This is a genomic window from Bradyrhizobium sp. cir1 (assembly GCF_014198245.1).
Taxonomy (GTDB): domain Bacteria; phylum Pseudomonadota; class Alphaproteobacteria; order Rhizobiales; family Xanthobacteraceae; genus Bradyrhizobium.
Genome location: NZ_JACIHE010000005.1, coordinates 281,161 through 389,037 on the forward strand (window position 1 = coordinate 281,161; position 107,877 = coordinate 389,037).

At 64.5% G+C, this 107,877-nt stretch carries 119 protein-coding genes and 1 riboswitch (2 of these 120 cut by a window edge); of the genes, 50 read left to right on the forward strand and 69 right to left on the reverse strand.

Going from position 1 to position 107,877, the window contains the following annotated elements:
- Window positions 1-1,732, reverse strand: partial view of a tetratricopeptide repeat protein gene (locus GGD63_RS14050; RefSeq protein WP_183242848.1) — the 5' end (the start) only. It extends 1,784 nt beyond the left edge of the window; 1,732 of the gene's 3,516 nt are visible here — the first part of the coding sequence; its start codon is at window positions 1,730-1,732; its stop codon lies beyond the left edge, outside the window.
- A 90-nt stretch (window positions 1,733-1,822) separates the two neighbouring features.
- Entirely contained in the window at window positions 1,823-2,335 is a 513-nt protein-coding gene (locus GGD63_RS14055; RefSeq protein WP_183242850.1) for a DUF6101 family protein, read from the reverse strand.
- 273 nt (window positions 2,336-2,608) lie between these two features.
- Between GGD63_RS14055 and GGD63_RS14060 the strand changes: the two genes are divergently transcribed.
- From GGD63_RS14060 to lpxK, 6 genes are all read left to right on the forward strand, one after another.
- Window positions 2,609-4,012 (forward strand): TldD/PmbA family protein, encoded by a 1,404-nt coding sequence (locus tag GGD63_RS14060; RefSeq protein WP_183242852.1) that lies wholly within the window; start codon window positions 2,609-2,611, stop codon window positions 4,010-4,012.
- Between the two features lie 171 nt (window positions 4,013-4,183).
- The gene (locus tag GGD63_RS14065) at window positions 4,184-4,990 is read left to right on the forward strand and encodes a 3'(2'),5'-bisphosphate nucleotidase CysQ (protein WP_183242854.1); all 807 of its coding nucleotides are present in this window, start codon (window positions 4,184-4,186) and stop codon (window positions 4,988-4,990) included.
- A gap of 60 nt (window positions 4,991-5,050) precedes the next feature.
- Window positions 5,051-5,293: a DUF4170 domain-containing protein gene (locus tag GGD63_RS14070; RefSeq protein ID WP_183242856.1), complete on the forward strand. Its 243-nt coding sequence runs from the start codon at window positions 5,051-5,053 to the stop codon at window positions 5,291-5,293.
- Window positions 5,290-6,003 (forward strand): lysophospholipid acyltransferase family protein, encoded by a 714-nt coding sequence (locus GGD63_RS14075; RefSeq protein WP_183242858.1) that lies wholly within the window; start codon window positions 5,290-5,292, stop codon window positions 6,001-6,003. The genes GGD63_RS14070 and GGD63_RS14075 overlap by 4 nt, the downstream gene beginning before the upstream one ends.
- Window positions 5,966-7,312, forward strand: coding sequence for a 3-deoxy-D-manno-octulosonic acid transferase (locus GGD63_RS14080; protein WP_183242860.1), 1,347 nt, complete (start codon window positions 5,966-5,968; stop codon window positions 7,310-7,312). The genes GGD63_RS14075 and GGD63_RS14080 overlap by 38 nt, the downstream gene beginning before the upstream one ends.
- Window positions 7,305-8,321 carry a tetraacyldisaccharide 4'-kinase gene (lpxK, locus tag GGD63_RS14085; protein ID WP_183242862.1) on the forward strand — a complete coding sequence of 339 codons (1,017 nt, stop codon included), beginning with the start codon at window positions 7,305-7,307 and terminating at the stop codon, window positions 8,319-8,321. The genes GGD63_RS14080 and lpxK overlap by 8 nt, the downstream gene beginning before the upstream one ends.
- 28 nt (window positions 8,322-8,349) lie before the next feature.
- Here lpxK and GGD63_RS14090 read toward each other — a convergent pair whose 3' ends face one another.
- The 4 genes from GGD63_RS14090 to GGD63_RS14105 all read right to left on the reverse strand — a co-directional run bounded on the left by GGD63_RS14090 (window position 8,350) and on the right by GGD63_RS14105 (window position 11,247).
- Complete coding sequence (locus GGD63_RS14090) at window positions 8,350-8,727, reverse strand: TadE/TadG family type IV pilus assembly protein (protein ID WP_312013266.1); 378 nt, start codon at window positions 8,725-8,727, stop codon at window positions 8,350-8,352.
- Entirely contained in the window at window positions 8,724-9,227 is a 504-nt protein-coding gene (locus GGD63_RS14095; RefSeq protein ID WP_183242864.1) for a TadE/TadG family type IV pilus assembly protein, read from the reverse strand. Before GGD63_RS14095 ends, GGD63_RS14090 begins: the two co-directional genes overlap by 4 nt.
- An 11-nt stretch (window positions 9,228-9,238) precedes the next feature.
- Window positions 9,239-10,561 carry a TadE/TadG family type IV pilus assembly protein gene (locus GGD63_RS14100; protein WP_183242866.1) on the reverse strand — a complete coding sequence of 441 codons (1,323 nt, stop codon included), beginning with the start codon at window positions 10,559-10,561 and terminating at the stop codon, window positions 9,239-9,241.
- A 488-nt stretch (window positions 10,562-11,049) separates the two neighbouring features.
- Window positions 11,050-11,247 (reverse strand): hypothetical protein, encoded by a 198-nt coding sequence (locus tag GGD63_RS14105; RefSeq protein WP_183242868.1) that lies wholly within the window; start codon window positions 11,245-11,247, stop codon window positions 11,050-11,052.
- Between the two features lie 562 nt (window positions 11,248-11,809).
- Here GGD63_RS14105 and GGD63_RS14110 point away from each other — a divergent pair.
- The gene (locus GGD63_RS14110; protein WP_183242870.1) at window positions 11,810-12,112 is read left to right on the forward strand and encodes a hypothetical protein; all 303 of its coding nucleotides are present in this window, start codon (window positions 11,810-11,812) and stop codon (window positions 12,110-12,112) included.
- Window positions 12,113-12,272: 160 nt separating this feature from the next.
- Here the strand turns inward: GGD63_RS14110 and GGD63_RS14115 are convergent, their stop codons facing one another.
- Window positions 12,273-12,497: a DUF2093 domain-containing protein gene (locus tag GGD63_RS14115; protein WP_183242872.1), complete on the reverse strand. Its 225-nt coding sequence runs from the start codon at window positions 12,495-12,497 to the stop codon at window positions 12,273-12,275.
- A 188-nt stretch (window positions 12,498-12,685) separates the two neighbouring features.
- On the opposite strand from GGD63_RS14115, the gene GGD63_RS14120 reads away from it, so the two are divergent.
- Complete coding sequence (locus tag GGD63_RS14120; protein ID WP_183242874.1) at window positions 12,686-13,510, forward strand: dienelactone hydrolase family protein; 825 nt, start codon at window positions 12,686-12,688, stop codon at window positions 13,508-13,510.
- A gap of 205 nt (window positions 13,511-13,715) precedes the next feature.
- Window positions 13,716-13,865 (forward strand): hypothetical protein, encoded by a 150-nt coding sequence (locus GGD63_RS14125; protein WP_183242876.1) that lies wholly within the window; start codon window positions 13,716-13,718, stop codon window positions 13,863-13,865.
- A gap of 457 nt (window positions 13,866-14,322) precedes the next feature.
- Here the strand turns inward: GGD63_RS14125 and xseA are convergent, their stop codons facing one another.
- The gene (gene xseA / locus GGD63_RS14130; protein WP_183243085.1) at window positions 14,323-15,945 is read right to left on the reverse strand and encodes an exodeoxyribonuclease VII large subunit; all 1,623 of its coding nucleotides are present in this window, start codon (window positions 15,943-15,945) and stop codon (window positions 14,323-14,325) included.
- 137 nt (window positions 15,946-16,082) lie between these two features.
- Between xseA and GGD63_RS14135 the strand changes: the two genes are divergently transcribed.
- Genes GGD63_RS14135 through GGD63_RS14145 form a run of 3 tightly spaced genes read left to right on the forward strand, consistent with a single transcriptional unit; the run spans window position 16,083 to window position 17,943 of the window.
- A complete protein-coding gene (locus GGD63_RS14135) occupies window positions 16,083-17,093 on the forward strand; it encodes an alpha/beta hydrolase (protein WP_183242878.1) in 1,011 nt (336 codons plus the stop codon).
- The gene (locus GGD63_RS14140) at window positions 17,090-17,641 is read left to right on the forward strand and encodes a hypothetical protein (RefSeq protein WP_183242880.1); all 552 of its coding nucleotides are present in this window, start codon (window positions 17,090-17,092) and stop codon (window positions 17,639-17,641) included. Before GGD63_RS14135 ends, GGD63_RS14140 begins: the two co-directional genes overlap by 4 nt.
- A 2-nt stretch (window positions 17,642-17,643) precedes the next feature.
- On the forward strand, window positions 17,644-17,943 hold the full coding sequence (locus GGD63_RS14145) for a transcriptional regulator (protein ID WP_183242882.1): 300 nt from the start codon (window positions 17,644-17,646) through the stop codon (window positions 17,941-17,943).
- 359 nt (window positions 17,944-18,302) lie between these two features.
- On the opposite strand, the gene GGD63_RS14150 is transcribed toward GGD63_RS14145, so the two are convergent.
- Window positions 18,303-18,587, reverse strand: a complete 285-nt coding sequence (locus GGD63_RS14150; protein ID WP_183242884.1) for a hypothetical protein — start codon at window positions 18,585-18,587, stop codon at window positions 18,303-18,305.
- Window positions 18,588-19,488: 901 nt separating this feature from the next.
- Between GGD63_RS14150 and GGD63_RS14155 the strand changes: the two genes are divergently transcribed.
- Window positions 19,489-19,917 (forward strand): hypothetical protein, encoded by a 429-nt coding sequence (locus GGD63_RS14155; RefSeq protein WP_183242886.1) that lies wholly within the window; start codon window positions 19,489-19,491, stop codon window positions 19,915-19,917.
- A gap of 115 nt (window positions 19,918-20,032) precedes the next feature.
- On the opposite strand, the gene GGD63_RS14160 is transcribed toward GGD63_RS14155, so the two are convergent.
- Complete coding sequence (locus GGD63_RS14160) at window positions 20,033-20,650, reverse strand: hypothetical protein (protein WP_183242888.1); 618 nt, start codon at window positions 20,648-20,650, stop codon at window positions 20,033-20,035.
- Window positions 20,651-20,978: 328 nt separating this feature from the next.
- On the reverse strand, window positions 20,979-21,770 hold the full coding sequence (locus tag GGD63_RS14165; protein ID WP_183242890.1) for an NYN domain-containing protein: 792 nt from the start codon (window positions 21,768-21,770) through the stop codon (window positions 20,979-20,981).
- Between the two features lie 296 nt (window positions 21,771-22,066).
- On the opposite strand from GGD63_RS14165, the gene purD reads away from it, so the two are divergent.
- Window positions 22,067-23,350: a phosphoribosylamine--glycine ligase gene (gene purD / locus GGD63_RS14170; protein ID WP_183242892.1), complete on the forward strand. Its 1,284-nt coding sequence runs from the start codon at window positions 22,067-22,069 to the stop codon at window positions 23,348-23,350.
- 206 nt (window positions 23,351-23,556) lie between these two features.
- The gene (locus GGD63_RS14175; protein ID WP_183242894.1) at window positions 23,557-24,459 is read left to right on the forward strand and encodes an alpha/beta fold hydrolase; all 903 of its coding nucleotides are present in this window, start codon (window positions 23,557-23,559) and stop codon (window positions 24,457-24,459) included.
- Between the two features lie 145 nt (window positions 24,460-24,604).
- Here the strand turns inward: GGD63_RS14175 and GGD63_RS14180 are convergent, their stop codons facing one another.
- Window positions 24,605-25,063 carry a nucleoside deaminase gene (locus GGD63_RS14180; protein ID WP_183242896.1) on the reverse strand — a complete coding sequence of 153 codons (459 nt, stop codon included), beginning with the start codon at window positions 25,061-25,063 and terminating at the stop codon, window positions 24,605-24,607.
- A gap of 120 nt (window positions 25,064-25,183) precedes the next feature.
- Between GGD63_RS14180 and GGD63_RS14185 the strand changes: the two genes are divergently transcribed.
- Both GGD63_RS14185 and rsmD read left to right on the forward strand, forming a co-directional pair.
- Complete coding sequence (locus GGD63_RS14185) at window positions 25,184-27,133, forward strand: pseudouridine synthase (RefSeq protein WP_183242898.1); 1,950 nt, start codon at window positions 25,184-25,186, stop codon at window positions 27,131-27,133.
- 2 nt (window positions 27,134-27,135) lie between these two features.
- Complete coding sequence (gene rsmD / locus GGD63_RS14190; RefSeq protein WP_183242900.1) at window positions 27,136-27,690, forward strand: 16S rRNA (guanine(966)-N(2))-methyltransferase RsmD; 555 nt, start codon at window positions 27,136-27,138, stop codon at window positions 27,688-27,690.
- A 110-nt stretch (window positions 27,691-27,800) separates the two neighbouring features.
- Here rsmD and mutL read toward each other — a convergent pair whose 3' ends face one another.
- On the reverse strand, window positions 27,801-29,615 hold the full coding sequence (gene mutL / locus GGD63_RS14195) for a DNA mismatch repair endonuclease MutL (protein WP_183242902.1): 1,815 nt from the start codon (window positions 29,613-29,615) through the stop codon (window positions 27,801-27,803).
- A gap of 237 nt (window positions 29,616-29,852) precedes the next feature.
- Here mutL and GGD63_RS14200 point away from each other — a divergent pair, with 237 nt between their 5' ends.
- Window positions 29,853-30,170, forward strand: coding sequence for a ribbon-helix-helix domain-containing protein (locus GGD63_RS14200; RefSeq protein ID WP_183242904.1), 318 nt, complete (start codon window positions 29,853-29,855; stop codon window positions 30,168-30,170).
- Between the two features lie 225 nt (window positions 30,171-30,395).
- Here GGD63_RS14200 and GGD63_RS14205 read toward each other — a convergent pair whose 3' ends face one another.
- Genes GGD63_RS14205 through GGD63_RS14220 form a run of 4 tightly spaced genes read right to left on the reverse strand, consistent with a single transcriptional unit; the run spans window position 30,396 to window position 33,367 of the window.
- Window positions 30,396-31,964, reverse strand: coding sequence for a GMC family oxidoreductase (locus GGD63_RS14205; protein ID WP_183242906.1), 1,569 nt, complete (start codon window positions 31,962-31,964; stop codon window positions 30,396-30,398).
- A 27-nt stretch (window positions 31,965-31,991) separates the two neighbouring features.
- Window positions 31,992-32,540 carry a gluconate 2-dehydrogenase subunit 3 family protein gene (locus GGD63_RS14210; protein ID WP_183242907.1) on the reverse strand — a complete coding sequence of 183 codons (549 nt, stop codon included), beginning with the start codon at window positions 32,538-32,540 and terminating at the stop codon, window positions 31,992-31,994.
- Window positions 32,541-32,584: 44 nt separating this feature from the next.
- Complete coding sequence (locus tag GGD63_RS14215; RefSeq protein WP_183242908.1) at window positions 32,585-32,980, reverse strand: VOC family protein; 396 nt, start codon at window positions 32,978-32,980, stop codon at window positions 32,585-32,587.
- Window positions 32,981-33,367: a cytochrome c family protein gene (locus tag GGD63_RS14220; RefSeq protein WP_183243087.1), complete on the reverse strand. Its 387-nt coding sequence runs from the start codon at window positions 33,365-33,367 to the stop codon at window positions 32,981-32,983.
- Between the two features lie 303 nt (window positions 33,368-33,670).
- Here GGD63_RS14220 and GGD63_RS14225 point away from each other — a divergent pair, with 303 nt between their 5' ends.
- Window positions 33,671-33,979, forward strand: coding sequence for a hypothetical protein (locus GGD63_RS14225; RefSeq protein ID WP_183242909.1), 309 nt, complete (start codon window positions 33,671-33,673; stop codon window positions 33,977-33,979).
- Between the two features lie 159 nt (window positions 33,980-34,138).
- Here GGD63_RS14225 and arfB read toward each other — a convergent pair whose 3' ends face one another.
- The 7 genes from arfB to GGD63_RS14260 form a co-directional block, all read right to left on the reverse strand.
- A complete protein-coding gene (arfB, locus tag GGD63_RS14230; protein WP_183242910.1) occupies window positions 34,139-34,555 on the reverse strand; it encodes an alternative ribosome rescue aminoacyl-tRNA hydrolase ArfB in 417 nt (138 codons plus the stop codon).
- A 120-nt stretch (window positions 34,556-34,675) separates the two neighbouring features.
- Window positions 34,676-36,046: a pitrilysin family protein gene (locus GGD63_RS14235; RefSeq protein WP_183242911.1), complete on the reverse strand. Its 1,371-nt coding sequence runs from the start codon at window positions 36,044-36,046 to the stop codon at window positions 34,676-34,678.
- Window positions 36,043-37,434: a pitrilysin family protein gene (locus tag GGD63_RS14240; protein WP_183243089.1), complete on the reverse strand. Its 1,392-nt coding sequence runs from the start codon at window positions 37,432-37,434 to the stop codon at window positions 36,043-36,045. Before GGD63_RS14240 ends, GGD63_RS14235 begins: the two co-directional genes overlap by 4 nt.
- Before the next feature lie 207 nt (window positions 37,435-37,641).
- Window positions 37,642-38,370, reverse strand: coding sequence for a hypothetical protein (locus GGD63_RS14245; RefSeq protein WP_183242912.1), 729 nt, complete (start codon window positions 38,368-38,370; stop codon window positions 37,642-37,644).
- Window positions 38,371-38,466: 96 nt separating this feature from the next.
- Entirely contained in the window at window positions 38,467-38,961 is a 495-nt protein-coding gene (gene lspA, locus GGD63_RS14250; RefSeq protein WP_183242913.1) for a signal peptidase II, read from the reverse strand.
- A 10-nt stretch (window positions 38,962-38,971) separates the two neighbouring features.
- Window positions 38,972-41,980 carry an isoleucine--tRNA ligase gene (gene ileS / locus GGD63_RS14255; RefSeq protein WP_183242915.1) on the reverse strand — a complete coding sequence of 1,003 codons (3,009 nt, stop codon included), beginning with the start codon at window positions 41,978-41,980 and terminating at the stop codon, window positions 38,972-38,974.
- A 216-nt stretch (window positions 41,981-42,196) separates the two neighbouring features.
- On the reverse strand, window positions 42,197-43,168 hold the full coding sequence (locus GGD63_RS14260) for a bifunctional riboflavin kinase/FAD synthetase (RefSeq protein WP_183242917.1): 972 nt from the start codon (window positions 43,166-43,168) through the stop codon (window positions 42,197-42,199).
- Window positions 43,169-43,400: 232 nt separating this feature from the next.
- Here GGD63_RS14260 and GGD63_RS14265 point away from each other — a divergent pair, with 232 nt between their 5' ends.
- Window positions 43,401-43,796: a response regulator gene (locus tag GGD63_RS14265; protein WP_008567674.1), complete on the forward strand. Its 396-nt coding sequence runs from the start codon at window positions 43,401-43,403 to the stop codon at window positions 43,794-43,796.
- Window positions 43,797-43,973: 177 nt separating this feature from the next.
- Here GGD63_RS14265 and GGD63_RS14270 read toward each other — a convergent pair whose 3' ends face one another.
- The 3 genes from GGD63_RS14270 to GGD63_RS40590 all read right to left on the reverse strand — a co-directional run bounded on the left by GGD63_RS14270 (window position 43,974) and on the right by GGD63_RS40590 (window position 46,578).
- Window positions 43,974-44,828, reverse strand: coding sequence for a TIGR01459 family HAD-type hydrolase (locus GGD63_RS14270; protein ID WP_183242919.1), 855 nt, complete (start codon window positions 44,826-44,828; stop codon window positions 43,974-43,976).
- Between the two features lie 15 nt (window positions 44,829-44,843).
- Window positions 44,844-46,310, reverse strand: coding sequence for an EAL domain-containing protein (locus GGD63_RS14275; RefSeq protein ID WP_183242921.1), 1,467 nt, complete (start codon window positions 46,308-46,310; stop codon window positions 44,844-44,846).
- A 142-nt stretch (window positions 46,311-46,452) separates the two neighbouring features.
- Entirely contained in the window at window positions 46,453-46,578 is a 126-nt protein-coding gene (locus tag GGD63_RS40590) for a hypothetical protein (protein WP_283811954.1), read from the reverse strand.
- 159 nt (window positions 46,579-46,737) lie between these two features.
- Between GGD63_RS40590 and GGD63_RS14280 the strand changes: the two genes are divergently transcribed.
- Window positions 46,738-47,577, forward strand: coding sequence for a class I SAM-dependent methyltransferase (locus GGD63_RS14280; RefSeq protein WP_183242923.1), 840 nt, complete (start codon window positions 46,738-46,740; stop codon window positions 47,575-47,577).
- A gap of 47 nt (window positions 47,578-47,624) precedes the next feature.
- On the opposite strand, the gene GGD63_RS14285 is transcribed toward GGD63_RS14280, so the two are convergent.
- The 7 genes from GGD63_RS14285 to uvrC form a co-directional block, all read right to left on the reverse strand.
- Window positions 47,625-48,755: a YihY/virulence factor BrkB family protein gene (locus tag GGD63_RS14285; RefSeq protein WP_183242925.1), complete on the reverse strand. Its 1,131-nt coding sequence runs from the start codon at window positions 48,753-48,755 to the stop codon at window positions 47,625-47,627.
- A 1-nt stretch (window position 48,756) separates the two neighbouring features.
- Window positions 48,757-49,344, reverse strand: coding sequence for a phage holin family protein (locus tag GGD63_RS14290; RefSeq protein ID WP_183242927.1), 588 nt, complete (start codon window positions 49,342-49,344; stop codon window positions 48,757-48,759).
- A gap of 89 nt (window positions 49,345-49,433) precedes the next feature.
- A complete protein-coding gene (prmB, locus tag GGD63_RS14295) occupies window positions 49,434-50,393 on the reverse strand; it encodes a 50S ribosomal protein L3 N(5)-glutamine methyltransferase (protein WP_183242929.1) in 960 nt (319 codons plus the stop codon).
- Window positions 50,393-50,875 carry a molybdenum cofactor biosynthesis protein MoaE gene (locus tag GGD63_RS14300; RefSeq protein ID WP_183242931.1) on the reverse strand — a complete coding sequence of 161 codons (483 nt, stop codon included), beginning with the start codon at window positions 50,873-50,875 and terminating at the stop codon, window positions 50,393-50,395. Before GGD63_RS14300 ends, prmB begins: the two co-directional genes overlap by 1 nt.
- A gap of 4 nt (window positions 50,876-50,879) precedes the next feature.
- A complete protein-coding gene (moaD, locus tag GGD63_RS14305; RefSeq protein WP_183242933.1) occupies window positions 50,880-51,131 on the reverse strand; it encodes a molybdopterin converting factor subunit 1 in 252 nt (83 codons plus the stop codon).
- On the reverse strand, window positions 51,128-51,745 hold the full coding sequence (gene pgsA, locus GGD63_RS14310; protein ID WP_183242935.1) for a CDP-diacylglycerol--glycerol-3-phosphate 3-phosphatidyltransferase: 618 nt from the start codon (window positions 51,743-51,745) through the stop codon (window positions 51,128-51,130). The genes moaD and pgsA overlap by 4 nt, the downstream gene beginning before the upstream one ends.
- A 121-nt stretch (window positions 51,746-51,866) precedes the next feature.
- Complete coding sequence (gene uvrC / locus GGD63_RS14315; protein WP_183242937.1) at window positions 51,867-53,927, reverse strand: excinuclease ABC subunit UvrC; 2,061 nt, start codon at window positions 53,925-53,927, stop codon at window positions 51,867-51,869.
- Window positions 53,928-54,175: 248 nt separating this feature from the next.
- On the opposite strand from uvrC, the gene GGD63_RS14320 reads away from it, so the two are divergent.
- Window positions 54,176-54,799, forward strand: a complete 624-nt coding sequence (locus tag GGD63_RS14320; protein WP_183242939.1) for an outer membrane protein — start codon at window positions 54,176-54,178, stop codon at window positions 54,797-54,799.
- 69 nt (window positions 54,800-54,868) lie between these two features.
- Here the strand turns inward: GGD63_RS14320 and GGD63_RS14325 are convergent, their stop codons facing one another.
- The 4 genes from GGD63_RS14325 to GGD63_RS14340 all read right to left on the reverse strand — a co-directional run bounded on the left by GGD63_RS14325 (window position 54,869) and on the right by GGD63_RS14340 (window position 57,642).
- A complete protein-coding gene (locus GGD63_RS14325) occupies window positions 54,869-55,084 on the reverse strand; it encodes a cold-shock protein (protein WP_008544396.1) in 216 nt (71 codons plus the stop codon).
- A 251-nt stretch (window positions 55,085-55,335) separates the two neighbouring features.
- Window positions 55,336-56,196 (reverse strand): 23S rRNA (adenine(2030)-N(6))-methyltransferase RlmJ, encoded by an 861-nt coding sequence (locus tag GGD63_RS14330; protein WP_183242941.1) that lies wholly within the window; start codon window positions 56,194-56,196, stop codon window positions 55,336-55,338.
- A gap of 159 nt (window positions 56,197-56,355) precedes the next feature.
- On the reverse strand, window positions 56,356-57,048 hold the full coding sequence (locus GGD63_RS14335) for a ribonuclease T2 family protein (protein ID WP_183242943.1): 693 nt from the start codon (window positions 57,046-57,048) through the stop codon (window positions 56,356-56,358).
- A gap of 132 nt (window positions 57,049-57,180) precedes the next feature.
- Window positions 57,181-57,642 (reverse strand): hypothetical protein, encoded by a 462-nt coding sequence (locus tag GGD63_RS14340; protein ID WP_183242945.1) that lies wholly within the window; start codon window positions 57,640-57,642, stop codon window positions 57,181-57,183.
- A gap of 182 nt (window positions 57,643-57,824) precedes the next feature.
- On the opposite strand from GGD63_RS14340, the gene GGD63_RS14345 reads away from it, so the two are divergent.
- The gene (locus GGD63_RS14345) at window positions 57,825-58,118 is read left to right on the forward strand and encodes a hypothetical protein (protein ID WP_183242947.1); all 294 of its coding nucleotides are present in this window, start codon (window positions 57,825-57,827) and stop codon (window positions 58,116-58,118) included.
- A gap of 44 nt (window positions 58,119-58,162) precedes the next feature.
- Window positions 58,163-58,696 (forward strand): DUF3617 family protein, encoded by a 534-nt coding sequence (locus GGD63_RS14350; RefSeq protein ID WP_183242949.1) that lies wholly within the window; start codon window positions 58,163-58,165, stop codon window positions 58,694-58,696.
- Window positions 58,697-58,876: 180 nt separating this feature from the next.
- On the opposite strand, the gene GGD63_RS14355 is transcribed toward GGD63_RS14350, so the two are convergent.
- The 3 genes from GGD63_RS14355 to GGD63_RS14365 are packed head-to-tail and all read right to left on the reverse strand — an operon-like array spanning window position 58,877 to window position 61,551.
- The gene (locus GGD63_RS14355) at window positions 58,877-60,262 is read right to left on the reverse strand and encodes an ATP-binding protein (RefSeq protein WP_183242951.1); all 1,386 of its coding nucleotides are present in this window, start codon (window positions 60,260-60,262) and stop codon (window positions 58,877-58,879) included.
- Window positions 60,263-60,280: 18 nt separating this feature from the next.
- Window positions 60,281-61,012, reverse strand: a complete 732-nt coding sequence (locus tag GGD63_RS14360) for a response regulator (protein WP_130365415.1) — start codon at window positions 61,010-61,012, stop codon at window positions 60,281-60,283.
- Window positions 61,009-61,551 (reverse strand): MarR family winged helix-turn-helix transcriptional regulator, encoded by a 543-nt coding sequence (locus tag GGD63_RS14365; RefSeq protein ID WP_183242953.1) that lies wholly within the window; start codon window positions 61,549-61,551, stop codon window positions 61,009-61,011. Before GGD63_RS14365 ends, GGD63_RS14360 begins: the two co-directional genes overlap by 4 nt.
- 339 nt (window positions 61,552-61,890) lie before the next feature.
- Here GGD63_RS14365 and GGD63_RS14370 point away from each other — a divergent pair, with 339 nt between their 5' ends.
- The 5 genes from GGD63_RS14370 to GGD63_RS14390 all read left to right on the forward strand — a co-directional run bounded on the left by GGD63_RS14370 (window position 61,891) and on the right by GGD63_RS14390 (window position 66,215).
- The gene (locus GGD63_RS14370) at window positions 61,891-62,973 is read left to right on the forward strand and encodes a branched-chain amino acid aminotransferase (RefSeq protein WP_183242955.1); all 1,083 of its coding nucleotides are present in this window, start codon (window positions 61,891-61,893) and stop codon (window positions 62,971-62,973) included.
- 179 nt (window positions 62,974-63,152) lie between these two features.
- Window positions 63,153-63,671 (forward strand): DUF2314 domain-containing protein, encoded by a 519-nt coding sequence (locus GGD63_RS14375; protein WP_183242957.1) that lies wholly within the window; start codon window positions 63,153-63,155, stop codon window positions 63,669-63,671.
- A 307-nt stretch (window positions 63,672-63,978) separates the two neighbouring features.
- A complete protein-coding gene (hisS, locus tag GGD63_RS14380) occupies window positions 63,979-65,376 on the forward strand; it encodes a histidine--tRNA ligase (protein WP_409334062.1) in 1,398 nt (465 codons plus the stop codon).
- A gap of 67 nt (window positions 65,377-65,443) precedes the next feature.
- The gene (locus GGD63_RS14385) at window positions 65,444-65,698 is read left to right on the forward strand and encodes a tautomerase family protein (RefSeq protein ID WP_183242961.1); all 255 of its coding nucleotides are present in this window, start codon (window positions 65,444-65,446) and stop codon (window positions 65,696-65,698) included.
- Window positions 65,699-65,810: 112 nt separating this feature from the next.
- Entirely contained in the window at window positions 65,811-66,215 is a 405-nt protein-coding gene (locus GGD63_RS14390; protein WP_183242963.1) for a thioesterase family protein, read from the forward strand.
- A gap of 97 nt (window positions 66,216-66,312) precedes the next feature.
- Here GGD63_RS14390 and proC read toward each other — a convergent pair whose 3' ends face one another.
- A complete protein-coding gene (gene proC / locus GGD63_RS14395) occupies window positions 66,313-67,137 on the reverse strand; it encodes a pyrroline-5-carboxylate reductase (protein ID WP_183242964.1) in 825 nt (274 codons plus the stop codon).
- A 229-nt stretch (window positions 67,138-67,366) separates the two neighbouring features.
- Entirely contained in the window at window positions 67,367-67,867 is a 501-nt protein-coding gene (locus GGD63_RS14400; RefSeq protein ID WP_183242966.1) for a YbjN domain-containing protein, read from the reverse strand.
- A gap of 461 nt (window positions 67,868-68,328) precedes the next feature.
- Window positions 68,329-68,502: riboswitch (FMN riboswitch) on the forward strand.
- Window positions 68,503-68,580: 78 nt separating this feature from the next.
- On the opposite strand from GGD63_RS14400, the gene GGD63_RS14405 reads away from it, so the two are divergent.
- Window positions 68,581-69,168 carry a 6,7-dimethyl-8-ribityllumazine synthase gene (locus GGD63_RS14405; RefSeq protein ID WP_183242968.1) on the forward strand — a complete coding sequence of 196 codons (588 nt, stop codon included), beginning with the start codon at window positions 68,581-68,583 and terminating at the stop codon, window positions 69,166-69,168.
- A gap of 112 nt (window positions 69,169-69,280) precedes the next feature.
- On the opposite strand, the gene GGD63_RS14410 is transcribed toward GGD63_RS14405, so the two are convergent.
- The 5 genes from GGD63_RS14410 to lgt form a co-directional block, all read right to left on the reverse strand.
- On the reverse strand, window positions 69,281-70,234 hold the full coding sequence (locus GGD63_RS14410; RefSeq protein WP_183242970.1) for a ribose-phosphate pyrophosphokinase: 954 nt from the start codon (window positions 70,232-70,234) through the stop codon (window positions 69,281-69,283).
- Window positions 70,235-70,427: 193 nt separating this feature from the next.
- Window positions 70,428-71,057: a hypothetical protein gene (locus tag GGD63_RS14415; RefSeq protein WP_183242972.1), complete on the reverse strand. Its 630-nt coding sequence runs from the start codon at window positions 71,055-71,057 to the stop codon at window positions 70,428-70,430.
- A 115-nt stretch (window positions 71,058-71,172) separates the two neighbouring features.
- Window positions 71,173-71,940 (reverse strand): peptidoglycan editing factor PgeF, encoded by a 768-nt coding sequence (gene pgeF, locus GGD63_RS14420; RefSeq protein WP_183242974.1) that lies wholly within the window; start codon window positions 71,938-71,940, stop codon window positions 71,173-71,175.
- Window positions 71,940-73,055: an SAM-dependent methyltransferase gene (locus tag GGD63_RS14425; RefSeq protein WP_183242976.1), complete on the reverse strand. Its 1,116-nt coding sequence runs from the start codon at window positions 73,053-73,055 to the stop codon at window positions 71,940-71,942. Before GGD63_RS14425 ends, pgeF begins: the two co-directional genes overlap by 1 nt.
- Before the next feature lie 21 nt (window positions 73,056-73,076).
- Window positions 73,077-73,922 carry a prolipoprotein diacylglyceryl transferase gene (lgt, locus tag GGD63_RS14430; protein WP_183242978.1) on the reverse strand — a complete coding sequence of 282 codons (846 nt, stop codon included), beginning with the start codon at window positions 73,920-73,922 and terminating at the stop codon, window positions 73,077-73,079.
- A 207-nt stretch (window positions 73,923-74,129) separates the two neighbouring features.
- Between lgt and GGD63_RS14435 the strand changes: the two genes are divergently transcribed.
- From GGD63_RS14435 to ychF, 4 genes are all read left to right on the forward strand, one after another.
- Window positions 74,130-74,390 carry an accessory factor UbiK family protein gene (locus GGD63_RS14435; RefSeq protein ID WP_091886723.1) on the forward strand — a complete coding sequence of 87 codons (261 nt, stop codon included), beginning with the start codon at window positions 74,130-74,132 and terminating at the stop codon, window positions 74,388-74,390.
- Window positions 74,391-74,585: 195 nt separating this feature from the next.
- Window positions 74,586-75,308 carry a 50S ribosomal protein L25/general stress protein Ctc gene (locus GGD63_RS14440; RefSeq protein WP_183242980.1) on the forward strand — a complete coding sequence of 241 codons (723 nt, stop codon included), beginning with the start codon at window positions 74,586-74,588 and terminating at the stop codon, window positions 75,306-75,308.
- A 58-nt stretch (window positions 75,309-75,366) separates the two neighbouring features.
- Complete coding sequence (pth, locus tag GGD63_RS14445) at window positions 75,367-75,981, forward strand: aminoacyl-tRNA hydrolase (RefSeq protein ID WP_183242982.1); 615 nt, start codon at window positions 75,367-75,369, stop codon at window positions 75,979-75,981.
- 16 nt (window positions 75,982-75,997) lie between these two features.
- Window positions 75,998-77,095, forward strand: coding sequence for a redox-regulated ATPase YchF (gene ychF / locus GGD63_RS14450; RefSeq protein ID WP_183242984.1), 1,098 nt, complete (start codon window positions 75,998-76,000; stop codon window positions 77,093-77,095).
- 117 nt (window positions 77,096-77,212) lie between these two features.
- Here the strand turns inward: ychF and GGD63_RS14455 are convergent, their stop codons facing one another.
- Window positions 77,213-77,509 carry a DUF4282 domain-containing protein gene (locus tag GGD63_RS14455; protein WP_028134403.1) on the reverse strand — a complete coding sequence of 99 codons (297 nt, stop codon included), beginning with the start codon at window positions 77,507-77,509 and terminating at the stop codon, window positions 77,213-77,215.
- Window positions 77,510-77,662: 153 nt separating this feature from the next.
- Here GGD63_RS14455 and GGD63_RS14460 point away from each other — a divergent pair, with 153 nt between their 5' ends.
- The 3 genes from GGD63_RS14460 to GGD63_RS14470 all read left to right on the forward strand — a co-directional run bounded on the left by GGD63_RS14460 (window position 77,663) and on the right by GGD63_RS14470 (window position 78,936).
- Entirely contained in the window at window positions 77,663-78,115 is a 453-nt protein-coding gene (locus GGD63_RS14460) for a MaoC family dehydratase (protein ID WP_183242986.1), read from the forward strand.
- Complete coding sequence (locus GGD63_RS14465) at window positions 78,115-78,594, forward strand: MaoC family dehydratase (RefSeq protein ID WP_183242988.1); 480 nt, start codon at window positions 78,115-78,117, stop codon at window positions 78,592-78,594. Before GGD63_RS14460 ends, GGD63_RS14465 begins: the two co-directional genes overlap by 1 nt.
- 195 nt (window positions 78,595-78,789) lie before the next feature.
- Window positions 78,790-78,936 (forward strand): hypothetical protein, encoded by a 147-nt coding sequence (locus GGD63_RS14470; protein ID WP_018648330.1) that lies wholly within the window; start codon window positions 78,790-78,792, stop codon window positions 78,934-78,936.
- Window positions 78,937-78,960: 24 nt separating this feature from the next.
- On the opposite strand, the gene GGD63_RS14475 is transcribed toward GGD63_RS14470, so the two are convergent.
- The 6 genes from GGD63_RS14475 to GGD63_RS14500 form a co-directional block, all read right to left on the reverse strand.
- Window positions 78,961-79,098: a hypothetical protein gene (locus tag GGD63_RS14475; RefSeq protein ID WP_183242990.1), complete on the reverse strand. Its 138-nt coding sequence runs from the start codon at window positions 79,096-79,098 to the stop codon at window positions 78,961-78,963.
- A 324-nt stretch (window positions 79,099-79,422) separates the two neighbouring features.
- Complete coding sequence (locus tag GGD63_RS14480) at window positions 79,423-79,842, reverse strand: hypothetical protein (protein WP_183242992.1); 420 nt, start codon at window positions 79,840-79,842, stop codon at window positions 79,423-79,425.
- A 246-nt stretch (window positions 79,843-80,088) separates the two neighbouring features.
- On the reverse strand, window positions 80,089-81,003 hold the full coding sequence (locus GGD63_RS14485) for a hypothetical protein (protein WP_183242994.1): 915 nt from the start codon (window positions 81,001-81,003) through the stop codon (window positions 80,089-80,091).
- 269 nt (window positions 81,004-81,272) lie between these two features.
- Window positions 81,273-81,713 (reverse strand): nuclear transport factor 2 family protein, encoded by a 441-nt coding sequence (locus tag GGD63_RS14490; RefSeq protein WP_183242996.1) that lies wholly within the window; start codon window positions 81,711-81,713, stop codon window positions 81,273-81,275.
- Between the two features lie 186 nt (window positions 81,714-81,899).
- Window positions 81,900-82,166: a hypothetical protein gene (locus GGD63_RS14495; RefSeq protein WP_183242998.1), complete on the reverse strand. Its 267-nt coding sequence runs from the start codon at window positions 82,164-82,166 to the stop codon at window positions 81,900-81,902.
- Between the two features lie 241 nt (window positions 82,167-82,407).
- Window positions 82,408-82,854, reverse strand: coding sequence for a nuclear transport factor 2 family protein (locus GGD63_RS14500; RefSeq protein ID WP_183243000.1), 447 nt, complete (start codon window positions 82,852-82,854; stop codon window positions 82,408-82,410).
- A gap of 524 nt (window positions 82,855-83,378) precedes the next feature.
- Here GGD63_RS14500 and GGD63_RS14505 point away from each other — a divergent pair.
- A complete protein-coding gene (locus GGD63_RS14505) occupies window positions 83,379-83,765 on the forward strand; it encodes a hypothetical protein (protein ID WP_183243002.1) in 387 nt (128 codons plus the stop codon).
- A gap of 107 nt (window positions 83,766-83,872) precedes the next feature.
- Here GGD63_RS14505 and GGD63_RS14510 read toward each other — a convergent pair whose 3' ends face one another.
- The 7 genes from GGD63_RS14510 to GGD63_RS14540 form a co-directional block, all read right to left on the reverse strand.
- Window positions 83,873-85,033, reverse strand: a complete 1,161-nt coding sequence (locus tag GGD63_RS14510; RefSeq protein ID WP_183243004.1) for a DGQHR domain-containing protein — start codon at window positions 85,031-85,033, stop codon at window positions 83,873-83,875.
- Window positions 85,026-85,595 carry a hypothetical protein gene (locus GGD63_RS14515; protein ID WP_183243006.1) on the reverse strand — a complete coding sequence of 190 codons (570 nt, stop codon included), beginning with the start codon at window positions 85,593-85,595 and terminating at the stop codon, window positions 85,026-85,028. The genes GGD63_RS14510 and GGD63_RS14515 overlap by 8 nt, the downstream gene beginning before the upstream one ends.
- A complete protein-coding gene (locus tag GGD63_RS14520; RefSeq protein WP_183243008.1) occupies window positions 85,586-86,392 on the reverse strand; it encodes a Dam family site-specific DNA-(adenine-N6)-methyltransferase in 807 nt (268 codons plus the stop codon). Before GGD63_RS14520 ends, GGD63_RS14515 begins: the two co-directional genes overlap by 10 nt.
- 100 nt (window positions 86,393-86,492) lie before the next feature.
- A complete protein-coding gene (gene uvrB / locus GGD63_RS14525) occupies window positions 86,493-89,408 on the reverse strand; it encodes an excinuclease ABC subunit UvrB (RefSeq protein WP_183243009.1) in 2,916 nt (971 codons plus the stop codon).
- Window positions 89,409-89,512: 104 nt separating this feature from the next.
- Entirely contained in the window at window positions 89,513-89,746 is a 234-nt protein-coding gene (locus GGD63_RS14530; RefSeq protein ID WP_183243011.1) for a hypothetical protein, read from the reverse strand.
- 39 nt (window positions 89,747-89,785) lie between these two features.
- A complete protein-coding gene (locus GGD63_RS14535; protein ID WP_183243013.1) occupies window positions 89,786-90,010 on the reverse strand; it encodes a hypothetical protein in 225 nt (74 codons plus the stop codon).
- Window positions 90,011-90,123: 113 nt separating this feature from the next.
- Window positions 90,124-91,041 (reverse strand): LysR substrate-binding domain-containing protein, encoded by a 918-nt coding sequence (locus GGD63_RS14540; protein ID WP_183243015.1) that lies wholly within the window; start codon window positions 91,039-91,041, stop codon window positions 90,124-90,126.
- Window positions 91,042-91,390: 349 nt separating this feature from the next.
- Between GGD63_RS14540 and GGD63_RS14545 the strand changes: the two genes are divergently transcribed.
- From GGD63_RS14545 to GGD63_RS14555, 3 genes are all read left to right on the forward strand, one after another.
- Entirely contained in the window at window positions 91,391-92,170 is a 780-nt protein-coding gene (locus GGD63_RS14545; RefSeq protein WP_183243017.1) for a sulfite exporter TauE/SafE family protein, read from the forward strand.
- Window positions 92,167-92,397: a hypothetical protein gene (locus tag GGD63_RS14550; RefSeq protein WP_183243019.1), complete on the forward strand. Its 231-nt coding sequence runs from the start codon at window positions 92,167-92,169 to the stop codon at window positions 92,395-92,397. Before GGD63_RS14545 ends, GGD63_RS14550 begins: the two co-directional genes overlap by 4 nt.
- Window positions 92,398-92,558: 161 nt before the next feature.
- Window positions 92,559-93,254 (forward strand): glutathione S-transferase family protein, encoded by a 696-nt coding sequence (locus GGD63_RS14555; protein WP_183243021.1) that lies wholly within the window; start codon window positions 92,559-92,561, stop codon window positions 93,252-93,254.
- Between the two features lie 31 nt (window positions 93,255-93,285).
- Here the strand turns inward: GGD63_RS14555 and GGD63_RS14560 are convergent, their stop codons facing one another.
- A complete protein-coding gene (locus GGD63_RS14560; RefSeq protein ID WP_183243023.1) occupies window positions 93,286-93,495 on the reverse strand; it encodes a cysteine-rich CWC family protein in 210 nt (69 codons plus the stop codon).
- Between the two features lie 103 nt (window positions 93,496-93,598).
- Between GGD63_RS14560 and GGD63_RS14565 the strand changes: the two genes are divergently transcribed.
- The 4 genes from GGD63_RS14565 (at window position 93,599) to GGD63_RS14580 (ending at window position 97,596) form a co-directional block, all read left to right on the forward strand.
- Window positions 93,599-95,161, forward strand: a complete 1,563-nt coding sequence (locus tag GGD63_RS14565) for a DUF1800 family protein (protein WP_183243025.1) — start codon at window positions 93,599-93,601, stop codon at window positions 95,159-95,161.
- Window positions 95,161-96,378 (forward strand): DUF1501 domain-containing protein, encoded by a 1,218-nt coding sequence (locus GGD63_RS14570; RefSeq protein WP_183243091.1) that lies wholly within the window; start codon window positions 95,161-95,163, stop codon window positions 96,376-96,378. Before GGD63_RS14565 ends, GGD63_RS14570 begins: the two co-directional genes overlap by 1 nt.
- 261 nt (window positions 96,379-96,639) lie before the next feature.
- Window positions 96,640-96,999, forward strand: coding sequence for an endonuclease domain-containing protein (locus GGD63_RS14575; RefSeq protein ID WP_183243027.1), 360 nt, complete (start codon window positions 96,640-96,642; stop codon window positions 96,997-96,999).
- A gap of 273 nt (window positions 97,000-97,272) precedes the next feature.
- On the forward strand, window positions 97,273-97,596 hold the full coding sequence (locus GGD63_RS14580) for an antibiotic biosynthesis monooxygenase (RefSeq protein ID WP_183243029.1): 324 nt from the start codon (window positions 97,273-97,275) through the stop codon (window positions 97,594-97,596).
- A gap of 16 nt (window positions 97,597-97,612) precedes the next feature.
- On the opposite strand, the gene GGD63_RS14585 is transcribed toward GGD63_RS14580, so the two are convergent.
- The 6 genes from GGD63_RS14585 to GGD63_RS14610 all read right to left on the reverse strand — a co-directional run bounded on the left by GGD63_RS14585 (window position 97,613) and on the right by GGD63_RS14610 (window position 101,741).
- Entirely contained in the window at window positions 97,613-98,554 is a 942-nt protein-coding gene (locus GGD63_RS14585; RefSeq protein WP_183243031.1) for an aldo/keto reductase, read from the reverse strand.
- A gap of 251 nt (window positions 98,555-98,805) precedes the next feature.
- Window positions 98,806-99,261 carry a GNAT family N-acetyltransferase gene (locus GGD63_RS14590; protein WP_183243033.1) on the reverse strand — a complete coding sequence of 152 codons (456 nt, stop codon included), beginning with the start codon at window positions 99,259-99,261 and terminating at the stop codon, window positions 98,806-98,808.
- Between the two features lie 330 nt (window positions 99,262-99,591).
- Entirely contained in the window at window positions 99,592-100,398 is an 807-nt protein-coding gene (locus tag GGD63_RS14595) for a PAS-domain containing protein (protein ID WP_183243035.1), read from the reverse strand.
- Between the two features lie 128 nt (window positions 100,399-100,526).
- The gene (locus GGD63_RS14600; RefSeq protein WP_183243037.1) at window positions 100,527-100,682 is read right to left on the reverse strand and encodes a hypothetical protein; all 156 of its coding nucleotides are present in this window, start codon (window positions 100,680-100,682) and stop codon (window positions 100,527-100,529) included.
- A 73-nt stretch (window positions 100,683-100,755) separates the two neighbouring features.
- Window positions 100,756-100,932, reverse strand: a complete 177-nt coding sequence (locus GGD63_RS14605; protein ID WP_183243039.1) for a hypothetical protein — start codon at window positions 100,930-100,932, stop codon at window positions 100,756-100,758.
- A gap of 158 nt (window positions 100,933-101,090) precedes the next feature.
- Window positions 101,091-101,741, reverse strand: a complete 651-nt coding sequence (locus GGD63_RS14610; protein WP_183243041.1) for a glutathione S-transferase family protein — start codon at window positions 101,739-101,741, stop codon at window positions 101,091-101,093.
- A gap of 551 nt (window positions 101,742-102,292) precedes the next feature.
- Between GGD63_RS14610 and GGD63_RS14615 the strand changes: the two genes are divergently transcribed.
- The 5 genes from GGD63_RS14615 to GGD63_RS14635 all read left to right on the forward strand — a co-directional run.
- Window positions 102,293-103,495 (forward strand): pyridoxal phosphate-dependent aminotransferase, encoded by a 1,203-nt coding sequence (locus GGD63_RS14615; protein ID WP_183243042.1) that lies wholly within the window; start codon window positions 102,293-102,295, stop codon window positions 103,493-103,495.
- Between the two features lie 168 nt (window positions 103,496-103,663).
- Window positions 103,664-104,146: a DUF992 domain-containing protein gene (locus GGD63_RS14620; protein ID WP_183243044.1), complete on the forward strand. Its 483-nt coding sequence runs from the start codon at window positions 103,664-103,666 to the stop codon at window positions 104,144-104,146.
- A gap of 155 nt (window positions 104,147-104,301) precedes the next feature.
- Complete coding sequence (locus GGD63_RS14625; RefSeq protein WP_183243046.1) at window positions 104,302-106,350, forward strand: elongation factor G; 2,049 nt, start codon at window positions 104,302-104,304, stop codon at window positions 106,348-106,350.
- A gap of 319 nt (window positions 106,351-106,669) precedes the next feature.
- On the forward strand, window positions 106,670-106,942 hold the full coding sequence (locus GGD63_RS14630) for a helix-turn-helix domain-containing protein (RefSeq protein ID WP_183243048.1): 273 nt from the start codon (window positions 106,670-106,672) through the stop codon (window positions 106,940-106,942).
- 90 nt (window positions 106,943-107,032) lie between these two features.
- Window positions 107,033-107,877: the 5' end (the start) of a SulP family inorganic anion transporter gene (locus GGD63_RS14635; protein WP_183243050.1), read on the forward strand. Its footprint extends 898 nt past the window's final position; 845 of the gene's 1,743 nt are visible here — the first part of the coding sequence; it begins with the start codon at window positions 107,033-107,035; its stop codon lies beyond the right edge, outside the window.

A 107,877-nucleotide genomic window follows, 5' to 3' on the forward strand; every position in this document is an offset into this window, starting at 1 on the left:
GTGACAGGGGAGAGCTGTTGACGACTGCGAGCACGCGCCGGAATTTTGCCTCGGCCTCGGAGGTAAGCCCCCTCTTGTCGTCGAGCGCAGCCAGATTGCCCAGAGTTTCGGCGGTCCAGCGGCTGTTTTCGGACAGCATCTTCGCGCGGATGGCAAGCGCCTGATTGAGCTCGCTCTCTGCCTTGTCGTACTGAGCCGTATGCATATGGATCAGTCCCAGCGAGTTCAGTGCGGTCGCCCGGCCAAGCTCCGGCTGCTCGATCGTGAGCGATTTCAGAAGAGCGGCTTCTGCTTCATCATATCGGCTCTGGCGACGGTAAACTCCGGCGAGCTCGGTGTAATGCCGTGCGGCATCTTGAGACCGGCCGACGCCACCGGCCTCATCGGTCTCGATCGCCTTGAGGAGCGCGGCGACGGCTTCGTCATAGCGGGCCCGCTCGCGATAGATCAGACCGAGGCTTCCGAGGATGATCGATCGCGTAACTGTCGACGGCTTGGCCAGCTTCGCTTCCATCTGGAGAGCCAATCGGAAAACTTGTTCCGCATCCTCAAACCTCTCCTGGTCTATCAGCGTCGACCCAAGTGACATTCTCACCTTGATCCGCTGTGGGGCGTCTTCGGCGAGAACGCGATCGAGGATGCCGATCGCACGGATGTGTGCACGTTCCGCCTCGCTGGTGCGGCCTAGCTCGCGATAAGCAGAACCAAGGGTATCCAGCGCAAGTCCCAGCGGCAGATTTTCAGTCTTGGCTTCGTCGAACTTCTGTATGGACTGTGTCGCATGGCGAATGCACTCCTCGTGCTTGCCCAAATCCTCTTCCACCCCCGATAGGTTGAGCAATGCGATCGCAAGGCTGGGATCGGAAGGCGCGTAAAACTTCTGAGCATGATCGAGTGCGCGAAGGAGAAGCGGTTCTGCGTCCGCATATCGACGCAGCTTCTGGTAAAGCAGGCCCAATTCTTCCAAGTTGTTGATGAAGTTGCCTTCTAAACCCGGCTGTGGCGGATCGACCAGGTGAAGGGCTTCCAGGAAGATGCGTTCGGCCTCATCGTTGCGGTTATTGCCCGATGATTGTCTGGCTTGCCTGACGAGAGCCGCGTTGAGGCGACGTCTTGAGCGCTGCAGCAGCCCTGGATCATTGCCGTGCTTGGTCTGGAAATCGAGATCCTGACGCGCCGCAGCTACTTCTTCCACGGGTTTGCCGAGAGCGTAGTACAAGTCCTCAAGCGCACGAAATGCAGTGCCAGCGTCTGGATCGGCTGGCGCGACGCGACTCAATCCGATGCTCGTCTCGGTCAGAAGTGGTTCTGCCAGATCGAAATGACGTAGCGCGAGATGGGTCCTCCCGATGCGCAATTGCGATCTGAGCAAGCCCAAGGGGGCAATTCCCGGAATCTCCCTGCGTGCCTCCAGGCTTGTCTGGTAGTGCGAAAGCGCCTCAGAATATCTCGCCTGAGCGTAGTCAATGTCGCCAAGGGGATCATGGAATGCCGCAAGACAAGATTGTTTGGCGTCAACCTCACCGCAGCGCGCAAGACCCATTTTCGCAAGCGTCTCGGCTCCGGACCAGTTGCGCTGCTTTATCAGCTCGGAAACGGCGCGGCTTATCTCGCGTGTTTCTTCGGCGGCGTCTGCCGCCAGGGCGACGTCTCTGGCCCATTGCTCGGTTGTCATCAGGATCAGAGCGGCAATAAATGTTGGAATACTAAAATACCGGCGAAATATCTCCACAGCAGGCGCCTCCGGTCGCGAGCTTTGCGACCAGCGTATCACCCCCGGTTGAAACGAAGAAGGCCGACGGGCCCGGCAATCCCAGCCCGCTCAATTCCTCGCGATGATCTCGCGTTCATCGCGATGCACCGGCAGCTCGCGCGTCATGGCAACACGCCGGCGCATCAGGAATTTCGGGCGGCGGGCGCGGATCGCGTTGGCGCGGCGACGGCGGGCTGCAGGCTTGCGCGCGCCTTCGTCGAGCTGCGGAAGCGCAAAAATCTCGCTCCAGATCGCCCAGGCTTCGGTGAGCTCATCGGCTTCGGCGCCGACCAGCAGCGGAACGGAGAGCGAGGGGTCGCGATGGACGAGGACGAGCGCCTCGTCATTGCCGCGCAGCGCGACGCCGGTGAAATCGCTGACGCGGACGTTGATTGCCATCTGCATGCCGCGGACGGCACGGCGCAGCACGACGCGCTCGCGATGAAGCTCGATCTGTCTGGTGTATCCGTCGGCGCGCGGATCATGCGCGTCGAAGCGGACCGGAAGGGAAAGGGGGTCGAGCCGCAAGCTGCGGCCCGACCCGGCGGGAGCGACCCCGCATGCTGATGTTTGACGCCTCACGGCTTTCGTTCTCCCCGCCGGGATTATGTTCCCGGTCGATGCGAGGACCTTAGCGCGGCCCTTTCCGAAACCGCTTAAAAAGGCTGGTTAACCCAGCGTCACCACGGCTCATGATTGACAAGACCTTGGCGCGCATGATTGACGAGACGTTGCGTTGGGGAAGCGAATCTGAGCTTTTTGCGGGCTGAAAATGCTTGAAGTCCGCACCATTTGGGCACATCTGGTGGGTTCGGCCGTCCCGGGCCCGACCCCCGCCCCAACAGGATTTCGTTTGTGAACCCTTCACCAAGCTCGACGCTTTCGCCCCAGGATTCTTCCAAGGCCAATCGCGACCTGTTCGACCAGTCCGCGCTGTCCGATCTCGCCCAGCGGCTGGTGGAGGCGGCCAAACGCGCAGGCGCCGATGCGGCCGATGCGGTCGCAGTGCGCGGTGTCTCGCAAGGGGTCGAGGTACGCGACGGCCGCGTCGAGGAATCCGAGCGGTCCGAGGGCGACGATGTCGGCCTGCGCGTGCTGGTCGGTCAGCGCCAGGCGGTGGTCTCGACCAACGACGTCAGCGGCGATGCCGTGACCAAGCTTGCCGAACGCGCGGTGGCGATGGCGAAGGTTGCGCCCGTCGACAAATATGTCGGCCTCGCCGATCCCGCGCTGCTCGCGCGCGACTTCCCCGATCTCGATCTGCTCGATCCCAATGTTCCCGCAACCAGCGAGCTCGAGCGCCGCGCGCTCGCGGCCGAGGCTGCCGCGCTCGCCGTTAAGGGCGTGACCAAGTCCGGCGGCGCCTCGGCCTCCGCCGGCATGGGCGGCATGGTGCTCGTCACCTCGACCGGCTTCCACGGCTCTTACCTGCGTTCCAGCCAGGGCATCTCGGCCACCGCCATTTCAGGCGAGGGCACCGGCATGGAGCGCGACTACGATTTCACCTCCGCGCCGCACAGCGCCGATCTGCTGTCGCCGGAAACCGTCGGCCGTTCCGCCGGCGAGCGCACCGTGGCGCGCTACAATCCGCGCAAGGTCGAGACCTGCAAGGTGCCCGTCGTGTTCGACCCGCGCGTCGCGGGCTCGCTGGTCGGCCATCTCGTCGGCGCCATCAACGGCGCCTCGATCGCGCGCAAGACCAGCTTCTTGAAGGACAAGCTCGGCCAGCAGCTGTTTGCCAAGAACATCCGCATCATCGATGATCCCTTGCGCAAGCGCGGCCTGCGCTCGCAGAGCTTCGATGCCGAAGGCGTCGCGGTGAAGACAATCGCGCTGGTCGACGAGGGTGTGCTGACGACCTGGCTGCTCGACTGCGCCACCGCGCGCGAGCTTGGGCTAGCCACCACCGGCCACGCCCATCGCGGCGTCTCGTCCTCGCCTTCGCCGGGGCCGTACAATCTGCATCTCGAAGCCGGCACACCGACGCCGGCCGAATTGATCGCCGACATCAGCCAAGGCTTCTACGTCACCGACCTGATCGGCTCCGGCGTGAATGGCGTCACCGGCGATTACAGCCGCGGCGCCTCCGGCTTCTGGATCGAGAACGGCGAGATCACCTATCCCGTCAGCGAGGTGACGATCGCCGGCCATCTGTTCGAGATCTTCAAGTCGATGCAGCCGGCGAACAATCTCGAATTCCGCTATGGCATCAATGCGCCGACGGTGCGCATCGAGGGGTTGACGCTTGGCGGACGCTGATCGAGCTGTTGTTGCTTGGCTCACCTCTCCCGTAGGGAGAGGTCGCGCCGGAGGCGCGGGTGAGGGGACCGCTCTCTCGTGGGACCCACGCCTCCTCACCCGATTTGCTGCGCAAATCGACCTCTCCCCGATGGGGAGAGGTGTTCACCGCATGTGGCTCGATTGAACGTGATGTCGGCTGTCCTCGACGAAACCATCCTGACCCGCGACGCGGCGTTGCTGAAAGACACGGTGCGGGAGGCGGGTGCGCTCGCGCAGTCGATGTTCCGCACCGAGCTGAAGAAGTGGATCAAGGGCGCGTCCTCGCCGGTGTCGGAAGCCGACATCGCCGTCAACGATCTGCTCGAAGCGCGCCTGCGCGCCGCCACGCCGGACTACGGCTGGCTCTCCGAGGAGAGCGCCGACGACGCCACGCGGTTGTCGCGCCGGCGCACATGGGTGGTCGATCCCATCGACGGCACGCGCAACTATCTGGGCGGCCATGACGAATGGTGCGTCAGCGTTGCGCTGGTCGAGGACGCAACGCCCGTTCTCGCTGCGGTCTTCGCGCCGAGCAGCGACGAGTTCTTCTTTGCGGCCAGAGGGCAAGGCACGACGCTCAACGGCACGGCCGTGCGGGCGACCTTCGGATCCGAGCTCGACTTCTCGCGTGTCGCCGGGCCAAAACCCCTGGTCGAGCGCCTGAAGCCCTCGCCCGGCGAGATCAAGCTGCACCGGCGAATCGGCTCGCTCGCGCTCCGGCTCTGCCGGGTCGCCCATGGCGCGCTGGATGCGGCTTTTGCGGGCGGCAACAGCCATGATTGGGACCTTGCGGCGGCCGATTTGATCGTGCAGGAAGCGGATGGTAGGATGAGCGACCTCTCCGGAGATCTCATCCTCTATAACCGCCGGGAAGTGGCCCACGGGGTGCTGGTGGCAGCGGGACGCGATCGTCATGCGAGCATTGTCGCGCATTTTCGCAACCGTCCTTTAGCCTGAAGCGCTTCCGCGTGCCTGTCGACCACTGCTTTGCCGGGCAGCCCGTTAGAAAGAGAACCCATGCCAGATAGTGCCCCGCAACAACTGCTTCACCTCGTCATCGGTGGAGAGCTCGTCGATCTCGAGCGCAACATCTTCAAGAACCTGGACGACGTCGAGATCGTCGGCCTCTATCCGAACTACGCGACGGCGTACGCCGCCTGGCGGGCCAAGGCGCAGAGCACGGTCGACAATGCGCAGATGCGCTATTTCATCGTCCATCTCCACCGGCTGCTCGACCCGAATCAAGAACCGGCGCGTTGAAAAAACTGCTTCGCAATACGCTGCGAAGCAGCTTCGTTCAGCGTGCCGTCGGGGTCCTGGCGGCCGAATATCTGCGCTTTGTCTGGCGGACCAACACATTCACGTTCGATCCGCCGGACGTCTATGAACGTGTCGAGCCGCAGATCCCGGCCATCTTCGCCTTCTGGCACGGCCAGCACTTCCTCACCCCGTTCATCAAGAACAAGGACTGGTACAAGGCCAGGGTCCTGATCTCCCGGCATCGCGACGGCGAGTTCAATGCCATCGCCGCCGAGCGGCTCGGCATCGGCACGATCAGGGGTTCCGGCGATCATGGCGGGGCCTTTCACCGCAAGGGCGGGGTCGGCGCCTTCAAGGAAATGGTGCGGACGCTCCAGGACGGTTGTAATGTCGCGCTGACCGCCGATGTCCCCAAGCGTTCCCGCGTGGCCGGGCTCGGCATCATCATGCTGGCACGGGAGTCGGGACGGCCGATCATGCCTTTCGCGATGGCGACCAGCCGCTTCATCCGGCTCAAGAACTGGGACCGCACCACCATCAATTTGCCATTCGGGCGGGGCGCATTGGTCGGCATCAAGGAAATCCACGTTCCGCCGGACGCCGACGCCGCGACGATGGAAGCGCTGCGGCGGGAGCTGGAGGAGACGCTGAACGAGGCGACCCGGCGCGCCTATGCGCAGCTCGGCCGCCCGGGACCGGAAGATGCCTAAATCGCTGCCCATCGCGCTGCCGATCACGCTGCGGATGTACCGGCGCCTGGCTAGCGGCCTGGTGCCGCTCGCGCCTGCGCTGATCAAGCGGCGGCTGAAGCAGGGCAAGGAAGACCCCGCGCGGGTCGGCGAACGGCGCGGCCTGTCCCGCGATGTGCGGCCGCACGGCCCGCTGGTCTGGATCCACGGCGCCAGCGTCGGCGAAGTGCTGGCTGCTGCGGCGCTGATCGAGCGCCTGCGCGACCTCAACCTGCGCATCCTGCTCACCTCGGGCACCGTCACCTCGGCAGCCGTCGTCGCAAAACGGTTTCCGCCCGACGTCATCCATCAATACGTGCCGTATGATTCGCCGCGCTATGTCGCGCGCTTCCTCGACCACTGGAAGCCGTCGCTGGCGCTGTTCATCGAATCCGATTTGTGGCCCAACCTGATCCTGGCGGCCGCCGCGCGCCGCGTGCCGATGGTGCTGATCAACGGGCGGATGTCGCCGCGCTCCTTCCCGCGCTGGCGGCGCATGCACGGCACCATCTCGGCGCTGCTGTCGCGGTTCGACATCTGTCTGGCGCAGTCCAGGACCGATGCGGAGCGCTTCTCCACGCTCGGCAGCCGCGACGTCGTCACCACGGGCAATCTCAAGCTCGACGTGCCGGCACCGCCGGCCGATCCCGCCAAGCTCGAACGGCTGATGGCGATGACGCGCGGGCGCCCGATCATCGTCGCCGCCTCGACCCATCCGGGCGAGGACGAGATGCTGGTCGCCGCGCATCGCAGCCTCGTCGGTTTCTTCCCGCAGCTTTTGACCGTGATCGTGCCGCGGCATCCCGATCGCGGCTCCTCGATCGCGGGCCTCGTCACGGCGTCGGGCCTCAAGCCCGCCTTGCGCTCGCGCGAGGAGCTGCCGACGGCCGCGACCGACGTCTACGTCGCCGACACCATGGGCGAGCTCGGCCTGTTCTATCGCCTCTCGCCCATCGTGTTCATGGGTGGATCGCTGATCCACCACGGCGGGCAAAACCCGATCGAGGCGATCAAGCTCGGGGCCGCCATCGTCCACGGTCCGCACGTCTTCAACTTCACCGAGGTCTACGAAGCGCTCGATGCGAGCGGTGGCGCGCGCCAGGCCGACACGCCGGAAGCGCTGGTCAAGCAGCTCGGCCAGCTGCTGGCCGATCCCACGTTGCGCGACAAGATGCAGCAGGCAGGTGCCGGCGTCGTCGAGCAACTCGGCGGCGCGCTCAACCGCACCATGACCGCGCTCGAGCCCTATCTGCTGCAATTGCGGATCGAGATGGGAGCCGCCAATGCGTGAGCCGGCCTTCTGGTACCGGCCACGTTCCCTTCAATCGTACGCGCTATGGCCGCTCGGTGCGCTCTACGGCGCGATCACCGAACGGCGCATGCTGCGCCAGGGCTTCGACGCCAGCATCCCCGTGGTCTGCGTCGGCAACTACCATGTCGGCGGCGCCGGCAAGACGCCGACCGTTCTGGCGCTGGTCAAGCTCCTCCGCGAGCTCGGCGAGACGCCGGTGGTGCTCAGTCGCGGCTATGGCGGGCGCCTGAAGGGCCCTGTCATGGTCGATCGCGAGCGCTACACCGCCGCCGACGTCGGCGACGAGCCCTTGATGATGGCGCGCGACGTGCCTGTTGCCGTCGCGCGCGACCGCCTCGACGGCGTGGCGCTGGCGAAGTCGCGAGGCGCCACCGTGATCCTGATGGACGACGGCTTCCAGAACCCGCGCCTGCTGAAGGATGCCTCGCTGATTGTGATCGACAGCGAGCGCGGCCTTGGCAATGGTCAGGTGTTTCCCGCCGGCCCCCTGCGCGCGCCGCTGCAGGCGCAGCTCGCGCGCACCGACGCGCTGGTCCTGATTGGCGACGGCCGCGCCGCGAACGATGTCGCCGCCGAGCTCGCCAAGCGCAACAAGCCCGAGCTGCGCGCGCGCTTGAAGCCGGATGCGGCTTCGCTCGCGCAGCTCCTTGGCAAGCGGGTCTTCGCCTTCGCCGGCATCGGCGATCCCGCGCGCTTCTTCCGCACCTTGCGCGCCAGCGGCATCGATGTCGCGCGCACGCGCCGCTTCGATGATCATCACATGTTCTCGCGCGAGGAGATCGCCGCGCTCGGGGCAGAAGCGCAGCGCGAGCAGCTCACGCTGGTGACGACGGAAAAGGATCTTGCCCGCCTGCATGGCAGCGAAGGCGTGCCCGCCGGCATCGTGCCGTTCGCCGTCCAGCTCGAATTCGACGACCCGGCCAAGCTGCGGCAACTGATCGGCGATCACCTCTACAAGGCGCGCGAGCGAAGATTCAGTGCGCGATGATTCCGCAGGGGCGGCAAAGCGGCCGGTTTCAACTCGGAAAGCATGCCCGGGCGGTCAGCGTCACCGGGGAGAGATTGAGAATCTCCGGAAAGTTGAATGCATAACTCGCGCTCACCTGGTTGCCGCATGCTGACGTGGAAAAGGTGAACGTCTCCGCAGGGAGCGTGAGGCCGTACGCCTGCTGGGCAGCGTAGCTCGTGATGGCGCTGCTGCTTGGGCAGAGCGTGCTGTTGACGGTTGCGCAACGCGCCGCCATCTCGCTCCCGTGCTGGATCCCCAGCTGAGTCCAGAACAGCAGTCCGAATTCGATGATGCCAAATATGAACAGGAAGAACACCGGAGCGGTCAGCGCAAATTCCAGCGCCGATGCGCCCCTCTTGTCTCGCCATAACGCGGTGAGTTTCACTGCAGCCTCGCAGTGGACTGCACGCTATAAGTGTATGAGGCTGCTACGATCTGGTAGTCGATCAGCGTAGAGTACGTCGCTCGCGCCGAGACCGTCGTGTATGTTCCAGCCTGCGCGCCGCCGGGGCACGCGGTCCCGCAAGTGACGGCGCTCACCCCCGCGCTCGTTGGACATCCGCAGAATTGGACCGGCGCAGGTGAAGCAGTGATGTTTGTGGCGTTGGTGGCGCTTGCTACGGCAGCGGAAATGCCACTCTCGTTGAAGCCGCGCGCAATTGCGTATTGCGCGCCCGCTTGTGCGGCATTTTCGACCTGCATCTTGCGATAGAGCGCAAGCCCGATGTCTGTCACCGAAACGGCCATCAGAGACAACACCGGAATCAAGATGCCGAATTCGGCGGCCGCGACGCCACTCTTGTCGCGGACAGCGGCGCGGACGTGCCCCGTCAGCGAATTGAGCAGTCGAAGGTGGCGCTTCGATGAGAAATTCTGGCTTTGCATGGGTCCAAACCTCATTCGATGAGCTGCGCGGTTTGCGAACCTATCGTCGCGGTGCCGAGCGCGGTACAATCGACCTGGAGATTCGACGTGCCGCTGAATGTCAGCGTATCCGCGATGATCTTGGTGCAGGATGTGCTCGTGCCGTTGCCGCCACTGAAGCTGAGGTTCGCCTTTGGCAGGTAGATGGCACCGCCGAAGTTCTGTGTACTGCCGCCGGTGAGATTGAAGGCGGTTCCGGCCGGCATATTGCGGTCGCCGTACATGACGATGCCTTTCGTGGGGCCACTGGTCGGCGCCGTCAGGTTGACGGTCGCGTTGCTGCCGATTGAAGCGGTGCCCCAGTCGCTTCCCGAGCCCGTAAACACCAGGGTCACGCCGCTGCCTGTGATGGTGGCATTTCCAGCGACGCTCAAGTTTGCTCCGTCCAGATAATAGACGCCTGGACTGAGGTTCAGGACTGCGCCGGCATTGACCGTAATGCTGCCCATGTAGCAGCCGGGGTCGAGCGTGTTTGTTTTTCCATTGGCGTTGACCGTGATCTTGGCGTTGGTGCAACTCGGCCTCGCGGGGGGAGAGACGTTGGCATACGGGTCGGCGACGGGCATGATGTGCGTCCTGACGCCGTTGGTCGCCGTGATGCTGCTCGCGCCTGAGACGTCGCCAACCACTCCGACCTGGTTTGCTGCAACCGAGGCGCTGCCGGCGACGTTGAGCGAGGGGCTCGCACCCGAGTTGCTGTAGAGGTTGCACTTGATCAGGTTGAGCTGGTTGCCGCCGCTGACGTTGACAGCGGGACTTGCGCTTGAGTTGAGCGCAAGTACGCAGCCTGTCCCGGAATTGGGCAGGGCGACAGAGCGGGCGGTTATCTGTACAGGATCCGATCCGAACAAGGCTGACAGCAACCGCTGTTGCGGTTGACTCACGATGACTTCGATTGCCTGCGAATTCGAGGCATGATTGCCCGTTTTCGGTGGCTGGTTCACCGTGACCGTGACGTTGCTCGCCCCGTTGGCGTAACCGTAGTTTGCCGTAACCGCTCTGGCTTCGGACAAGAAGTCGGTCCCGGCACTCGCCGCCGTCGCGGCACTCACCGCGCCAGAGTCAGCCGCGCTCTGCATATTCTTGTGCTTGTAGTACCACCATCCGACTTCGGTGCCGAGGCCCGCGGTGCCGACCAGGACCGGCATCAGCAGCGCCGAAACGATCACATAGCTGCCCGACTGATCTCGGGCGAAACGTTGGAGCAGGCTAACCGATCGCTCGCGCCGCCGGGCATGACCCTCCGCACGAAACGGTGCATCGAACGAACGGTTGCAAAGTCCCCGGCGGTCCATGCGTTCCTGCCCTTCTTGCCACTTTTTCCCAAGTCAGGGTGATACAGGCGACTTAAACTTGGCCCAACGGGAACGAGACAATTTTAGATATCGGCTGACAGTCAGCCGATCTTCATGGCCGCGTCCCTATCGATATGTCTCCGACCAGGAGAATTCGATGAAACTGCGGTCCGCAATCGTTGCCGCCAGCCTCGTATGTCTGCCGGTTTTGCCCGCCCTACGGCGCTGCCCTGTGGGTGCCGTGACGATCGGCCGCGCCATGGTCCGACGGAACGTGCTTGCCTGCGAAGCCGGCAACGGTCCGTGATCGCGGTTCAGCAGTCAGTCATGCTCACCACGCCCCAACGACCATCAATCCGATAGTGGTCAGGCGCGAGACGCAGGTCACCATGACAGTATAGCATTCGGGCGCGTTCATCGCTGCCTCCCGAATTGTTACCGATCGCTTGGTCACTGCCGCACGGGAGAGATTGCCGGTCTTGGCCGCTTCAACTCGGCGCGCCGCGGCCGGTCTTGCGGTCTGCCGCCGACCTCTCGTCGTCACTCTGATCCGAAAGAAGATAGTCCGCTTCGAGTGCTTCAAAGCGTTCAGCTGCGATCAGAAGCTGTTTGCGCATTTCGGCGAGGCGGGCGCGGCAATATTCGCGATAGAGCAAGTCCAGTATGATGGGCATGATCACCCCCATCGATTGACTTTGAATTTACAGATATTCCACCGCGGATTTTCGAGGTGATCGTAGCCCGTCAGATGGCTCGTCGATATGAGCCCGTTCACAGACTGCGCCAATTCCAAAGCTCAACGGCCGTTTGGTTGACTTGATTGTCTGTGCGATAAAAAGAACAGGGCCAATTACCTAACATGCAGTTTAGCAGCACTCTGTTTCAGCAAGACTTCGTCAAACAACTTAAGGGCGCCGGACCGCGACGAAAAATCCAACCACAGAGCGAAATGGCTTACCTCGGAGTGCAAGCACGATTCGATGCAACGCGGATCGGCACGACGAGGATCATTTCGCGGTGGGGCGTGCAGTTCAGCAGGTCCCGTAGGGTGGGTTAGCCTTGCGACCGCGCGAAGCGCGGTTGCCGGGCGTAACCCACCAACTTCGCCCCGCATTCGCTGATGCACGGTGGGTTACGCCAGCGAACTGCGCTTCGCGCAGCCGCGAGCTAACCCACCCTACAGCACCTGCCATTCAGCCGGCATTCATCGCAAAACTTCTATCCGTTCCAGACGATCAGGAGAATTCGATGAAACTGCCGTCCGCCGCCATCGTCGCCAGCCTTGTGTGTCTGATTGTTGCGCCCGTATTTGCGCAGACGGCGGCGCCGTCTGCCGCTCCCACCACCGTGCCGGTTCCCGCGACCAAGCGCGTCACCTGTCTCGCTACGACGGCAAGCCTGAATGGCCAGGACAAGCGCGACCAGCTGCAGCTGTGCATGGCACAGGCGCGGGTCGATTGCCTGAAGCAGGCGATCGATCAGAAGGTCGTCGGGGAGCCCAGGAAGAGCTTTATCAAGACGTGCGTAGGCGGAGATGCCACGGAGCAATGAACAAACGCGATGCCGTGGGGTGGGCAAAGCGACTTGTCCGCCGAAGCTCGGAGAGCGAAGGCGGAAGCGTGCCCACGTTGCTCGTCGCGGTCCTGGAAAGATGGTGGGCACGGCGCTTTGCGCCTTTGCCCACCCTACGAGAGTTACGAGAGCCGAAGGATCACGACTGCTTCAGCGCGCCCGGAAAGTGCCGCTGCAGCACCGCGGCGGGCGTGGCGTAGGCTTCCTGCAGATCCACGCTCCAGTACTTCAATTCGTCGAGCGGGATTCGCGTGTCGGTGATGGCGCAGCGCACGAAGGTCCCCGGCGAGATCACGCGGAAATCGCCGTCGAGATATTGCACCTGCGCTTCGCCATGGCCGGAAGAGCCGAACTTGTTCAGCAAGGTCGAAAGTCTCCGTGGAAGGCCCCTGAGGGCACGATGTGTTGGACGGGATGTAGCATAGATAGGGTGGCTTGTCCGCCCGTTAAACCCACCGGTTTGTGATGTTTTGGCGCCGTTTCCGCGTGATAGTGCTCCAGGCGAAGGATTGTCCCGGCGTTCGCGGCCGGCACCTGATACGGCAGAGTCCGATGCGCCTTCGACTGACCGCCCTGTTCCTGATCCTCCTGATACCGGCGGCGCACGCTGCGCCGGTGCCGCAGCAGGTCGACATCCCGCTGTCGTCCGGCGTTCTCCATGCTCAGCTCTACAAGCCCGAGGGCGAGGGCCCGTTTCCGACCGTGATCGCGCTGCATGGCTGCGGCGGCCTCGGCGGCCATTCCGATCCCGTGCTGCCGCGCTATCGCGACTGGGCCGAGCGGCTGCTCAAGGCCGGCAATGCCGTGCTGCTGCCGGACAGCTACGGCTCGCGCGAGCTCGGGCCGCAATGCCGGATCAAGGAGAGTCACGTCAAGGCGCGGCGCGAGCGCGTTGCCGACATCGCGGCCTCGCGCGCCTGGCTGGTGAAGCAGGCCTGGGTGGCGCGCGACCGCATCAACCTGATCGGCTGGGCCAACGGTGCCAGCGCACTGCTCTGGGCGGTGCGTCCGCAGGGCGCGTCGCGCGATCCGGGACCGGATTTCCGTGCCGCGATCGCGTTCTATCCGGATTGCCGGATCTCGGCGGGCTTAGGGTGGAGCGCGCGGGTGCCGACCCTGGTGCTGATCGGCGGCAATGACGACGTGTCGTCGCCGCCGGCCTGCCGCCAGATGGTGGACGGCGCGCATGGCCGCAGCGCGCTCGCGCGCATCGTGGTCTATCCCGGCGCCTATCACGATTTCGATCGTGCCAACACGCCGCTGCACACGCTCGCCGGCAGCAGCGATGCGGCCGCACCGGAGCACGGCCACCTCGGCACGGATGCCGAGGCACGCGCGGAGTCGCAGAAGGAAGTCGCGCAATGGCTGGCGCGGTGAGGCGGACGAGCGGGCCTGCCGCGCCGTAGCTCGGTAGAGCGAAGGCGGGGCCGCCCCGAGGAACAACATCACGCGGACAGCCCCGCATCGACCACCGCCCTGCACGGAAAATGGCCGACCGTGAATCTACGGGCCGCGCCTTGCCGCGGTTTCAGCACATGGCCGCGCCATCATTCGACCACGATGTCGATTAAACGCATCTCACATGCGCAACCGCATCACGCTCTTCACCTCCGCCCTGATCGTCTTCACCGTCGCGATCTTCCTGTACGAAGCCCACGCCGGCGCCCCCATGCTCGCGCCGGAACATTGCGGCTTCTGGACCACGATCGACGCGGGATTGTCCTGCCGGTGAGGCTTACCTTGCCAGTCCCGTCACCCTGAGGTGCTCGCCTCTTCGGCGAGCCTCGAAGGGCGACGGCCCGGCTGCATCCCGGCCGTAAATCCTTCGAGGCTCACCTTGCGATGCGCTTGCATCGCAAGCCTCGCACCTCAGGATGACGGAGCTGAGTGGGTCACGCGCTGCTTCCGCACGTCATTGCGAGCGCAGCGACTTGTCCGCCGAAGCCTTGGCGAAGGCGGAAGCAATCCAGAATCTCTCCTCAGAGGGACTCTGGATTGCTTCGTCGCAAGAGCTCCTCGCAATGACGAATTTGTGGCCACGCGCGTCCCACACACTCACTGTCATCGCCCGGCTTGACCGGGCGATCCAGTACTCCGAGACGCCAGTGATTTATCGAGAAGCTGCGGCGTACTGGATTCCCCGCCTGCGCGGGGAATGACACCGAGGGTGGAGCGCTCGCTCGTCGCACTCAGAACAAGCTGCCCTGATCCACCGGCTTGGCCACGCGCTTCGGCGCCGGCTTTGTCTCCTGCGCGGCCGGCTTCGGTTGCGGCGGCGCGCGCTTTGCCGCTGGCGCAGGGCGATCCGCATCCGTGGTCGCGCCGACGCGGCCATCGGCGAATTCGATCTCGACACGTGCGCCGGGACCGATCGCGTCCGCGGCATGCAACGGATGGCCGGCTTCATCGCGCACCAGGGCAAAGCCGCGCGCGAGCACGCTGCGATAGGACAGGGCAGACAGCAGCTTGCCGCTGTTCTCGACGCGCGCCTCTAACCGCTGCAGCAGCGTGACGAGCGCGCGGCCGGCGCGCTCGGCGAGGCGATGGGTGCGCTCGCGCTGGCGGGCAATCGCGTTGCGCTGCGCCTGCGCATTCGAAAGTTTTGAGGCGCGCAGGCGAACCTCCAGCCCTGCAAAGCGGTCGCGCCGCTGTCGCAGTAGCGATCGCGCGGACAGGCCAAGCCGCTCGCCGCACACGGTGAGGCGATGATCGGCCTGCGCGATCTGGCCGTGCAGCACGCGCAGCGTCAGTTTTGAACTGGCGGCGGTGAACCTGCGGAAATGCGCATGCGTGTTGGCCTTGAGGCAGCGGGGCAGGGAGGCTCCGGCCGAATCCAGCCGCTGCCGCGGGATCGCGAGCAGATCGCCGGCCGCCGGCAACGCACGCGCGGCGGCACGCAGCTCGCTGCGGCGGCTCTCCTGGGCGCGCTGCCAATAGGCGCGCGTCCGGCGCCCGAGATCGGCGACCTCGACGAACAATTCGCTGCGCACGGGGACGGCCATTTCGGCCGCCGCCGTCGGCGTCGGCGCGCGCTTGTCGGCGACGAAATCGATCAGCGTGATGTCGGTCTCGTGGCCCACTGCCGAGATCAGCGGGATCATGCTCTCGGCGGCTGCCCGCACCACGATCTCCTCGTTGAACGACCAGAGGTCCTCCAGCGAGCCGCCGCCGCGCGCGACGATCAGCACGTCGGGGCGCGGAATCTTGCCGCCCTCCGGCAGCGCGTTGAAGCCGCGGATCGCGGCCGCGACCTGCTCGGCCGAACCTTCGCCCTGCACCTTGACCGGCCACACCAGCACGCGGCGGGGAAAGCGGTCCTCGAGCCGGTGCAGGATGTCGCGGATGACGGCGCCGGTCGGCGAGGTCACGACGCCGATCACCTCCGGCAGCCAGGGCAGCAGCTGCTTGCGCGCCTCGTCGAACAGGCCCTCGGCCGCGAGCTTCTTCTTGCGCTCCTCCATCAGCGCCATCAGCGCGCCGATGCCTGCCGGCTCCAGCGCCTCGATCACGATCTGGTATTTCGACGAACCCGGATAGGTCGTCAGCTTGCCGGTGGCGATGACCTCGAGCCCCTCCTGGGGCTTGAAGCGCATGCGGCCGTGCACGCCCTTCCAGATCACCGCCTCGATCTTGGCGCTCTCGTCCTTGAGCGCGAAATAGCAATGGCCGGAGGAGTGGGGCCCGCGAAAGCCCGAGATCTCGCCGCGGACCCGGACATGGCCAAAGGCATCCTCGACTGTCCGCTTCAGGGACAGCGAGAGCTCGGAGACGGTAAATTCGGGCGCGTTGAGCAGTGGTTCCGCAGGCGGCATCGGCAAACGATTCGGCATTTTGGGGTCAGACCCGACGTTAAGGATTTTCGCCGCGCGGCGCCAATCCGGGGATTGAACGAAAGAGTACTCTGTAATATAGAGTACTCTATCATTGGTAAGTTCAACGGGGTCGGCCCATGGCGATGCAGTTGCTGCGAGGCGCTCTGGGCTTGCTGAAATGGGGTCTGTGCGCTGTCGGCGCTGTGGCGCTGCTGCTGACGGCCCTGATCGCGACACCGCTCGAGCGGCCCGCCGAGATGCGCTCGGTCTCGGACTCCGCCAAGGGCATCGATTGGTCCACGCTGCCGCCACTCGAGCGCTTCCAGGCCCGCGACGGCACCTGGCTCGGCTTCCGCCACTATGTGCCGAAGGGCACGGCCACGGACCGTGGCGCCATCTTCATCCATGGCTCCTCGGCGTCCTCCGCCACGGTCAACCACGCGCTGACGGCGGCGCTCGCCGCGCGCGGCGTCGAGACCTGGGCGCTCGACATCCGCGGCCACGGCGCCTCCGGCACGCGCGGCGATATCGGTTATGTCGGCCAGCTCGAGGACGATCTCGTCGACTTCGTCGCTCATGTCCGCAAAAGCGCGCCCGATCTGCCGCTGACCCTGATCGGCCATTCCGCCGGCGCCGGCTTCTCGCTGCGGGTCGCCGCGACGCCGATCATGCAGGACCTGTTCGTCCGCACCGTGCTGGTGGCGCCCTATCTCGGCTACGACGCACCGACCAACAAGCCGAATTCCGGCGGCTGGGCCAATCCCGACCTGCCGCGCCTTTTCGCTCTCGCCGCGCTACGCAAGCTCGGCATCGACTGCTGCTCGCAGCTTCCGGTGCTCGCCTTCGCGGTGCCGACGAACTCCGAGCGCATATTGGTGCCGACCTATTCCGACCGCCTGATGCGCAACTTTGCCACGCGTGGCTATCGTCTTGATCTGCCGGGCGTGACGCATGCGATGACGATCTTCGGCGCCGCCGAGGACGAAATGATGATCTCGGACAAATACGCCGAGGCGGTGCAGGCGGTGAAGCCGTCGGTGGACGTCAAGGTGATCGACGGCATCAACCACATGGGCATGGTCACCAACCCGAAGGCGGTCAATGCGATCGCCGAGGACGTGGCGACGCGCGGGGCGGGGCAGTCATGATCGACAGCAAGCAGGCCACCGACGCGCTGGCGGACATCGAAGATACCGTCCGCCGCGTGCGGCAGTCGCTGATCTACCGGTTCACCAGCACCATCATGTTAATGTGGGGTGCCCTGGTTTTCGCCGGAGACATCCTGAGTTGGCTCAGGCCGGGCTACGGCCTCTATATCTGGATCGGCGTCTACGTCCTCGCGACCGCCGGGCTGTTCGCCCTCAGTGCCTACAATCATGCGCAATCCCGCATCCGCACCTTCGATCGACGCTATCTCCTGTCGTTTCTGTTCATCGTTGCGTTCGGCATCTTCTGCTGTGTCTTCGGCCAATTCACGCCTCGCCAGCAGACGACGTTCTGGCCGGTCTACGTCATGCTGTTCTACATGATGGCAGGCGTATGGTTCGGCACGGCCTTCATCGTGATTGGAGCAGCAATCATCGCACTGACGCTGATCGGATATGTCTACATTCCCGGGATGCCGTTCCTGCTGTGGATGGCGGTCGTCAACGGCGGCGGCCTGTTCGTCGGCGGCCTCTGGATGCGGCGGAGCTAGAGATGGCCGAGCTCGACGATGTCATCCACCAGCCGCTGCGATTGAAGATCATGGCGGCGCTCAACGCGCTGCCGCAATCGGCTGGGCTGGAATTTTCGCGGCTGAAGAAGCTGACCGGCGCCACCGACGGTAATCTCGGCGCCCATATCGAGACCCTCGCCAAGGCCGGCTACGTCTCGGTGGAGAAAGCCTTCGTCGGCAAGAAGCCGCAGACCACGGTGACTGCCACCGCGGCGGGCCGAGGGGCGTTTGCAAGGCATGTGGCGACATTGCAAGAGATTATTGCGGGGAAGCAATTTTAGCGCTGCGCCGTCATGTCAACGCGCGCCTCGTCATTCCGGGGCGTCGCGAAGCGACGAGCCCGGAATCCATTCATCCACCGACGCTGTGGCCCGATGGATTCCGGGCCCGCGCTTTGCGCGCCCCGGAATGACGCGGAGGGGAGACACCAGCCCCTCAGTCGAAAGCGCCTTGGCGCAAAACAACCCCGCGGTAACACATCGTGACAACCGCACTGTCATTGCAATTACCGTGTCTCAGTTCAGGGTGCAGTCCAGCACTGTCACCGTAATCCGAGGGGCCCGGCCGCTAAGTAGGCGCGGCTATTGCACCGTAGGGCAATGCCCGGCGGCACCCAGCAATGCGTACACGCGCGGGGCTGCTAAGACATCAACAGCGACCGCCACCACCGCGTCAGCGCGATGGCCCTGTCCCAGAGGTCGTCGGGACACCGACCTTCCCGGTCGAGAGTCTGGCCGATCGCGCAGATGCTCAGCCAAGCATCGGCTTGGGCATTCTCGATAGCGATCGTCCGGGACCCGTTGTTGCCGGTGGTGTTGGAGAGGTGCCGCACAATAGCCAAGGCGCGCTCGCGTGCCTCGGTCCGAGCGCGCGGCAGTTCGCTTAGCGCAAGATCAGCCTTCACGACATCGTCGTCGATAGACATGGAAGTTGGCTCCTTTTGTTGCGGAGCGACTTCATAGACTGGCGGTGTTTCGAGGAGGGCATCCGAGCCGAGCCGTGGAAACGTCCAACAGCCGCGAAGTCGCGGTGTCAAAGTTCCCTCGAATGCTCACCGGAGCGCCCGGGCTGGTTCGGGGTTTAGTCTTGCACGTCGTGGTCTTGGAGCGCCCAGCCACTAAATGCGTACAACGGGAATCAATATAGCGGCGCACAAGGCCGACCGCCAGTACGTCCCGCGCCGCGAGACGGCACAACTTATGCCAAATAGCGCTCGGCAATCCCGGGTCGGTTCAAGTAGTCGTCGCGGTGCATCCTGACGTAACTCTAGATCGAGCCATGAGGTGATGTGATGAGGGGACATCACGAATGTATTACAACTTATAATTGTCTAATCCTGGCGTGACCGTAGGCACTCAATCTCTAACCTGGAACCGCCAAATCGTTTTTATATTGATAGTGAGACGGCAGGAAATACGGCTCAAACGCCACCAGAAGTTAACTCCGTTTACCTATTCCGTAGGGACTCAGGGCTACAAAATTAGCTCCGGGAAACGCCTCTTTATGGGAAAAAGCTAATGATTTTAATCGCTTGGGGGCATTGAAGCTTCGGTTAGCGAATTCTTGATAGTCGCTTCGTATGTTTACGAAGATTAATGCGGCTAAGTCCATACAGCCCCGTCCTGCGGAAGTAGGTAGGCCATGACGACCAGCGAAACTGAAATTATCGTACAGGCGCTCACATCCCTAGGGCTGGGTGGGGCAGTCCTTTTGGTTGTAGCCTTGCGGTTGCCCGAGCTGACGCGGGAAGTGCTGCGATTCATCCGGGACATAATCAACGATCTGCGTAAGCCGCCGAAGCCTCCCAGGAGCAGGACGAAAACGTCGTGAAGATCGCGGGGCAAAAGGGCATGATCAATACGACTAAGAAGATCTCGGCGCTGCGCCAAATATTGGCGGCCCTCGAGCATTTCGAGAAGAAAGACTACGAGTGCGCGATCACGCTTGCCGCTGCCGGTGAGGGGCAGTGCAAAGAGAAAACGACGACGCACCTATTCCGACTCATCCGCGCCAAGTTTAGTGCTGACGAAACTAATGCCGTCATCAATTGGCTCAAGCATTCGTCAGGACCGGACGGCGCTGAGATCACTGAGCTGGAAGTTGTCACTACACTCATACGCGCGATCCAGAAATTCGTCGGCACGTACGAGGAGGCGCATCAGAAGTTCAAGGACTTCAGCGCCTGGTGCATGGCCAAGGGCTACACCAACAAGCATTTCATCGAGCAGGCGGACCCCAAGGCTTCAAAGACTTGAGGTTCGGAGCAAACGTTTCAGGGGTGGATTGCGGCGACAGGGCACCAAACTATGTCAACTGATGCCGTGGATTTAGAGCTTAGTGCACTATCACCGTAATACCAGACAAACCAGATCACCCCGCCTCGGTCGGTTTCTGCCTCGGAGGCAGCCTGATGGTATGTTTAGCCCTGTCGTCTTCGAGTCGCCGGTTCATCCACCGGCTTGTCGTGAACGCCTCAAAGAACTGGTCCTTCGGTATGCTCCTGATCTCCGCGAGACGATTTTCCGGGATGCCATCAACGTACGTTTTACGGCCAGCCTCCGTCAGTTGGTCGGGGTGGTGGAAATAGCGCCAAAACATAAAGGCAGCTTCCTCGTCAGAACTTGGCTCTTTAATCGTAGCCAATCCCAGTATGGCAAAAAGTATGAAGGCCTCGGACGCAACGGGATCATACTCAATCGCCCCATCTGGATCGCGGTCGGCATGTTTGAAAAAGTTCGCAGGCGACCTGATGAGCTTGTTGAACTCCGCGCGGTGCTCGTCTTTGATCAGATCGCTATCGAACAATAGATCGCGACGGTATTTGTCTCTGTGAATGCTGATGAAGTGGATTACCTCATAGGCAGCAAAAGCCAGTGTGTGAATGGAGACCGCATCTCCAGAGCGAAACCAGAGACGTATCGCGGTCGCTAACTGGCGGCGTGCGGCATCCAGTTTGGTAATGATCATCGGCGCATTACTTGTGGTCACGCAAACAGCTCCGCGTCCGCCGGTGTGAACTCGCGTAGGTGCCGCTCTCGTGGCTCAGTTTCATAGATGGATGCCACGTCGGTAGCTCTCAGTTTGAATGCAAACGTTTGGCCATAAGTCGGTACAAGGTCGCGTCGCAATCCCCACAGCTCGTAGGATGGGTTGAGCCATGCGAAACCCATCGCTTTCGCATTTCCGCTCTCCGTCTTCGCGGCTATCATCCGAAAGCAAGTACGATGAGTCGCGGTGGCGCCTGGCCGGCCAACTTTACGGAAGCTTCGAGAGGCGCGCTTGATGGGTCCGCAATGGCTCAACCCATCCTTCGGGCTTAAGCCACAGTATCTGGCACAGCGAAGCCAAAAACATCGAAAGCAAAATGCTTTAGAATGGTGAGATCGGTGTGCGTCCAATAGGTGCAATAGCCTGGGTTTGGGTTCGGCGCTGCGAAAACATAGGTCCGATCCTGACATTCAAACAACTTTGACTCTCCGTCATCGCTGTTCGATGCATGAAGTACTCGTCCGATGTCGCCGCGGGAAGGCTCGCCGCTGCCGGACGGAATGGAAAACAAAGCCTTACTGACAGGTTTTAAGGCGGGATAGATCGACTGGATGTCTAGCTGGCGTCGCTGATCAGCCGCGGCAATTAGTTGCTTGTTCGTCTTATGCGGCGGAAACCACAGCGTTACCGACATTCCTTCCAGCACCAATGCATCCAGTAACGGTTTAAAATCTAAATCGCCAGTCAGCAGGGTCGCGTGTTGCATGTTGCGCCGAAACGAATGTGTCAGCATATCGACTGCTATCATAACGTCGACTTTCTTCTGCTCCTGTTTACGAGCAGATGGGCTCTTTCGAGTGTCGCCCTCGTAGACATGGAAGCGATCAAGGGATCCTAGTTGATCATGAAATGAAATCGCCGCGTCCCGCCTAATGCTGAAATCCTCGTCTGTTTCGCCACTGCGTTTCGCGGGGAGAGCGTCATAGTAGAAGACTTTATCGTAACCACCGGTCAAGCGATCGTAATCTACACGCAGAACCTGGCCCGGAGCATATCGCTTTCCGATCTCCTCGATGGTCGTCCTGAGACATGCACCATCAATGAACAGATACTTTGTCACGGGCTGAATCGCCTTTCGCTGAGAACTTGAAGCGCCTAAACGGCCAAAATTCATACTGTGCGCTCACGAATAGGTTTGCGCCCGAGAGCAAAGCACGGCACGGGCCATGGCTCGGCGCTGGCCGCGCCGGTACGATCAAAATATTACTCTATTTCGCTTGTTGATTCCCTCAAAAGATAAGGGGGAAAAGAACTTCCGCACCCTGTAATGGCCGCGAGTTCGGCGTCTAGCCCCTTGAGCCCCACCCCGATTCGTGCGACCTCCGCCCCAGCAAAACCCCTCATTTCGAGCCCTTGATGCACATTCTCCTGCTCGGTTCCGGCGGCCGCGAACATGCTCTGGCATGGAAAATCGCGGCCTCCCCCCTGGTCACGAAATTCTGGTGCGCGCCCGGCAATGCCGGCATCGCGCGCGAGGCGGAGTGCGTGGCGCTCGACATCGCCGACCATGCCGCCGTGATCGACTTCTGCAAGAAGAATGCAGTCGAGCTCGTCGTGGTCGGCCCGGAAACGCCGCTGGCGGCCGGCATCGTCGACGATCTCGCCGCCGCCGGCATCAAGGCGTTCGGGCCGAGCAGGATCCCGGCCCAGCTCGAAAGCTCCAAGGGGTTCACCAAAGCGCTGTGCACCGAGTTCGGCATTCCGACCGGCGCCTACAAGCGCTTCACCAACCCCGATGACGCGCGCGCCTATGTCCAGAGCCAGGGCGCGCCGATCGTCGTGAAGGCCGACGGCCTCGCCGCCGGCAAGGGCGTCGTCGTCGCCAAGACCGTGCGCGAGGCGGAAGACGCCATCGCCATGATGTTCGAGGGCGCCTTTGGCGAGGCCGGCGCTGAAGTTGTGATCGAGGAGTTCTTGCCGGGCCGCGAGATCAGCTTCTTCGCGCTGTGCGACGGCGAGACCGCGATCCCGCTGGCGTCCGCGCAGGACCACAAGCGCGTGTTCGACCACGACGTCGGCCCGAACACCGGCGGCATGGGCGCCTATTCTCCGACGCCGCTGGTCACGCCCGCGATCCACGACGCGATCATGGCCAAGATCATCCTGCCGACGGTATCAGGCATGAAGCAGCGCGGCACGCCGTTCCGCGGTATCCTTTACGCCGGCATCATGCTGACGACGCAGGGTCCAAAGCTGTTCGAGTTCAACGTCCGTTTCGGCGATCCCGAGTGCCAGGTGCTGATGCTGCGCATGATGTCGGACATCGTGCCGGCGTTCCTCGCCGCCTGCGACGGGCAGCTGAAGAATTTCGACCTGCGCTGGCACCCGGAGTCCGCGCTCACCGTGGTGATGGCGGCGAAAGGCTATCCGGGCGACTACCAGAAGGGCACGCGCATCGAGGGGCTTGATGACGCTGCCAGGGTCGACACCGTCGAGATCTTCCACGCCGGCACGGTGGCGAAGGATGGCGCCATCCTCGCCAATGGCGGCCGCGTGCTCAATGTCTGCGCGCTGGGCAAGACCGTGACCGAGGCGCAGGCGCGCGCCTACCAGGCCGTCGACCGCATCAACTGGCCGGAAGGCTTCTGCCGCCGCGACATCGGCTGGCAGGCGGTGGAGGCGGAGAAGGCCAAGAACTAGCTCGTCATTCCGGACGGCGCGTGAAACGCGCCGATCCGGAATCTCGAGGTTTTGGCGCCTTCGCGCCGCCACACCGACATTCCAGAAATACGTAATCGGCTGTTGGGCTTGGCAGCCCCGCTGATAATACCGCTACTGTGCATGGGGTTGTTTTCGACATTTTTTGTTGGGGCCTCTCGCGACTGACCAGATAAGGATGCAGAAAGATGTCCGATCTCGCCGACCTCTATCCGGGCTTCTCCTCGGAATGGATCAACACCTCCTTCGGCCGCATCTTCGCCCGCGTCGGTGGCGAGGGGCCGCCGCTGCTGCTGCTGCATGGCTTCTCCGAGACCCATGTGATGTGGCACCGCGTGGCACCTGAGCTTGCCGACAAGTTCACGCTAATCATCGCCGACCTGCCGGGCTATGGCTGGTCCGACATGCCCGAGAGCGATGCGCTGCACATGCCCTACAGCAAGCGCGCGATGGCCAAGGCCATGGTCGAGGCGATGGAGCGGCTCGGCCACGTGCACTTCGCGCTCGCCGGCCACGACCGCGGCGGCCGTGTGTCGTATCGGTTGGCGCTCGACCATCCAGGCCGGCTGTCGAAACTCGCCGTGCTCGATATCCTGCCGACCTATAATTACTGGGAGCGGATGAACCGCGCCTACGCGCTGAAGATCTATCACTGGACCTTCCTCGCCCAGCCCGCGCCGCTGCCGGAGACGCTGATCTCCGGCAATGGCGAGTTCTTCCTGCGCTTCAAGATGGCGAGCCAGACCAAATCGAAGACGCTCGATGCCATCGACAAGCGCGCGCTCGAACACTACATCGCCCCGTTCCGCGATCCCGCCCGCGTGCACGCGATGTGCGAGGATTACCGCGCCGGCGCCTATTTCGACTACGACCTCGACAAGGCCGATTTCGAGGCCGGCAAGAAGATCACGGTGCCGATGCTGGCGCTGTGGGGCAATGCCGGCGTGGCCCAGGCCGCCGCGACGCCGCTCGACACGTGGAAGCAATGGGCGACCAACGTGGACGGCATGCCCGTGGATTCGGGGCACTTCCTGACCGAGGAGAATCCTGACGTCACCGCGAAGGCGCTGCGCGAGTTCTTCTTGGCTTGAGGCCGCTACGCGCCAAACATTCAACTGTCATCGCCCGGCTCGACCGGGCGATCCAGTACGCCGAGACGGTTGTGATTGAATCAAAGGCCGCGGCGTACTGGATGGCCCGGTCAAGCCGGGGCATGACAGCGGAGTACGGGGGCAATCAGCGCCGCTCCCGAAAGAACTCCTTGAGCAGCCGCGCCGCCTCGCTCTCGCCGACGCCGGAATAGACGTCCGGCGCATGATGGCAGGTCGGCGAGGCAAAGAAGCGCACGCCGGATTCCACCGCGCCGCCCTTGGGATCCGCGGCGCCGTAATAGAGCCGGCGGACCCTTGCAAAAGAGATCGCGCCCGCACACATGGTGCAGGGCTCCAGCGTCACGTAGAGGTCGCAGTCGACCAGGCGCTCGCTGCCGATCTTTTTCGCCGCCTCGCGCAGCGCGACGATCTCGGCATGGGCGGTGGGGTCATGGTCGGTCAGCGTCCGGTTCGCCGCGGTGGCGACGACCTCGTTATTGCGGACCACCACGCATCCGATCGGAACTTCGCCCGCTTTTCCGGCATTTTCGGCCGTCAGAAGCGCCAAATCCATGAAAGAGGGGGCTTTCAAGCCTCGTATCATCGCCAGAAACCTGCTAGTAGCTCCGCCTTCAGCAAGAGTGAATACCGGTTTTGCCTGAGCATGCGGCTCGGAACGAGCGCGCGCAATGCTCCCGCGCCGCCCCCTTAAGTGAGATTATTCATGCCTCGCGACAGCGACAAAGACAACGATTCCCGCGGCCGGCGAGGCCCGGCCAAAGGCCGTAGCGGCAAGCCGCGTGGCCCCGACAAGAAGTTCGCCAAGCGCGGATTTGAGGGCAAGGGCGACCGCGACAGCCGGCCGCCCCGCGGCGACCGCGAAGGCCGTCCGTTCCGCCGCCGCGAGGAGGGCGATGCCCCGCGCCGCGATTTTTCCGACCGTCCGCGCTTCAAGCGCGACGACCGCGGCGCCGAGGAGCGCAGCTTCAAGCCACGCGGCGACCGTCCATTCAAGCCGCGCGGCGATCGTCCGAAATTCGATCGTGACGAGCGCGCGCCGCGCGGCGAGCGCTCCGAGCGCCGGTTCGAGGACCGCAAGTTTTCGCGCGGTAGCTCGGATCGACCGCGCAAGGATTTCGGCCGAGACCGTGACTTCCGAGATGGCAACAGCGACTCGGGGGATCGTAAGCGCAGCTTTGGGGACCGTCCGCGCGATCGCGGCGAGCGGAGCGATTCAAAGCCGTGGCAGAAGCGTGACGATCGTCCGCGCGGTGACCGCCCGCGCAAGAGCTTCGACAAGGACTTTGGCGGCCGCGATCGCGGCGAAGAAAAGCCCTGGCGTCAGCGCGACGAGCGCCGCGAGGGCGGCCGCGGCGAAGACCGTCCGCGCTTCTCGCGTTCGCGCGACGATCGCGCATCCGGCGATCGTCCGTTCCGCGAGCGGCCGAAATTCGATCGGCCTCGTGACCGTGACAGCGAACGTGGTGACCGTCCCAAATTCGATCGCCCGCGCCAGCGCCCGGAGGGCCGCATGGACTGGCAGGAGCATCCGCGTAGCGAAGGCCGTTTTCGCGATCGTCCGCGCCGCGACAATGAGGACGACAGCCGGATCTTCGAGAAGCGCCCCGCCTTCGGCGGCCGCGGCGCCTATCGCGAGCGCGATCGTGATTTCGACCGGCGGCCGCGCCGGGAGGAAGAGCCGAAGCCGAAGAAGGCCGGCGAGCGCATCGCCAAGGCACTGGCGCGTGCAGGCCTCGCCTCGCGCCGCGATGCCGAGGAGATGGTCACGCAGGGCCGTGTCACCGTCAACGGCCGCATCATCAATTCGCCCGCGCTCGACGTCACGAAGAACGACGTCGTTCTGGTCGACGGCAAGCCGTTGCCGGAGCGCGAGCGCACGCGGCTGTTCCTCTATCACAAGCCGCGCGGGCTGATGACCACGCATGACGATCCGGAAGGCCGTCCGACCGTGTTCGACAATCTGCCCGAAGGCCTGCCACGCCTGATCAGCGTCGGCCGGCTCGATTTCAACACCGAGGGCCTGTTGCTGCTCACCAATGACGGCGGCCTCGCGCGCACGCTCGAGCTGCCCGACACCGGCTGGCTGCGCCGCTACCGCGTTCGCGCCCATGGCGACGTCACGCAGGCGCAGCTCGACGAGCTCAAGAGCGGCATCGAGATCGAGGGCGTCAAATACGGTCCGATCGAGGCGACGCTCGAGCGTGACCAGGGCGCCAATGTCTGGCTGGTGTTCGCGATCCGCGAAGGCAAGAACCGCGAGGTCCGCAACGTCTGCGCCCATCTCGGGCTCGAGGTGAACCGGCTGATCCGCGTCTCCTACGGCCCGTTCCAGCTCGGTGAGATCCCCGAAGGCCAGGTCGAGGAGATCAAGTCGCGCGTGCTGCGCGAGCAGCTCGGCGACAAGGTGATCGAGAAATCGGGCGCCGAGTTCGACGTGCCGTCGAAATCCGCCGGGCGTGGTGACGATGCGCCGATGAAGCCGATGAAGCGCGCCGTCATCAACGACCGCAAGGGCCGCCGCGTGCTGGTGCAGCGCACCGGCAGCGAGGAGGCGCGCGAGCGCAACGAGATGGAGGCGAACGGCTACGGCCCGCCGCGCCGTCCCAAGCGCGGCTATCACGGCAAGCGCGACCTGACGCCGCGGGAGGACTAGCTTTGCGCGTCGTCGGCGGCAGGTTGAAGGGGCGCAATCTCGCCTCACCGTCCTCGCGCGACATCCGTCCGACGGCGGACCGGTTGCGCGAGTCCGTGTTCAACATCCTCGTGCACGCCTATGACGATCCGATTGCGGATGCGCGCGTGCTCGATCTCTTCGCCGGCACCGGCGCGCTCGGCATCGAAGCGGCCTCGCGCGGCGCGAAGTTCACGCTGTTCGTGGACAACGGTGCGGAAGCGCGTGCGCTGCTGCGGAACAACGTCGAGTCGCTCGGCCTTGGCGGCGTCACAAAAGTCTATCGCCGCGATGCGATCGATCTCGGGCCTGCGCATCCCGTCGAGCCGTTTTCGCTGGTGTTCCTCGATCCGCCCTATGGCAAGGGTTTTGCGGAGAAGGCGCTGGCCTCCTTGCGCGATGGCGGCTGGCTGATGCCGGGCGCGCTGCTGGTGGTGGAAGAGGCCAAGGCCGCGCAGTTCGTGACGCCGGAGGGATTCGAGGAGCTGGAGCGGCGGGCTTATGACGACACGGAGTTCGTGTTTTTGAGGAAGCCGTAGCTTCGCATTCAGTGCGTAGGGTGGGTTAGCCGAAGGCCTAACCCACCACTTCTGTCTCCGCGGAAGAAGAAGAGGTGGGTTACGCTTCGCTAACCCACCCTACGGCGCCGTCACCGCCGCCCGAACAGCTTCTCCACGTCCGACAGCTTCAATTCCACATAAGTCGGCCGACCGTGATTGCACTGGCCGGAGTTTGGCGTCTCCTCCATCTCGCGGAGCAGCGCGTTCATCTCTTCGGGCCGCAGCCGTCGTCCGGCGCGCACCGAGCCGTGGCAGGCCATGGTGGCAGCGACGTGCATCAGGCGGCGTTCGAGAGGCAGCGCCTCGTCCCACTCGGCCATGTGCTCGGAGAGATCGCGCAAGAGCCCGCCCGCGTTGGTCTTGCCGAGCAGCGACGGCGTCTCGCGCACCGCGACCGCGCCGGGGCCGAAGGACTCGATGGCGAGACCGAACGAAGCCAGCTCCTCGCTGCGCTCGAGCAGGCGCTCGACCGTGGCCTCGTCCATCTCGACGATCTCGGGGATCAAAAGGATCTGCCGCTGCACGCCGTTTGCGGCCAGCGAGGCCTTCAGCCGCTCATAGACGATGCGCTCATGCGCGGCGTGCTGGTCGACGATGATCAGGCCGTCGCGGGTCTGCGAGACGATGTAGGTCTCGTGGATCTGCGTGCGCGCCGCGCCGAGCGGGCGGTCGACGAGGTCGCCAACAGGCTGGGTTTCGATCCGCACGTCCGCGCTGGGCGCGCCGACATCGAAGGCGGCCTGCGCGCGCTCGGCGAAAGCGGGCGCGGCGGAGCCTTCGAATGACGGCATCGGCGCCCCCGGGGCGGATGGCGAGGCCCGCCAGTCCCAGCTTGCCGGGCGGGGCGGCGTGAACGCGGGCCGGAACGAGGATAGTGCGCTCTCGCCGCTGTTGGCGGCGGTGCGGCGGCCCTCGCGTGCGAGCGCTTCCTTCAATCCGTGCACAATCAGCGCGCGGACGAGGCCGGCATTGCGGAAGCGCACCTCGGTCTTGGCCGGATGCACGTTGGCGTCGACCTCGCGCGGGTCGAGCGTCACGAACAGCGCCAGCACCGGATGGCGGTCGCGCGGCAGATAGTCGGAATAGGCCGCGCGCACGGCCCCCAGGATCAGCTTGTCGCGCACCGGCCGGCCGTTGACGAAGAGATATTGCCCGAGCGCGTTGGCCTTGGTCAGCGCGGGAGCCGCGGCATAGCCGGCGACGACGACGCCCTCGCGCTCGGCATGGACCTCGATGGCGTGGCTGCGGAATTCCGCGCCGAGAATATCGCCGAGCCGCGTCAGGCGTCCGGCCGCGCCAGGCAGGGCGGCCGCCCAGGTCACCGGCGCGCGCTCCTCGCCGGCGAGCGTGAAGGCGACGTCGGGCCGTGCCATGGCGAGGCGCCGCACCACCTCGCGGATCGCTTCCGCTTCGGTGCGGTCGGTCTTCAGGAATTTCAGCCGCGCCGGCGTCGCATAGAAGAGGTCATTGACCTCGACCCGCGTGCCGTGCGCCAGCGCGGCCGGCATGATCTCGGACTTCTCGCCGCCCTCGACGTTGAGCGCCCAGGCGTGCGGCTCGCTGGCATGGCGCGTCGTGATCGACAGACGCGCGACCGAGCCGATCGAGGGCAGCGCCTCGCCGCGGAACCCGAGGGTGCGGATCTGCAGCAAATCCTCGTCGTCGAGTTTTGACGTCGCATGGCGCTCGACGGCGAGCGACAGGTCCCTCGCGGTCATGCCGCTGCCGTCGTCGGTGATGCCGATCCGCCGCCGCCCGCCGCCATCCGTGAAGACGTCGATCCGGCTCGCGCCGGCATCGATGGCGTTCTCGACCAGCTCCTTGACCACGCTCGCGGGCCGCTCGACCACCTCGCCGGCGGCGATGCGGTTGACGACCTGTTCTGGAAGCTGGCGGACGGGCATGAGGCTCGAATCTGGATTCGCTGACAGCGCTATTCTAGGCCGTGTTGCGTCAAAAGCATGTGTTGGGCAACAGGAACGTGGCGGGCTGGGGAAGAAGGATGCCTATCACATTGAAGACATTGGACGTTCGAGCGGGCCGCGCGCCGGCGGCCGGCCTTTGGCGGCGGTGTCGTGATTGTGGGGTGCCGGGCCGGGGTGTAGCATCGTGAAAAAATGGCAACAGGACGGGAGGACGCCATGTGCCATCTCTTCGCGCACCAGCCCCAACGCGACTACGAATCCCAGACGCGTTCCTTACGGATCGGCGGCCATTGCACCTCGATCCGGCTGGAAATGGCATTCTGGGACACGCTGGAGGAGATCGCGGCCAAGGAGAGCATGAGCCTCGGCAAGTTCCTGACCACGCTCTACAACGAGGTGCTCGACCATCACGGCGAGGTCAACAATTTTGCTTCGCTCCTGCGCTGCTCGTGTTTGATCTATCGCTCCCGGAGCGTCACGCCGGTCCAGGATTTCAAGGCCACGGTGGCGCCGATTCTCGACGCGGCCGAATAGCTGACCCAACAAAGGTGCGTAGCCCGGATGGAGCGCAGCGCAATCCGGGATTCGGGCGGCGGCCCCGGATTACGCTGCGCTCCATCCGGGCTACGGGACTCCATCCACATCGTCATTGCGAGGAGCACTTGCGACGAAGCAATCCAGAATCTTTCCGCGTCGGCCGTCTGGATTGCTTCGCTCCGCTCGCAATGACGGGGGAGAGAGCGGTTTGCTTATCGGGCGTTAGATCTCCTTCTTCTGCATCGCCCCCGCAATGTAGTCCGCCTGCCGGATCGCCAGCGCGACGATGGTCAGTGTCGGGTTGCAGGCCGCGCCGCTGGTGAACTGGCTGCCGTCGGAGACGAACAGGTTCTTGATGTCGTGGCTCTGCCCGAACTTGTTGACGACGCCGTCGCGCGGTTTTTCGCTCATCCGGTTGGTGCCGAGATTGTGCGTGCTCGGATAGGGCGGTGTCGGATAGGTCACGGTGGCGCCGACGGCGTTGTAGACGGCGGCGCCCTGCTTGTAGGCGTGGGCCCGCATCGCGACGTCGTTGGGATGATCGTCGAAATGCACGCTCGCCACCGGCTGCCCGAACTTGTCCTTCACAACAGGATCGAGCGTGATGCGGTTGGTCTCCTGCGGCATGTCCTCGCCGACCAGCCACATGCCGGCCATCCGCGGGTAGCCGTCGAGCGCTGACGTGAACGAGCGGCCCCAGGCGCCCGGATTGAGGAACGCCGCCATGAAGGGCAGGCCGATCGACAGCGTCTCCATCTCGTAGCCGCCGACGAAGCCGCGTTTCGGGTTATTGGCGGCTTCATCACGGATGATGCCGGCCATGGTGGTGCCGCGATACATGTGCACCGACTTCTCGAACACGGCATAGACGCTGCCGGTCATGTGCCGCATGTAGTTGCGCCCGACCTGCCCTGATGAATTGGCGAGGCCGTCGGGGAACATGGTCGAGGCGCTGTTGAGCAGCAGCCGCGGGCTTTCGATGGAATTGCCGGCGACTGCAACGATGCGCGCCTTCTGGCGCTGCATGGCGCCGGTCTCGTCGGCGTAGACGACGCCGGTGACCTTGCCGCCGGCGTCATGCTCGATCTTGATCGCCATGCTGCTCGGCCTGACTTCGAGATTGCCGGTCGCCTCGCCCTTGGGGATCTCGGTGTAGAGCGTCGACCATTTCGCACCCGACTTGCAGCCCTGGAAGCAGAAGCCGATCTGCTGGCACGAGCCGCGTCCGTCGCGCGGCTGGCTGTTGATCGCCATGTTGCCGGTGTGCACGGTCTTGTAGCCGAGCTTCTTCGCACCGGCTTCCGGCACCTTGAAGTTATTGTTGCCGGGAAGTCCGGGAATGCCGTTGGTGCGGGTCACGCCCATCTTGTTCTCGGCCTTGGCGTACCACGGCTCCATCTCCGCCAGCGTCACCGGCCAGTCCAAAAGGTTGGCACCGGGAATGTTGCCGTAGGCGCTCTTCACCCGGAATTCGTGCTCGTCGAAGCGCAGCGAGGCGCCGGCCCAGTGCACGGTGGAGCCGCCGACCGCCTTGACGATCCAGGCGGGGAGGCCCGAAAAATCCTTAGCGACGCGCCACGTCCCCGACGTGGTGCGCGCGTCGGTCCAGGCGAGCTGGGAAAAGCTCTCCCACTCGTCGTTGATGAAATCCTGGTTCTCGATGCGCGGACCTGCTTCCAGGATGACAACCTTGACGCCCTTTTGCGCGAGCTCGTTGCCCAGCGTGCCGCCTCCGGCACCGGAACCGACGATCACCACAACGCTCGAGTCGTTCAGATCGAATTTGGCCATATGCGTTCTCCTGAACCGTTGGGTGCGTTAAGCCTTCGGCAGCCAGTCGATGTCGGCGAAGCCGCGGTTGATGTAGCCGCCATACTCGGCGGAGGAGCCCTCGTAGCCGAACCGCGGCCAGACCTCTTTCTGGTTGTAGAGCGAGACGATGAGGTCGCCGCGCACCTTCTGGAAGAAGTCGCTCTGCTCGATTTCCTTCAGCAGCACCACGCGGTCGGCTTCCCAGGGCACCTCGGCATAAGCGACCTTGTGGCGATCGCGCGCGTTCTGATCGAGCCGGCTGATGCCGTCGCTGATCAGCGATTTGACGGCGGGATCCTTGGCCGCCTTGCCGTCCCACGGCTTGATCGCGGTGATGTAATAGCTGTCGCCGAGGACGTCGTGCGGATAGATGTCGCGCGCGACCTTCAGCAGCGTCTTCATTGTCGCGGGCGAGAGCGCGCTCGCATCATCGGCCCAGGCGCCTTCGATGCTGACGGCGACGCTGGTCGCGACTGTTACGACCGGTACGGCGGTCGCCGCGCCCTTGAGAAAGACGCGGCGGCTGTGCTTGCTTCGACGATCGACTTCTCTCATGGCATTCCTCCGTCAATTTTTGTGATTTGGATTTTTGTGTTTGATCAGCCGAAGCGTCCGCCCCGCTGGATCACCTCGATCTTGTAGCCGTCGGGATCGCTGACGAAGAAGAAGCGCGCCAGCGTCTTGCCATCGTGCTTGAAGTCGCGCAGGGGTCCCGGTGCGAGCTTCTCGCGCTCGAAGCGGGCATGCTCGGCTTCGAGATCCTCGACCACCACGGCGAGATGGCCGTAGCCGTCGCCGAGCGCGTACGGCTCCTTGCGATCGAAATTCACCGTCAGCTCCACCTCGAAAGGTGAGGACGGGTGACGCAGATAGATCAGTGCAAAATCGGAGAACTTCAGATGGTCGGCGACCTCCAGGCCGAAAGCGCGCCTGTAGAAGTCGAGCGAGCGCGCCTCGTCGAGCACGCGGATCATGGAATGGACTGGCTTTGCCATTCAGTTCTGCTCCTTGAGAAAGGTGATGATCGCGGCGCGCGTCTCCGGCCTGGCCTGCCGGTACGCCATGATCACGCCGGGAATGACGGCTTGCGGATTGGCCAGCCAGGCGTCGAGCCGGGTCTCGTCCCAGGTGAAATCAGCCTTGGCGAGGCCGTCCGAATAATGAAAGCCTTCGACCTTGCCGGCGGGCCGGCCTACGATCTTGACCAGGGGCGGGCCTTGCCGCATCGGTTCCGACGGGCTCAAGGTGTGGCACACGGCGCATTGCTGCTTGAACAATTTGGCACCATCCGGCGGCTTGGCGGCAGGCAACGGCATTTGCGCATCGGCGACCGGCACCACCAGCACCACCGCGGTGCACAATCCCAGCCCGACTACGCGCATCGCCAAGAATCCGCCATCTCCATCAACGTGCGCAAACACTAGGCGCGGCCAAACATGCGGTGGTAGTAGCGGGCTGTTTCGCTGCGTGCGGAGATGCCTGTGGCGTGTGGTGTTCCGCGCTGCCTTATATGCGGAGGACAATTCCGCGAAAGCGCCGCGAAAACCCTAAACGATCACCACACGACGCGGCTTGCATCACCCACGCGCCGTTCGAACTCTCTACGCGATGAACCGGTCCGGTGCAGGCGAACGGCGCAGAAGGCAGCCGAATGGTTCATCGCGAAAAAATCCAGGAGATAATGGATGAAGTTGGTGAAGACCTCTGCAGTCGCATGCGCTCTTGCAGCCCTCATTGCGACGCCCGTTCTCGCGCAAGGGACGTCATCTGGCGCCAGGCCTGGCGGCACCGTGCAAAGCAAGCCCATGCAGGGTGGCGCGTCAGGCAGCGAAGATGAGGATCTCGGTGCCCAGCAGGGGACTGCGGGCGAGAAGACCGGTATGAAGTCGGGCAAAGGAACGAAGGGTACCGTCGGAACGACCGGCAGCTCGACACACAAGGGCACAGCCGACGATCCGGCGGCGGGTGGCGCTGCCACCGGCAAGCGCTACTGACGCCAGCGTGCGAATTGGCAAACCTCCGGCCGCCTGGCGGCCGGAGGTTTTTCGTTGCCTAAAGCATGATCCGGAAAAGTGCGAAGCGGTTTTCCGGAAAGATCATGCGTAAACAACAACCTAAAGCGCGATGACGATTCATCCAAATCTCATCGCGCTTCAGTCGTCGAAACCGCGCCCGCGCTTCGCCTTGACGTCGCTGCGGCGCTTCTTGCCCTCGAGCCGGCGCTGCTTGGAGGCGAAGGTCGGCCGCGTCGCGCGCCGCGGCGTCGGCCGCACCATGGCCTCCTTGAGGATTTCCACGAGGCGGTCGATGGCGTCCTGACGGTTGCGCTCCTGGGTCCGGAAGCGCTGGGCATGAATCACGATCACGCCGTCCTTGGTCATGCGCTGGCCGGCGATGCGGGCGAGGCGCAGCGCGGCATCCTCGGGCAAGGTCAGCTTGCGCGTGTCGAAGCGGAGCTGCGCGGAGGTTGCGACCTTGTTGACGTTCTGCCCGCCCGGGCCGGAGGCGCGGACGAAGCCGATCTCGATGTCGTCCTCGTCGATGACGAGATCGCGGGATATCCGCAGCATGATGGCACCATTCGTGATGCCCGGACATACCGCGGACATCGGCCTTCAGCAATGGCGCCGCTGTAAAACGCAAATGGCCGGGACGAGCCCGGCCATTTCAGGAAGCCTATAGAGCAGAGGTCAATTCGATTTCGGCGCCGTGGCCGCGGGCTGCGCGGCGGCCTGCGGGGCGCGGCCGACGACGACCGTCAGCAGGCCCTGGCCCCAGAGCCGCTTGGCGGCCGCCTTGGCGTCGTCCAGCGTCACCGCATCGACGATGGCATTGCGCCTTTCGATATAGTCGATCGGCAGCTTGTCCTGCTGGTACTGCAGCAGCGCCTGCGCCAGCTTGGATGAGGTGTCGAGCGCCAGCATCTGCGAGCCCTTGAGGTAGGACTTGGCCTCGTCGAGCTCCTTCTGCGTCGGGCCCTCCTCGGCGATGCGGCGCACCTCCTTCTCGATGGCGTCGATGGTGTCGCCGGCGCGGTCGGCGCGGGTGCCGGTATTGCCGATGAAGACTGCCGAATGTTCCATCCAGAGCAGGGATTCGAACACGGAATAGGCAAGGCCCCGCTTCTCGCGCACCTCGCGATAGAGCCGGGAGGACAGTCCGCCGCCGCCGAGGATGTGGTTGACGACATAGGCCGCCATGAAGTTGGGGTCGCTGCGCTTCACGCCGGGGCCGCCGAAAGTGATCACGGTCTGCGGCACGTCGAGCGGCACGAAGGCGCGCTGCGGCGGCTTGGCCGCGTCGACGTCGGGCACCGGCGCGAGATTGGCCTTCGCGGGCAGGCTGCCGAAGGTGTGGTCGAGCAGCTTGCCGAGCGTCTCCGGATCGACGTCGCCGACGACAGCGACTTTCAGCCCGTCCCTGGCGAGCACGCGGCCGACATAGTCCTTGAGGTCGGCGACCGTGATGGTCGGCACGCTGTCCAGCGTGCCGTTGCTCTGCCGGCCGTAGGGATGATCGCCAAAGGCGACCTCGAGGAACTTGCGGCTCGCGAGCGATGACGGATTGGTGGTCTCGCGACGCAGGCCGGAGAGAACCTGCGAGCGGATGCGCTCGACGTCGGTGGTGTCGAAATGCGGCGAGGTCAGCGCCATCCGCAGCAGGTCGAAGGCCTCGTCCTTGTTGTCGCGCAGCATGCGCAGGCTGCCGCGGAAGCTGTCGCGGCTGGCACTGAACGAGAGCTCGATGGCGCGGCGGTCGAGCCGCTCGTGGAAGGTCTTGGAGTCGAGGTCGCCGGAGCCTTCATCGAGCAGGTCGCCGACGAGATTGGCGACGCCCGACTTGTCCTTGGGATCCTGGGCCGAGCCGCCGGCAAAGGAATATTCCATGGCGATCAGCGGCACGGTCGCGTCCTGCACGAACCAGGCCTCGATGCCGCCGGGCGAGATCAGGCGCTGGATCTTTGCGGCCGCCTGCGACGGTGAGATCGTGGCGAGCGCGAGCGCCGCGCCGGTAGCGAGGGACAGTGCGAAATGTCTTGCGCGAAGGAAGGGATAGGTCACGAACGCTTCTCCTCGCGCTTGGTGGCAGCAGTGTCCTTGATCAGATAGCCCGTCACCGAGCGCTTCTTCTCGAGCCATTTCTGCGCGACGGCGCGCACCTGCTCGGCGGTGACCGCGCGAATGCGGTCGGGCCAGCTCCTGATGTCCTCGATCGACAGGCCCGTGGTCAGCGCGCCGCCATACCAGCGCGCCAGCACGGCCTGATTGTCCTGGGCGTAGATCGCCTCGGCAATGAGCTGAGTTTTCACGCGCTCCAGATCCTCGGCGCGGATCGGGTTCTGCGCGATGTCGGCGATGACGCCGTCGATCACCTGCTCGACCTCGGCGAAGCTGACGCCGGGTTTCGGCGCGGCCGAGATCGCGAACTGGGTCGGGTCGAGCGAGATGCTCGAATAGCTGGCGCTGGCGGAGACCGCGAGCGGCTTGTCGACGACGAGCGCGCGGTAGAGATAGGAGTTGCTGCCGCTGCCCATCAGCTGCGCCAGCACGTCGAGGGCGGCGCTCTCGCCGGCCGCGGCCGTCGTTGCGGAGGGCGCAAGATAATAGCGGCGCAGGCTCGGCTGCTCCACGCGCGGGTCGGCCAGCGTGACGGTGCGCGGGGCGGCCGGCTCGGGCTCCTGCGGGCGGACGCGGCGCGCCGGGATGGCGGGTTGGGCCGGGATGGAGCCGAAATTGCGCTCGACCAGCGGGCGAATGTCGGAGGCCTCGACGTCGCCGGCGATCACCAGGATCGCGTTGTTCGGCGCGTAGAAGCGGCGGTAGAAGGCCAGCGCATCCTCGCGATCGAGCTTCTCGATCTCCTGGTGCCAGCCGATCACCGGCCGGCCATAGGGATGGTTGAGATAGAGCGCGGCCATGATCTGCTCGTTGAGCCGCGCCTCGGGATTGTTGGCGACGCGCATGTTGTACTCTTCGAGCACCACGTCGCGTTCGGGCAGCACGTTCTCGTCCTTGAGGATCAGGCCGGTCATGCGATCGGCCTCGAACTCCATCATGGTCGGCAGCTGCTCCTTCGGCACCCGCTGGTAGTAGTTGGTGTAGTCGACCGATGTCGAGGCGTTCTCGTTGCCGCCGACGCGAAGCACGGTCTGGGAGAATTCGCCGACCGGATGCTTCGAGGTGCCTTTGAACATCAGGTGCTCGAGGAAATGCGCGAGCCCGGATTTGCCGGGTGTCTCGTCGGCCGAGCCGACCTTGTACCAGATCATCTCGGTGACCACGGGCGTGCGGTGGTCCGGGATCACCACGACCTGCATGCCGTTGCTGAGCGTGAAGCTGGCGGGTGGTGCCGATGTCACCGTGGTCTGGGCAACGGCGGCGCCGGCCGACAGGACACTGGTCGAAAGCAGCGCGGCAAGGAGGCAGGCAGCCGATCGGTTAGCGGACATCATGATCCTTATGACAGGCCGAGCCCGGATGTCCGGCTCGGAGGCACGGCATCGTATACCGTGCGGCTGAGGCTTCGCGTCACGAAGCAGAGAACTCAACGCGTAGGCAAGTTACTGATAGGCAATTTATAGACCGCGTCCGGCGTGCAGCAGCAGCAGCCGGCGCCAGGTTGGCGTCTATCGGGGTGTCATGACGGACGAGGAACGCTATTGTTCCTTGTCCTTGCCCGACATGATGTCGAAATAGGTCCGCCGCGACTTGTCCGGACCGGCGCCATAGGCGTAGTTCGGCGACGGCGTCTGGTAGCCCGGCGGCGGCTCGACCAGCGACTGGCGCGGTGGCTCCGACGTGAACTGCTTTTCTTCGGAGCCGTTGCCACCCTTCATCATGTTCCACAGACCGCCGGAGAAACCGAGCTGGGCGGGGCTGAGCGAGGGATTGCCGTTGGTGCCCGGCTGGATCGGGTCATTGCTCGTGCGCTCCGGGGCGGCAACCTGGCCGGCCTTCATCTCGGCTGGCGTCAGCGGCCGGGCGGCCTGCCAGCTCTCCGTCGCCTTGACGGCCTTTTTCCGCTGGGCGATCGCTTCCTTGCGGCGCTTCTCGTCGGGGTCCTTAGGCCAGTTCGGCGCGTTCTTGGCTTCGGTTCCGGCGGGCGGCGGCAGGTCGAGCTTGGGCGGCACCACCAGCGGGGAGCGCTCGCGGTACTCGATACCCTTCTTCTCCATGCTCTTGGCGCCGATGCCGGACATCAGATTGTCGATGAGCTTCTCTTCGAAGGTCATGTCATCGTCATCGTCGCCGTCGTCACCGGCGCGGGCCGCGCCTGCCGACGTCACGAGACCGATGCCGAGCGCGACGGCGGATAATTTCAATGCCTGCCAGAACCCCCACCGGGGATCTCGAACCATCGAACCGCTGGTCTTCGAGCTGCGCATCGCTGTACCTGTTCCAAATTGTGGCAGTTTGCCGCTCGCGCGCGGCCTAAACCCTCGCAAAAGCAAGGTTCCACCTGCCGGTCGTATCGGCCGGGATCAGGGCGCTTTTGCGGCGGGTACCCCCAGGAAGGAATCATACAATAGCCCCGCCACCCCAGCAACGATGGCCACGTCCGCGAGGTTAAATACGTACCAATTATAGGTATTTCCGCCGATATCGATGTGAAACAGGGCGAAATCGACCACCGCGCCATAGGCCAGGCGGTCGATGCCGTTGCCGATGGCGCCACCGATGATCAGGCCGAGCGCGATCGTGGCCAGCAGGGTGTGCGAACGGGCCATCCAGATCGCCAGCGCAATCACCGCAATGGCCTTCACCGCCATCAGCGCGATCTGCGCCGCCTGGCCGTCGTTCTGGAGCCAGCCGAAGCTGATGCCGATGTTCCAGGCCAGCACCAGGTCGAAGAACGGCGTCACTCTCACCACGCCGCGATGGGCGAGGTCGAACACGTTCAACAGCCAGAGCTTTGAGGCCTGGTCGAGAATGACCGTGCCGATGGCCGAGAGGATGCCGGCGCGGAGCGGGGTCATGGTCGTCCGATCAGACGCTCACCCCCAGCGCCTTCCATTCGCGCAGCGCCTTCGCATCGCGCGGGGTGACGTCGGGATATTCGGGGTCTTCGCCGACGGTCGGCGAGATCTTCCAGGAGCGGGCGCATTTGGTGCCGACCGCCTTCTCCACCACGACGGCAACGCCGGGCACGGCATCGAGACGGAACGCCGAAGCCGGCGCCTCGCCCTCACGCACCTCGTAGTTCGAGGTGATGCAGATTTCGGCGAGGTCGGTGTCGAACAGCGTCATCATCATGTTCCGGTCGGCGACATAGATCACCGGCGAAGCCTCGAGCGAGGAGCCGATGTTCTTGGCGGCGCGTTCGAGCTCGAGCGCGCCGGTGACGACGCGGCGGACGTTGCGGATCGTCTCCCATTTCGCGGCGAGCTTGTCGTCGAGGAATGCGTCCATTGTATCGGGGAAAACCGTGAGATGGACTGACGGTTCGGCCTTCGGCCTGTACATCCGCCAGGCCTCCTCGGCGGTGAAGCTCAGAATCGGAGCGAGCCACTTCAGGACGGACTCGCACAACAGATCGATCGTCGTCAGCGCCGCCCTGCGCGCCGGCGAGGACGGCGGATCACAATACAGCGTGTCCTTGCGGATGTCGAAGTAGAAGGCCGACAGCTCGCTGTTCAGGAAAGCGGAGAGCGTGGCGACGACGGTCTTGTAGTCGAACACCGCGTAAGCCGAGCGAATGACGGCGGCACGCTTTGCAAGCTCGTGGAGCATCAGCCGTTCGAGTTCGGGCATCTCGGCATGGGCGACCTTCTCGCTCGCCTTGAAGTGATGCAGCGTTCCGAGCATCCAGCGGACCGTGTTGCGCAGCTTGCGATAGGTCTCGATGGTGTTCTTCAGGATCTCCGGGCCGATGCGCTGGTCGTCGGCGTAGTCGGTGGCGCAGACCCAGAGGCGCAGGATATCCGCGCCTGAATCCTTGATCACCTTCTGCGGCTCGACGGTGTTGCCGATCGACTTCGACATCTTGCGGCCGTTCTCGTCGAGCGTGAAACCGTGGGTGAGCACGATGTCGTAGGGCGCACGGCCGCGCGTGCCGGCGCTTTCCAGCAGCGAGGAATGAAACCAGCCGCGATGCTGGTCGCTGCCTTCGAGATACATCACGGTGTCGCTGCCGCCGTCGACCTTGCGGACGATGTTGCCGAGCTGCGGAAAGTTCTGGCGATCCTCGAGCACGAAGGCGTGCGTCGAGCCGGAATCGAACCAGACGTCGCAGATGTCGTCGACCTTCTTCCAGTCCTCGTTCGCGCGCGATCCGAGGAACCGCTCGCGGGCACCGTCCATATACCAGGCGTCCGCGCCTTCCTCCATGAAGGCTTCGGTGATGCGCTGGTTGACGATCTCGTCCTGCAGGATCTCGGCCGAGCCGTCTGCCTTCTCGCGCACGAACACGGCGATCGGCACGCCCCAGGCGCGCTGGCGCGAGATCACCCAGTCCGGACGGTTGGCGATCATGCCGTTGATGCGGTTCTCGCCCGACGGCGGCACCCATTGCGTGACCGAGATCGCATGCAGCGCGCGGGCGCGCAGCGTGTCGCCCTTCTTCGCATGGCCGTCCTCGCTGATGTCCTTGTCCATCGCGATGAACCATTGCGGCGTGTTGCGGAAGATCACCGGCTTCTTGGAGCGCCAGGAATGCGGGTATTGATGCTTGAGCCGGCCGCGGGCGAGCAGCTTGCCGCCTTCGACCAGGGCTTTGATCACGGCCTCGTTGGCATCGCCCTTCTCGCCCTTGTCGTTGAGCACGCGCTTGCCGGTGAAGCCGGGGGCCTGTGCGGTGTAGGCGCCGTTCTCGTCGACGGTGTAGGGGATCGCGGTAGGGATGCCGCGCGCATCGAGCTCGCGGGTGTTCGCCGTCCAGACGTCGAAGTCCTCGCGGCCGTGGCTCGGCGCGGTGTGCACGAAGCCGGTACCGGTATCGTCGGTGACATGCTCGCCGGCGAGCAGCGGAACGATGAACTCGTAACCGCCACCAAGGCCACGCAAGGGATGGGCGCATTCGACGGCGTCCAGCGTGTCGCCGGGAATGTCGCGCACCTTCTCGTAAGCCGTAACGCGCGCCTGCTTGAACACGTCTGCGGCCAGCGCATCGGCGAGGATCAGGAGATCGCCGTTCCTAGCCCAATTATCAGCGGGCGCATCCGTCACCTTGTAGAGGCCGTAGGCGATCTTCGGCGAGAACGAGATGGCGCGGTTGCCCGGCAGCGTCCACGGCGTGGTGGTCCAGATCACGACGCTGGCGGAAGCCAGCACGCCATGGGCCGGAGAGGTCACCGGGAATTTCACCCAGACCATGTCGCTTGTGTAGTCCTCGTACTCGACCTCGGCTTCCGCAAGCGCTGTCTTCTCGACCACGCTCCACATCACCGGCTTGGAGCCGCGATACAGCGTGCCGTTGGCGGCGAATTTCATCAGCTCGCGCGCGATCTGCGCTTCGGCGGGATAGCTCATCGTCTGGTACGGATGATCCCAGTCGCCGATGATGCCGAGCCGCTTGAATTCCTCGCGCTGCACGTTGATCCAATGGGTCGCATAGGCGCGGCACTCCTTTCGGAATGCCACCATCGCGGTGGAGTCGCGGAAATCGGGCTTCTGCTTGCCCTTCTTGCGGTAGTTCTCCTCCTCGATCTTCCATTCGATCGGCAGGCCGTGGCAGTCCCAGCCCGGCACATAGTTGGAGTCGAAACCGAGCATCTGCTGGCTCTTGGTCACGACGTCCTTGAGGATCTTGTTCAGCGCGTGCCCGATATGGATGTTGCCGTTGGCGTAGGGCGGTCCGTCGTGCAGCACGAATTTGGCGCGGCCCTCGGCTTCCTTGCGCAGCTTGTCGTAGAGGCCGATGTCGTTCCAGTATTTCAGGATCTCCGGCTCGCGCTGCGGCAGGCCGGCGCGCATCGGGAATTCGGTCTGCGGCAGGAACAGGGTTTTGGAATAGTCGTTGACTTCAGACTTTTGGGACTTTTGCGGCTTTTCGGACATGAGGCTGACTGGCTCGGAAGGGCGCGGGAAAATGGATGGCGATGCGGAATCGCGGGGTGGAACGACAAAATCCCGGTCTTGCGCCGAGCCTTCAGGCTCAGGCGGAAGCCGGGCCGCTAATCCCTATGATGCGCCGCGCAAACATGGGCTCTCCATAGCAGCCGGACGGGGGAAGCGCAAAGGTCCGCCAAGGTCCGCCAAGGGCGGTTTTCGGCCTCAATCGATCGCGCCGAGCCTCGGAAATGCATCCGGGGCGGCGGCCAGCATGGCGCGGGCGCGGGCGGAATCGTCGTCCATCTGGCGGATCAGGGCCTCCAGGCTGTCGAATTTCAGCTCCTCGCGGATGAAGCCGATGAAGGCGCAGTCCAGCGCCTGCCCGTAGAGGTCGCCCTTGAAGTCGAACAGGAAGATCTCCAGGAGGGGAGCGCCATTATCAAAGGTCGGGCGGCGGCCGAAGCTGGCCACCCCGTCCAGGCGCTCAGGCCCGCGGCCGACCCGCACCGCGTAGATGCCGTGCTTCAGGCCGCAATTGGCGTCCAAACGGATGTTGGCAGTGGGGTAACCGAGGTCGCGGCCGCGCTTCTCGCCGTGGATCACCTCGCCGGTGATGAACCAGGGCGCGCCCAGCATGGTGGTGGCCTCATCGAGGAGGCCCTCGGCGAGCGCGGTGCGGATGGCGCTGGAGGAGACCGGCCGCTCGTCGATGTCGACATGCGGCTGCACGTCGACCTCGATGCCGAGGCGGGGCGCTTCGTTGACCAGCAGGCTCGGCGAGCCGACCCGTCCCTTGCCGAAATGGAAGTCGTAGCCGACCGCGATGCCGCTGACGCCGAGACGTCCGATCAGCTCGTGGTGAATGAAATCTTGCGCGCTGGTGCCGGCCCTTGCCTTGTCGAAGGTCATGACCACGGCGCCGGCGAGCCCGGTGCCGGCCAGAAGCCGCAGCTTGGCCCGCTCGTCCGTCAGGCGGAATTGCGGGGTGTTGGGGCTGAAAAACCGCCGCGGATGCGGCTCAAAGGTCAATGCCAGCGCAGGGCGGCCATGCGTCCGGCCCATTTCCAGGGCGGCCGCGATGACGGCCCGGTGGCCGAGATGAACCCCGTCGAAATTGCCCATGGCGACCACCGCGCCCTTGGAAATCAAGGAATCCGGCGTGGTGTCGCGAATAACGGTAAATTGCGGGGCCATCAGGGGAATTTCTCGAACCGGCGGGACCGGCCCGGACCGTGGCTTGACCGGCGCGATGAAGTCAAGCGGGGGAGGGGGCCCGCATTGAACAGGATTTCAATTCTTCGGGGGTGCCCCCAGTTAACGCGCTGTTTAACGCCTTGGTGCTAGTCCTTGGAACGTGGAACTGGACGGGCCTCCGGCCTGGCAGGTCCGATCGTAATATTCCTGGGTATGCGTTGGGGGAGTCGAGATGGCGGTTGATTTGTCGATGCCGGTTCTGGTGGTGGATGACTACAGCACCATGATCCGTATCATCAGGAATCTGCTGAAGCAGCTTGGCTTTGAGAACATCGATGATGCCAGCGACGGTTCGGCGGCGCTGAACAAGATGCGCGGCAAGAAGTACGGGCTCGTGATCTCCGACTGGAACATGGAGCCGATGACGGGCTACGACCTGTTGCGCGAAGTGCGCGCGGATCCGAATCTCGCCACCACGCCCTTCATCATGATCACGGCGGAATCGAAGACCGAGAACGTGATCGCGGCGAAGAAGGCCGGCGTGAACAATTACATCGTCAAGCCGTTCAACGCGGCGACGCTGAAGACCAAGATCGAGGCGGTCTTCCCGGACATGGCGAGCGCGTAAGCGCGCCAGAGCTATCGGCTGAATTCGCAAAGGCCCGGGTGCGTCCCGGGCCTTCTGCGTTGGGAGTGTCATTCCGGGGCGGTGCGCAGCACCGAACTATGGTGCGCGATTGCGCACTGAGAATCTCGAGATTCCGGGTTCGCGCTTACGCGCGCCCCGGAATGACGATGTCGGGCATCACCACTTCAATTCGCGCATCAAGGCCTTCGGCGGGTGGCCGAACAATTCCATCGCCGAGGCCGGGTCGAGCTGGTCGAGGCCTTCGAACTCCTCGGCATGGATGCCGCGGGTGACGAACAGGCAGTCGATGCCGAATTCGCGCGCGCCGGTCAGGTCGGTGCGGACGGAATCGCCGATCGCCAGCACCTTCTTGCGGTCGATCATGTGGCCCTGGCGTTCGCCGGCAAGCCGCATGGCGCGCTCGTAGATCGGGCGGTGCGGCTTGCCGTAGAAGATCACCTCGCCGCCGAGTTCGCGGTAGAGCTCCGCGATCGCGCCGGCGCAATAGATCAGCCGGTCGCCGCGCTCCACCACGATGTCGGGGTTGGCGCAGACCAGCGTCAGCTTGCGCTCGCGTGCCTTCAGCATCATGCCGCGATAGTCTTCGGCGGTCTCGGTCTCGTCGTCATAGAGGCCGGTGCAGACGATGTAGTCGGCTTCTTCCAGCGGAGCGGTTTTCGCATCGAGGCCGCGGTAGATCGAATTGTCGCGGTCGGGGCCGAGCCAGAACATCTTGCGACCGGGATGCTCGGCGACATAGAGCCGGGTCAGGTCGCCCGACGACACGATCGCGTCATAGGTCTCGTCGGCGACACCGAGCTTGCGCAATTGCCGCTGCACCGAGTCGGCCGGGCGCGGCGCGTTGGTGATCAGGATCACCGTACCGCCACGGCTGCGATAGGTGTGCAGCGCCTCGCAGGCCTCGGGAAAGGATTCCAGGCCGTTATGCACGACACCCCAGATGTCGCTGAGCACGACCTCGACCCCGCCCACGAGCTCGCGCAGGCTTTCGGCGAAATGCAGTGTGGTCATGATGCGTGCGGCCGATCAGATGCGGCGCGCGAGCGCCGCGTTGCCGGTGATGCGCTGGGGCGGAGGCGCCGAAGACGTCGCGCCTGAGCTTTGTGTGCCGGAGCCATTGGGTCCCTGAGTGTCCTGCGCCTGGTTCGGCGAGGCCCCGCCGGTAGCAGATGCCCCCTCCGGCCGCAATGGCCGGGGCGGCGCGAACAGGAACCCCTGGCCGAACCGCACGTCATAATCGAGCAGATCGACCACGGCGCGCTCGCCTTCGATGCGCTCGGCGATCAGGTCGATGCCGAAGCGGCCGAGCAGGTCCGAGAGGTCGGACGGATGGATGTCGGAGGTCGAGGCCTGCCGGGGGTCGAGCAGCAGTGTGGCCGGCACTTTGATGAAGCGCACGCCGCGGTCGGCGAGCTCGCGCGGCTCGATCCTGAGATCCGTGACATGGTCGATCGAGAAGCGGAAGCCGCGCTGGGCGAGCGCCGCGAGGTTCTCGGTCTCCGCGGGGCCGAGATTGCGGAAGGTCGACTGCTTGAACTCCAGCACCAGCGACGGCGCCAGCGCCCGGTTGGCCTCGAGGAAGTCGAGGCATTGCGCGAAAGTGGTGGAATTGCCGAGCGTGGAGGCCGCGACATTGCAGAACACGCCGACGTCCTTGTTGCGCACCATCAGGCGCCGCAGCACCTGCACACAGCGCAGCATCACCATGTTGTCGATGCGCCCGATCAGCCCCGAGGCTTCGGCGATGCTGATGAACTCCTCGGCGGCGATCAGCTGGTCGCGCTCGTCGCGCACCCGTGTCACGGCCTCGTAGAACCGCACCTTGCGCTGCGGCAGCGTCACCATCGGCTGGAGGAAGATGTCGATGCGGTTCTCGTCGATCGCGTTGCGCAGCGTCGCCAGCAATTGGGTCTGGTTGCGACCGCTGGCGATCTGGGCCTGAACCGCCGCTGCCGGCCGCGGCTGCACCGCGGGAGGTGCGGGGGGAAGCGGCGGCGCGGCCGGTCGCTCCTCGAACGGTGCGATCAGGTCGATCGGCGCTTCCGCCTCCGGTCTTGCCACCGGCGCTGCCGCAGGTCCAGGAGTTGCACCAGCCAGCAGGTCCTCATGAGCCGACACCGTGGAAGCGAGCTGCCTGACCAGCCCGCCGAGCTCGTTGATTTCACCGACCACCGACTGGATGCGGTCGGAATTGGTCGAATTGGACGAGGCGATGCGCCCCTCGGCCGCCGCCAGCCGGCGGCCGAACTCGGCCACCTGGCGGGCGAGGTCGGCGGTGCCGCGGGACAGATCGGCGATCTGCCCGCCGACGTCGCTGCGGTCGCGCAGCCGCATCGACACCGCATTGTAGAGGATCAGGAAGGTCAGCGCGGTCAGCGCCACTATCGCGGATTCGGTTCCGCTGATGCCGGCGACCGCGTAGAGCACCAGCCCGAGCGAAGCCGCGACCAGAACCATGCAGATGGCGATGAAGATCGTCGAAATGCGAATCATGCCGCGCGTTACGCCTCAAGAGCTGACTGCCTCACCCGGGAAAACACGGGCCAGTGCGCGAACCCGCCGCGCCTCATGCTCCCCCAAGCCGCACGAGCTTAACATCATTGTTGATTCGAGGGGATAGCGCCTGTTCGAGCCTTCAATCGAGGCCAGCCCGGCGAAAGCCTTCGAGGTAGCGCTCGCGGTCACTGGCGAGCTTGATCGGCATGAACTCGACGATCCAGGCGAGCGAGACGTTCGGTTGGGCGCGGCGCAGTTCCCTCAAGGTCCGCCGGGGCGATCTCGCGATACCCGGCCATGCCGGCGGCCGCCTCGGCTCCCGTTCGGAAATCAAGGCGCTCTCAGCGTAAAATAACGCCGCTCTCAAGGCCAGCGAGCCGCATGCGCCCTATCGTCCCGGCATTTTCAACCGCAGGAGATTGCCATGTCGACATCCGCCGCGCTCAAGCCAGCCGCAGCCCAACCTGATCTTGCCGCCGTCAAGCAGCGCCAGCACGGCGCCTGGTCGTCGGGCGACTACGCCGTCGTCGGCACCACCTTGCAGATCGTCGGCGAACAGCTCTGTGAGGCACTCGACATACGCGCCGGCAGCAAGGTGCTGGACGTCGCCGCCGGCAACGGCAATGCAACGCTGGCCGCGGCGCGGCGCTGGTGTGACGTCACATCCACCGACTACGTGCCGGCGCTGCTCAAGCGTGGGCGTGAGCGCGCGGCGGCCGAACATCTCGTGATCGAATTCCGTGAGGCGGATGCCGAAGCGCTGCCGTTTGCCGACGCCAGCTACGACGTCGTGCTCTCGACCTTCGGCGTGATGTTCACGCCGGACCAGGACAAGGCGGCTTCCGAGCTTGCCAGGGTGTGCAGGTCCGGCGGCAAGATCGGTCTCGCCAACTGGACGCCGCAAGGTTTCATCGGCCAGCTGTTCAAGACCATCGGCAAGCAGCTGCCGCCGCCGGCCGGGGTGAAGTCGCCGGCATTGTGGGGCACACGGGCGCGGCTTGAAGAGATGTTTGCAAGCCAGGCTTCCGAGATCGCCGCCGAGCCGCGCATGTTCGTGTTCCGCTATCGCTCGCCGGAGCACTGGCTGGAAATCTTCAAGACCTTCTATGGGCCCACGCTGAAGGCGTTTGCCGCGCTGGACGAGGCCGGCCAGGCCGCGCTGAAGCGCGATCTGCTGGCGCTGCTCGGCGAGTTCAATCATGCCGACGATGGCACGATCGTCGTGCACAGCGAATATCTGGAAGCCGTGATCACCAGGCGCTGATACACGCGAGATGCGGTCAGGCCGGCTCCCGGCCTGATCGCCACCAGTCAGAATGGCGCGGTGGCGCCGACCGTGTCGGCCGAGACGGCTTCGCGGCTGCCGAGCGGCTTGGGGCGACCGGTCGTCGTGTCCCGCAGGGTCTGCCGTTCGATCTCCGAGTTCAGCTCGGCGCCGAACATGATGACGACCGCAGACATCCACATCCACATCATCAGGCCGATCGCCGCACCGAGCGAGCCGTAGGTCGCGTTGTAATTGGCGAATTCCGAGAGATACCAGGACAGCAGCGCCGAACCAGCGATCCAGAGGAGGGCGGCGGTCACCGCGCCGAGGCTCAGCCATTGCCATCGCGGCGAATCGCGACTGGGCGCGAAGCGGTAGAGGATCGCGAGCGCCACCAGCAGGATGAGGAACAGCAACGGCCATCGTGCCAGCGCCACGATCAGCTTGCTCTCGGGCGCCATGCCGAGATGGTTGAGTGCGAGCGGAAAGGCGACGACGGCGCCCACCATCAGCAGCAGCGCCACGATGCCGCCGACGGTGAAGGCCAGCGACACCATGTTGAGCTTGATGAAGCTGCGCTTCTCGCGCTCCTCATAGGCGACGTTGAGAGCGTCGAAGATGGCTTTGACGCCGGCATTGGCGCTCCAGATCGCGAGCAAGAGGCCGACCAGGAAGGTGAGGCCGAGCGTTGCATTGCCGTGCGAGACGACACGTCCGACCTGGTCTTCGACGATCTGGAATGCCCCCTCGGGCAACATCATTGCGAGCGTTTGCAGATTGTCGGTGATGGTCGAGGGATTGGCGAACAGTCCGTAGGAGGAGACCAGCGCGGTCACGGCGGGGAAGATCGCGAGCAGTCCGAAGAACACGACGCCGCCGGCGGTTGCCAGCAGGCGATCATCATCGATGCGCTGATAGGTGCGCCAGAAAATATCCTTCCACCCCGCCCAGGGGATCGCGAACGGGCTCTTCGCACGACGTCCGCGGCCGGGCTGTACGGCCGCGCGCGCCGGGTGGGTTTCCGGTGAATTCGCCTCTTGCTTGCGGTGGTCCGGCGGAGGTCCCGGCCGGATCAGGCCGGAGTCCTGGAAGTAGCGTTCCGCCATGAGCACGAAGACGGCGGTGGCCGCCACCAGCAGCCAGCTGTCGATTGGCTCGGAGCGCCGTACCAGCATCTCACGTCTCCAGCCTCTGCCCGTGGCGTCTCCGGCGCGCTGCGGTGACACACAGCAGCCCGACCGCTGCGAGCATCAGGCCAAGCTGCACGGGCCGGTTGGTGCGGGCTGGCCAGCCTCTGTTGCCATGGCCGCGTTCGCCCGGCGCGAGCGGCGCCAATGGAATCGTCGTCGCCACCTCCTTCACGGCCTCCTTGACCGTTCCGCGCGGGATCCGCGGCGTTGCGACCGCCACGCGCAGACGGCTCGCGAGCGGCACGATCGGCTTGGGCTTGCGCCTCATCTGCGCCATCGCCACCCCGGCACAGACCGCAGCCAGCAGCAGCAGCACTGTGCCGACGGCACCAAAACCCCAGAATTGCCCGTAGCTGATGGCGATCCAGCGGTACAGGGCGATCAGCCCGACGAAGAATGCTGCGAGAACGAACAGGCCCGCGCCCGCGAACAGCCCGCCGGCCACCGCGTACGACGTCACCTTGCCGGTGGCCTGGCTGGCCTGGTCACGCAGATAGGATTGAGCGGCGCGTTTGACGTGATTGAGCTTGAGCGCCATGCCGGCGCGCAGCAATTCGCCCGATGGCGCGAGCATGCGGACATCCTCCGAGAGCGCGACAATGCGTCGGGGATGAACGTGGCCGAATTTGACTTGTTCCGTCGAAGTCGCGCGGCCGGGGCGGATCAGCCGAGATCGGCCGCGGCGATCCAGAACACCTCGCCCTCGGAGTCTTCGGTGTCGAGCCAAAGCAGCGGCAGTTCCGGAAAGGCCTCGTCGACCAGTTCGCGGCCGCGGCCGATCTCGCAGATCAAGCCGCCGCCGGGCGTCAGATGATCGGGCGCATCGCGCAGGATCTTCCGCACCACGTCGAGACCATCAGCACCGCCGTCGAAGGCGAGCTTTGGCTCGGCCCGGCATTCCGGCGGCAGCGCGGCCATGCCTTCGGCGTCGACGTAAGGCGGGTTGGTGATGATCAGGTCATACCGCGCATCGCCGAGCGGGGCGAACAGGTCGCCGCGATAGAGCGTGATCCGGTCCTCGAGCCCGTAGTCCGCGACATTGCGCGCGGCGACTTCGAGCGCGCCCTTGGAAATGTCGACGGCATCGACCACAGCGTTCGGAAAGTGATGCGCGGCGAGGATCGCAAGGCATCCCGATCCCGTGCAGAGATCGAGCACGCGCTCGACCGCGGTGGGGTCGTCGATCAGCGAGCCGGGTCCGCCCTCGCCGCCGAAATGCGAATCCAGGAGCTCGCCGATGAAGGAGCGCGGAACGATGACGCGCTCGTCGACATAGAAGGGCAGGCCGCGCATGTAGATCTTGTTGACGAGATAGGCGGCAGGTTTGCGGGTGGTGACGCGCCGATGGATGAGGTCGAGGACGGTCTTGCCCTCCGCGGCGGTGACGCGCGCGTGGGCAACGCCCTCGAACTGGTCGGGAGTGAGATGCAGCGCCTCGCAGATCAGGAAAACGGCTTCCGCAACCGGGTCGGTCGTGCCATGGGCAAAAGCGAGCTTCGCCTCGACGAAGCGGCTCACCGCATAGCGGACGAAGTCGAGCAGCGTGAGAAGCTCGCCGGGCCCCACTTTCGCAAGCTTCGGCGCGGCGCGGCCGCGCGCGGTCCTTTTCGCAGCTCTTGCCATCAGGATTTGGTCCAGCGTGCGGCGGCCTCGTCGTCACGGGCCTGGGCCTCGACCCAGCCGGTGCCGGTGGCGCTCTCTTCCTTCTTCCAGAACGGGGCGCTGGTCTTGAGGTAATCCATCAGGAACTCGGCCGCCTGGAATGCGGCCTCGCGATGCTGCGAGGCGGTGAGCACCAGCACGATGTTCTGGCCGGGCATGAAGCGGCCGACGCGGTGGATCACCGTGACGCCGTTGAGCGGCCAGCGCGAGATGGCCTCGTCGGCATGGCGCCTGATCTCTTCCTCGGCCATGCCGGGATAGTGCTCGAGCGTGAGCGCGGCGATCTTGGCGCTGTCGTCGTCGGCGCGGCAGATGCCGGAGAAGCTCACGACCGCGCCGATGTCGGTCCGGCTCTTGGTCAGGACCGCGATCTCGCGCGCGATGTCGAAATCGTCTTCCTGGATACGGATGGTGACGGGGCAGCTGGTGACAGGGGTGGTCATGAGCCTAGCCGCCGGTCATCGGCGGGAAGAACGCGATCTCGCGGGCACCCGCGATCGCGGCGTCCGGTTTGACATGGGCATGGTCGATCGCGGCGCGGATCACCTTCGGCTTCTCGAACGCATACGCATAGGCCTCGCTCCGACCGGACAGCCAGGCGATCAGCTCCTCCACGGTGCGCACGGTCGCCGGCGGCTCGATGGTCTCCTCGGCCTTGCCGACGCGCTCGCGTACCCAGGCAAAATACTTCACCTTCATCCCTCATCCTCCTTGATGAGGTGATGGATGCCGGCGCGGAAATAGTCGTAGCCGGTGTAGATGGTCAGGATCGCCGAGGCCCACAGCAGTGCCAGTCCGATCATCGTGACGACGGGCGCCACCTCGTCGCCGGCAGGTCCCGCGAGCAGGAAGCCGATCGCGACGAGCTGGACCGTGGTCTTCCACTTCGCAAGCTTGGTCACGGGCACGCTGACGCGGAGCGCGGCGAGGTATTCGCGCAGACCCGAGACCAGGATCTCGCGGCACAGGATCACGATGGCGGCCCACAGCGACCAGCCGTGGATGATGCCGTCGGCGGCCAGCATCAGCAGGCAGGACGCAACCAGCAGCTTGTCGGCGATCGGGTCGAGCATCCGGCCGAACGCCGATTGCTGATTCCAGATCCGCGCGTAATAGCCGTCGAGGTAGTCGGTGACCGCAGCCGCGATGAAGATGGCGACCGCGAGCCAGCGCAGCCAGAGCGGCTGATCCAGAATCGACTGCGCATAGATGCATCCGACCACGACCGGGATCGCGGCGATCCGGCCATAGGTCAGGATGTTGGGGAGGGACATCGCGCGGCTGGTCGTCCCTCGTGTCGTGGCGATGTTCATCCGTCCTACCAATACCGCTCAAGGCTGAAGGTCAACCGTCCCGCTCACAAATGCGGTGCGGGATGCGACGACCTTATGACCATGGCTCCCCTTAATAGCTCCCCTTGGGTCCCCTTGTAGTTCACCCCGGCTGGGGATGGAAATATTCGAAAATCCTGCGGGCGCTTTCGGCGCTCACCCCCGGAACCTTGCCGAGATCGGCGATCGAGGCCCGTTCGATCTCCTTCAGGGTTCCGAAATGGTGCAGCAAGGCACGTTTGCGTGACGGGCCGATGCCCGGAATCTCCTGCAGGCCGGCCTCGCGGATGTCCTTCTTGCGCAGCTTGCGGTGCGAGCCGATGACGAAGCGGTGGGCCTCGTCGCGCAGGCGCTGGATGAAATAGAGCACGGGATCGCGTGGCTCCAGCTTGATCGCCTCGCGCTCCGGCATGAACAGGGTTTCGCGGCCGGCATCCCGGTCCGGCCCCTTGGCGACCGACATCAGCGACACCTGGGTCAGGCCGAGATTGGCAAAGATCTCGCGCACCGCGTTGAGCTGGCCACGGCCGCCATCGATGATCACGAGGTCGGGCCATTGCGGGAAGTCGTCGTCCCTGGCTTTGGCCGCACTCTCCTCGGGCGGATTGATCAGGCGCTTGAAGCGCCGCTCCAGCACCTCGCGCATCATGGCGAAGTCGTCGCCCGGCGTGATCCCTTCCGACTTGATGTTGAACTTGCGGTACTGGTTCTTCACGAAGCCGTCGGGGCCGGCGACGATCATGGCGCCGACCGCGTTGGTGCCCTGGATGTGGCTGTTGTCGTAGACCTCGATGCGCTTGGGCGCATGCGGCAGGCTGAGCGTCGCGGCCATGGCCTCCAGCAGCCGGCTTTGCGTTGCGGTGTCCGCGAGCTTGCGGCCGAGCGCCTCGCGCGCATTGGTCAGCGCGTGGGTGACGAGCTCCTTCTTCTCGCCGCGCTTGGGCGCGGTGACCTCGACCTTGTGACCGGCCTTGATCGAGAGCGCGTTGGCGAGCAGCTCGCTCTCCTCGATCTCGTGCGAGAGCAGGATGTTCTTCGGCGGCGGCTTGTCGTCGTAGAACTGGGCCAGGAAGGACCCCAGCACTTCCTCCGGCGTGAAAGTCTTTTCCGCGCGCGGGAAATAGGCGCGGTTGCCCCAGTTCTGGCCGGTGCGGAAGAAGAACACCTCGACGCAGGAGAAGCCACCCTCCTGGTGGATGGCGAACACGTCGGCTTCCTCCACCGTGCGCGGATTGATGCCCTGCTGCGACTGGATCGCCGACAGCGCGGCGAGACGGTCGCGGTAGAGCGCCGCGCGCTCGAACTCGAGCTCGCTTGAGGCCTTCTCCATCTCGCCGGCGAGCTCCTGCTTCACCGCGTGGCTCTTGCCGGAGAGGAAGTCGCTCGCCTCGCGCACCAGCGTTGAATAGCCGCCGAAATCGATCTCGCGGGTGCAGGGGCCGGCGCAGCGGCGGATCTGATAGAGCAGGCAGGGCCGGGTGCGGCTCTCGAAGAAGGAATCGGTGCAGGACCGGATCAGGAACGCGCGCTGCAACGCCGTGATGGTGCGGTTGACCGCACCGGCGGAGGCGAACGGGCCGAAATAGCGCCCGGGCCGCGTCTGCGCGCCGCGATGTTTCAGGATCTGCGGCGCCCAATGGTCGCCGGTGATCAGGATATAAGGAAACGACTTGTCGTCGCGTAGCTGCACGTTGAAGCGCGGCCGAAGCTGCTTGATCAGGTTGGCTTCCAGCAGCAGCGCTTCGGTCTCGGTGTTGGTCGAGACGATCTCCACCGTCACGGTGGCTGCGATCATGCGCAGGATGCGCGCCGGCTGCGGCGCGCTCTGGCGCGCGTAGTTGGACAGGCGCTTTTTGACGTTCTTGGCCTTGCCGACATAGAGCACGTCGGCATTGGCATTGAGCATGCGGTAGACGCCGGGCGAGGTCGGGGCGAGCCGGACCGCGCGCTCGATCGCCTCGTGGCCGGTCGCCAGCGGCTCTTCGCCGACCGCGCCGCTCTCTTCGAGGATATCGGGCAGCAGCGCATCGTCCTCGTCGTCGCCGCCCGTGGTGGCGGGATCGACGTCCGGCGCCGCCAACCCCGCGGGCGGCGTGTCGTTCGCAGCGGCCTGCGGCGATTTGCGCGCGCGGTCGTCCGGATTGTCGGTGGAATCGTGAACCATGGGGCGAATTTAGGTGCTGGGGGTGCCGATTTGAAGTTCCGGCCGTGCTGCACGCACAGGATGGCGGTGCAGTTCCCGGTAACGCTTGCTTAAGCCTGTTAAGCGCGCGGTAACCCGGATTAACAGCGCTTTAACTTAAAACTCTCGATAAATCCTGCGCGAAAGGTTCTTGGTTCCGTAACCACGCGGTTTTGCCTCGCGCGCGGCGGCGCAGGCATCGCGGGTCGGCAGTTGCGTTGGAGAGTGTGATGAAGAGGTTCGTTCTGGGCGCGGCCGCGTTGGTTGCCGCCGGCTGGACAGCTTCGGCAGAGGCCGCCGACATGAATTATGGAGGGCGCGCACCCTATACCGTCAACCAGCCGCTCAATGCCTATAGCTGGGCTGGTCCCTATCTCGGCGGCAACATCGGCTATGAATGGGGCTCGGTCGACAACAACCCCGCAAAACCGTCCGGTTTCGTCGGCGGCGTCCAGGCCGGCTACAATTTCCAGAACGGCCCGTGGGTCTTCGGTGTCGAGGGCGACATCCAGGCCGCGGGCGCCGACGACACCTTCGCGCCGTGGAAGTTCTCCAATCCGTGGTTCGGCACGCTGCGCGGCCGCGCCGGCTATGCCTTCAGCAACGTGCTGTTCTACGGCACCGCTGGCCTCGCTTTCGGCGAGCTGCGCGCGCAGACCTTCGGCTGGACCGAGTCGCACACCACCGCCGGCTGGACCATCGGCGCCGGTGCGGAAGTGGGCCTCGCTCCGAACTGGAGTGCCAAGCTCGAATATCTCTACATCGACCTGTCGACGAGCCAGTTCGCAATTACCGGCGTGTCGAACGGCTACAGCGCCAGCGTTGTGCGCGCAGGCGTCAACTATCACTTCTGATAGCTGAAGAAGAAAATACCGGACCACAGCCTCCCGGCCGCTCGCGGCCGGGATTTTTTTCAGGGCACGCTAGGAAAGGATGACCAGGTTGACCGCCTTCGGTCCCTTCCCCTTCTTGTCCGGCTCGACTTCAAAAGTGATGCGCTGTCCTTCGGCAAGGTCCTTCAGTCCCGCCCGCTCCACAGCAGTAATGTGAACGAAAACATCGCGACCGCCGTCATCCGGCTTGATGAAACCGTAGCCGCGCTCGCCGTTGAAAAACTTGACCGTTCCCGTCATGGCCATCGGGAAACTCCCCCTCATTGCTCCTCCGCCGCGACGCAGACTCACGTCACGACATGACCGGGCCTTACGGAGCCCGGGAGCTGGCCATCCTTGAGCGGGCCTCACCGGCCCGGTCGGATCTTTCTTAGGCCTTCACTCCGCCGCAACCATTCGCGGAAGCGGAACGTAAAGCCAGTCACAGAAACAGCATAATACGGTTCTCTGCGGATTGACTACCGCTACTGCATATTTTTCCCAAGAATGCCGGAGTGTTACGGCTTTGGTATCTCTAATCGGAATCTGGCAGCGCCGCCCTGGCCGAGCGGCATCTCCAGTTCGGGCAGGATCGTTTTGAGCTCGCCGTGCAGCGTGTAGGGCGGATTGACGATCAAAAGTCCGGTGGAAGTGAGGGGCCCGCCGTCGAGTTGCGGTGCGGCGCTGAATTCGAGGCGCAGGCATTTGCCCGGTGGTTTTGCTGCGGCAGCGAGCCGCGCCACTGATTGCGCCAGCGTGTCGGTGGCACGTCGGTTCTTGGCGGGATACCAGATTACATAGATACCGGTCGGCCATTTCGCGAAGGCTGCCGAGAAGGCTTCGCCCAGCCGCTCAAACTCGTCCTTTGCCTCGAATGGCGGATCGATCAGCACGAGACCACGGCGCTCTTTCGGTGGGACAAAAGCCGGTAGCGCGACCCAGCCGTCGAGATCGACCACGCGAGCCTGCTCGTCGCGGCGCAGCACGTCGATCAGTGCCTTGCGGGCCTTCGGCTCGAGCTCGCAGGCGACGAGGCGGTCCTGCGGCCGCAGCAGGCCGCGCGCGATCAGCGGCGAGCCCGGATAAGCCCTGAGCTCGCCCTTCGGATTGAAGGCGCGGACAATGTCGAGATAGGGCTTGGTCAGTGCGATGGTCTCGTTCGACAGGCGCGCCTGCATCAGCCGCGCGATGCCGGTCAGCCACTCGCCGCCGCGGCGCGCCTCATCGCTTTCGAGATCGTAGAGGCCGGCCCCGGCATGGGTGTCGATGACGCGGAACGCCCCCGGCTTGTCCTGCAGATAGGTGATGATGCGCGCCAGCACGATGTGCTTGATGACATCGGCGAAGTTGCCGGCGTGGAAGGCATGGCGGTAGTTCATGCCGGAGAGTTACGACATCGCGCGATGAAAGTAACTGCTGTCATTCCGGGGCGGTGCGTCAGCACCGGGCTATGGTGCGCAATTGCGCACCTGAGAATCTCGAGATTCCGGGTCTGGTGCTAACGCACCATCCCGGAATGACGATGAAAGTCTTGCGCCTTACCCACCCCTGATCGGCGGCATCGTCACCTGGTCGCGGCGGCAGGCGCGGCGCTCGATCTCGTCGCAGGCGCGGAATTGCAGATCCTTGCTGAGGCAGATGCGGACCTCGGACAATCGCGTCCGGTTGCAGGTGACCGAGACCGCGGCGCTGCTGAGACCCGGATTGGCCTTGATGAAGGCCTCCTCGACGTCAGCAGGCGCCACGGTCTTGGCCTGCGACAGATCGAGATACTCGGCCGGGATCTTGATCGCGGCGCGCGCTTTGCGGATCGTCTCGAAATAGCTGCGGTCGGCGAGGCCCGAGCAGGTGCCGTGCTTGTCCCACTCGTTGAAAATCAGGCCCGGCGCCGGCATCAAATCGAGCATCGAGGAGACGATGCTGCGGCTCAGCCGCGGCGCCGGCCGCTGACAATATTCGGGGAAGCCGTTCTCGTATTGCGGCCAGAGCCCGTGCACCACGAAGGCGTAGGGCCGGCCGCCGCATTGCATCTGCGAGCGGCCGCCACGCTCGGCCGCCTCCTCGCAGAACGAGGGCGACCACGACAGTGACAGCACATAGAAATCGAATTCGCCCGGCGCGTTCTGCCGCTTGTCCTGCGCCTTCGCGCCGCCGGCGAGCACCGCCAGCCCGGCGGCAAAGGCGAGTGAGATCACGAGACGGGAGAACGAACGCAATCTGGAATGAAACATGGCGACGCCCCTCAACTAGACTGTGCAAGCGAGCCTAGCAGGCGATGAGAACATTTCAAGAACAAATTTCGGGCGCCGAACGTTCGGCCGCTTGATCGGCCGAATCAGGGCCTTCGAATCAGGGCCTTCGAATCAGGGCTTGGCGGCGCGGCAGGCCGGGTTGTAGGCCCAGTTGCGATCGAGCCCGACCACGCACCATTCGACGCCGTTGCCGTAGCCGGCAAAGCCGCCATCCTCGATGATCGAGAAATGCACCTTGCGCACCTTGCCGTCCGTGAGCATGGCCTCGCCGGTGCAATAGCGGCGCGGGATGTTGTCGGACTGCCAGGGCCGGAACGCGACCTCGCGAACGGCCGAGAAGCCGGTGATCTTCAACGAGGAATTCCAGAACGAGCTTTCCTTCTCCCAGAACTGGGTGGCGATCGTCGGCAGCGCCCTGTCGCAATCGGCAACGGCGCCGTCATAGCGCGGCCCGCTCAGCCAGAAGTTCAGCTCCAGCGGATTGGCGGCCCGGGCCTCACCGAGCGACAGCGCCCCGAACATGAGGCCGAGCACGGCGGCGAAGCGGAGCGATTTCAGGGAGGGGGCGCGCATGGGCAATCCGGACAGCTGGGTCTTGCGAAGGTCGGACGGTGCCGCGAAGGCCGGAAGAGGTCAAGTGCAGCGCGGCAACACTTCGCCACGAGTTGACGAGAAGGTCGCGGCCGGCAGGCCTCGGTTCTTTTCACTTTGGTCCCGGCACCGTAAACTGGCGCCAGCCAATTGGAGTGACGGGAATGCGAATCATTGCGGCCGCGGGCCTTCTTGCCTTGGGTATGATGGCGAGCCAGTCGGCGCGCGCCGATATCCTTCCGGTGCCTCCGTTCAAGGGCAACGACACCGGCGGTATCATCGCCTATTCGATGGCGACCCAGGTCGATGCGCGGCAGGTCGCGGTCGATCATTGCGCGCGCTACGGCAAGGTCGTCAAATTCCTCGGCGTGCAGGCCTATGAGGGCGGTTACATCTCATTCTCCTGCCGCTGGGTGCCCTATGGCGCCGCCGATCGGCCGATCCGCACGCTGTACTGAGGCGTTGTCGTAAGCACAACCTCTCTCAGCCGGGAGCCTCTCATATGACGCGCAAACTCGCTTTGCTCGGCTCGACCCTTTGCGTCGCGTTGTCAGCAGCCAGCGCCTCTGCCGACGACCTGCCGGTGCGCAAGGCCGGTCTCTGGGAAATGAAGATGGTCAGGAGCGGCGGCTCGGCGATGCCCGAGATGACCATGCAGCACTGCACCGACGAGACCGTCGACAAGGAGATGAGCAACAACGTCTCGCCGATGGCCAAGCAGATCTGCGCCAAGCGGGACATCAGGAAGACCGCAACCGGCTATGTCAGCGATTCCGAATGCAGCGTCGCCGGCATCAGCACGACCTCGCACGCCGAGATCACCGGCGATTTCAACTCGGCCTACACGGTGAAGACCACCTCGCACGCGCAGGGCGGCGCCGCGGGCGCTACGGGGCGCGATACCGCCGTGACGCTCGAAGCCAAATGGCTCGGCGCCTGCAAGCCGGACCAGAAGCCCGGCGACATCGTAATGCCCGGCGGCTTCAAGATGAACGTGCGCGACATGGACAAGCTGAAGGCGCTCTTGCCGAAGTAGCTGTAGCTCGGATGATCTTTCCCTCTCCCCTTGCGGGAGAGGGTGGCTCGCCGCATAGCGGCGAGACGGGTGAGGGGTATCTCTCCGCGCGTGACTCTCTCGCTGTTGAATTCGTGGAGGCAACCTCTCATCCGACGCTTCGCGCCATCTTCTCCCGCAAGGGGAGAAGGAAGATGGCGCCTACACCGGAATCCTCACGCTCGCCCTCAATCCCCCCATCGGGCTGTCACCCAGCGTGATGTCGCCGCCATGGGAGCGGGCGATGTCGCGGGCGATGGCGAGGCCAAGGCCCGTGCCGCCTTCATCCTGGTTGCGGGCGTTATCGAGCCGCAGGAACGGCTTGAACACTTCTTCGCGCAAGTGAACGGGAATGCCGGGGCCGTCGTCGTCGATGGTGACGGTCAAATAACGGTGATCGCGCTGGCCGGTGATGGCGATGCTCTTGCCGTAGCGCGCCGCGTTGGTGACGAGGTTGGCGAGGCAGCGCTTGAACGAGGCCGGTTTCACCGTCACCACGGGCAGGCCGTTGAACGCCACGGTCGCGGTGTGGCCGTGGCGCTCGGCGTCGCTGCGCAGCTCCTCGAGCGCCTGCGCCATGTCGGTCGGCTGCGACTGCTCGCCGGAATCGCCGCGGGCAAACGCAAGGTAATCCTCCAGCATCATCGACATCTCGTCGACGTCCTTGCGCATGCCTTCGAGCTCGGGGCTGTCGCCGATCAGCGCCAGCTCGAGCTTGAAGCGGGTCAGGATGGTGCGCAGATCGTGGCTGACGCCGGCGAGCATCGCGGTGCGCTGCTCCATGGTGCGCTCGATGCGCGACTTCATCTCGAGGAAGGCGACTGCCGCACGCCGCACCTCGCGCGCGCCGCGCGGGCGGAAGTTCGGCGCCTCGCGGCCCTTGCCGAAACTCTCGGCGGCATCGGCAAGCCGCAGGATCGGCTTGATCTGGTTGCGCAGGAACAGCACCGCGACGATCAAGAGGATCGAGGACGTGCCGACCATCCAGAACAGGAAGATTTCCGAGTTCGAGGCGTAGGCGGCGCTGCGCTGTGCGAACACGCGCATCACGGTGTCGTCGAGCTGGATGCGGATCTCGACGAGGTTGGAGCGGCCGACCGTGTCGATCCAGAACGAGCGGCCGATCTGGCGGCCGAGCTGCACGGACAATGTCTGGTCGAGCAGCGAGAAGAACGGCTTGGGGCCGGGCGGCGGCATGTCGCCGGGGGGCAGGAAATCGACCACCAACTGCAACCGCTGCCCGATGCTCTTGAGCTGCGCGCGGTCCTTATCCTGCGGATAGCTTTTGTAGACGTCGATCAGCGCGGCAATGTCCTGCACCACCGCGGCAGACAGTCGCCGTGTCACAGTGTTCCAGTGCCGCTCCATGAACACGAAGGCGACCACGGTCTGCAGGATCACCATCGGCACGATCATGATGAGGAGCGCGCGGGCATAGAGGCCGGTCGGCATCCAGCCCTTGAACGCATTGCCCATCCAGCCATTGGCGGCCGAAACGCGGCCGGCGGCGCTTTTCAGAAGCGTCAGGCCGGTATCGATCGTGCTCATCTAGCGCGCTTCACTGCTTTATGGCGAGGCCACCAGGCGGTAGCCGATGCCGCGCACCGCCTGCAGGAACAGCGGATTGGCGGGGTCCGTCTCGATCTTGCGCCGGAGGCGGTTGATCTGCACGTCGACGGCGCGCTCGTTGACGCTGCCATTGCCGGTCAGCGCGCTGCGCGGCACGGTTTCGCCCGGAGTTTCCGAGAGAATGCGCAGCATCTCGCGCTCGCGATCGGTGAGGTGGATGACCTCCTCGCCCTGGCGCAATTCACCGCGATCGAGATGGTAGACGTAGGGACCGAACGCGATCTTCTCGACGGTCGTGGCCTGTGGCGGCGGCGCTGCGCGCTTGAGGATGTTGTTGATGCGCAGCGCAAGCTCGCGCGGCTCGAACGGTTTGGCAACGTAATCGTCGGCACCGATCTGGAGGCCCTCGATGCGGGCTTCGGCCTCATGGCGCGCCGTCAGCATCACGATCGGCACCGAGGAGGAGGTCCGGATGAAGCGGGCAAGGTCGAAGCCGGTCTCGCCGGGCATCATGACGTCGAGGATCAAGAGGTCGAAATGCAGCCCCAGCAGTTTCGAGCGCGCATCGCCAGCGCTTGCTGCGGTGGTGACGCGATAGCCCTCGCTGGCGAGAAAGCGCGAGAGCAGGTCGCGGATGCGGCGGTCGTCGTCGACCAGCAGCAGATGCGGGGCATCGTCGGCGGGTTGCACCGGCGGACGGGCGAGCGTGGCTGCGAGCGGCACGGTCACTCCTTCGAGTCTTGATTGTCGGAGGCGAAGATCGTCTCGAGCACCTTGTCCGGATCGTCGCGGTCGATCATCGCGCGCAGGAAGCGCTTGACCGTCTCGGCGTCCTGCGGCGCCATCTCGGCAAGCGCCTTGGTGATCCGCGTGGTCTGGAGGCCCGCGAGCTTCTGCACCAGCGCCTCGCCCTTCGGTGTGGCATAGAGCAGGCGCTGGCGGCGGTCATTGTCGCCGGTCTTCTGCACGATATAGCCCTCGTCCAGGAGCTGCTTGAGCACCCGGCCGAGCGACTGCTTTGTGATGCGCAGGACGTCGAGCAGGTCGGCGACCTTCAGGCCCGGATAGCGGTAGACGAAGTGCATGACGCGGTGATGGGCCCGGCCGAAGCCGAACGCCTCCAGCTCCTGGTCGGGATCGCCGACGAAATCGCGATAGGCGAAGAACAGCAGCTCGATGATATCCCAGCGCAAATTGCCTCCATCGCCTGCGGCCGGCTTGGCCCCGGCGGCATCTTGAGGGGGAGTCGCGAAATTTATGTCAGGCATATTGACGTATCTTGGGTTCAATGTTACAAAACGATCAACCCGTACGAAATTTTAGATCGTTTCGCGCCGGGTGGCATCGTAGCAGGGCGGCCGGAGAGAGCCGGACAGGCGGCGACGGCCGAAGCAGATCTACCGTACGATTGTCGAGCGGCATTTCGGCAAAACATACTGGACTTCCGTCTTCCGCAAAAGCATGTCCTCGGCGACATGCTGGCCACGGAAACCGGCCGGAACAAGGCTGGCGGCGGTCCGGCGAGAAACCCAATCAAGCCAGCCGGGCCCGAAACGGGCAGGCGGGCGCCAGAAACAGCGCCGCCAGCGACAGCGGGAGGCAAGGACATGAGCATGAAATTCGACATCCAGCCCGCATCCAATCCGACGTCCGAAAAGGACCGTATCGCCAAACTGGTGGACCCTGGTTTCGGGCGGGTCTTCACCGACCACATGGCGGTCGTCCGCTACAACCAGGCCAAGGGCGGCTGGTACGAGGCCCGCGTCGAGGCACGCGCCAACTTCCAGATCGATCCGGCCGGCGCGGTCCTGCACTACGCGCAGGAGATTTTTGAAGGCCTCAAGGCCTACAAGCGCGACGATGGCGGCGTGAACCTGTTCCGCCCCGATGCCAATGCGCGGCGCTTCAGGGACTCGGCCGACCGCATGGCGATGGCGCAGCTGCCGGAGGACGTCTTCATCGAGGCGGTCGAGCAGGTCGTGCGCATCGACCGCGCCTGGATGCCGGGCGGGGAGGGCAGCCTTTACTTGCGCCCCTTCATGATCGCGAGCGAGACTTTCCTCGGCGTCAAGCCGTCGTCCGAATACATCTTCGCGGTGATTGCCTCGCCCGTTGGCTCATACTTCAAGGGCGGGCCTGCGCCGGTGTCGATCTGGGTCTCCGAGAACTACACGCGCGCTGCGATCGGCGGCACCGGCGCGGTCAAATGCGGCGGCAATTATGCCGCGAGCCTGCGCGCCCAGGCCGAAGCGATTCAGCACGGCTGCGATCAGGTCGTCTTCCTCGATGCGGTCGAGCGCCGCTATATCGAGGAGCTTGGCGGCATGAACGTCTTCTTCGTGTTCGACGACGGCTCGCTCTCGACGCCGCCGCTCGGCACGATTTTGCCGGGTATCACCCGCGACTCCATCATCACGCTTGCCCGCGACGCGGGTAAGACGGTGCGCGAAGAACCCTATTCGCTCGATCAATGGCGCAAGGATGCGGCCTCGGGCAGGCTGAAGGAAGCGTTTGCCTGCGGCACCGCCGCCGTGATCTCGCCGATCGGAAAGGTGCGTTCGGTGAGCGGCGATTTCGAGATCTCGGGCGGCGCTGCCGGCCCCGTCGCCATGGGCCTGCGCAAGCAGCTCGTCGACATCCAGTACGGCCGCACCAACGATCCGCACAACTGGATCCGCAAGGTGTTTTGATTCCTTGTGCCCCGGACGGAGTGCCGGGGCCAAGTTCGCGAAACGGATTGGCAGCGCATCTTCCTGCGAAGGCGGTGCGCTCCGTTCTTGCCTGGACGGCGCCAACCGTTAGTTGTTGAAAGCGTCAGTGCAACTGTGTGACAATGGCTGGGACATCAAGTCTCTCAGACGTTGCGATCATGCCTACCTCTCTCCCCCAGCCAATCAAATGGGCCGTATCCGCTGTCGTAACGGCAGTCGCTGTCTTCGGTATTCTAACATTGGGTCCCAGGCCCACGGTCGAGGTGGCCGACCGGGTCATCAGCGTGGCCGACACTGACGCCGAGATGAATGCCGCGATCGCTCGCGCACGCGCTACGCTGCCTGTCTTCTGGGCTTCCTATGAGGCACTAAAACGGATGGAGACGGATCACTCTCTCAAGGTGCGATTTCGGACCGTCGGCAATGACGAGCACATCTGGATGAGCGACGTGAAGAAGCTTCCGAGCGGCGAATATGCCGCGCGTTTCGCGGACACGCCTCGGAATCTGCCAGGAAAGCGGTTCGGAGACCTCGCCGAGTTCAAGGATGCCGACATCTCGGACTGGATGTTCATGCGCAACGGCAAGATCGTCGGCGGCGAAACCATCAAGCCGCTGCTCAAATCCATGCCGAAATCCGACGCCGACGCGCTCCGGGCGCGGATGGAGCAGCCGTAGTCGGCTCTTCCCTTCTCCCCTTGTTGCGGGAGAAGGTGGCGCGAAGCGCCGGATGAGGGGTTGTTTCCGCAAGGGATTCTCTTGCGCCCGCGCTAGCGGATGGAGACCCCTCACCCGTCTCGCCGCTACCGCGGCGAGCCACCCTCTCCCGCAAGGGGAAAGGGAAAAGGCAGCGGTTGCCGCCCCGCGCCCCGGCTGGTAAACGCCGCGCATGGCCGAAAAACCCAAAAAACCCCAGAAACTGAAGGCGCGCCTGCCGCGCGGGCTCGAGGATCGCGACCCTGCCGCGATCCGGGCGACGCGCGAGATGGTCGAGAAGATCCGCGCCGTCTACGAGCTCTACGGTTTCGAGCCGGTGGAGACGCCGGCGATGGAATTCACCGATGCGCTCGGCAAATTCCTGCCCGACCAGGATCGCCCGAACGAGGGCGTGTTCTCGTTCCAGGACGACGACGAGCAGTGGATCAGCCTGCGCTACGATCTGACCGCGCCGCTCGCCCGCTACGTCGCTGAGAATTTCGATACGCTGCCAAAACCCTATCGCAGCTACCGTGCCGGCTACGTGTTCCGCAACGAGAAGCCCGGTCCCGGCCGTTTCCGCCAGTTCATGCAGTTCGATGCCGACACGGTCGGTTCGGCGACGCCGGCGGCGGATGCCGAGATCTGCATGATGGCGGCCGACACGATGGAAGCGCTCGGGATCGCGCGCGGCTCCTATGTCGTGAAGGTCAATAACCGAAAAGTTCTCGACGGTGTGTTGGAGTCGATTGGCCTGCGCGACGATTTCAGTCGCAAGCTGGTTGTCCTCCGAGCGATCGATAAGTTCGATCGGCTGGGCGCGGATGGAGTTCGCGCTCTGCTGGGAGACGGTCGCAAGGACGAGAGCGGCGATTTCACCAAGGGGGCAGGTCTGTCCTCCGAGGCTGCTGAGCGAGTGCTTAACTCCACGTGCCCGCAAGAGGGAACGAACGCTGAGGTTATCGCCAAGCTGAAGACGCTATCAGACACTGCTATCGGTAATGAGGGAATTGCTGAACTCGAGGCAATTGCGGATCTCGTGACAGCCGGAGGCTACGAAGGCCGGGTGCGTATCGACCCGACTGTCGTGCGCGGCCTCGAATATTACACCGGCCCCGTCTACGAGGTTGAGCTCCTGCTCGATACCAAGGACGAGAAGGGCCGCCCGGTGCGCTTTGGCTCGGTCGGCGGCGGTGGCCGCTATGACGGTCTCGTCTCGCGCTTCCGTGGCGAGCCGGTGCCGGCGACCGGTTTTTCGATCGGCGTGTCGCGGCTGCAGGCCGCGCTGACGCTGCTCGGCAAGCTCGACACGCGGCCCGAATTCGGCCCCGTCGTCGTCACTGTGTTCGATCGCGACCGCGTCGCCGACTACCAGAAGATGGTGGCAAGCTTGCGAGGTGCCGGCATCCGTGCCGAGCTCTATCTCGGCAATCCCAAGAACATGGGCAACCAGCTCAAATATGCCGACCGCCGCAACTCACCTTGCGTCATCATTCAGGGCTCGGACGAGAAGGCGCGTGGCGAGGTGCAGATCAAGGATCTGATCGAAGGCGCAAAGGCCGCCGCCGCGATCGCCTCCAACCAGGAATGGCGCGAGACCCGGCCGGCGCAGTTCTCGTGCAGCGAGGCCGATCTCGTCGCCAAGGTGCGCGAGGTGCTGGCGCGCCATGACGTGAGCTGGGGCTAGCCATTCGCAAGCGGCGTCACGCCCGGGCTTGTCCCGGGCATCCACGTCCTGTTTGATGCGCCCCACCATGAGCGACCGGGGTGTGCCCGGTCATCGCGAAAGCCACAGGGAGAAGACGATGCCTGAGATCACCATCAGCATGGCCGAAGGCCGCACCGACGAGCAGAAGGCCGGTATGATGCGCGACATCACGCAGGCGCTGGTGAAGAATCTCGGCGTCGACGCCGATGCCGTCGTCATCCAGATCAACGAAGCCCCGCTCCGTCACAAGATGAAGGGCGGCAAGACCTTTGTCGAGCGCGCGGCGGCGGCGAAGAAGTGACGCGTTGGCGTCATTCCGGGGCAGCCCGTCAGGGCTGAACCCGGAATCTCGATCGACAATCTCTGGAATCCGGGTTCGTGCTTCGCACGCCCCGGAATGACGAGCAAGCACCATGGACGCACGCGACTTCATCAAAATCGGCATGAGCGCCGAGCGCACGCTGGCGGTGCCGGTGGAGCGCACGGTCGGGCATTTCGTGCCCGGCATGCCCATGGTCTATGCGACGCCTATGATGATCCTCGAGATGGAGATGACATCGGGCGATGCGATCCGCGCCGCGCTTCAGCCGGGCTGGGTCACCGTCGGCACCGAGGTCGACATTCGCCATCTCGCAGCGGCCTTGGTCGGCGCGACGGTGCGAACCACCGCGACGGTGGTCGCGGTCGAGCGCCGCGTCATCCGCTTCGAGGTCGAGGCATTCGAGGGCACGCGCAAGCTCGGCGAGGGCCGCCACGCGCGCGGGCTCGTCAATGTCGAGATGTTCAACAAGCGGCTAGCCGCAGGCTCTAAATCGTAGAGTGGGCAAAGGCGCGAAGCGCCGTGCCCACCATCTCTCGAAGGGCTGTGATTGAATTGGTGGGCACGCTTCGCTTTGCCCACCCTACGGCACCTGCTTACTTCGCCAATTCCTTCGATCGCTTCGTCGCGGCCGCGATCGCGCGGATCATCAGGTCGCGCAGGCCGGGCTCGCCCATCAGGACGCCGAGGGCCGCGGCCGTGGTGCCGCCGGGCGAGGTGACGTTCTGGCGCAGCGTGGCGGAGGGAAGCTCCGACTGGTGCAGCAACTCGCCGGAGCCGGCGACGGTCTCGCGCGCGAGCCTGGTCGCGAGCGCCTCGGGCAATCCCGCCTCCACGCCGGCACGGGCCAGCTCTTCGGCGAGCAGGAACACATAGGCCGGGCCCGAGCCGGAGACGGCGGTCACCGCGTCCATCAGGCCTTCATCCTCGACCCATTCGACTGAGCCGGTGGCGCGCAGCAGCGCATCGGCCACCGCGCGCTGACCCCCGCTGACGGTCTTCGCCGCAACGGCGACGGTGATGCCGCGGCCGATCGCGGCCGGCGTGTTCGGCATCGCGCGCACCACGGCGCCGCCGCAGACCTCTTCAAGCGAGGCGATCGTGGTTCCCGCCATGATCGAGACCACCGAGGTCTTGTCGGAGACGAACGGTTTCAGCCTGGCGCCTGCCTCGCGGAACATCTGCGGCTTCACCGCGACGACCAGCGTCTCGACCTGGCCGGCCGCCGTCACATCGGGATTGAGCGCGACGCCCTTGGCGGCAAGCGCCGTGATCTCGGGCGAGAGATGCGGATCGACCACCGCGACGCGGCGCGGGTCGAGCCCGCCCGCCAGCCATCCGGTCAGCATCGCGCCGCCCATCTTGCCGGCGCCGGCAAGCAGGATGGTGCCGGTGATGTTTTGAAGGGTGCTGTTTGCCATCGTTGTCGCCACAAAATCCGCCGTCGTCCTGGCGAATGCCAGGACCCATTACCCCAAGCGGTTCTAGTGGATGGAGGGCGGAGCAACAAGGACCGCGCGATACGGCGACACCTCGCGGTATGGGTCCTGGATCGGCGCGACGACAGCGCTTCGCGCCGGCGTCGCTGGTCCAGGACGACGATGAGGGGAGAGCTCTGGCTCCCTCACGCGCTGGTGGATGGAGACGTACTTACGCCTCGCCCACCGTATCAAACATCGCCGCGTCCATCGCCTCGGTCGTGGTCTTGCCCGCCCACACCACGAACTGGAACGCCGGAAAGTAGCGCTCGCAGGCATGGATGGCGCCGGCGAGCATGGCCTCGCATTGCGCGGGCGAGGCGGTGAGGCCGCCCGGCAGCACCAGGGCCTGGCGGTGCATGATCATGCCGGTGTTGGTCCATAGATCGAAATGGCCGACCCACAATTGCTCGTTCACGGCGGCGACGAGCCGCTGCACTTCGCTGCGCCGCGCGAGCGGAATCTTCATGTCGAACGCGCAGGCAAGATGCAGCGCCTCGATCTCGCCCATCCACGTGAAGGAGAGCTGGTAATCGGTCCATCGTCCCTTCGAGACAATCGTGAGCTCGTCTTCGCCGGAGCGTTCGAACGGCCAGTTGTTGTTGGCAGCGATATCCTCGACCACCGCGAGCGGGTGGTTCCTGGAATCGATAGTGCCTTCGAGCAGGGACATGCCGTCTCGACCTCTTGCCTTCTTGTTGTCGTTGATACGCACGCGGTCGGCCCGGCACGCTCCCTCAATGTCGCTGTCGCAATCCCCTCGGGGTCGCTCTCGCGATCCCTCGGATCAGCGCGGGCCTGTCGCGGATCAAGTGATGTGATTTGCGGAATCTGCGCAACTGGGTCCGGAGTCAGTCCACAACCTCGGACTCGTTCGTCCACAGCTGATCTCCGCCACAATTCTTAACGGAGAGAACAAACCGGAATCAGATCGACCGGCCCTAGCTGCATTCCGTGTGCCGGAGCCTCCTTGCGGGGCCGGATCGGTCCCGCCTGTTCGATGACCTACCCTGTCGAATTTTCGCAGAGTTTCGCCCTGACGTCATAGGCACATGCGTAGTACCCATAAGGAAGGTCCTTGCTGGCCGTCCCCCTGTTGGTCATAATTCGGAATAGTCCACCCATAACGGGTGGATAAGTTCTCAGGGCGGGGTGAAAGTCCCCACCGGCGGTAAGGGCCGAACGGCCCAAGCCCGCGAGCGCCTTCCCAAGGGGTCTCCTGAAAAGGATTTCTCCCGAAGGGAAGGGTCAGCAGATTCGGTGCAACTCCGAAGCCGACGGTTAAAGTCCGGATGAAAGAGAACGGTCGGTGGCAGACGCATCGTGAGGATGCGGCTGTTTGTCGTTCCGTGTGCCCTGATTCTGGTCCTTAAACCGAGGAAAGCCATGAATCAGATGTTGCAAGAACCCCAAGTCCAAACTTCCAAAGCCGAAACTTCCCAACCCAACCAAACGCCGCCGCCGGTTCCCGTGGACCCGCCGCCGGCAGTCGCGCATCCGCGCTTCGCAAAGCCGCAGCGGGTGGCCTTCGTGCAGGCCTGCTGGCACCGCGAGGTGGTCGAGGAGGCCCGCATCGCCTTCATAAGGGAAGCCGAGGCGCGCCACCTCACCCATGTCGACGTGTTCGAGGTGCCGGGCTCGTTCGAGATCCCGCTGCATGCGCAGGTGCTCGCCAAGACGCGGCGCTACACCGCGATCGTTGCGGCCGGCCTCGTCGTCGACGGCGGCATCTATCGCCACGAGTTCGTCGCCGACACCGTGATCAAGGCGCTGATGGATGTGCAGCTGCGCACCGAGGTGCCGGTGTTCTCCGCGGTGCTGACGCCGCAGCAATTCCACGAGACCGAGGTGCACTACGATTTCTTCCGCAGACACTTTGCGATCAAGGGTGTCGAGGTCGCGGCAGCCTGCGCCGAGACGTTGCTCGGCCTGGAGCGCCTGCGCGGCCAGGTCGCGGCGGGGATCGTGGGGTAGTAGTGGTCATTCCGGGGCGCGCGCAGCGCGAGCCCGGAATCCATTGATCAACGCGGATCGCTGCAAGATGGATTCCGGGTTCGGCGCTACGCGCCGCCCCGGAATGACAGCGTTAGTCGAACAGGCTCGACACCGATTCTTCCGCTGCGGTGCGCGCGATCGCATCCGAGATCAGGCTGGCGATCGGCAGGGTGCGGATGTTCGGCGCCTTGGTCACCGCTTCGGTCGGCAGGATCGAGTCGGTGATCACGAGCTCCTTCAGCTTGGAGCCCGCGATGCGGGCGGCCGCGCCGCCGGAGAGCACGCCGTGGGTGATGTAGGCGTAGACGTCCTTGGCGCCCTTGGCGATCAGCGCGTCGGCCGCATTCACCAGCGTGCCGCCGGAATCGACGATGTCGTCGACCAGGATACAGCTGTAGCCGGAGACGTCGCCGATCACGTTCATGACTTCGGATTCACCCGGACGCTCGCGGCGCTTGTCGACGATCGCGAGCGGGGTGTTGATGCGCTTGGCGAGGCCGCGGGCGCGGGCCACGCCGCCGACGTCGGGCGATACCACCATCACCTTGCCGAGGTCGAAACGTTCGCGGATGTCGCGCACCATCAGGGGGGCAGCGAACAAATTGTCGGTCGGGATATCGAAGAAGCCCTGGATCTGGCCGGCATGCAGGTCGAGCGTCATGACGCGGTCGACGCCGGCATGGGTGATCAGATTGGCGACGAGCTTGGCCGAGATCGGCGTGCGCGAGCCGGAGCGGCGGTCCTGCCTGGCATAGCCGAAATAGGGGATCACTGCAGTGATGCGGCGCGCCGAGGAGCGGCGCAGCGCGTCGGTGATGATCAGCAGCTCCATCAGATTGTCGTTCGCCGGAAACGAGGTCGACTGGATGATGAAGGCATCCGAGCCGCGGATGTTCTCCTGGACCTCGACGAAGATCTCCATGTCGGCGAAGCGCCGGACCACCGCTTTGGTCAGCGGCATGTTGAGCCCCTGCGCGATGGCCTGGGCGAGTGCCGGATTGGAGTTGCCGGCGACGAGCTTGATGGAGCCGTTCTTGGCCGACATGGACGCTTCCTCCCGCGCTTTGCTGGATACGACGTTCAACATCAGAAAATACCCACTGGGAGCACGGTTACGACGGGCGAGGAAATATCAGGCCGGGGGCCGCAATGGCAACCCGGGATGCTACGTTTTCCCTTCGAAATCCTGAGTCGGGCCAACGGCTTGGCCGCATCTTGAACCCGTGGTTTAGCGGGGGTTATCGATCGGCATAGCCGAGCGCCGAGGCCGGCATGTCCGGCACCGGGCCCTCCTTGATCACGCTCGCCACCGCCGGTCCGCGCAGGCCGGGAGCCGCGCTCGGGGCATCCGGCGTCCCGTTGATCATGTTGGAAAGTCCACTGAATCCGGCCTGGGCGATCTTCCGCAGCACGAGGTCGTCGGCGGCGGCCCAGGGATCACGGGTCGCATCGCGGCCGCCCTTGGCCGAGGTCGGTTCCTCGCCGGACAGGCGCAGCGCCCGCTGCTGGTTGGCGTCGTAGACGTCCCAGACCCAGGCAATCACGGTCTTGCCGCGCACCACCTGGGCGGAGAGGTAGCTGCGCACGCGGTAGGCGGCCGTCCCCTCGCGGGAGACCACGGACAGGCTGCGCAGCTTGGATTCGCTGTCGAGCACGCCGACCATGCGGTCGAACACCTGCGGCGGCGGCCCGTCGATGGATTCGAACGCGACCGTCGCTCCCGCGCCGGTGCTCGGTGCCATCGCATAGGAGTTGGCGGCATTGCCGCCGCCGCCGGCGCAGCCGCCAAGCGCGGTCGCTGCCGCCAGCAGGATGACCGCCAGCACGCGCGAACCCGCGCGGCGCAAGATGGATGACGCGTCCCTCATTATGGAGGGCAGCGATATCGTTAAAATCGATTAAGGTCTAGGGTGGAGGCGACACAACGCACAGTCGTCGGGGCCGGGGGTACCGCCCCGGAACGACACGAGGTTGCTCTTGTGTTCACGCTTCGAGCGCGATGGCGTGAACGTGGCGGCCGTAATCCGGCTCCTTGCGATGCACCGAGCGGCGATAGCTGAAGAAGCGCTCGTCGGCGTAGGTGTCCAGACCAAGGTCGTCGATCATCAGGATGCCCGCGGCCTCCAGCCGCTTTCGGATGAAGCCGGCGAGATCGAACATCGCGTGTCCCTCGCGCACCGAGGGAATGAAGAACACCGCGTTGTCCGCGTCCGCTTCGATGAAGCGCGCGACGAACTCGTTGCCGACCTCGTAGCTGTCCTGTCGAATCAACGGGCCGATCGCGGCGATGATGCCGCCGCGCGTGGCGCCGAGCTTCTCCATGGCCGTGATCGTAGATTCCAGCACGCCCGTCAGCGCGCCCTTCCAGCCGGCATGCGCACCGCCGATCACGCGGGCATTGGGATCGACGAACAGCACCGGCCCACAATCGGCGGTGGAGACGCCGAGCGCGATGCCGGGCGTCTTCGTGACCAGCGCGTCGCCCTTCGGGCGCGGTCCGCTCGGCCACGGCATTTCGGCAATGAGCACGTCGGGCGAATGGATCTGGTGTAGGCTGACGAAACGTTCAGGCGCGACGCCGACATGCTCGGCCATGCGGCGGCGGTTCTCCGCGACGAGGGCCTGGTCGTCGTTGGAGCCGAGCCCGCCGTTCAGCGCGGAATAGATGCCGCTGGAGACGCCGCCTTCACGGGTGAAGAAGGCATGGCGCAGGCCGGGCACCGCCGACAGCAGCGACGAGGCGAGAGTCATCAATTTCCTCCGGCGTGTTCGAGATCGCTGAGGCCGGCAATGCCTGTCAGCCGCGGCTCGGAGATGCCGAGCACCTTGAACATCGATCCCATGCCGCTTCGACCGGTATCGGTCAGGCGCTTGAGCGCCACCGAGATATCGGTGGCGACCTCCGGCGTCGCCTTCTGCATCAGGGCGGCGGCCCGGGTGTCGATGCCGACGCGCTTGAGGAAATCGCCCTGCGTCACCGGGCCGTGCACGCGGGCACCAACGTCTTCGGCCGCCCGCGCCAGCGCCTGGAAGTCGACATGGGCGGTGACGTCGGCCTGGCCCGGCGCCTTCAGGGGATCGGTGAAGGTATGGCGCGCGATCGCCTGGAAGGTGTCGCCGGCATCGCTGCGCAGATGACCGTAGTCGATGATCAGCGCCGCACCGTCCTGGTCGCGCACGCGCGTGGCGAGCTTCATGATCTCGCCGTCCGGCCGCCATTCGAACACGGCGCCGACCGGGGCGGCGCGCACCAGCGGCGGCAGCAGCACGTCGAAGCGCGGCGTCGGCTCGGCGGCCGCGCCGAACTGGAGCTTGCCGTTCGGGTCGATCTCGATCACGCGCTCGTGCCAGCCGTTCTCGCCCTTCACCATCTGGTGGATCGGCAGCACGTCGAAATATTCGTTGGCGAGGATGATGCTGGGGCCTTCCGGCACATCGTCGATGCTGTCGTGCCAGGAGATGTTGCGCACGCTCGACAGCGTCGCACTCTGCCGCTCGCGCAGCACGGGATTGACCTCGACCATGTGGATGTGGAGCGCCTGGTAGAGCGGCGGCAGCACGCGGAGCGCGCGCAGCGCATCCGCCATCATGGTGCCGCGGCCGGGGCCGAGCTCGATCAGCCGCAGGAATTGCGGCGAGCCCATCTGCTTCCACACCGAGGCGGACCACAGGCCCAGGAGCTCGCCGAACATCTGGCTGACCTCGGGCGCGGTGGTGAAGTCGCCTTCACGTCCCAAAGGGTCGCGCGAGACGTAATAGCCGTAGCGCGGATGCATCAGGCACAGTTCCATGTAACGCCAGACCGGCATGGGCCCAGAGGATTTGATCAGCGCCTTGATCTCGTTGAGTAGCGGCTGGTCGGTCACGGCGTGCTTTCTCGAAATGAATTAACGAACGGCCTCGATCGGCTTCGGCGCACCGCGCCGCACTGCCAATACAATAAGTATGAGGCCGACAATAAGCATCGGGATCGACAACAGCATGCCCATGGTTAATCCGCCCCAGAGGAAGCCGAGCTGGGCGTCGGGCTCGCGGAAATGCTCGCCGGCGATCCGGGTCAGGCCGTAGATCAGGATGAAGCTGCCGAGGATCATGCCGGGGCGTTTCAGCGCGCCGAAGCGGATCATGATCGCGAGCACGGTGAACAGCAGGATGCCTTCCATGCCGGCTTCATAAAGCTGGCTCGGATGGCGCGGCAGTTGCGTCGGATCGTTCGGGAAGATCATCGCCCAGGGCAGGCTGGGGTCGGTGGCGCGGCCCCACAATTCGCCGTTGATGAAATTGGCGATCCGTCCGAGCAGGAGCCCGACCGGGGCGACCGCGGTGGTGATGTCGCCGAGCGACAGGATCGAGATGCCGCTCCGCCAGGCGAACCACATCACCGCGACCACGCAGCCGAGGAAGCCGCCATGGAACGACATGCCGCCTTCCCACAATCTGAAGATCGCGGCGGGATGATCGATGAAGAAGGGCAGGTTGTAGAACAGCACATAGCCGGTGCGGCCGCCGAGGATGATGCCGAGCGTCACCCACAGGATGAAGTCGTCGATCTGCAGCAACGACATCGGCGCGGGGCCGCCCCACAGGCGCTCCTTCTTCAGCAGCGAGCGCGCGTAGAGCCAGCCGAACACGATGCCGCAGATATAGGCCAGTGCGTACCAGCGGATCGCGAACGGACCGATCTCGACGGCGATCGGCTTGAAGGCGGGAAAATCGATGAGCAGAAAGGGCATCACGCCTTCTATATCTGGACGAGATTGCGGCGATAGCGCGCCGGCAGACGCCTCGTGATTCTTATGCAGGGACGTTGAATACGATTGCAAGGAAACCGGGGCATGACAAGGATACCGCCGCTTCGCTCTTGAACCGGCCCAACCGGATTGCCATTGTCTTTTCGCGCGTTCGCGCAAAGTTTATCGCAAGGCCGCCAGGAGACCGACATGACCCAGACCAGCAACCGGTTTTTCGACGAGATCGGCCGCCTGATGAACGATGCCGCCGGTGCGGCCCAGGGCGTCAAGCGCGAGTTCGACACGGTGATGCGAACGCAGGCCGAAAAATTCCTGCGCGACATGGACCTCGTCAAGCGCGAGGAGTTCGAGGCGGTCAAGGACATGGCCCGCCTGGCGCGTGAGGAGAACGAGGCCCTGAAGGCGCGGATTGCAGCGCTGGAGGCCAAGCTCGGCGGTACACCCACGTAAGGACGCTCTTTCTTACCCTCCCCTGGAGGGGGAGGGTGGGAGCCTCGGGGCAACCCATTCTCCTTGTCATTTCCGCATCTTCCGGGTAAAAGCCCGCCACGTCCGCGGCCCCCGCACCCCTGGAGGCTTGCTGCGGACCATGCCATGGGCCGCGTTGCGGCCCATTAACTTTTGCAAAAACAAGGACTTAACGACATGGCGACGACCGTCAAGGAATTGAAGGCGACCGCACGTCCGAAGAGCGGCAAGGGGGCCGCCCGGGCTGAGCGTCGCGCCGGGCGAGTGCCCGGAGTGATCTATGGCAACAACCAGCCCCCCGTCACGATCTCGATCGAAGATCGTGAACTGCGCCAGCGCATCCTCGCCGGCCGGTTCCTGACCACGCTGGTCGACATCGATCTCGAGGGCAAGAAGCACCGCGTGATTCCGCGCGACTACCACCTCGATCCGGTCAAGGACTTCCCGATCCATGTCGACTTCATGCGGCTCGGCGAAGGCGCCACCATCCGCATCAGCGTTCCCCTGCACGTGGTGAAGTCGGAAACCTCCCCCGGCGTGAAGCGCGGCGGCACCGTCAATATCGTTGCCCACGCCATCGACCTCGAATGCGGCGTCGAGAGCATTCCGCAGTACATCGAGGCCGATGTCGGCTCGCTCGAAATCGGTCACTCGCTGCATCTGTCGGACGTCAAGCTGCCGGCCGGCGTGAAGGCGCTGACCCGCGAGGACGCGACCCTCGTCACCATCGTGCCGCCGTCCGGCTACGCCGAAGAGCAGAAGGCTGCTGCTGCGGCTGCGGCTGGTGGTGCGGCTCCGGCCGCGGGTGCCGCTGCTCCGGCTGCAGCTGCTCCGGCTGCGGGTGCTGCTGCTCCGGCGGCTGCCGCCAAGGCTCCCGCCGGCGGCGACAAGAAGAAGTAATCTCTCACGGCTGGCGCGCGGTCCCTGACCGCGCGCCGAGCGAGGGGCGCGCCGCGTCATGCGACTCTTTGTTGGGCTCGGCAATCCCGGCGCACAGTATCGGTTCAACCGACATAATGTCGGGTTTATTGTCGTCGATGCGATAGCCGAGCGCTATCGCTTCAATCAGTGGCGCCAGCATCCTCGCTTTGAGGGTGAATTGGCCACCGGCATGATTGACGGCGAGCAGGTCATGCTTCTGAAGCCCTCGACCTACATGAATGCTTCAGGATTAGCGGTGTTGAGTGTGCTCAGCTTCTACAAGCTGCACCGATCTGACCTATCCGTATTTCACGATGAAATCGAACTTCCGCCCGCCGGATTTCGCGTCAAGGTGGACGGCGGTGATGCGGGACATAACGGTTTGGGCTCAATCACCGAAAGGATTGGTCCGAACTATCGACGTGTCCGCATTGGAGTCGGACGACCAATACATAAGAGCCAGGTTGAAGGATACGTCCTTGGCAACTTTACAACCTTGGATATGGAATGGCTAAGTCCAATGATCAATTCGATCGTGGAAAACATTGGACTGCTGATACGCAATCAAGATTCAAGCTTTCAGAACAAGGTGCACGTCGCTTTGCAGGCTGCAGGCTTTGGCAAGCGCGGTAACCGCAGCTCGCCTACTTAGGACTCAGAGGACCACCATGGGATTTAAATGCGGGATCGTCGGATTGCCCAATGTCGGCAAGTCGACCTTGTTCAATGCGCTGACCGAGACGGCCGCGGCGCAGGCCGCGAACTATCCGTTCTGCACCATCGAGCCGAATGTCGGCGAGGTCGCCGTACCCGATCCGCGGCTCGACAAGCTCGCAGCGATCGCCAAGTCGGGCCAGATCATCCCGACCCGGCTGACCTTCGTCGACATCGCCGGCCTCGTGCGCGGCGCTTCCAAGGGCGAAGGCCTCGGCAACCAGTTCCTCGCCAACATCCGCGAGGTCGATGCCATCGTGCATGTCGTGCGCTGCTTCGAAGATTCCGACATCACCCATGTCGAGGGCAAGATCGCGCCGCTCGCCGATATCGAGACCATCGAGACCGAGCTGATGCTCGCCGACCTCGACAGCCTCGAGAAGCGCGTCGACAACCTCACCAAGAAGGCCAAGGGCAACGACAAGGACGCCAAGGAGCAGCTCGACCTCGTCAACCGCACCTTGGTGCTGCTGCGCGAGGGCAAGCCCGCGCGCCTCGTCGAGCGCAAGCCGGAGGAGGAGCGTGCCTTCTCGATGCTCGGCCTGTTGTCGTCAAAGCCCGTGCTCTATGTCTGCAACGTCGAGGAAGGCTCGGCCGCGACCGGCAACGCCTTCTCCAGGGCGGTCGAGGAGCAGGCGGCGAAGGAAGGCGCGGTTGCCGTGGTCATCTCCGCCAAGATCGAATCCGAGATCGCGACGATCTCGCGTGAAGAGCGCGCCGACTTCCTGGAGACGCTGGGCCTCGAAGAGGCCGGTCTCGACCGCCTGATCCGCGCCGGCTACTCGCTGCTCCAGCTCATCACCTATTTCACGATTGGTCCGAAGGAAGCGCGCGCCTGGACCATCCATCGCGGCACCAAGGCGCCAGGCGCTGCCGGCGTGATCCACACCGACTTCGAGAAGGGCTTCATCCGCGCCGAGACCATCGCGTTTGACGATTACGTCGCCCTCGGCGGCGAAGCCGGCGCCCGCGATGCCGGCAAGCTTCGCCTCGAAGGCAAGGAATACGTCGTCGCCGACGGCGACGTGATGCATTTCCGGTTCAATACGTAAGCCGGAGCTGTCATTCCGGGGCGCGCCTCTTGGACGCGAGCCCGGAATCCATTCATCCATTTATTCTGAGGCCCGATGGATTCCGGGTTCGCGCTGCGCGCGCCCCGGAATGACGGGCTAGCGCATCCCTGATCCCTGGTCCCTGATCGCGCCGAGATGCTCGTTGATGCGGAAGACGATCAGGATCAGCTCGGCGACGATGCGCGAGAACACGATCCCGACCACGACGCTCGCGATCGACGACAGCAGCACCAGGAAGCCGCCGAACGGGCTGATCGCCATCGCAGCCAGCCCTGAGAAGATGCCGGAGAGGCCGAACAGGCAGATCAGCGCGATCACCAGCCAGTAGAAGGTCTTGATGATCGTCGGCGTGATGAAGCGGTCCCATTGGAATAGATCGCTGAATGAAAACATTGCTCTCCCCAGGCAAATCGGGTTTCGGCCGTCGATCGATCCGACTCAAATCAACGCCGATACCCCGTATGTAGCACGAGCCATGCGGGCCGGCGGGTTGAGATTGCCGCAAAGTGCGGCCACAATCTGTCATTTCCGCACAGCAATCCCAAGATGACCCTGACCTTTGAAGATTTCCCGCTCGGCCGTTTCGGAACATTCGGCCCGCGTCACGTCACCCGCGACGAGATTCTGGCCTTTGCCGCCGAGTTCGATCCGCAACCGATGCACCTGGACGAGGACGCTGCGGCCAGAAGCATGCTGCGCGGCCTGTCCGGCTCGGGCTGGCACCTCTGCTCGCTGATGATGCGGATGATGGCGGACGGCTTCATCACCCGCGCCGCGTCACTGGGGTCTCCCGGCGTCGACGAGGTGCGCTGGCTCTCGCCGCTCAGGCCCGGCGACGATCTCACGCTCGACGTCGACGTGCTGGAGGCGCGGGTCTCGAAGAGCCGTGCCGGGCTCGGTATCGTCAAGTTCAAATGCACCGCGCGCAATGCGGCGGGGCAGGCGCTCGCCGAGATGACCTCGCCGATCCTGATCAAGCGGCGCGAGGGAGCGGTCTGATGCGGTTCTTCGAAGACATCGCGATCGGACAGCGCCGCGAGATCGGCGCCTACACGTTCACGGCGGAGTCCATCAAGACATTCGCCGCCAAATTCGATCCGCAGCGCTTTCACCTCGACGAGGAGGAAGGCAAGAACTCGCTGTTCGGCGGGCTCGCCGCCTCGGGCTGGCATGTCGGCTCGGCCTGCATGAGCCTGCTTGTCGCCGACGGCCAGCGTCTGGCGCATGAGGCCGCCTCGCGCGGCGAGGAGGTCGCGGTGTGGGGCCCGTCGCCGGGCTTTCGCGACCTGCGCTGGATCAGGCCGGTGCTCGCCGGAGATACTGTCTCTTACGTCAACGAAGTCATCGATAAGCGCACCTCCGCCTCGCGTCCCGGCTGGGGCATTTTGACAGCCCGCACCACCGGCACCAACCAGCGCGGCGAGGAAGTCTACGCCATCACCGCCAGCGCCTTCGTGCCGCTGCGAAAGACGGCTTAGATCAGTTCCAGGATGAACGGACAAATGAGTGCGCGAGTGTTGCCCGCGCGCTATGGACGCTATTCGGACCGGCTGTCATAAGCCTGCGCAACATGGTTACCGCGAAGCAATTGCCGGGACCATCGAGTTGCTAACCAATTATGAACCTGTCGCTGTCTATTTGAACGAATAGACAGAGGACAGGGGACGAGGACCATGGCTGACCGCGGCGCACTCAAGTTTGTTGGATTTATCTTTGCGACCGCGACGCTGGCCGTAATGCTGGTCGCCGGCATGGTGGTGAAGGGCTATGCGGACGGCGGCTACACCCTGGAAGCCTCGACGGTCGACGCTGACCGTTAACGTTCCGGGGCCGTCAGCCCCGCCTCAGCGGCTATAGACGAACGCCAGCACCGCGATCGCAACCGCCAGCAATCCGACAAAGCGCAGCATGATCGTGCCGATCTGGTTCGGCGCGGGCCGCAGCGGTATGGGGTCCGTGGTGTCGGGCCGAATGCTTTCCATCTGAATTGTCCCCTGAGCCCGGCCGAAACGGCCAATGGCGCTTGGCATTGGTCGCCGGGAAGGGGCGGCGGGTTCAAAGCCTCCGCAGTCATGCCCCACCACCGGGTCTCGCCTCCGGCGAGCCCGATGACAGGCTCCGGCGGGGCATCCAGTACGCCGCGGCCTGTCGGTTCTTGCCTCACCGTCTCGGAGTACTGGATCGCCCGGTCAAGCCGGGCGATGACACCTTCGTTGAGGAGAGTGTGCACCCATCACACGCCATGAATCAAAACCGCCGCGCTCCCTTCCGGGAACGCGGCGGCCAATGATGCGTCGTAGCAGCGATCAGCTGTTGCGCAGGCCGTCGGCGGCGCGCTTCCACTGCGCGACGTTGTCGGCGATCATGCGGGTCGACTTCATCGCGGCCTGGCTGAGCTGGGCGTAGCCGGAGATCTCGCGCTGGACGCGCTGGCCCTCGGCATGAAGCAGGTCACGCAGGCTCTCGAGCTCGGAGATCAGGTTCTCGATCTCGGCGAGTGAGGTGCCGGCGACGCGCTGGATCAGCGAGTTGACGTTGGTGACGGTGGCCTCCGCGCTCGGATCGAGCGGCGGCGCGTCGGTGGTCGACGCCGGACGGCGCAGATAGGCGATGTCGTTGCGGACGAAATCACGAATGCCGGCCTCGACCTCGGAGACCGCGGCGAGATTGGTGTCGACCGTCTCGGTCTCGGTGGCTTCGATCTTTTCCGGACGGGTGGCGTTCATCGTTGTTCCTCTGTTCGCGTTGAGCGCAGCGCGAGTGTCCCCCGCACGACGATGTCTGTAAGGCAGCCCGCATCAGGGCGCCGGATTTTGACCGCAAAGGGGCCGAGATGCGGCAAGGGCGGACCATTCGGGGGTTTTGCCGTGGCGTATGGTTAGGGGAGTGTAAAGGCTGGTTCCAGCAGCGAAGTGGATGCGCGGCTCGGCCGGTGCCTCACTCCCTCGCCCCGCTTGCGGGGAGAGGCGAAACTACCAGCTCTTCTTGAAGCCCGCCGTCACGCTCTTGTTGATCGCCCCTTGCGAGGTCTCGCCGACCGAGCCGGAGACGGTGACGTTGTCGAACAGCTTCTGCTCGGCGCCGAACTTGCGCAGCCATTTGTCGTCGGTGGTCGACAGCGTCTGACCTGCGGTGATGCTGGTGCCGGTGTCGGTGAGCGTGACCTTGGCGGACTGATCGGTCTCGTAATTGCGCGTGATGTGGCCGCCGATGCCGGGGACGGCGGTGGTGCCCTGCTGGTTGACGCTGTAGCCGTTCTGCAGCGTCAGCTGTGTGTCGCCCGACAGCGGCACCGACTTGGTCAGCGATGCCCCGATCTTGCTCTGCTCGGAGCCGGGGTCGACACGGGCCTCCACCGCAGTCTTGTCCCAGATCACCCCCGCGCCCGGCGCGGTCGCGGTCGCCCAGGCGCTGCCGGAGGGCTGCGGCAGGCTGCCGCCATTGGCGGCCTTTTGTGCCAGGAGCTCGGACATCGTCCTCGGCTCGCTCGCCACCGTCATGTCGGCGCCGATCCGCGTATCCCAGAACTCGAACACCGACTGCTTCACCGTCACCGCCGAGGAGCCGTTGGCATTGGCGTTCGACGACCAGTTCAGTCCGCTATTGGCCGCGGCCTGCGCGCGCTTCTTGGCGGCGATGATGTCGTTGAGCGTGCCGGCGTCGATGGCGAGCTGGCTCCAGTCGAGCTTGTCGACGTCGATACCCTTCATCACGTCGGGGTCGTTGACATCGGGGGCCTCGGCCGCCTCGGCTTCCTCGTCGGGCGCAGCCGCGGGCGGGGAGAAGGGCGGAATGATCTGCGCCGAGACCGTTAGCACCGATCCCAGGATGAATGCGGCCGCCAGCACCGGCAGCCTGGCCCAGCCAAAACCCGTCGAGAATTCCATCGTCCTGCCCACGAACCCCAGCGCATGCCGTCCGCCGATACATAGCGGCCGCAATGACCATGCGCCATTCCGCAGCGAGGATGCTCACCTATCGTTGCGAAATTGTGGCGACTCGCCTCGAGACGCCTGGGGACGCGAACCAACGGGCCGCGCGAAGAGCGCGCGCCCGATGACGGCTTGCCTGCGACGGCATCCGGCGGGGCTGGAGGCCAGGACGTCGCGGTCGCCTTGTCATCGGTCCCGAACAGCGGGACCCGTTGGCGTCCCCCTCAGCCGACGCTGGTCATCTTCGGCAGATGAATGGCGCGGCCGAGTGCCTGTTCGACCAGGTCGAACGTGTCGATCAGCACCCGCATGCTGATCAGCTTGCCCGCCCTGAACTGGGCGAACTGCGCGACGCGCAGGGAAATCGGCTTGTTGGAATCGAGCGCCGTCAGCGAATAGCGCAGCATCGAGGCGGCGGAATCCACGCCCAGCATGATGCTCTCCCGGTCGAAGCGGCGGACCTGGAAATTGTCGGCGAGCTGGCGGATGACGTCGAGCACGGCGTCCTTGCCCTGGCGCGCGCCGAGGAACGGAAACATGTCGATCGGGCCATAGAGCGCCCACTCGACGTCCTCGTCGATCAGGGCCTCGATATCCCTAAAGTGCCGGTCGTTGATCGCACGGTGCAATGCGCGCGAGAAACGCCAGAGGCTGTGCTCTGTCATTTGGGGCAGTCCTGACGCTGGCTTGCAGAAAAAACGAAAAACGACCCCATGCACCGTAAAGGTGCCCCGGGGCGCTCAACTCATTTGTATGCGAACGGAATAACCGATTTCGGCCAAAACGCAATTCACGTTTTCGCAATGCACAATTGAGCGCGCTTTGTGAGATTTACAACAAAACCCCGTAATCTACCGGTCCCCGTGAGCCGCGGGTTCCCGTTCGATCGCGATCGCATCGTCCCGCAGCGCCAGCAGGCCGAACAGCACCGCGCCGCCGATGCCGCCGATCGCCGCGCCCAAGGGCATGAAGGTGAAGAACACCAGCATGCCGTTTTGGCCTTCGAAATTCGTGGTTTGCGCGATCTCGACGAAAGCGAGCCCGGCCCCGATCCCGAGCGCAGCCCCGCCCAGCGTCCCCAGGAACAGCCCCAAAACAGCAAGCAACACGACTTTCATCGGCCCATCGCCCCGCCGGCGCGCACAACGCCCCGGGATGGGTCTCGGCGGCAGGGAGGGAGGTTCAAACGGGGACTCTCTTCCCTCTCCCCCTGCGGGAGAGGGTGGCTCGCCGCGATGGCGGCGAGACGGGTGAGGGGTCTCTCTCCGCGAGAAATGCTCTCGCGCTTGAATTCTTGGAGAGAACCCCTCATCCGGCGCTTCGCGCCACCTTCTCCCGCAAGGGGAGAAGGAAGAAGGATCAATCCACCCGCGCCCCCATGATCAGCGGCCCGATCTCGCGCTCCAGCACCTGCTGCACCAGGTCGTAGGAATCGATGATCTCGCGGATCTCCGCCACCAGCCCACCGCGGAAGGTGTAGAACACCGCCATGTCGAACTGCACGACGCGGCCGTTGCTGCGCTTCTTGAAATGGGTCTGCATGTAGATCGCGACCTCGTCGCCGTCGGCGAGGATGTGCGGCGCCTTGTAGCGAACTTCCGAATAGCGCGACCAGATCGTCTGCCACAGTTCGCGCAGCTCTTGCTTGCCGTGCCGCGGCACCATGTGCGGCAGCACGTCGATCGGAGCGTGGGTGAGGAAGTCGACGTCGTCGGTGCAGCACGACAGCGCGGCCTCGATGTCGCCGCGCGCAAAGGCGTCGAGCAGATGCACGACACGCTGCCTGTTCAACGATTCAACCGTCATGCCGCCCTCATTGCCCATGACCCGCGAACGCTATCGCGCAGCCCGCGCGTGCTTCAATCCTTGAGAACACAGGGCTGATTGCAGACTATGACGCGCGGGCGCAATGCCCGGTTCATGGGGGACAACTATTGGTTGCGAGTGTGCTCGCCTGCAAGAAAACGAGCGGCCTTCGCGTCCCGGCGATGACGCCGAGTGCATATCGCTTGACGCGCCTTGCTGAGAGCTTTTCCCTGCGGCCATCCTTCGAGACGCCCGCTTTAGGCGGGCTCCTCAGGATGAGGACGGAGTTCGCGGCAGCAGTTTCAACAGGCACCGACGCCGATTAGCCTCATCCTGAGGAGGCGCGTAAGCGCCGTCTCGAAGGACGAGGCGCGCGCTCAGGCGGCAGCCAAGAGTCACATGCGATAGCGCTGCCGCACGCGGGGAGAGGCGAAGTCCCCGCCGGCCAACCGGCGTGATCCATCTCACATCACCCCACGGGCCTCGCAGCTATCGTCATCCCCATGTCATCAGGGAGACGTGCCATGGCCGCCATCGCCGCCGCGAGAAAGTCCCGCCTGCACAACGCGCTCGAAGGCCTCGCGCTGATCGCGACGCTGCAGAGCTTCCCGACCTTCGCCACTGCGGCCTTCCTGCTCAAGCTGGTCGGCAACCACGACCTCGTCGGCGACCCCGGCGTCGCCATCTTCGTCGCGATCGCCTCGCTCGCCCACGCGATGCTGGCCGTGACCCTCGGCCCGAGCTTCCCCGCCCCCTTCAAGACCGTCTACGAGCCAAAGTTCTTCGAGGCCCATCTGTCGCTTTCCGACAAGATCACCGCTTGGCGCACCCAGCCGGTCGCCTCGCTCCAGCTCGTGACCATCGTGCTGCTGCTGTCGGTGATGGCGGTGGTGACGGCGAGCGTGGGGTGACAGATTAAATCCGTAATCAGATTCGCTCGATTGTCGCGAAGGACACGCCTCCTATCCCGCTTGCGAGGGAGAGCTGAGTGCATCCGTGATCGAACGAATGCGCGCGCTCAATCACGATCAATTCTGCTTTGCTCAAGCAGCGTTCGATAGAGTTTGGTAGAGCCGCTTCCGCCCGGCGGGAAGTTGTCGGTGTTAAAGTCTTCGTCCGACAGTTTCACCTTGGCAAAGAGAGAGGAATATCTGTCTTTACTGATCACCTTTGGCTGGGTCGTGAAATAGAGATAGGCAGGACGGAAGAATCGGATGAGGCCATTAAATCCGTTGGTTCTTGTTAGGATATTTCCCCTGCCGGTGCTTTCCCAGGCGTCAGGCCAACGATCGTGTACTGCAGAAAAATAGTTTAGGACGTTGGCTAGGATTTTTTCGTCCTCGTTGTTGCGGAAGAATTCGTAGAAGATTCTCTTGTTGTGCTGCTCGGGAGAGATCGGATCCCAAAAGCCAACTCGCTTTCCAACATCTCGGTCATTCAGCGGGTCGTTCGTAATATAGGGAAGTAAGCCGCGGACAATGGTGGCTTGGGACAGGGTTTCACCAAACCTTCCCTCGGTTGCCGTCCCGAGCCGCTTGATCTTTCCTTCAAATGGACTCCTCTTGAGGCTATCCAAAGCCACCACGATTTCATGGCACGTCTTCTCGGGGCTGCGCGCTTTTCGAAGCGCGAAGAGATCGTACACAAGACTCTTGTTTACTTTCGTCTGCGTCAAATTCACAGTCGAAAAAATTTCTGCTTTGGTCGCTTCGTCAACCCCTATGAAAACTGCGACGCTTAAGTCGAAATCCAAGTCCTTGACGTTCTCAAATGCCTTTAGGCGGTGTTGCCCATCGATAATGCTCGCTATGTCCGCGTAATCTATACGAAGATCATCGTCTTCCGAATCTACGTAGGGACGAAGAACTAGATTGTTGCTTTTCTCAAAAGATGCGCAGCGATCGTCCACTGAAATGACGATGGCGGTCGGAAACACTGCGTCCACGGTTTGAATGTACTGCTCGATTTCCTTCACCCGTTTCAAGTCAAGCTTGCGCTGAAATCCTAGGAATTCCTTGAATCCGCCGCTCTCATCGATGCGCCTGAAATCGAACTTGCAGATCTCAAGTAAGTCATAAGCGTTTACCGAGCCGAGGTAGAACGATCCTATGGGCTGCTTGACCTCGACGGCGCCAATTCTCAATTCTTGCGCGTTGGTTTTGCTCTTGCGATCAATCATTGCCGTCACCGAGGGCCTTCAATTTGTCTACCAGAGCGTCGGCCTCTTGCCGCAGCGTTGACCGAGCTGATGGCGGCTTTTCCTTCTCGCCAATCAGAAGCATGAAGTAGATGACAACAAAGAGTGCATAGCAGTAGTAGCTTAGGCGGACGATGGCAGTGTTGTTGATCGTTGAGAATGTTGGATCAATGCCGCCCAGTGCTGCGATAAGAAAGCCGGCTAACGTCACAATAAGGCCGAGAATCCACTTGTAGGCGCGCTGAGGCACTGTCCACTTGAATATTGATAACCAAAGCAGCGTGCCGAGTAGAGAAAACGCGTAAAGATATAGCTGGCCGCCAGAAAAGGACGAAGCAAACACGGTGTTGATGTCGAAGTCGGCATCCTTGCCACTCGTGGCGTTGTGACGAATGACGGCGAGGACAAATGGCGCGACGCCAACGATGATGACGATACAAACTTCGGCAAAGGACTCTAGGAACGGCCACGTCCAAACGGATATGGCCTCTGCGATACGATCAGCTACGAGCCGGCCAAATTTCTTAAGCGAGCCTACTTCCATACGAGTAATTCCGTCGTGGTGCCTCGGGCGGCGCGATCGCCGGAGATAACTGAAGCCCGGTTTACGACTTTGATTGATGCTACATCGGTATAGAGTTCACGAACCGACGCATGATCGGCGTTTGAGAGAAGAAACTTCGCTCCCCGCTTGCTTGCCCTCAATAGCGCGGATCGCAGGCGTTGTTGATCTTCCCAGGAGAACAGCACTTCGTTGTATTTGATGAAGCCATTCATATTGTGGTGGACTGTATATGGCGGATCCGCATAGATGAAATCACCGCTTTGAGCTTGATCAACGACGGTTTCAAAATCGGAGCAGAGCAGCCTTGCATTGCGCAAAATTCGGGACACCGCTTCAAAATCGTCCGTCTCCATGATGACGTTCGACTTTGTGCCTTTGGGCACGTTGAATCTTCCCTTCAGGTTTACACGGTAAAGACCATTCCAGCAGGTTCGGTTCAGATACAAGAAGCGTGCTGCTCGACCTGCAGTCGACCGAGGCTTCATTTCGTCCCGGACATAGTAGTAGTGACTCTTCGAGTGGCTTTGAGCATGTAGCTTCAGATGTCTCGAAACCTTCCCGTGCTCATCTCTCAAAGCGAGATAAGTGTCGATCAATTCAGAATTAACGTCAGACAATATTGCCTCTCTTGGTTGCGTCGAGAAATAGATGCTCCCGCTGCCAAGGAAGGGTTCTATGTAGCGTCCGGAAAACTCAGGAATCCTAAATTCAGAATTGCTAGCTAGCCAACGCTTTCCGCCTGCCCATTTCAGAAAAGGCAAAACAATATCAGGCATTTCAACTCCCCCCGAGGGAGGTCAAATTATACATATTTGGGGAGCGTGCAACCGTTCGTTGCTATCCCTTGGTATGAAGCTCACATCCCTGCCAGTATCTCTACCTCTTCTTCCACCCACCCCGTCTTTCGGGCGCCCCACCCGTCGACTTCGGAGCCGGCCCGAACTCCGGCCCCGACTGCCTCGAATCCGTCGGCTGAATGATCCGGCTGGTGCTGCCGAACGGCTTTGACGGCAGCGTCTGGTTGGCGCGGTAGGGCAGGGATTCCGGGCCGTGCATCTCGTCGAGATGCGGCTTGTGCACCTTCGAGCCGCTGCCGCCGCCGCTCGCCTTCAGCGCGGAGCTCACGGTCTTTTTCTTCATGGCGCTCACCGGCAAATTCGCGGCGTCGCCGTACTTCTTCGTGCCCGCATAGGCGCCGGCCTTGCCCGCGACCGCGCGCTGTTTTGCGGTGGGATCGTCCACCACCGCAAGCTCCGTCGCGCGCAGGCGCTTGACTTCGTCGCGGAGGCGGGCGGCTTCCTCGAAGTTCAAATCGGCGGCGGCCTCGCGCATGCGCGTTTCCAGATCGGCGAGCACGGCTTCGAAATTGTGGCCGATCGAGATGACGTCGTCGGTCATGTCGTGGCCGCCGACCTCGACCAGCACGTGGTCGCGCTCGTAGACCGAGTTGAGGATGTCGCCGATCTGCTTCTTCACGCTCTCCGGCGTGATGCCGTTGGCGGTGTTGTACTCGACCTGCTTCTCGCGGCGGCGGTTGGTCTCGGCGATGGCGCGCTCCATCGAGCCGGTCATCTGGTCGGCGTAGAGGATCACCTTGCCGTCGACGTTGCGCGCGGCGCGGCCGATGGTCTGGATCAGCGAGGTCTCGCTGCGCAAAAAGCCTTCCTTGTCGGCGTCGAGGATCGCGACCAGCGCGCATTCGGGAATGTCGAGGCCTTCGCGCAGCAGGTTGATGCCGACCAGCGCGTCGAAGGCACCGAGACGGAGGTCGCGGATGATCTCGATGCGCTCGATGGTGTCGATGTCGCTGTGCATGTAGCGGACACGGATGCCCTGCTCATGCAGATATTCGGTGAGATCCTCCGCCATGCGTTTTGTGAGCACCGTGATGAGCGAGCGATAGCCCGCTTGCGCGGTGGCGCGGACCTCGCCGACGAGATCGTCGACCTGGGTGCGGGCGGGGCGGATGTCGACGGGCGGATCGATCAGTCCGGTCGGGCGGATGACCTGCTCGACGAACACGCCGCCGCTCTCGTTCAGCTCCCAGCCGCTCGGCGTCGCCGACACCGCGACGGTCTGCGGCCGCATCATGTCCCACTCCTCGAAGCGGAGCGGGCGGTTGTCCATGCAGGAGGGCAGACGGAAGCCGTATTCCGCCAGCGTCGCCTTGCGGCGGAAGTCGCCGCGGAACATGGCGCCGATCTGCGGGATGGTGACGTGGCTCTCGTCGGCGAAGATCAGCGCGTTGTCGGGGACATATTCGAACAGCGTCGGCGGCGGCTCGCCGGGGCGGCGTCCGGTGAGGTAGCGCGAATAGTTCTCGATGCCGGCACAGCTCCCCGTCGCCTCCATCATCTCGAGATCGAAGGTGGTGCGCTGCTCCAGCCGCTGCGCTTCCAGCAGGCGCCCCTGGTCGTGGAGCTGGTCGAGCCGCTGCTTCAACTCGAACTTGATCGACTTGATCGCCTGCACCAGCGTCGGTCGCGGCGTCACATAGTGCGAGTTGGCGTACATCTTGATGAATTCGAGCTCGTCCTGCTTGTGGCCGGTGAGCGGATCGAACTCCTCGATGGCCTCGATGGTGTCGCCGAACAGGTTCACGCGCCAGGCGCGGTCTTCATAGTGGGCCGGGAAGATGTCGATGATGTCGCCCCTGACACGGAAGGTACCGCGGGTAAAGTCGGCCTGGGTGCGCTTGTACTGTAGCGCTACGAGGTCGGCGATGAGCTGGCGCTGGTCGATGCGCTCGCCCTTCTTCAGCGCGAAGGTCATCGCGGTATAGGTCTCGACCGAGCCGATACCGTAGATGCAGGACACCGACGCCACGATGATGACGTCGTCGCGCTCCAGCAGCGCGCGCGTCGCCGAGTGGCGCATGCGGTCGATCTGCTCGTTGATGGAGGAGTCCTTCTCGATGTACGTGTCCGTGCGCGGGACATACGCTTCCGGCTGATAGTAGTCGTAATACGAGACGAAATATTCGACCGCGTTGTCAGGGAAGAAGTTCTTGAACTCGCCATAGAGCTGGGCGGCGAGCGTCTTGTTCGGCGCCAGGATCAGCGCCGGGCGCTGCGTCGCCTCGATCACCTTGGCCATGGTGTAGGTCTTGCCGGAGCCGGTGACCCCTAACAGCACCTGCGAGCGGTCGTTGCGCTCGATGCCCTCGACCAGCTCGGCGATCGCGGTCGGCTGGTCGCCGCGCGGCTCGTAGGATGACTTGATCTCGAAGCGCACGCCGCCTTCGGACTTTTCCGGGCGCGGCGGCCGGTGCGGCGTCCACACTTTCATGGAGCCGTCGTTCTTGCGGAACTCCGGGCGGCCCTCGCGGATCAGCGACTCCAGCGCCTCCGCGGTCGCCTTGACGCCGAGCGCCTCCATCTTGTTGCGCGGCGGACGCGCCAGCGCTTCCGCATCGTCCTCTTCGGTGGGCAGACCGAGCTGGCGGGCCAGTTCCGGATCGAGCGTCGGGATCGTGGCGGCGGTGCCGTAATTGGCCTGCGGCGCCTCGTCCAGTCCCGCCGGGCGGTCGCTCGGAAACTCCTTCGGCGTCGAGGCCCTCGCGCGATGCGCGGCGGCCTCGCCGCCGGCGCGGCGGTCGCGCGAATTGTCCGGCGGCGGCTGCAGGCCGGTGCCCGAGCCAAGCCCGGCATCGCCGCGGTTGATCGCGGGATTGAGCAATTCGGCCAGCGCCGGCCCGATCGGCTGCACGTCAGGCCGATGTGCCTTCGAGTTGGGGGCCTTGGTTTTGGGGGATTTGCCGGACTTTTCGGAGGATGCAGGTTTCTTCGCCATGGGGCGAATATGGGACGAGTCCGCCCCTCAGAAAAGGGCGAATGCCCGGCCATGCTCAGGCTGCTGACAGCAGGTTGGCAGCAGGCCTGTCGCCGTTCCAGCGCTCATGCCGCCGGCAGCGGTCCGTCGTCGTCCTCGACCGCCTGGCGCGGCTTCAGGACGTCGAGATGGATGCCGCCGCAATCGGTGCAGCGCATGGTCCAGTACTCGCATCCGGCGCGGCCGCCGATCACGCGGAGCACGGTGAGATCGCCGTCGCAGTCGGGGCATTTCGACAGCACCGATCGGGCGTAGGATCGGGCCAGCGGCTGGGTCTCTTCGATCTCGATAGACGACATCACCGGTTCCTCGTTTCACGCCGCGCTGTGTTGAAAGGCCTATTCGTCGTCGCGGTCGGCGCGCCGGCGGAAGCGATCGATGTGGTGCTTGGCGTCGGCGATCGCGGCGTCCTGGTCGGGCCAGGCGAAGCCGACCTCCATGGCCGGAAACAGCACGCCGTCGATGGCTAACGGGCTGAAATCGGCGCGCCGGATGCGGGCGTGCCACAGCCCCTTGCCAGCTTCGAAGGATTCGATGTCAAAGCCGTCGTAGAGGGTCGTCATTGCTAGTCCCCAAAGTGGTCCGTACGTGTCTTGTTGGAGGGGCAAGGGACCACGTTCGCGGATTTTGGGATGTGAAGCCGTTCACACGGGGCCGGCTTTTTTGACCCGCAGCGTCAGTTCCGCGCGGAACTGCGGCCGGCGCGCCGCACGGGACGGGCCGCGGGTTCCGATGCCGCGCGCATGATCCAGCGGCGGAACGCGGCGAAGTCGCGCTGCTCGGTCTGGAAGCTGCGATAGAGCAGGTACCAGCGCATGCCCTTAGGGACGGAGAGGTCGAACGGGGCGACCAGCCGCCCGGCGGCGAGATCGTCGTCGATATAGGGCCGGATCCCCATGGCGATGCCGAGCCCGTCGGCGGCGGCCTGCAGCGCCTGGCCGTAGAACTGGAACTCCGGTCCGCGCGCGTTGATGCGCGCAAGGCCGGCGGCCTTCAGCCAGATCGGCCAGTCCTCGGGCGAGTGCGCGACGCGGATCAGGCTGGGTCCCCTGAGATCGGCCGGTCGCTTCAATGAAGCGGCGAGGCGGGGCACGCAGACCGGCGTGAGGTCGCCGGCAAACAGCGGCTCGGCGACGAGGCCGGGCCAATCGCCGGTGCCGAGCTTGATGCCGCAATTCCAGTCCTCGCCGAACGGCACCAGCGCGCCGCCGGTGGTGAAGCGCACCTCGATGTCGGGCTCCTCGCTGCGAAACTCCGACAGCCGCGGGATCAGCCAGCGCATCGCAAAGGTGTGGCCGACGCCGATGGTGAGCACGCGGACGCTGGAGGGCGCCGTCACCTGCGCGGTCAGGCTTGCCAGCGCGTCGAAGATCGGCGTCAGCCCGCTCTGATAGGCGCGGCCGGCCTGCGTCAGCACCAGGCGGTTGGCCTTGCGCTCGAACAGCGCGACGCCGAGCCGCTCTTCCAGCAGATGCACCATGCGGCTGACGGCGGCCGCCGACACGCTGAGTTCGAGCCCGGCCGCAGCAAAGCTGCCGGTCCGCGCCGCCGCCTCGAATGCCTTGATGCCGTTGAGAAACAGCAGCCGCCGCAAATGCAAGACCCTTGTGCAATACCCTCAGGAAAGCTGATGCCAGGGCAAGATAACTCAGTTTGCGCTGGCGGGGCAAGCGAGGCACAAGAATGAGAGTAATTCCAAGTTGTGTTTCGAGGCAGCCACCGCGATCTTCGCCTCTCCCCGCCTGCGGGGAGAGGCCGGAATTTGCGAGAGCAAATTCCGGGTGAGGGGGACTCTCCGCGAGTCTCACTCTCGCCGTGATCGCGGATGCAGCCCCTCACCCCACCCTCTCAGGGCGAGCTACGCTCGTCCCGACCCCGTAAGAACGGGGCGAGGGAGTGAAGCAGTCTGCGTCCCTTACTTGCTACCGCAGGAGAATCCTCTCGTGACGCCCATCATGATCGCTGCCCTTGGATTGCTGATGGTCGCCACCGCGTTCCTGTCGGGCCTGTTCGGCATGGCGGGCGGGCTGATCCTGATCGGCGTGCTGCTGGCCCTGATGCCGCTGCCGACCGCGATGGTGCTGCATGCGATCACGCAGATGGCCTCGAACGGCTGGCGCGCGTTTTTGTGGCGAGCGCATATCCGCTGGCGGCCGGTCGCGAACTACATGGTCGGCGCTGCCGTTGCGCTCGCGGCCTGGTCGCTCACCCGCTACGTGCCGGACAAGCCGACGGCGCTGCTCTTGCTCGGCGTCACCCCGTTCATGGCGCGGCTGCTGCCGGCGAACATCAAGCCGGACCCCGACAGGCTCTGGCAGGGCACCGTCTATGGCACGATCTGCATGGGCCTGATGCTGATGACCGGCGTCTCCGGCCCGCTGCTCGACACCTTCTTCCTCGGCGGCGATTTCGGCCGGCGCGAGAAGGTGGCGACGAAAGCAATGTGCCAGCTCGTCAGCCATTTCACCAAGCTGATCTATTTCGGCGGCATCATCGACCAGGCCGCGAGCCTCGATCCCGTGCTCGCCGGCGTTGCCATTGCAGCCTCGATGCTCGGCACCACGCTGGCACGGCGCATCCTCGAAGCCATGACCGACCAGCAATTCATCGCCTGGTCCAACAAGCTGATCACCACCATCGCCTGCTACTACATCGCCTATGGCGGCTGGCTGCTGGTTCGTACCCCCGTGCTGGCCGCTTTCGACAAGGGAGGTTTGCAATGAGCGAGACTGCCGATCCGCTGGTGCTGGATTTCGTCGAATGGGTCGCACGCGAGCCACGCGCCTATGCCGAGGTGATCGCGACCTGGAAGACCTCGTGCCCGCGCCTCACCATCTGGGAAGACGCCGCCGACCGCGGCTACGTCGCGCGCGAGACGCTGCCGGGCGTGGGGCTGGTCATCGCGGTGACGGAAGGCGGCGAGAGGCTGCTGCGCACCAACGGGCGGTGACGCGCACTGCCGCCTCCACATCGTCATTGCGAGCGCCAGCGAAGCAATCCAGAATGCTTCCGCGGCGGCAGTCTGGATTGCTTCGTCGCATCTGTGCAAAATTGCTCTGCAATTTTGTCACGAGCTCCTCGCAATGACGGAGCATGAGGAGGCCGCCAACCATGTCACTCAAACTCTTCGAGCTCGTCGGCACTGACGCCGCACGCCCGTTCAGCCCGTATTGCTGGCGCACGCGGATGGCGCTGGCGCATAAGGGTCTATCGGCGGAGACGCTGCCCTGGCGCTTCACCGAGAAGAGCGCGATCGCGCCGCACGGCTCGGAGAGGGTCCCGGTGCTGCTGCATCACGACAAGCCGGTGGTCGATTCCTGGACCATCGCGAATTATCTCGATGACAATTTCCCGGATCGCCCGTCGCTGTTCGGCGGCGAGGGCGGCCGCGCCATGGCGCGCATGATCAATGCGTGGGGCGACATCGCCATCGTCGGCGGTCTCTCTCCGCTTGTTATCGCCGATATCCCGAACAACCTCGGCGAGGTCGATGCCGCCTATTTCCGAAGGTCGCGCGAGGCGCGGTTCGGCAAGAGCCTGGAAGAGGTCCAGGCGAGCCGCGACACCGGCGTCGTCGCGTTCCGCAAATCGCTGGAGATCATGCGGCAGACGTTCAAGACGCAGCCTTTTCTCGGCGGGCAGGCGCCGAACTATGCCGATTACATCGTGTTCGGCGGATTCCAATGGGCGCGCGTGGTGAGCCCGTTCAAGCTGCTGGAAACGGATGATCCGGTCTACGCCTGGCGCGAGAAGCTGCTGGATGCGTTCGACGGCATGGCGCGGAAGTCGCCGGGATTTGCGGTGTAGGGCACGCTCACTCTCCGGCGTCGTCTTGCGCCTAACCAGCAGCGCTCGCCTCCGCCGCCGCCTTGCGCAAACACGCCCGGCACAGGCAATCCTCGCCCTTGACCGGCATCGGCAGCCGCGCCGTTTCCTCCGCGCACCAGCAGGTGCCCGACAGATCGCAGCCGAACTCTGTGCCGCAGCGGGAGCAAATGAGGCTGCGCGCAAGTGCCGGCGCTAACGGCATTTCTTTCGGAATTGTCATGATTTACGCCGAAGCTTCGCCGTCATTTTCATGTCGGGTTCATCTGTCGCTGCGCTATATTATGCGCCGCGCACGCATCAGGAAAGCGGCGAAGGACAAATCGATGGCCCGCGATTCGCAAGCCGCCCTCGTTGCGCTCAACCGCTTCGGCTTCGGCGCCCGTGGCGGGGCATCCGGCGATCTCATCAACGCGGCCTCCGATCCCCGAGGTTTCGTGAAGGCGGAACTGGCCCGTCCCAACGGCGTGCTGCTGGAGGCGTCGGGCCTGCAATCGACGTCGCAGCTCGGCCAGGCCGTGTTCGCCTATCAGGACCAGGTCAAGCAGGCGCGCGAGGCGGCCGCCAAGGCCGGCACGCCCCCCGAGGCGCCACCGCCGCAGGCGCCAGCCGATCAGAAGCCCGCTTTGCGCCGCAATCTTTCACTCAACACAGCCGCGAGCGAGATCGCCGGCCAGATGGCCGAGGCCAAGCCAACTGAGGCGCCAGCCAAGCCCGAGACCATGCAGCCCAATGCGGCGACGCCGCCGGCCGCAAAGCCCGCGCCGCAGCCGCTCAACGTGATCCAGAAAACCTTTCGCGCCGAGGCGCTGGCGCGCCTGCAGCGCGCGACGCTGGTCGAGTGCGGCTTCACCGAGCGGCTGGTCGTGTTCTGGTCCAACCATTTCTGCATCTCCGCGACCAAGGGCGAGCTGGCGCGGATCTGGGCCGGCGCGTTCGAGCGTGAGGCGATCAGGCCGCATGTGCTTGGACGCTTCGCCGACATGCTCAAGGCGGTCGAGCAGCATCCGGCCATGCTGTTCTTCCTCGACAACCAGCAATCGCTCGGGCCGGACTCGCGCGCGGGCCAGAACCGTAAGCGCGGGCTCAACGAAAATCTCGCGCGCGAGATCATGGAGCTGCATACGCTCGGCGTCGGCGGCGGCTACACGCAGGACGATGTCACTTCGCTCGCGCGCATCATCACCGGCTGGACCTTTGCCGGAAGGCAAGGGCAGCTCGGCACACCGGGCTCCTTCGTGTTCAACACCAATGCGCATCAGCCCGGTCCGCAGATGCTGCTCGGAAAGACTTACGAGCCGACCGGCCTGGCACAGGGCGAAGCCGCGCTGGCCGACATCGCGCGGCATCCATCGACCGCGAATTTCATCGCGACGAAATTCGTCCGTCACTTCGTCGCCGACGAGCCGCCGCCGGCGCTCGTGGCGCGGCTGTGCGACGTCTTCGTCAAGACCGACGGTGACCTCAAGGCGCTTGCGATGGCGCTGGTCGATTCCGATGAGGCCTGGAAGGCGCCGCTGACCAAGATGCGCAGCCCTTACGATTTCCTGGTCGCGAGCGGCCGGCTGCTCGCGCGGGTGCCCGAGGATCCCGGCCAGTATCTCAACAGCCTCAACCTGCTCGGCCAGCCGCTGTGGTCGCCCGCCGGTCCCAATGGTTTTCCGGATACCAGCGCCGCCTGGGCTGCGCCCGAAGGCATGAAGCTCAGGCTCGACATCGCCGCGCAAATGGGCGCGCGGCTCGGCAACAACATCGATCCGCTCGACCTGCTGGAGTTCGCAGCGGCGGATGCGGCTTCGATCGAAACGCGCCGCACCATCGAGCGTGCGGAATCGCGCCAGCAGGCGCTGGCGCTGCTGCTGATGTCGCCGGAAATGCAGAGGAGATGATGATGGACTGCGTCGAGAACCGCCTCCTCACCTCGCGCCGCGGCCTCTTGCTCGGCGGCGCCTCCTTCGCGGCCTGGGCTTACTTGCCGAAATTCGCCCGCGCGGCTGATGGGCGCGATCCGCGATTGATCGTCGTGATCCTGCGCGGCGCGCTCGACGGGCTCTCGACCGTCGCGCCGCTCGGTGACCCCGATTATGCCGGCCTGCACGGCTCGATCGCGCTCACCGTCGATGGCGCGCATCCCGCGATCCTGCTCGACTCATTCTTCGCGCTGCATCCCGCGATGCCGGAATTCGCGCGCATGTATCGCGACAAGCATGCCGCAGTGATCCATGCGGTGGCGACGCCCTATCGCGACCGCTCGCATTTCGACGGCCAGGACGTGCTCGAGAGCGGCTATGCCGGCCCCGGCCGCGTGCAGTCCGGCTGGCTCAACCGTGCGCTGGAAGCGCTGCCGCGCGGCGAGCGCGTGTCCAGCGGTCTTGCGGTCGGGCCGACCACGCCGCTGGTGCTACGGGGCAATGCGCCGACGGTCGGCTGGGCGCCGGTCGCGCTGCCCCAGGCCGACGACGACACCGCGATGCGCCTTGTCGATCTCTACCGCCACCGCGATCCCGCTTTGTCCTCGGCGCTGTCGCAAGGTCTTCAGCTCGACAAGGTCGCTGTTGGCGACGACATGAAGCCGAAGGGCGGCAATCAGGTCGCGCAGATGCGCCAGGTCGCGCGCGGCGCGGCCAAGCTGATGGCGGCCGACGATGGTCCGCGCATCGCCGCGCTCGCCTTCGACGGCTGGGATACGCATGCCAATGAGGGCGGCCCGGTCGGACGTTTGGCCTTCCTGCTCGGCGGGCTCGACGGCGCGCTCGCGGAATTCGAAAGCGGCCTGGGGGATCGCTGGCGCGACACCGTCGTCGTCGTCGCCACCGAATTCGGTCGCACCGCGCGCATCAACGGCACCGACGGCACCGATCACGGCACCGGCACCATCGCGCTGCTCGCCGGCGGCGCCGTGAAGGGCGGCCGCGTCATCTCCGATTGGCCGGGCCTGAAGCTTGCGAACTTGTATGAGGCCCGCGACCTCAAGCCCACCACGGATTTGCGCTCGGTAGTCAAGGGCGTGCTGCAGGACCAGTTCGGCCTGTCGGATCGTGTGCTGGCGGAGACGGTGTTTCCGGATAGCGCGAGCGCAAGGCCGATGAAGGGATTGGTTGCTTAACCTCTCCCCGCCCTTCGCGGGGAGAGGTCGGATTGCCCCGGCGATGCGCAGCATCGTCCGGTGCAATCCGGGTGAGGGGCAGGGCACGCTGTTCCAAAGTGATAGTCCATCCGACTCCACAATGGCCGTGCGCGCGCCACGCACTTCGCTTACAATTCACACCGAACTCGCAGAGACAGCCCCTCACCCCACCCTCTCCCCGTAAGAACGGGGCGAGGGAGTGAGAGGGCGGCGCGTCCATCACGGGTGAGGGGCAGGGCAATGCGTGGCCACAACGAAAAACCCATCCGGCTCGCGCGACGCTTGCGCGCTGATCAAACGGATGCAGAGACGGTTCTCTGGAATCGCATTCGCAATCGGAGGATCGATGGCAACAAGTTCGTCAGGCAAGAGCCGGTTATCGGCTACATTTGCGACTTCGTATGTCGCGAGAAGCGGATCGTCATAGAAGTCGACGGGGGGCAGCACAATGAATCTGCATCAGATGCGATTCGAGACGAGCGCTTGGCAGAGAAGGGGTACAGGGTGCTTCGCTTCTGGAACAACGATGTTCTTGGGAATATCGAAGGTGTTCTCACCGTAATTCAGGCTGAACTCGCGACCGCGGGAGGCGGGCTTTAACCTCTCCCCGCTCTTCGCGGGGAGAGGTCGGATTGCCCCGGCGATGCGCAGCATCGTCCGGTGCAATCCGGGTGAGGGGCAGGGCACGCTGTTGCCAAGAGGGCAGTGTATCCGACTCCCACATTGACCGTGCGTGCATCGCGCACATCGCCTACAATCGAGACCGAGCTCGCGGAAGCAGCCCCTCACCCCGCCCTCTCCCCGTAAGAACGGGGCGAGGGAGCGAGAGGGCGGTGCGTCCCTTACAATTCCTGCATCAGGAGACACCACCCCATGTACATCGCCATGAACCGCTTCCGCGTAGCCAAGGGCTCCGAGTCCGCCTTCGAGCAGGTCTGGCTCAGCCGCGACACGCATCTGGACAAGGTGCCGGGCTTCGTCGAATTTCATCTGCTGCGCGGGCCGGAAGCGGAGGACCACACGCTCTACGCCTCGCACACCGTGTGGGCGAACCATGCCGCGTTCGAGGCCTGGACCAAGTCGGAGGCGTTTCGCGCCGCGCATCACCGGGCCGGCGACAACAAGCCGCTCTATCTCGGCCATCCCCAGTTCGAGGGCTTTGAGGTGATGCAGACCGTGGGACGCGGCGCCAAGTAGCGCCGCGTTTCAAGCATCAGCCCAGCGTGATCCTGTCGATCTCCGCCATCTCCTCCGCGCTGAGCTTCCACGTGATCGCCTTGACGTTCTCCTCGATCTGCTCGACGCGGGTCGCGCCCGCAATCACGCTCGACACCTGCGGGCGCGCGGCGAGCCAGGAGAAGGCGAGCTCCAGCATCGAATGGCCGCGCGCCTTGGCGAAGGCGGCGAGCTTCTCGACGATGTCCTCGTTGTGCGGCGTGACGTAACGGTCGCGCAGCCGCGGCACCTTGCCGAAGCGGGTGTCGGCAGGCGCGGCCTCGCCCTTCCTGTATTTGCCGGTCAACAGGCCGCTTGCGAGCGGGAAGAACGGCAACAGGCCGAGCTTGTATTCCGCTGCGGCCGGCAGCAGGTCCTTCTCGATGTCGCGCACGAGCAGGGAATATTCGTCCTGGCAGGAGACGAAGCGGCTGACATTCATCGCGCGTGCGACGTATTCCGCTTCCGCGATCCGCCAGGCCGGAAAGTTCGAATTGCCGATGTAGCGGACCTTGCCCTGGCGGATGAGATCGTCGAGCGCGCGCAGGCTCTCCTCGATCGGCGTCAGCGGGTCGTAGTCGTGCTGCTGATAGAGATCGATGTAATCGGTCTTCAGCCGCTTCAGGCTCGCTTCCACGGCCTCCATGATGTAGCGGCGCGAGGCGCCCTGCTTGGTGCCGTCCTCGGCCATTGGCTTGGCATATTTCGTCGCCAGCACGATGTCCTTGCGGCGATCGCCCAGCACGGTGCCGAGCACGGTCTCCGAGCCGCCCATGTTCGAATAGATGTCGGCGGTGTCGAACAGCGTGATGCCGAGGTCGAGCGCGCGATGGATCACCTTGCGCGAGGTCTCGAGGTCGGTGCGCTGGCCGAAATTGTTGCAGCCGAGCCCGACCGCGGACACGCGAAGGCCGGAGGCGCCGAGATTGCGAATTTCCATGAAAGATCCTGTCGGAGATGAGCGGCGGGCATTCTGACCACCGTGCGCCGCAGCAGCAAGCTGCCCGCCGCGCTGCTGCCATGCCTGCAGCGCGGACAAAAAAATGCGGCCCCTGTCAGACGCGGCGACTGACGGGGACCGCTTTGGGCGCTTGATCGGTGACGGGGGGCCTGATCAGACGCAGGTACAGCCTAGTCCCGGCGTGTTACGCGCCGGTGACAGTCCGAGTTATCCACAGGCTGTGCGCGGGGTCAGAACAGCTTGCGATAGACGATGAAGCCCGAGCGCTCGGCGACCTTGTCGTAAAGGCTTTGCGCGGTGACGTTGGTCTCGTGCGTCTGCCAGTAGACCCGCGGCGACCCCGCCATCTTCGCCCGCTCGTAGACGCCGTAGATCAGCGCCGAGGCGACCCCCTTGCCCCGCGCGGCCTCCAGCGTGAACAGGTCCTGCAGATAGCAGGACGGCTCGATCGCGGTGGTGCTGCGATGAAACAGATAGTGCGTCAGCCCGAGCAGCTTGCCGTCACTCTCGGCGACCAGCGCATGCACCGGCTCATAGGCATCGAAGAAGCGCTGCCACGTCATCTTCGTAATTTCGGGCGCAAGCGCGGTCGGGCCCGAGCGGCCGTAGAAAGCGTTATAGCCGTCCCACAGCGGCAGCCACTGATCGTAGTCCTGCCTCGTGACGGAGCGAATGGTGAGCGACATGTGAGAATTCCGCGATCGATGAGGAATGCTTCATACGTGATGAAGGGCGAGGCGATCAATTGTCTCGCGAGTCGGACGGATATTCAGTTGTGGCAACAGTGTGCCATGCCCCTCACCCGGATTGCACTGGACGATGCTGCGCATCGCCGGGGCAATCCGACCTCTCCCCGCGGAAGAGCGGGGAGAGGTTAAGACGAGCAACGCTCGCTTGAGTGAGGGGCGCGCCGCTCTCTCGCTCCCTCGCCCCGCCCTTGCGGGGAGAGGGTGGGGTGAGGGGCTGTTTCCACGAGCACCGGTTCGGATTGTAGTGCAGCGCACGGCACAGTCGCCTCACTCCGCGACGCGCAGATACCGGATCAGCTTGCGGCTCTGGGGATCGCGCAGCGAGCGGTAGTAGTCGGCGCGCGAGGGCGCATCGGTGTGGCGCACGAGGTCGGTGACCGGCGTGTAGCTCAGCATGCGCCCGCCGTCGGGCAGCGCGGCGCAGACGAAGCGCAGCACCTCGCCATTGCGCAATTTGATGTTGATCGGCGTCGCATCGCCGACCCGCACCATCTCCATGCGCTGCGCGATGAAGGTGCCGAGCTCGTCCTCGGGCAGCTCGAACGCGCCGGTGTCGCGGCTGTGATACATCAGCGCGATGAAGGGCGGCTTGCCGTCGGCGATGTCGTCCGGCACTGCGAAATAATCGCGGAAGGCGCGGTTGATGAATTCGGCCCGCGTCTCGGCATCGAGCAGCACGATGCCGATATCGACCTGGTCGAGCGCGGCGGACAGCCGCGCGGCGGTAGCGTGGCTCTGGCGCTCAGTTGCGAAGGCGGCGAGCAGCCGCTCGCGCATCAGGCCGGTGATGCCTGCGGTGCCGAAGGCTGTCACCGCGAGGAGGCCGACCAGATCCGCGCTGGCATGGAGGGGCACGGCACGATGGCCAGCGAAGAACAGCGCCGCGCCGGCGACCGCGAGGGCCGCACTGGTCATGGCGGAGGCGAAACCCGCCAGCGCGCCGGCAAGCGCGACGATGCAGACGAACAGCGGTGCAGGCGAGGGAATGTGAACGGAGCGATCGAGCAGGATCGCCAGCAGCGTGACCGCTACCGTCAGCATCGGACCGCAAATCGCACGCCATCCGGACCGCATGGCCTGTCTCGTTCCTCCCTGAACGAGGGAACGCCGCAACACTGACCGATTGTTGCGCCGGCGCGGTGAGGAATCGTGCGGAGTGCTTAAGGGCGGCTTGCGACGGCGCGCCAAGCTTTCAGATGATTTTAGACCAAATGCGAATGCCTGAGCTGCTGCAACGCCGGCGCATTCAGCGTCGAGGCGCCCGAGTTCTTGCGCATGCCGGTGAAAATCAACAGCGACGCCGCGACCAGGATGGCCGCGGTCAGGGTAATTGCAACGACGACCACAGGTGATTTCATCGACGTCCTGTCGCGATGCCGGTTAGCGCGGGCCGCGCGGCACCTTGAAGGCAGGTCCAGGATGAAACGGGAATCAGACCGGCAGGCCCATCGCCATGGTCGCCTTGGTCGACAGCACTGTCAGGGTGACGATCAGGCACAGCGAGAGCGCGGCGACGGCGAGCGAGGCCGCGACCGCATTGGTCAGCCGGGAAGACGAAACGGTAGCGGGTCGGCCCTGAAAGCCTGCCGTGCCGGACGCCCGAATCATGGTCTAAATCCTTCAACGTGCGAGCGAATCACCCGCGACTTTCCACAATTTCCCAGTTTCAACCGGCAATATTGCGGCGGCTGTCGCGCTGAAAATGGCCGGATTGCGGCAAATGTTACCTTTATGCCTGCTATTCCACGAGGCAGGGAGGGCCGCCGTCAGGCGCCCGCTGCGATACTGGCGGGGTCGTCGATGTCGGCCGGACGCCAGTCCATCGACACGAAGCCGGGGGCGGCCTCCACGCGCTTGAGCCAGTCCCGGATCGCCGGGAAGGCCTGGAGGTCGAAGTCGCAGCGATCAGCGAGGTGGGTGTAGCCGTACAGCGCGATGTCGGCGACCGTGAGCTGGCGGGCGGCGAAATAGGAATTGGTCTTGAGGTGGTTCTCCATCACCTGGAGCGCGCCATAGCCGCGCTCCATCCAGTCCTCCAGCGAATGAGTCTGGAGGTCGCGGCCGCCCTTGACCAGCGACAGCCAGAAATAGGCGGCGCCGATATTCGGCTCGAGCGCGTGCTGCTCGAAGAACATCCATTGCAGCGCCTCGGCGCGGTCGATGCGGTTCTCCGGTGCGAGCGGCGTTCCGACGGCGACGTACCAGAGGATGGCGTTGGACTCGGCGAGATAGCGGTCCCCGTCGACCTCGAGCAGCGGCACCTGGCCCGACGGGTTCTTGGACAGGAAGTCCGGTGTGCGGCTTTCGCCGCGCAGAATGTCCACCTCGACCGCTTCGTAGGGCAGGTTCAACAGCGCCAGCGCAAGGCGGACCTTGTAGCTGTTGCCCGAGCGTTGCATCGAATAGAGCTTGTACATTCTGAAAGTTCTGAACCTGGGACGGGGGAGCGCGGCGCATCCTGCCCACGCGCCGCGGCTAAACAATGATGCCGATGCGAATCCGCCGCAAGAGCCGGCCAATAGAAAAACTCGAAAACCCTACCGCACTGCAGTGCCGCGGAAGATCATTTCCACGCGACGCTACAAATCAGATCACGCTTGCGTCAACGCGTGGACGCGTTGCGCCGCAGATTGTGTGAGGCGTTGAGTGGCCGTGATCGAGCCTGGCGCTCGCGATCGGCTCGAGGCTTTCCGGACGTCCTCGGAAACGTCAGCCTCGTGGTCGGTTCTCGGCGCCCGCGCGGCCTCAAATTGCTCCGAGGACAAGCCTTGCCGGATATGAGGGGTTTGCGCGGCAAAAGTTACGGAATATTGCGGGAAATCGCGCCTCGAAGCGGCGGAATCCGTAAACTTTTGCGGGATCGGGCCGAAGTTTCTTGCGGTGCAGCGGCACACGTTTTAGGGTGGCTCCATTCCCACAATCAGAGTCGTGAGGCCAAAGGGTTCACGACGCTTGTCAGGAGATGACGATGTCCTTCCTTGCCGCTGCGCTCGACCGTGTGAAGCCGTCCGCGACCATCGCGGTCACGGATAAAGCACGCGCGCTGAAGGCGGCGGGCCGCAACGTCATCGGCTTAGGGGCCGGCGAGCCCGACTTCGACACGCCCGCCAACATCAAGCTCGCGGCGATCCGCGCCATCGAGGCCGGCAAGACCAAGTACACCGCGGTCGACGGCATCCCCGAGCTGAAGGAAGCCATCATCGCGAAGTTTCAGCGCGAGAACGGCGTCGTCTACAAGCCGAACCAGGTCATCGTCGGCACCGGCGGCAAGCAGGTGCTCTACAACGCGCTGATGGCGACCATCAATCCGGGCGACGAGGTGATCATCCCCGCGCCGTACTGGGTCAGCTATCCCGAGATGGTGGCGCTCGCCGGCGGCGAGCCGGTGCCGGTGGTCTGCACCGCCGCGGCCGGCTTCAAGCTGCAGCCCGAGGCGCTCGAGCGCGCAATCACGCCGAAGACCAAATGGGTAATCCTGTGCTCGCCGTCGAACCCGACCGGCGCGGCCTACACCAGGGCCGAGCTCAAGGCGCTCACCGACGTGCTGGTCAAGCATCCGCATGTCTGGGTGATGACCGACGACATGTACGAGCATCTCGTCTATGACGACTTCCAGTTCACCACGGTCGCGCAGGTCGAGCCGGGCCTCTACGACCGCACGCTCACGGTGAACGGCGTGTCGAAGGCCTATTGCATGACCGGCTGGCGCATCGGCTATGCCGGCGGCCCCGCCCAGCTCATCAAGGCGATGTCGACCATCCAGTCGCAGTCGACCTCGAACCCGTGCTCGATCGCACAATGGGCCTCGGTGGAGGCGCTGAACGGTCCGCAGGACTTCATCCCCGCCAACAACAAGGTGTTCAAGGAGCGTCGCGACCTCGTCGTCTCCATGCTCAACCAGGCGAACGGCATCGAGTGCCCGCGTCCCGAGGGTGCGTTCTACGTCTATCCGTCCTGCGCCGGCACGATCGGCAAGAAAGCGCCGTCGGGCAACGTGATCGGCAACGACGAGCAGTTCGTCACCGAGCTGCTGGAGACCGAAGGCGTCGCCGTGGTGCAGGGTTCGGCCTTCGGCCTCGGCCCGGCGTTCCGCATCTCCTACGCGACCAAGACCTCGGACCTCGAAGACGCCTGCAAGCGCATCCAGCGCTTCTGCGGCAATCTGCGGTAAGACTCTCGCGACGGACTTCCGAAAAGGCCCGCCTCTGGCGGGCCTTTTTTCGTTTGCACGTCTATCGTCGCGCGCGATATGGCACCACCACGCCTCTTGTGGCATAGACCATCGCGCGGCGTGTGCCGCGTCCTTCCAGCTCGCATCCCATCATTGCCGGAGACATTCATGCGCCGTTCGTTCATCTTCGCCGGGCTCGCTGCCGCCAGCCTCGTTGTCTCCGTCGCAAGCAGCAGCGCGCAGCAACAGCGGATGGTCCGCGTCGGCGTGCTCGAATGCCGCGGCGGCGCCAGCGTCGGCTTCATCGTGGGATCGGTGACCAATCTCGGCTGCGTGCTGCGCGCCGACGGCTTGCCTGAAGACCGCTATGTCGCGACGATCCGGAAAGTGGGCCTCGACATCGGCATCACCCAGGAGACCACGCTCGCCTGGGGCGTGTTCGCGCCGGTCGACCGGCTCGGTCCCGGCGATCTCTCCGGCAATTACGCCGGCGCGCAGGGCAGCGCCTCGATCGGCGTCGGTCTCGGCGGCAACGTGCTGGTCGGTGGCTCCAACAACTCGATCGCGCTTCAGCCGCTCAGCGTGCAGGGCCAGGTCGGCCTCAACGTCGCCGCCGGTCTCGAAAGCCTGGAACTCCGTCCGGGCCGTTAACACTTTTGCGTGTGATCGCGCCGCGCGAAGCGGCGCGATTTTACGGACGACGCACCGCAGCGACGTTTGATGCTTGCCAAATCTAAGGGACGGGCAGACCATCTGCGTTTGCCGACCCAATCATGGGCCGAGCTCCACACAAAGGAGGCGGCGAAATGGGACAAGACGTCAGAAGTCCCCGAGGTCCACGGTGCATCGCGCTGGTGGGCCCTTTCCAAAGCGGTAAAACCACACTTCTTGAAGCAATATTGGCGCGAACGGGCGCAATCCCACGCGCCGGCAGCGTCGACGCCGGAACTTCCGTCGGCGACGCCACCCCGGAGGCCCGTCATCACAAGATGACTGTCGGCCTCACTGCCGCCACCACGAGTTTCATGGGCGACAGCTACACCTTCCTCGATTGTCCCGGTTCCGTTGAGTTCGCCCACGACATGCGCGCCGCGCTGCCCGCGGTCGATGCCGCAATCGTGGTCTGCGAGGCCGACGAGAAGAAGCTGCCGCAACTTCAGATCATCCTGCGCGAGCTGGAGGAACTGAAGATCCCGCGTTTCCTGTTCCTCAACAAGATCGATCGCGCCAGTCAGCGCATCCGCGAGACCCTCGCGATGCTGCAGCCCGCCTCCCGCGTGCCGCTGGTGCTGCGCCAGATCCCGATCTGGAAGGGCGAGCTGATCGAAGGCTTCGTCGATCTCGCGCTGGAGCGCGCCTTCATCTATCGCGAGCACAAGGCCTCCGAGGTGATCGCACTCCAAGGCGGCGATCTCGACCGCGAGAAGGAGGCCCGCTTCTCGATGCTGGAGAAGCTCGCCGACCACGACGACGCGCTGATGGAGCAACTGCTGGAGGACATCCAGCCGCCCCGCGATGCCGTGTTCGACGATCTCGCCCGCGAACTGCGCGAAGGGCTGATCTGCCCGGTGCTGATCGGTGCGGCCGCGCGCGAAAACGGCGTGCTGCGCCTGATGAAGGCGCTGCGCCACGAGGCGCCCGGCGTCGCCGAGACTGCCAAGCGGCTCGGTGCGCCCGAGAGCAAGGATGCGCTCGGCTACATCTTCAAGACGCTGCATTCGCAGCACGGCGGAAAGCTGTCGCTGACGCGGCTCGTCGCCGGCCATCTCGACGACGGCGCCACGCTGCAATCCTCCTCCGGCGGCGCGGGGCGCATCTCCGGCATCCTCGCCGTCAACGGCGCCTACGACACCAAGCGTGCCTCGGCGGAAGCCGGTGACACGGTGGCGCTCGCCAAGCTCGATCCGGTCAAGACCGGCGATATGGTCTCGGGCGGCAAGACGCAGCCGGCGGCGCTGGTTGCCGCGGAGCCGACATCGGCCGTGCTCGCAATCTCGGTCGCGGCCACCGATCGCAAGGACGACGTCAAGCTCGGCCAGGCGCTGATGCGGCTGCACGAGGAGGATCCTTCGCTCCTGATCGTGCAGAACCCCAAGACCCACGACACCGTGCTGTGGGGCCAGGGCGAGATGCACCTGCGCGTCGCCAGCGAGCGCTTGCGTGACCGCTTCGGCGTCAAGGTCACCTCGCATCCGCCTGCGATCGGCTATCAGGAGACCATCCGCAAGCCGATCACCCAGCGCGGCCGGCACAAGAAGCAGTCCGGCGGCCACGGTCAGTTCGGCGATGTCGTGCTCGACATCAGTCCGCTGCCGCGCGGCGACGGCTTCAAGTTCGCCGAGAAGGTGGTCGGCGGCGCGGTGCCGCGCAACTATATCCCGGCGGTCGAGGAAGGCGTCGTCGACGGGCTGACGCGCGGCCCGCTCGGCTTCCCCGTCACCGACGTGCAGGTGACGCTGACCGACGGCTCCTATCACAGCGTCGATAGCTCCGATCTCGCCTTCCGCACGGCAGCGCGGGTCGGGCTCAACGAAGGCCTGCCGCAATGCCAGCCGGTCCTGCTGGAGCCGATCCACGTGGTCGAGATCGTCTGTCCGACCGATGCCACTGCCAAGATCAACGCGATCCTGTCGGCGCGGCGCGGACAGATCCTCGGCTTCGACACCCGCGACGGCTGGAGCGGCTGGGACTGCGTCCGCGCCATGATGCCGGAAGCCGAGATCGGCGAGCTGATCGTCGAGCTGCGCTCGGCCACCGCGGGGGCCGGCAGCTTCACCCGTCAGTTCGACCACATGGCCGAAGTCACGGGCCGCGCCGCCGACCAGATCATCGCCGCGCATCAGCACGCGGCGTGAGTCCGTCTCTCGCGCAGTAAGGGACGCGCGCCTCTCTCACTCCCTCTCCCCGTTCTTACGGGGAGAGGGTGGGGTGAGGGGCTGTTTTCACGCGTGCGGTGAATGTTGGACTCTCGCGCTCTCCTTCTCACTGTCATTGCGAGCGCAGCGAAGCAATCCAGGCTGTCTCCGAGGAGGCGGTCTGGATTGCTTCGTCGCAAGAGCTCCTCGCAATGACGGCGGAGGCAGATGGGCCCTTGCGCTCGCCCCTAAATGATGTATTTTACATCATTGTCTACGCTCTATACATCACTTATAACCCCTGATACGTGAGGCCAAGGTGATCACCTCGTTCCAGATGCGGGCAGCCCGCGCGCTGCTCGGCATCGACCAGAAAACCCTGGCCGAGCTCGCCGGCGTGTCGCTGCCGACCATCCAGCGGATGGAGGCATCGACCGGCAACGTGCGCGGCGTGGTCGAGACCTTGATGAGGGTGGTCGAGGCGTTCGACCGGGCCGGCGTCGAGCTGATCGGCGAGCAGGCGCGCAGCGACAGCGGCGGACGCGGGGTTCGGCTGAAGCAGCCGGGGCCGCCGCGTCGAGTGGGGGCGTGATCTCTAGATGATCATGCCGGGAGCAGTTTGAACTAACGCACCGTCGCGCCGAGCTAGGCGGCCGCACGATGCAGCGGGGCACTTCGGGACATGAGCATCACCAGCGATCACGCAAGCCGGCTGCAACAGCTGCGCCAGCCGACCTTTGCCGAACTGTATCTGCCGAAGCTCGTCACCGTCTGGCGCGAGGGCTACGACCTGTCGGATTTTCGCGCCGACGTGTTCGCGGGCCTCACGGTGGCCATCGTCGCGCTGCCGCTGTCGATGGCGATCGCGATCGCCTCCGGCGTGACGCCGGACCGCGGTCTCTATACTGCGGTGGTCGGCGGCTTCATCGCCTCCCTGTTCGGCGGCAGCCGGTTCCAGATCGGCGGACCTGCCGGCGCGTTCATCGTCTTGGTCGCGGCGACCGCGGAGCGTCACGGCGTCGACGGTGTCATTCTCGCGACCTTGATGGCGGGCTTGTTCCTGATCGCTGCGGGTCTGTTGCGCGTCGGCACCTACATCAAGTTCATTCCCTATCCGGTGACGGTCGGCTTCACCGCCGGCATCGCGGTGATCATCTTCGCCAGCCAGCTCCGCGACCTCTCGGGCATCACGCTCGCGGGCAAAGAGCCCAGCGAGTTCGTCCCGAAGCTCGCCGCACTCGCGGGCGCCCTGCACACCGTCAATCCCTCGGCGGTTGTCGTCGCGCTCGTCAGCATCGCGATCATCGCGGCCTTGCGGGTCTGGCGGCCGTCCTGGCCCGGCATCCTGATCGCGGTAGCCGTTGCTGCGGTGGCGACTGCGGTGTTCTCGCTGCCGGTCGAGACCATCGGCTCGCGCTTCGGCGGCATTCCGCGCGAATTGCCGTCGCCGGCATTGCCGGCATTCTCGCTGGCGAAGGCGAAGGCGGTGTTGCCGGACGCGATCGCGTTCGCGCTGCTGGCCGCGAT

Excerpts from the sequence above, each read along its gene's own strand:
- ychF (WP_183242984.1), top strand. The coding sequence starts at position 75,998 with ATGGGATTTAAATGCGGGATCGTCGGATTGCCCAATGTCGGCAAGTCG.
- GGD63_RS14065 (WP_183242854.1), top strand. The coding sequence starts at position 4,184 with ATGTCGGCTGTCCTCGACGAAACCATCCTGACCCGCGACGCGGCGTTG.
- GGD63_RS14465 (WP_183242988.1), top strand. The coding sequence starts at position 78,115 with ATGCGGTTCTTCGAAGACATCGCGATCGGACAGCGCCGCGAGATCGGC.
- GGD63_RS14225 (WP_183242909.1), top strand. The coding sequence starts at position 33,671 with ATGAAGTTGGTGAAGACCTCTGCAGTCGCATGCGCTCTTGCAGCCCTC.
- GGD63_RS14620 (WP_183243044.1), top strand. The coding sequence starts at position 103,664 with ATGCGCCGTTCGTTCATCTTCGCCGGGCTCGCTGCCGCCAGCCTCGTT.
- GGD63_RS14550 (WP_183243019.1), top strand. The coding sequence starts at position 92,167 with ATGAGCGAGACTGCCGATCCGCTGGTGCTGGATTTCGTCGAATGGGTC.
- GGD63_RS14535 (WP_183243013.1), bottom strand. The coding sequence starts at position 90,010 with ATGACGACCCTCTACGACGGCTTTGACATCGAATCCTTCGAAGCTGGC.
- GGD63_RS14185 (WP_183242898.1), top strand. The coding sequence starts at position 25,184 with ATGCCTCGCGACAGCGACAAAGACAACGATTCCCGCGGCCGGCGAGGC.
- GGD63_RS14405 (WP_183242968.1), top strand. The coding sequence starts at position 68,581 with ATGAATCAGATGTTGCAAGAACCCCAAGTCCAAACTTCCAAAGCCGAA.
- GGD63_RS14520 (WP_183243008.1), bottom strand. The coding sequence starts at position 86,392 with ATGCCTGATATTGTTTTGCCTTTTCTGAAATGGGCAGGCGGAAAGCGT.
- GGD63_RS14110 (WP_183242870.1), top strand. The coding sequence starts at position 11,810 with ATGAAACTGCCGTCCGCCGCCATCGTCGCCAGCCTTGTGTGTCTGATT.
- GGD63_RS14575 (WP_183243027.1), top strand. The coding sequence starts at position 96,640 with ATGCGTGGCCACAACGAAAAACCCATCCGGCTCGCGCGACGCTTGCGC.
- GGD63_RS14135 (WP_183242878.1), top strand. The coding sequence starts at position 16,083 with ATGGCGATGCAGTTGCTGCGAGGCGCTCTGGGCTTGCTGAAATGGGGT.
- GGD63_RS14585 (WP_183243031.1), bottom strand. The coding sequence starts at position 98,554 with ATGGAAATTCGCAATCTCGGCGCCTCCGGCCTTCGCGTGTCCGCGGTC.
- GGD63_RS14440 (WP_183242980.1), top strand. The coding sequence starts at position 74,586 with ATGGCGACGACCGTCAAGGAATTGAAGGCGACCGCACGTCCGAAGAGC.
- GGD63_RS14290 (WP_183242927.1), bottom strand. The coding sequence starts at position 49,344 with ATGCTCGCGCCATCGGGCGAATTGCTGCGCGCCGGCATGGCGCTCAAG.
- GGD63_RS14270 (WP_183242919.1), bottom strand. The coding sequence starts at position 44,828 with ATGACCACACTGCATTTCGCCGAAAGCCTGCGCGAGCTCGTGGGCGGG.
- moaD (WP_183242933.1), bottom strand. The coding sequence starts at position 51,131 with ATGAAGGTGAAGTATTTTGCCTGGGTACGCGAGCGCGTCGGCAAGGCC.
- GGD63_RS14400 (WP_183242966.1), bottom strand. The coding sequence starts at position 67,867 with ATGTCCCTGCTCGAAGGCACTATCGATTCCAGGAACCACCCGCTCGCG.
- mutL (WP_183242902.1), bottom strand. The coding sequence starts at position 29,615 with ATGCCCGTCCGCCAGCTTCCAGAACAGGTCGTCAACCGCATCGCCGCC.
- GGD63_RS14590 (WP_183243033.1), bottom strand. The coding sequence starts at position 99,261 with ATGTCGCTCACCATTCGCTCCGTCACGAGGCAGGACTACGATCAGTGG.
- GGD63_RS14530 (WP_183243011.1), bottom strand. The coding sequence starts at position 89,746 with ATGTCGTCTATCGAGATCGAAGAGACCCAGCCGCTGGCCCGATCCTAC.
- GGD63_RS14280 (WP_183242923.1), top strand. The coding sequence starts at position 46,738 with ATGTCGACATCCGCCGCGCTCAAGCCAGCCGCAGCCCAACCTGATCTT.
- GGD63_RS14095 (WP_183242864.1), bottom strand. The coding sequence starts at position 9,227 with ATGCAAAGCCAGAATTTCTCATCGAAGCGCCACCTTCGACTGCTCAAT.
- pth (WP_183242982.1), top strand. The coding sequence starts at position 75,367 with ATGCGACTCTTTGTTGGGCTCGGCAATCCCGGCGCACAGTATCGGTTC.
- hisS (WP_409334062.1), top strand. The coding sequence starts at position 63,979 with ATGGTCGAGAAGATCCGCGCCGTCTACGAGCTCTACGGTTTCGAGCCG.
- GGD63_RS14150 (WP_183242884.1), bottom strand. The coding sequence starts at position 18,587 with ATGTCTATCGACGACGATGTCGTGAAGGCTGATCTTGCGCTAAGCGAA.
- GGD63_RS14210 (WP_183242907.1), bottom strand. The coding sequence starts at position 32,540 with ATGAGAGAAGTCGATCGTCGAAGCAAGCACAGCCGCCGCGTCTTTCTC.
- GGD63_RS14200 (WP_183242904.1), top strand. The coding sequence starts at position 29,853 with ATGTGCCATCTCTTCGCGCACCAGCCCCAACGCGACTACGAATCCCAG.
- GGD63_RS14375 (WP_183242957.1), top strand. The coding sequence starts at position 63,153 with ATGCCTACCTCTCTCCCCCAGCCAATCAAATGGGCCGTATCCGCTGTC.
- GGD63_RS14260 (WP_183242917.1), bottom strand. The coding sequence starts at position 43,168 with ATGGCCCCGCAATTTACCGTTATTCGCGACACCACGCCGGATTCCTTG.
- GGD63_RS14605 (WP_183243039.1), bottom strand. The coding sequence starts at position 100,932 with ATGATTCGGGCGTCCGGCACGGCAGGCTTTCAGGGCCGACCCGCTACC.
- GGD63_RS14500 (WP_183243000.1), bottom strand. The coding sequence starts at position 82,854 with ATGACGGTTGAATCGTTGAACAGGCAGCGTGTCGTGCATCTGCTCGAC.
- GGD63_RS14265 (WP_008567674.1), top strand. The coding sequence starts at position 43,401 with ATGGCGGTTGATTTGTCGATGCCGGTTCTGGTGGTGGATGACTACAGC.
- GGD63_RS14625 (WP_183243046.1), top strand. The coding sequence starts at position 104,302 with ATGGGACAAGACGTCAGAAGTCCCCGAGGTCCACGGTGCATCGCGCTG.
- GGD63_RS14610 (WP_183243041.1), bottom strand. The coding sequence starts at position 101,741 with ATGTACAAGCTCTATTCGATGCAACGCTCGGGCAACAGCTACAAGGTC.
- GGD63_RS14490 (WP_183242996.1), bottom strand. The coding sequence starts at position 81,713 with ATGACAGAGCACAGCCTCTGGCGTTTCTCGCGCGCATTGCACCGTGCG.
- GGD63_RS14480 (WP_183242992.1), bottom strand. The coding sequence starts at position 79,842 with ATGAACGCCACCCGTCCGGAAAAGATCGAAGCCACCGAGACCGAGACG.
- uvrB (WP_183243009.1), bottom strand. The coding sequence starts at position 89,408 with ATGGCGAAGAAACCTGCATCCTCCGAAAAGTCCGGCAAATCCCCCAAA.
- GGD63_RS14455 (WP_028134403.1), bottom strand. The coding sequence starts at position 77,509 with ATGTTTTCATTCAGCGATCTATTCCAATGGGACCGCTTCATCACGCCG.
- GGD63_RS14345 (WP_183242947.1), top strand. The coding sequence starts at position 57,825 with ATGCGAATCATTGCGGCCGCGGGCCTTCTTGCCTTGGGTATGATGGCG.
- GGD63_RS14220 (WP_183243087.1), bottom strand. The coding sequence starts at position 33,367 with ATGCGCGTAGTCGGGCTGGGATTGTGCACCGCGGTGGTGCTGGTGGTG.
- GGD63_RS14205 (WP_183242906.1), bottom strand. The coding sequence starts at position 31,964 with ATGGCCAAATTCGATCTGAACGACTCGAGCGTTGTGGTGATCGTCGGT.
- GGD63_RS14125 (WP_183242876.1), top strand. The coding sequence starts at position 13,716 with ATGCGCAACCGCATCACGCTCTTCACCTCCGCCCTGATCGTCTTCACC.
- GGD63_RS14415 (WP_183242972.1), bottom strand. The coding sequence starts at position 71,057 with ATGAGGGACGCGTCATCCATCTTGCGCCGCGCGGGTTCGCGCGTGCTG.
- GGD63_RS14495 (WP_183242998.1), bottom strand. The coding sequence starts at position 82,166 with ATGAAAGTCGTGTTGCTTGCTGTTTTGGGGCTGTTCCTGGGGACGCTG.
- GGD63_RS14275 (WP_183242921.1), bottom strand. The coding sequence starts at position 46,310 with ATGATTCGCATTTCGACGATCTTCATCGCCATCTGCATGGTTCTGGTC.
- GGD63_RS14595 (WP_183243035.1), bottom strand. The coding sequence starts at position 100,398 with ATGCGGTCCGGATGGCGTGCGATTTGCGGTCCGATGCTGACGGTAGCG.
- pgeF (WP_183242974.1), bottom strand. The coding sequence starts at position 71,940 with ATGACTCTCGCCTCGTCGCTGCTGTCGGCGGTGCCCGGCCTGCGCCAT.
- GGD63_RS14515 (WP_183243006.1), bottom strand. The coding sequence starts at position 85,595 with ATGGAAGTAGGCTCGCTTAAGAAATTTGGCCGGCTCGTAGCTGATCGT.
- GGD63_RS14080 (WP_183242860.1), top strand. The coding sequence starts at position 5,966 with ATGCGCAGCTCGGCCGCCCGGGACCGGAAGATGCCTAAATCGCTGCCC.
- prmB (WP_183242929.1), bottom strand. The coding sequence starts at position 50,393 with ATGGCAAGAGCTGCGAAAAGGACCGCGCGCGGCCGCGCCGCGCCGAAG.
- GGD63_RS14350 (WP_183242949.1), top strand. The coding sequence starts at position 58,163 with ATGACGCGCAAACTCGCTTTGCTCGGCTCGACCCTTTGCGTCGCGTTG.
- GGD63_RS14120 (WP_183242874.1), top strand. The coding sequence starts at position 12,686 with ATGCGCCTTCGACTGACCGCCCTGTTCCTGATCCTCCTGATACCGGCG.
- purD (WP_183242892.1), top strand. The coding sequence starts at position 22,067 with ATGCACATTCTCCTGCTCGGTTCCGGCGGCCGCGAACATGCTCTGGCA.
- GGD63_RS14410 (WP_183242970.1), bottom strand. The coding sequence starts at position 70,234 with ATGTCGGCCAAGAACGGCTCCATCAAGCTCGTCGCCGGCAACTCCAAT.
- ileS (WP_183242915.1), bottom strand. The coding sequence starts at position 41,980 with ATGTCCGAAAAGCCGCAAAAGTCCCAAAAGTCTGAAGTCAACGACTAT.
- GGD63_RS14390 (WP_183242963.1), top strand. The coding sequence starts at position 65,811 with ATGGACGCACGCGACTTCATCAAAATCGGCATGAGCGCCGAGCGCACG.
- GGD63_RS14320 (WP_183242939.1), top strand. The coding sequence starts at position 54,176 with ATGAAGAGGTTCGTTCTGGGCGCGGCCGCGTTGGTTGCCGCCGGCTGG.
- GGD63_RS14330 (WP_183242941.1), bottom strand. The coding sequence starts at position 56,196 with ATGAACTACCGCCATGCCTTCCACGCCGGCAACTTCGCCGATGTCATC.
- lpxK (WP_183242862.1), top strand. The coding sequence starts at position 7,305 with ATGCGTGAGCCGGCCTTCTGGTACCGGCCACGTTCCCTTCAATCGTAC.
- GGD63_RS14510 (WP_183243004.1), bottom strand. The coding sequence starts at position 85,033 with ATGATTGATCGCAAGAGCAAAACCAACGCGCAAGAATTGAGAATTGGC.
- GGD63_RS14560 (WP_183243023.1), bottom strand. The coding sequence starts at position 93,495 with ATGACAATTCCGAAAGAAATGCCGTTAGCGCCGGCACTTGCGCGCAGC.
- xseA (WP_183243085.1), bottom strand. The coding sequence starts at position 15,945 with ATGCCGCCTGCGGAACCACTGCTCAACGCGCCCGAATTTACCGTCTCC.
- proC (WP_183242964.1), bottom strand. The coding sequence starts at position 67,137 with ATGGCAAACAGCACCCTTCAAAACATCACCGGCACCATCCTGCTTGCC.
- GGD63_RS14435 (WP_091886723.1), top strand. The coding sequence starts at position 74,130 with ATGACCCAGACCAGCAACCGGTTTTTCGACGAGATCGGCCGCCTGATG.
- GGD63_RS14475 (WP_183242990.1), bottom strand. The coding sequence starts at position 79,098 with ATGGAAAGCATTCGGCCCGACACCACGGACCCCATACCGCTGCGGCCC.
- GGD63_RS14335 (WP_183242943.1), bottom strand. The coding sequence starts at position 57,048 with ATGTTTCATTCCAGATTGCGTTCGTTCTCCCGTCTCGTGATCTCACTC.
- pgsA (WP_183242935.1), bottom strand. The coding sequence starts at position 51,745 with ATGAACATCGCCACGACACGAGGGACGACCAGCCGCGCGATGTCCCTC.
- lgt (WP_183242978.1), bottom strand. The coding sequence starts at position 73,922 with ATGCCCTTTCTGCTCATCGATTTTCCCGCCTTCAAGCCGATCGCCGTC.
- GGD63_RS14580 (WP_183243029.1), top strand. The coding sequence starts at position 97,273 with ATGTACATCGCCATGAACCGCTTCCGCGTAGCCAAGGGCTCCGAGTCC.
- arfB (WP_183242910.1), bottom strand. The coding sequence starts at position 34,555 with ATGCTGCGGATATCCCGCGATCTCGTCATCGACGAGGACGACATCGAG.
- GGD63_RS14370 (WP_183242955.1), top strand. The coding sequence starts at position 61,891 with ATGAGCATGAAATTCGACATCCAGCCCGCATCCAATCCGACGTCCGAA.
- GGD63_RS14240 (WP_183243089.1), bottom strand. The coding sequence starts at position 37,434 with ATGTCCGCTAACCGATCGGCTGCCTGCCTCCTTGCCGCGCTGCTTTCG.
- GGD63_RS14385 (WP_183242961.1), top strand. The coding sequence starts at position 65,444 with ATGAGCGACCGGGGTGTGCCCGGTCATCGCGAAAGCCACAGGGAGAAG.
- GGD63_RS14340 (WP_183242945.1), bottom strand. The coding sequence starts at position 57,642 with ATGCGCGCCCCCTCCCTGAAATCGCTCCGCTTCGCCGCCGTGCTCGGC.
- GGD63_RS14570 (WP_183243091.1), top strand. The coding sequence starts at position 95,161 with ATGATGGACTGCGTCGAGAACCGCCTCCTCACCTCGCGCCGCGGCCTC.
- GGD63_RS14140 (WP_183242880.1), top strand. The coding sequence starts at position 17,090 with ATGATCGACAGCAAGCAGGCCACCGACGCGCTGGCGGACATCGAAGAT.
- GGD63_RS14485 (WP_183242994.1), bottom strand. The coding sequence starts at position 81,003 with ATGGAATTCTCGACGGGTTTTGGCTGGGCCAGGCTGCCGGTGCTGGCG.
- GGD63_RS14470 (WP_018648330.1), top strand. The coding sequence starts at position 78,790 with ATGGCTGACCGCGGCGCACTCAAGTTTGTTGGATTTATCTTTGCGACC.
- GGD63_RS14285 (WP_183242925.1), bottom strand. The coding sequence starts at position 48,755 with ATGCTGGTACGGCGCTCCGAGCCAATCGACAGCTGGCTGCTGGTGGCG.
- GGD63_RS14070 (WP_183242856.1), top strand. The coding sequence starts at position 5,051 with ATGCCAGATAGTGCCCCGCAACAACTGCTTCACCTCGTCATCGGTGGA.
- lspA (WP_183242913.1), bottom strand. The coding sequence starts at position 38,961 with ATGACCCCGCTCCGCGCCGGCATCCTCTCGGCCATCGGCACGGTCATT.
- GGD63_RS14615 (WP_183243042.1), top strand. The coding sequence starts at position 102,293 with ATGTCCTTCCTTGCCGCTGCGCTCGACCGTGTGAAGCCGTCCGCGACC.
- GGD63_RS14555 (WP_183243021.1), top strand. The coding sequence starts at position 92,559 with ATGTCACTCAAACTCTTCGAGCTCGTCGGCACTGACGCCGCACGCCCG.
- GGD63_RS14175 (WP_183242894.1), top strand. The coding sequence starts at position 23,557 with ATGTCCGATCTCGCCGACCTCTATCCGGGCTTCTCCTCGGAATGGATC.
- GGD63_RS14600 (WP_183243037.1), bottom strand. The coding sequence starts at position 100,682 with ATGAAATCACCTGTGGTCGTCGTTGCAATTACCCTGACCGCGGCCATC.
- GGD63_RS14215 (WP_183242908.1), bottom strand. The coding sequence starts at position 32,980 with ATGGCAAAGCCAGTCCATTCCATGATCCGCGTGCTCGACGAGGCGCGC.
- GGD63_RS14145 (WP_183242882.1), top strand. The coding sequence starts at position 17,644 with ATGGCCGAGCTCGACGATGTCATCCACCAGCCGCTGCGATTGAAGATC.
- GGD63_RS14365 (WP_183242953.1), bottom strand. The coding sequence starts at position 61,551 with ATGCCTGACATAAATTTCGCGACTCCCCCTCAAGATGCCGCCGGGGCC.
- uvrC (WP_183242937.1), bottom strand. The coding sequence starts at position 53,927 with ATGGTTCACGATTCCACCGACAATCCGGACGACCGCGCGCGCAAATCG.
- GGD63_RS14300 (WP_183242931.1), bottom strand. The coding sequence starts at position 50,875 with ATGACCACCCCTGTCACCAGCTGCCCCGTCACCATCCGTATCCAGGAA.
- GGD63_RS14505 (WP_183243002.1), top strand. The coding sequence starts at position 83,379 with ATGGCCGCCATCGCCGCCGCGAGAAAGTCCCGCCTGCACAACGCGCTC.
- GGD63_RS14100 (WP_183242866.1), bottom strand. The coding sequence starts at position 10,561 with ATGGACCGCCGGGGACTTTGCAACCGTTCGTTCGATGCACCGTTTCGT.
- GGD63_RS14355 (WP_183242951.1), bottom strand. The coding sequence starts at position 60,262 with ATGAGCACGATCGATACCGGCCTGACGCTTCTGAAAAGCGCCGCCGGC.
- GGD63_RS14325 (WP_008544396.1), bottom strand. The coding sequence starts at position 55,084 with ATGGCCATGACGGGAACGGTCAAGTTTTTCAACGGCGAGCGCGGCTAC.
- GGD63_RS14460 (WP_183242986.1), top strand. The coding sequence starts at position 77,663 with ATGACCCTGACCTTTGAAGATTTCCCGCTCGGCCGTTTCGGAACATTC.
- GGD63_RS14105 (WP_183242868.1), bottom strand. The coding sequence starts at position 11,247 with ATGGGGGTGATCATGCCCATCATACTGGACTTGCTCTATCGCGAATAT.
- GGD63_RS14565 (WP_183243025.1), top strand. The coding sequence starts at position 93,599 with ATGGCCCGCGATTCGCAAGCCGCCCTCGTTGCGCTCAACCGCTTCGGC.
- GGD63_RS14180 (WP_183242896.1), bottom strand. The coding sequence starts at position 25,063 with ATGATACGAGGCTTGAAAGCCCCCTCTTTCATGGATTTGGCGCTTCTG.
- GGD63_RS14245 (WP_183242912.1), bottom strand. The coding sequence starts at position 38,370 with ATGCGCAGCTCGAAGACCAGCGGTTCGATGGTTCGAGATCCCCGGTGG.